Annotated in this window: 111 protein-coding genes and 3 pseudogenes (2 of these 114 only partly in view); 54 read left to right on the top strand and 60 right to left on the bottom strand. The window is 67.7% G+C overall.

Translation table 11 applies throughout. The annotated features are described in order from the left end of the window. The 4 genes from ACQP1O_RS23680 to ACQP1O_RS23695 all read left to right on the top strand — a co-directional run. Positions 1–228, top strand: the 3' portion of a protein-coding gene (locus ACQP1O_RS23680) for a hypothetical protein (RefSeq protein WP_433560675.1). Its footprint begins 6 nt before the window's first position; 228 of the gene's 234 nt are visible here — the last part of the coding sequence; the start codon falls outside the window, past its left edge; the stop codon is at positions 226–228. A 72-nt stretch (positions 229–300) separates the two neighbouring features. Beyond that, complete coding sequence (locus tag ACQP1O_RS23685) at positions 301–1,563, top strand: MFS transporter (protein WP_433560676.1); 1,263 nt, start codon at positions 301–303, stop codon at positions 1,561–1,563. Positions 1,564–1,949: 386 nt separating this feature from the next. Continuing rightward, positions 1,950–3,716 (top strand): MFS transporter, encoded by a 1,767-nt coding sequence (locus tag ACQP1O_RS23690; RefSeq protein ID WP_433560677.1) that lies wholly within the window; start codon positions 1,950–1,952, stop codon positions 3,714–3,716. Positions 3,717–3,815: 99 nt separating this feature from the next. Further along, a complete protein-coding gene (locus ACQP1O_RS23695; RefSeq protein WP_379381052.1) occupies positions 3,816–4,178 on the top strand; it encodes a MarR family winged helix-turn-helix transcriptional regulator in 363 nt (120 codons plus the stop codon). A gap of 80 nt (positions 4,179–4,258) precedes the next feature. Here the strand turns inward: ACQP1O_RS23695 and ACQP1O_RS23700 are convergent, their stop codons facing one another. The 6 genes and pseudogenes from ACQP1O_RS23700 to ACQP1O_RS23725 all read right to left on the bottom strand — a co-directional run bounded on the left by ACQP1O_RS23700 (position 4,259) and on the right by ACQP1O_RS23725 (position 9,223). Then, the gene (locus ACQP1O_RS23700; protein WP_433560678.1) at positions 4,259–5,740 is read right to left on the bottom strand and encodes an FAD-binding protein; all 1,482 of its coding nucleotides are present in this window, start codon (positions 5,738–5,740) and stop codon (positions 4,259–4,261) included. A 188-nt stretch (positions 5,741–5,928) separates the two neighbouring features. Beyond that, positions 5,929–6,270, bottom strand: a complete 342-nt coding sequence (locus ACQP1O_RS23705) for a hypothetical protein (protein ID WP_433560679.1) — start codon at positions 6,268–6,270, stop codon at positions 5,929–5,931. Positions 6,271–6,393: 123 nt separating this feature from the next. Further along, entirely contained in the window at positions 6,394–7,245 is an 852-nt protein-coding gene (locus ACQP1O_RS23710; protein WP_433568020.1) for a hypothetical protein, read from the bottom strand. A gap of 126 nt (positions 7,246–7,371) precedes the next feature. Further along, positions 7,372–7,554, bottom strand: a pseudogene (locus ACQP1O_RS23715) (helix-turn-helix domain-containing protein); the annotation flags it as partial. 212 nt (positions 7,555–7,766) lie between these two features. After that, entirely contained in the window at positions 7,767–7,913 is a 147-nt protein-coding gene (locus tag ACQP1O_RS23720) for a hypothetical protein (RefSeq protein ID WP_433560680.1), read from the bottom strand. 29 nt (positions 7,914–7,942) lie between these two features. Beyond that, positions 7,943–9,223, bottom strand: a complete 1,281-nt coding sequence (locus tag ACQP1O_RS23725; protein ID WP_433560681.1) for an ATP-binding protein — start codon at positions 9,221–9,223, stop codon at positions 7,943–7,945. A gap of 507 nt (positions 9,224–9,730) precedes the next feature. Here ACQP1O_RS23725 and ACQP1O_RS23730 point away from each other — a divergent pair. Further along, complete coding sequence (locus ACQP1O_RS23730; RefSeq protein WP_433560682.1) at positions 9,731–10,225, top strand: hypothetical protein; 495 nt, start codon at positions 9,731–9,733, stop codon at positions 10,223–10,225. A gap of 205 nt (positions 10,226–10,430) precedes the next feature. Here ACQP1O_RS23730 and ACQP1O_RS23735 read toward each other — a convergent pair whose 3' ends face one another. The 3 genes from ACQP1O_RS23735 to ACQP1O_RS23745 form a co-directional block, all read right to left on the bottom strand. Next, a complete protein-coding gene (locus tag ACQP1O_RS23735) occupies positions 10,431–11,261 on the bottom strand; it encodes a dienelactone hydrolase family protein (RefSeq protein ID WP_433560683.1) in 831 nt (276 codons plus the stop codon). A gap of 81 nt (positions 11,262–11,342) precedes the next feature. Then, on the bottom strand, positions 11,343–11,774 hold the full coding sequence (locus tag ACQP1O_RS23740) for a CBS domain-containing protein (protein WP_433560684.1): 432 nt from the start codon (positions 11,772–11,774) through the stop codon (positions 11,343–11,345). Positions 11,775–11,982: 208 nt separating this feature from the next. After that, entirely contained in the window at positions 11,983–13,179 is a 1,197-nt protein-coding gene (locus ACQP1O_RS23745; protein ID WP_433560685.1) for an FHA domain-containing protein, read from the bottom strand. A gap of 208 nt (positions 13,180–13,387) precedes the next feature. On the opposite strand from ACQP1O_RS23745, the gene ACQP1O_RS23750 reads away from it, so the two are divergent. The 15 genes and pseudogenes from ACQP1O_RS23750 to nuoN all read left to right on the top strand — a co-directional run bounded on the left by ACQP1O_RS23750 (position 13,388) and on the right by nuoN (position 29,796). Next, complete coding sequence (locus ACQP1O_RS23750; RefSeq protein ID WP_433560686.1) at positions 13,388–13,807, top strand: Rv3143 family two-component system response regulator; 420 nt, start codon at positions 13,388–13,390, stop codon at positions 13,805–13,807. A 328-nt stretch (positions 13,808–14,135) separates the two neighbouring features. Further along, a complete protein-coding gene (locus ACQP1O_RS23755; RefSeq protein ID WP_033090134.1) occupies positions 14,136–14,516 on the top strand; it encodes an NADH-quinone oxidoreductase subunit A in 381 nt (126 codons plus the stop codon). 74 nt (positions 14,517–14,590) lie between these two features. Next, positions 14,591–15,145, top strand: coding sequence for a NuoB/complex I 20 kDa subunit family protein (locus tag ACQP1O_RS23760; RefSeq protein WP_326311010.1), 555 nt, complete (start codon positions 14,591–14,593; stop codon positions 15,143–15,145). Further along, positions 15,142–15,891: an NADH-quinone oxidoreductase subunit C gene (locus ACQP1O_RS23765; RefSeq protein WP_433560687.1), complete on the top strand. Its 750-nt coding sequence runs from the start codon at positions 15,142–15,144 to the stop codon at positions 15,889–15,891. The genes ACQP1O_RS23760 and ACQP1O_RS23765 overlap by 4 nt, the downstream gene beginning before the upstream one ends. Continuing rightward, entirely contained in the window at positions 15,891–17,222 is a 1,332-nt protein-coding gene (gene nuoD, locus ACQP1O_RS23770) for an NADH dehydrogenase (quinone) subunit D (protein WP_433560688.1), read from the top strand. The genes ACQP1O_RS23765 and nuoD overlap by 1 nt, the downstream gene beginning before the upstream one ends. Continuing rightward, positions 17,219–17,914 carry an NADH-quinone oxidoreductase subunit NuoE gene (nuoE, locus tag ACQP1O_RS23775; RefSeq protein WP_433560689.1) on the top strand — a complete coding sequence of 232 codons (696 nt, stop codon included), beginning with the start codon at positions 17,219–17,221 and terminating at the stop codon, positions 17,912–17,914. Before nuoD ends, nuoE begins: the two co-directional genes overlap by 4 nt. Continuing rightward, on the top strand, positions 17,911–19,230 hold the full coding sequence (gene nuoF, locus ACQP1O_RS23780) for an NADH-quinone oxidoreductase subunit NuoF (protein ID WP_433560690.1): 1,320 nt from the start codon (positions 17,911–17,913) through the stop codon (positions 19,228–19,230). The genes nuoE and nuoF overlap by 4 nt, the downstream gene beginning before the upstream one ends. Next, positions 19,227–21,698 carry an NADH-quinone oxidoreductase subunit G gene (locus tag ACQP1O_RS23785; RefSeq protein ID WP_433560691.1) on the top strand — a complete coding sequence of 824 codons (2,472 nt, stop codon included), beginning with the start codon at positions 19,227–19,229 and terminating at the stop codon, positions 21,696–21,698. The genes nuoF and ACQP1O_RS23785 overlap by 4 nt, the downstream gene beginning before the upstream one ends. A 7-nt stretch (positions 21,699–21,705) precedes the next feature. Further along, positions 21,706–22,908: pseudogene (nuoH, locus tag ACQP1O_RS23790) on the top strand (NADH-quinone oxidoreductase subunit NuoH); the annotation flags it as partial. Next, complete coding sequence (nuoI, locus tag ACQP1O_RS23795; RefSeq protein ID WP_433567766.1) at positions 22,891–23,466, top strand: NADH-quinone oxidoreductase subunit NuoI; 576 nt, start codon at positions 22,891–22,893, stop codon at positions 23,464–23,466. The pseudogene nuoH and the gene nuoI, both read left to right, overlap by 18 nt. Further along, complete coding sequence (locus ACQP1O_RS23800; protein WP_433560692.1) at positions 23,463–24,353, top strand: NADH-quinone oxidoreductase subunit J; 891 nt, start codon at positions 23,463–23,465, stop codon at positions 24,351–24,353. Before nuoI ends, ACQP1O_RS23800 begins: the two co-directional genes overlap by 4 nt. After that, on the top strand, positions 24,350–24,649 hold the full coding sequence (gene nuoK, locus ACQP1O_RS23805; protein WP_357010729.1) for an NADH-quinone oxidoreductase subunit NuoK: 300 nt from the start codon (positions 24,350–24,352) through the stop codon (positions 24,647–24,649). The genes ACQP1O_RS23800 and nuoK overlap by 4 nt, the downstream gene beginning before the upstream one ends. A gap of 19 nt (positions 24,650–24,668) precedes the next feature. Then, on the top strand, positions 24,669–26,540 hold the full coding sequence (gene nuoL, locus ACQP1O_RS23810) for an NADH-quinone oxidoreductase subunit L (RefSeq protein ID WP_433567767.1): 1,872 nt from the start codon (positions 24,669–24,671) through the stop codon (positions 26,538–26,540). Beyond that, positions 26,537–28,186: an NADH-quinone oxidoreductase subunit M gene (locus ACQP1O_RS23815; RefSeq protein WP_433560693.1), complete on the top strand. Its 1,650-nt coding sequence runs from the start codon at positions 26,537–26,539 to the stop codon at positions 28,184–28,186. The genes nuoL and ACQP1O_RS23815 overlap by 4 nt, the downstream gene beginning before the upstream one ends. Then, positions 28,183–29,796 carry an NADH-quinone oxidoreductase subunit NuoN gene (gene nuoN / locus ACQP1O_RS23820; protein WP_433560694.1) on the top strand — a complete coding sequence of 538 codons (1,614 nt, stop codon included), beginning with the start codon at positions 28,183–28,185 and terminating at the stop codon, positions 29,794–29,796. Before ACQP1O_RS23815 ends, nuoN begins: the two co-directional genes overlap by 4 nt. A 49-nt stretch (positions 29,797–29,845) precedes the next feature. Here the strand turns inward: nuoN and ACQP1O_RS23825 are convergent, their stop codons facing one another. The 3 genes from ACQP1O_RS23825 to ACQP1O_RS23835 all read right to left on the bottom strand — a co-directional run bounded on the left by ACQP1O_RS23825 (position 29,846) and on the right by ACQP1O_RS23835 (position 35,372). Next, positions 29,846–30,391 (bottom strand): hypothetical protein, encoded by a 546-nt coding sequence (locus tag ACQP1O_RS23825; protein ID WP_433560695.1) that lies wholly within the window; start codon positions 30,389–30,391, stop codon positions 29,846–29,848. Positions 30,392–30,963: 572 nt separating this feature from the next. Continuing rightward, entirely contained in the window at positions 30,964–33,456 is a 2,493-nt protein-coding gene (locus ACQP1O_RS23830) for a patatin-like protein (protein WP_433560696.1), read from the bottom strand. Positions 33,457–34,643: 1,187 nt separating this feature from the next. Next, positions 34,644–35,372: a VIT1/CCC1 transporter family protein gene (locus ACQP1O_RS23835; protein WP_433560697.1), complete on the bottom strand. Its 729-nt coding sequence runs from the start codon at positions 35,370–35,372 to the stop codon at positions 34,644–34,646. Positions 35,373–35,436: 64 nt separating this feature from the next. Between ACQP1O_RS23835 and ACQP1O_RS23840 the strand changes: the two genes are divergently transcribed. Continuing rightward, complete coding sequence (locus ACQP1O_RS23840) at positions 35,437–35,928, top strand: hypothetical protein (protein WP_433560698.1); 492 nt, start codon at positions 35,437–35,439, stop codon at positions 35,926–35,928. Between the two features lie 474 nt (positions 35,929–36,402). On the opposite strand, the gene ACQP1O_RS23845 is transcribed toward ACQP1O_RS23840, so the two are convergent. From ACQP1O_RS23845 to ACQP1O_RS23860, 4 genes are all read right to left on the bottom strand, one after another. Next, positions 36,403–37,230 carry an alpha/beta fold hydrolase gene (locus ACQP1O_RS23845; RefSeq protein WP_433560699.1) on the bottom strand — a complete coding sequence of 276 codons (828 nt, stop codon included), beginning with the start codon at positions 37,228–37,230 and terminating at the stop codon, positions 36,403–36,405. 98 nt (positions 37,231–37,328) lie between these two features. Next, on the bottom strand, positions 37,329–37,880 hold the full coding sequence (locus ACQP1O_RS23850; protein ID WP_433560700.1) for a carboxymuconolactone decarboxylase family protein: 552 nt from the start codon (positions 37,878–37,880) through the stop codon (positions 37,329–37,331). Positions 37,881–38,009: 129 nt separating this feature from the next. Next, positions 38,010–38,492, bottom strand: coding sequence for an NUDIX domain-containing protein (locus tag ACQP1O_RS23855; protein ID WP_433560701.1), 483 nt, complete (start codon positions 38,490–38,492; stop codon positions 38,010–38,012). Positions 38,493–38,694: 202 nt separating this feature from the next. Next, on the bottom strand, positions 38,695–39,441 hold the full coding sequence (locus ACQP1O_RS23860; RefSeq protein ID WP_433560702.1) for an SDR family NAD(P)-dependent oxidoreductase: 747 nt from the start codon (positions 39,439–39,441) through the stop codon (positions 38,695–38,697). A 69-nt stretch (positions 39,442–39,510) separates the two neighbouring features. On the opposite strand from ACQP1O_RS23860, the gene ACQP1O_RS23865 reads away from it, so the two are divergent. The 4 genes from ACQP1O_RS23865 (at position 39,511) to ACQP1O_RS23880 (ending at position 42,502) form a co-directional block, all read left to right on the top strand. Next, entirely contained in the window at positions 39,511–40,449 is a 939-nt protein-coding gene (locus ACQP1O_RS23865; RefSeq protein ID WP_433560703.1) for a LysR family transcriptional regulator, read from the top strand. Positions 40,450–40,511: 62 nt separating this feature from the next. After that, a complete protein-coding gene (locus tag ACQP1O_RS23870; protein WP_433560704.1) occupies positions 40,512–41,225 on the top strand; it encodes a substrate-binding domain-containing protein in 714 nt (237 codons plus the stop codon). Positions 41,226–41,284: 59 nt separating this feature from the next. Then, the gene (locus ACQP1O_RS23875) at positions 41,285–42,133 is read left to right on the top strand and encodes an alpha/beta fold hydrolase (RefSeq protein WP_433560705.1); all 849 of its coding nucleotides are present in this window, start codon (positions 41,285–41,287) and stop codon (positions 42,131–42,133) included. Positions 42,134–42,142: 9 nt separating this feature from the next. Further along, entirely contained in the window at positions 42,143–42,502 is a 360-nt protein-coding gene (locus ACQP1O_RS23880) for a VOC family protein (protein ID WP_354832850.1), read from the top strand. A gap of 4 nt (positions 42,503–42,506) precedes the next feature. Here the strand turns inward: ACQP1O_RS23880 and ACQP1O_RS23885 are convergent, their stop codons facing one another. The 3 genes from ACQP1O_RS23885 to ACQP1O_RS23895 form a co-directional block, all read right to left on the bottom strand. Continuing rightward, complete coding sequence (locus tag ACQP1O_RS23885) at positions 42,507–43,253, bottom strand: alpha/beta hydrolase (RefSeq protein WP_433560706.1); 747 nt, start codon at positions 43,251–43,253, stop codon at positions 42,507–42,509. A 117-nt stretch (positions 43,254–43,370) separates the two neighbouring features. Next, complete coding sequence (locus ACQP1O_RS23890) at positions 43,371–43,781, bottom strand: MarR family winged helix-turn-helix transcriptional regulator (protein ID WP_433560707.1); 411 nt, start codon at positions 43,779–43,781, stop codon at positions 43,371–43,373. A gap of 57 nt (positions 43,782–43,838) precedes the next feature. Then, positions 43,839–44,720, bottom strand: a complete 882-nt coding sequence (locus ACQP1O_RS23895) for an NmrA/HSCARG family protein (RefSeq protein ID WP_433560708.1) — start codon at positions 44,718–44,720, stop codon at positions 43,839–43,841. A gap of 102 nt (positions 44,721–44,822) precedes the next feature. Here ACQP1O_RS23895 and ACQP1O_RS23900 point away from each other — a divergent pair, with 102 nt between their 5' ends. After that, the gene (locus ACQP1O_RS23900) at positions 44,823–45,323 is read left to right on the top strand and encodes a MarR family winged helix-turn-helix transcriptional regulator (protein WP_433560709.1); all 501 of its coding nucleotides are present in this window, start codon (positions 44,823–44,825) and stop codon (positions 45,321–45,323) included. Between the two features lie 689 nt (positions 45,324–46,012). Here the strand turns inward: ACQP1O_RS23900 and ACQP1O_RS23905 are convergent. After that, positions 46,013–46,519, bottom strand: a complete 507-nt coding sequence (locus ACQP1O_RS23905; RefSeq protein WP_433560710.1) for a MarR family winged helix-turn-helix transcriptional regulator — start codon at positions 46,517–46,519, stop codon at positions 46,013–46,015. 29 nt (positions 46,520–46,548) lie between these two features. On the opposite strand from ACQP1O_RS23905, the gene ACQP1O_RS23910 reads away from it, so the two are divergent. After that, positions 46,549–47,076 carry a cupin domain-containing protein gene (locus tag ACQP1O_RS23910; RefSeq protein WP_433560711.1) on the top strand — a complete coding sequence of 176 codons (528 nt, stop codon included), beginning with the start codon at positions 46,549–46,551 and terminating at the stop codon, positions 47,074–47,076. A 284-nt stretch (positions 47,077–47,360) separates the two neighbouring features. On the opposite strand, the gene ACQP1O_RS23915 is transcribed toward ACQP1O_RS23910, so the two are convergent. After that, a complete protein-coding gene (locus ACQP1O_RS23915; RefSeq protein ID WP_433560712.1) occupies positions 47,361–48,011 on the bottom strand; it encodes a TetR/AcrR family transcriptional regulator in 651 nt (216 codons plus the stop codon). Positions 48,012–48,029: 18 nt separating this feature from the next. Between ACQP1O_RS23915 and ACQP1O_RS23920 the strand changes: the two genes are divergently transcribed. Beyond that, positions 48,030–48,518 carry a recombinase family protein gene (locus tag ACQP1O_RS23920; RefSeq protein ID WP_433567768.1) on the top strand — a complete coding sequence of 163 codons (489 nt, stop codon included), beginning with the start codon at positions 48,030–48,032 and terminating at the stop codon, positions 48,516–48,518. A gap of 377 nt (positions 48,519–48,895) precedes the next feature. Here the strand turns inward: ACQP1O_RS23920 and ACQP1O_RS23925 are convergent, their stop codons facing one another. The 5 genes from ACQP1O_RS23925 to ACQP1O_RS23945 all read right to left on the bottom strand — a co-directional run bounded on the left by ACQP1O_RS23925 (position 48,896) and on the right by ACQP1O_RS23945 (position 52,970). Further along, positions 48,896–49,780 carry an NAD(P)-dependent oxidoreductase gene (locus ACQP1O_RS23925; protein ID WP_433560713.1) on the bottom strand — a complete coding sequence of 295 codons (885 nt, stop codon included), beginning with the start codon at positions 49,778–49,780 and terminating at the stop codon, positions 48,896–48,898. Positions 49,781–49,994: 214 nt separating this feature from the next. Then, positions 49,995–50,141, bottom strand: coding sequence for a respiratory nitrate reductase subunit gamma (locus tag ACQP1O_RS23930; RefSeq protein WP_433560714.1), 147 nt, complete (start codon positions 50,139–50,141; stop codon positions 49,995–49,997). Positions 50,142–50,214: 73 nt separating this feature from the next. Further along, positions 50,215–50,874 (bottom strand): nitrate reductase molybdenum cofactor assembly chaperone, encoded by a 660-nt coding sequence (gene narJ / locus ACQP1O_RS23935; protein WP_433560715.1) that lies wholly within the window; start codon positions 50,872–50,874, stop codon positions 50,215–50,217. 339 nt (positions 50,875–51,213) lie between these two features. Next, the gene (locus tag ACQP1O_RS23940; protein WP_433560716.1) at positions 51,214–51,780 is read right to left on the bottom strand and encodes a DUF308 domain-containing protein; all 567 of its coding nucleotides are present in this window, start codon (positions 51,778–51,780) and stop codon (positions 51,214–51,216) included. A gap of 20 nt (positions 51,781–51,800) precedes the next feature. Next, positions 51,801–52,970 carry a helix-turn-helix transcriptional regulator gene (locus ACQP1O_RS23945; protein WP_433560717.1) on the bottom strand — a complete coding sequence of 390 codons (1,170 nt, stop codon included), beginning with the start codon at positions 52,968–52,970 and terminating at the stop codon, positions 51,801–51,803. 211 nt (positions 52,971–53,181) lie between these two features. Between ACQP1O_RS23945 and ACQP1O_RS23950 the strand changes: the two genes are divergently transcribed. Next, on the top strand, positions 53,182–54,459 hold the full coding sequence (locus ACQP1O_RS23950) for a GH25 family lysozyme (protein ID WP_433560718.1): 1,278 nt from the start codon (positions 53,182–53,184) through the stop codon (positions 54,457–54,459). Positions 54,460–54,510: 51 nt separating this feature from the next. Here ACQP1O_RS23950 and ACQP1O_RS23955 read toward each other — a convergent pair whose 3' ends face one another. Together ACQP1O_RS23955 and ACQP1O_RS23960 are read right to left on the bottom strand one after the other, a co-directional pair. Further along, positions 54,511–55,164: a maltokinase N-terminal cap-like domain-containing protein gene (locus ACQP1O_RS23955; protein WP_433560719.1), complete on the bottom strand. Its 654-nt coding sequence runs from the start codon at positions 55,162–55,164 to the stop codon at positions 54,511–54,513. Between the two features lie 56 nt (positions 55,165–55,220). Beyond that, entirely contained in the window at positions 55,221–56,369 is a 1,149-nt protein-coding gene (locus tag ACQP1O_RS23960; protein ID WP_433560720.1) for an epoxide hydrolase family protein, read from the bottom strand. Between the two features lie 137 nt (positions 56,370–56,506). On the opposite strand from ACQP1O_RS23960, the gene ACQP1O_RS23965 reads away from it, so the two are divergent. After that, on the top strand, positions 56,507–57,835 hold the full coding sequence (locus ACQP1O_RS23965; protein ID WP_433560721.1) for a cytochrome P450: 1,329 nt from the start codon (positions 56,507–56,509) through the stop codon (positions 57,833–57,835). A 10-nt stretch (positions 57,836–57,845) separates the two neighbouring features. Here the strand turns inward: ACQP1O_RS23965 and ACQP1O_RS23970 are convergent, their stop codons facing one another. Together ACQP1O_RS23970 and ACQP1O_RS23975 are read right to left on the bottom strand one after the other, a co-directional pair. After that, a complete protein-coding gene (locus ACQP1O_RS23970; protein ID WP_433560722.1) occupies positions 57,846–58,460 on the bottom strand; it encodes a DUF4232 domain-containing protein in 615 nt (204 codons plus the stop codon). Between the two features lie 107 nt (positions 58,461–58,567). Continuing rightward, positions 58,568–58,990, bottom strand: a complete 423-nt coding sequence (locus ACQP1O_RS23975) for a MerR family transcriptional regulator (protein ID WP_433560723.1) — start codon at positions 58,988–58,990, stop codon at positions 58,568–58,570. Positions 58,991–59,037: 47 nt separating this feature from the next. Between ACQP1O_RS23975 and ACQP1O_RS23980 the strand changes: the two genes are divergently transcribed. Both ACQP1O_RS23980 and ACQP1O_RS23985 read left to right on the top strand, forming a co-directional pair. Then, entirely contained in the window at positions 59,038–59,994 is a 957-nt protein-coding gene (locus tag ACQP1O_RS23980) for an MBL fold metallo-hydrolase (protein WP_433560724.1), read from the top strand. 4 nt (positions 59,995–59,998) lie between these two features. Further along, complete coding sequence (locus ACQP1O_RS23985) at positions 59,999–60,607, top strand: GNAT family N-acetyltransferase (RefSeq protein ID WP_433560725.1); 609 nt, start codon at positions 59,999–60,001, stop codon at positions 60,605–60,607. Between the two features lie 61 nt (positions 60,608–60,668). Here the strand turns inward: ACQP1O_RS23985 and ACQP1O_RS23990 are convergent, their stop codons facing one another. Together ACQP1O_RS23990 and ACQP1O_RS23995 are read right to left on the bottom strand one after the other, a co-directional pair. Next, positions 60,669–61,472, bottom strand: a complete 804-nt coding sequence (locus tag ACQP1O_RS23990) for an SAM-dependent methyltransferase (protein WP_433560726.1) — start codon at positions 61,470–61,472, stop codon at positions 60,669–60,671. A 102-nt stretch (positions 61,473–61,574) separates the two neighbouring features. Further along, positions 61,575–61,895 carry a hypothetical protein gene (locus tag ACQP1O_RS23995; protein WP_433560727.1) on the bottom strand — a complete coding sequence of 107 codons (321 nt, stop codon included), beginning with the start codon at positions 61,893–61,895 and terminating at the stop codon, positions 61,575–61,577. Between the two features lie 142 nt (positions 61,896–62,037). On the opposite strand from ACQP1O_RS23995, the gene ACQP1O_RS24000 reads away from it, so the two are divergent. Then, on the top strand, positions 62,038–62,220 hold the full coding sequence (locus ACQP1O_RS24000) for a hypothetical protein (protein WP_433560728.1): 183 nt from the start codon (positions 62,038–62,040) through the stop codon (positions 62,218–62,220). Positions 62,221–62,383: 163 nt separating this feature from the next. Here the strand turns inward: ACQP1O_RS24000 and ACQP1O_RS24005 are convergent, their stop codons facing one another. Further along, entirely contained in the window at positions 62,384–63,535 is a 1,152-nt protein-coding gene (locus ACQP1O_RS24005) for a hypothetical protein (protein ID WP_433560729.1), read from the bottom strand. Positions 63,536–63,885: 350 nt separating this feature from the next. On the opposite strand from ACQP1O_RS24005, the gene ACQP1O_RS24010 reads away from it, so the two are divergent. Next, on the top strand, positions 63,886–64,251 hold the full coding sequence (locus ACQP1O_RS24010) for a hypothetical protein (protein ID WP_433560730.1): 366 nt from the start codon (positions 63,886–63,888) through the stop codon (positions 64,249–64,251). 10 nt (positions 64,252–64,261) lie between these two features. On the opposite strand, the gene ACQP1O_RS24015 is transcribed toward ACQP1O_RS24010, so the two are convergent. From ACQP1O_RS24015 to ACQP1O_RS24055, 9 genes are all read right to left on the bottom strand, one after another. Further along, positions 64,262–65,026, bottom strand: coding sequence for a hypothetical protein (locus ACQP1O_RS24015; RefSeq protein WP_433560731.1), 765 nt, complete (start codon positions 65,024–65,026; stop codon positions 64,262–64,264). 92 nt (positions 65,027–65,118) lie between these two features. Beyond that, positions 65,119–66,726 (bottom strand): long-chain-fatty-acid--CoA ligase, encoded by a 1,608-nt coding sequence (locus ACQP1O_RS24020; RefSeq protein WP_433560732.1) that lies wholly within the window; start codon positions 66,724–66,726, stop codon positions 65,119–65,121. 71 nt (positions 66,727–66,797) lie between these two features. Next, on the bottom strand, positions 66,798–67,454 hold the full coding sequence (locus ACQP1O_RS24025) for a CoA transferase subunit B (RefSeq protein WP_433560733.1): 657 nt from the start codon (positions 67,452–67,454) through the stop codon (positions 66,798–66,800). After that, positions 67,451–68,221, bottom strand: a complete 771-nt coding sequence (locus tag ACQP1O_RS24030) for a CoA transferase subunit A (protein WP_433560734.1) — start codon at positions 68,219–68,221, stop codon at positions 67,451–67,453. The genes ACQP1O_RS24025 and ACQP1O_RS24030 overlap by 4 nt, the downstream gene beginning before the upstream one ends. Further along, positions 68,218–68,820 (bottom strand): RBBP9/YdeN family alpha/beta hydrolase, encoded by a 603-nt coding sequence (locus ACQP1O_RS24035; protein WP_433560735.1) that lies wholly within the window; start codon positions 68,818–68,820, stop codon positions 68,218–68,220. The genes ACQP1O_RS24030 and ACQP1O_RS24035 overlap by 4 nt, the downstream gene beginning before the upstream one ends. Then, a complete protein-coding gene (locus ACQP1O_RS24040; RefSeq protein ID WP_433560736.1) occupies positions 68,813–70,174 on the bottom strand; it encodes an MFS transporter in 1,362 nt (453 codons plus the stop codon). The genes ACQP1O_RS24035 and ACQP1O_RS24040 overlap by 8 nt, the downstream gene beginning before the upstream one ends. A 147-nt stretch (positions 70,175–70,321) precedes the next feature. Continuing rightward, positions 70,322–71,374, bottom strand: coding sequence for a 3-keto-5-aminohexanoate cleavage protein (locus tag ACQP1O_RS24045; protein WP_433560737.1), 1,053 nt, complete (start codon positions 71,372–71,374; stop codon positions 70,322–70,324). Between the two features lie 35 nt (positions 71,375–71,409). After that, positions 71,410–72,303: a TauD/TfdA dioxygenase family protein gene (locus ACQP1O_RS24050; RefSeq protein WP_433560738.1), complete on the bottom strand. Its 894-nt coding sequence runs from the start codon at positions 72,301–72,303 to the stop codon at positions 71,410–71,412. 48 nt (positions 72,304–72,351) lie between these two features. Next, entirely contained in the window at positions 72,352–73,326 is a 975-nt protein-coding gene (locus ACQP1O_RS24055) for a quinone oxidoreductase family protein (protein ID WP_433560739.1), read from the bottom strand. A 294-nt stretch (positions 73,327–73,620) separates the two neighbouring features. Between ACQP1O_RS24055 and ACQP1O_RS24060 the strand changes: the two genes are divergently transcribed. The 4 genes from ACQP1O_RS24060 (at position 73,621) to ACQP1O_RS24075 (ending at position 78,459) form a co-directional block, all read left to right on the top strand. Continuing rightward, the gene (locus ACQP1O_RS24060) at positions 73,621–74,718 is read left to right on the top strand and encodes an AraC family transcriptional regulator ligand-binding domain-containing protein (protein WP_433567769.1); all 1,098 of its coding nucleotides are present in this window, start codon (positions 73,621–73,623) and stop codon (positions 74,716–74,718) included. Between the two features lie 99 nt (positions 74,719–74,817). Continuing rightward, a complete protein-coding gene (locus ACQP1O_RS24065) occupies positions 74,818–76,350 on the top strand; it encodes a MutS-related protein (protein WP_433560740.1) in 1,533 nt (510 codons plus the stop codon). Continuing rightward, positions 76,341–77,816 carry a MutS-related protein gene (locus tag ACQP1O_RS24070; protein WP_433560741.1) on the top strand — a complete coding sequence of 492 codons (1,476 nt, stop codon included), beginning with the start codon at positions 76,341–76,343 and terminating at the stop codon, positions 77,814–77,816. The genes ACQP1O_RS24065 and ACQP1O_RS24070 overlap by 10 nt, the downstream gene beginning before the upstream one ends. A 169-nt stretch (positions 77,817–77,985) precedes the next feature. After that, positions 77,986–78,459: a hypothetical protein gene (locus ACQP1O_RS24075; RefSeq protein WP_433560742.1), complete on the top strand. Its 474-nt coding sequence runs from the start codon at positions 77,986–77,988 to the stop codon at positions 78,457–78,459. 185 nt (positions 78,460–78,644) lie between these two features. On the opposite strand, the gene ACQP1O_RS24080 is transcribed toward ACQP1O_RS24075, so the two are convergent. Continuing rightward, a complete protein-coding gene (locus ACQP1O_RS24080; protein ID WP_433560743.1) occupies positions 78,645–79,403 on the bottom strand; it encodes an endonuclease/exonuclease/phosphatase family protein in 759 nt (252 codons plus the stop codon). 285 nt (positions 79,404–79,688) lie between these two features. Beyond that, a complete protein-coding gene (locus ACQP1O_RS24085; RefSeq protein ID WP_433560744.1) occupies positions 79,689–79,973 on the bottom strand; it encodes a hypothetical protein in 285 nt (94 codons plus the stop codon). Positions 79,974–80,402: 429 nt separating this feature from the next. Between ACQP1O_RS24085 and ACQP1O_RS24090 the strand changes: the two genes are divergently transcribed. After that, on the top strand, positions 80,403–81,626 hold the full coding sequence (locus ACQP1O_RS24090) for an oxygenase MpaB family protein (protein WP_433560745.1): 1,224 nt from the start codon (positions 80,403–80,405) through the stop codon (positions 81,624–81,626). Positions 81,627–81,824: 198 nt separating this feature from the next. After that, positions 81,825–82,496: a TetR/AcrR family transcriptional regulator gene (locus ACQP1O_RS24095; RefSeq protein WP_433560746.1), complete on the top strand. Its 672-nt coding sequence runs from the start codon at positions 81,825–81,827 to the stop codon at positions 82,494–82,496. A gap of 56 nt (positions 82,497–82,552) precedes the next feature. Here ACQP1O_RS24095 and ACQP1O_RS24100 read toward each other — a convergent pair whose 3' ends face one another. Then, the gene (locus ACQP1O_RS24100; RefSeq protein ID WP_433560747.1) at positions 82,553–83,791 is read right to left on the bottom strand and encodes a serine hydrolase; all 1,239 of its coding nucleotides are present in this window, start codon (positions 83,789–83,791) and stop codon (positions 82,553–82,555) included. Between the two features lie 86 nt (positions 83,792–83,877). On the opposite strand from ACQP1O_RS24100, the gene ACQP1O_RS24105 reads away from it, so the two are divergent. Next, positions 83,878–85,908: an ArnT family glycosyltransferase gene (locus ACQP1O_RS24105; protein WP_433560748.1), complete on the top strand. Its 2,031-nt coding sequence runs from the start codon at positions 83,878–83,880 to the stop codon at positions 85,906–85,908. Between the two features lie 125 nt (positions 85,909–86,033). Here ACQP1O_RS24105 and ACQP1O_RS24110 read toward each other — a convergent pair whose 3' ends face one another. Next, positions 86,034–87,542: an FAD-dependent monooxygenase gene (locus ACQP1O_RS24110; protein ID WP_433560749.1), complete on the bottom strand. Its 1,509-nt coding sequence runs from the start codon at positions 87,540–87,542 to the stop codon at positions 86,034–86,036. An 82-nt stretch (positions 87,543–87,624) separates the two neighbouring features. Between ACQP1O_RS24110 and ACQP1O_RS24115 the strand changes: the two genes are divergently transcribed. After that, entirely contained in the window at positions 87,625–88,260 is a 636-nt protein-coding gene (locus tag ACQP1O_RS24115) for a TetR/AcrR family transcriptional regulator (protein ID WP_433560750.1), read from the top strand. Between the two features lie 15 nt (positions 88,261–88,275). Here the strand turns inward: ACQP1O_RS24115 and ACQP1O_RS24120 are convergent, their stop codons facing one another. Continuing rightward, a complete protein-coding gene (locus ACQP1O_RS24120) occupies positions 88,276–90,138 on the bottom strand; it encodes an alkyl/aryl-sulfatase (protein ID WP_433560751.1) in 1,863 nt (620 codons plus the stop codon). A 172-nt stretch (positions 90,139–90,310) separates the two neighbouring features. Between ACQP1O_RS24120 and dinB the strand changes: the two genes are divergently transcribed. After that, complete coding sequence (gene dinB, locus ACQP1O_RS24125; protein ID WP_433560752.1) at positions 90,311–91,540, top strand: DNA polymerase IV; 1,230 nt, start codon at positions 90,311–90,313, stop codon at positions 91,538–91,540. 36 nt (positions 91,541–91,576) lie between these two features. Beyond that, the gene (locus ACQP1O_RS24130; protein WP_433560753.1) at positions 91,577–92,317 is read left to right on the top strand and encodes a HugZ family protein; all 741 of its coding nucleotides are present in this window, start codon (positions 91,577–91,579) and stop codon (positions 92,315–92,317) included. Here ACQP1O_RS24130 and ACQP1O_RS24135 read toward each other — a convergent pair. Continuing rightward, a complete protein-coding gene (locus ACQP1O_RS24135; protein WP_433560754.1) occupies positions 92,238–93,380 on the bottom strand; it encodes an RNA-guided endonuclease InsQ/TnpB family protein in 1,143 nt (380 codons plus the stop codon). The genes ACQP1O_RS24130 and ACQP1O_RS24135 overlap by 80 nt on opposite strands. Positions 93,381–93,466: 86 nt before the next feature. Between ACQP1O_RS24135 and ACQP1O_RS24140 the strand changes: the two are divergent. Beyond that, positions 93,467–93,688 (top strand): annotated as a pseudogene (locus tag ACQP1O_RS24140) (DUF2470 domain-containing protein); the annotation flags it as partial. 29 nt (positions 93,689–93,717) lie between these two features. Here the strand turns inward: ACQP1O_RS24140 and ACQP1O_RS24145 are convergent. Then, on the bottom strand, positions 93,718–94,584 hold the full coding sequence (locus ACQP1O_RS24145; protein ID WP_433560755.1) for a class II glutamine amidotransferase: 867 nt from the start codon (positions 94,582–94,584) through the stop codon (positions 93,718–93,720). A gap of 111 nt (positions 94,585–94,695) precedes the next feature. Between ACQP1O_RS24145 and ACQP1O_RS24150 the strand changes: the two genes are divergently transcribed. Both ACQP1O_RS24150 and ACQP1O_RS24155 read left to right on the top strand, forming a co-directional pair. Next, positions 94,696–94,890, top strand: coding sequence for a hypothetical protein (locus tag ACQP1O_RS24150; RefSeq protein ID WP_433560756.1), 195 nt, complete (start codon positions 94,696–94,698; stop codon positions 94,888–94,890). A gap of 57 nt (positions 94,891–94,947) precedes the next feature. Next, positions 94,948–95,376, top strand: a complete 429-nt coding sequence (locus ACQP1O_RS24155; RefSeq protein ID WP_433560757.1) for a nitroreductase family deazaflavin-dependent oxidoreductase — start codon at positions 94,948–94,950, stop codon at positions 95,374–95,376. 114 nt (positions 95,377–95,490) lie between these two features. Here the strand turns inward: ACQP1O_RS24155 and ACQP1O_RS24160 are convergent, their stop codons facing one another. Continuing rightward, positions 95,491–96,708 (bottom strand): epoxide hydrolase family protein, encoded by a 1,218-nt coding sequence (locus tag ACQP1O_RS24160; RefSeq protein WP_433560758.1) that lies wholly within the window; start codon positions 96,706–96,708, stop codon positions 95,491–95,493. Between the two features lie 23 nt (positions 96,709–96,731). Here ACQP1O_RS24160 and ACQP1O_RS24165 point away from each other — a divergent pair, with 23 nt between their 5' ends. Then, positions 96,732–97,955, top strand: a complete 1,224-nt coding sequence (locus tag ACQP1O_RS24165; RefSeq protein WP_433560759.1) for a site-specific integrase — start codon at positions 96,732–96,734, stop codon at positions 97,953–97,955. 497 nt (positions 97,956–98,452) lie between these two features. On the opposite strand, the gene ACQP1O_RS24170 is transcribed toward ACQP1O_RS24165, so the two are convergent. Together ACQP1O_RS24170 and ACQP1O_RS24175 are read right to left on the bottom strand one after the other, a co-directional pair. Beyond that, positions 98,453–99,631 (bottom strand): NAD(P)/FAD-dependent oxidoreductase, encoded by a 1,179-nt coding sequence (locus ACQP1O_RS24170; protein ID WP_433560760.1) that lies wholly within the window; start codon positions 99,629–99,631, stop codon positions 98,453–98,455. 108 nt (positions 99,632–99,739) lie between these two features. Continuing rightward, entirely contained in the window at positions 99,740–100,270 is a 531-nt protein-coding gene (locus tag ACQP1O_RS24175; RefSeq protein ID WP_433560761.1) for a hypothetical protein, read from the bottom strand. 113 nt (positions 100,271–100,383) lie between these two features. On the opposite strand from ACQP1O_RS24175, the gene ACQP1O_RS24180 reads away from it, so the two are divergent. The 5 genes from ACQP1O_RS24180 to ACQP1O_RS24200 all read left to right on the top strand — a co-directional run bounded on the left by ACQP1O_RS24180 (position 100,384) and on the right by ACQP1O_RS24200 (position 103,229). Next, the gene (locus ACQP1O_RS24180; RefSeq protein ID WP_433560762.1) at positions 100,384–100,608 is read left to right on the top strand and encodes a hypothetical protein; all 225 of its coding nucleotides are present in this window, start codon (positions 100,384–100,386) and stop codon (positions 100,606–100,608) included. 12 nt (positions 100,609–100,620) lie between these two features. Further along, positions 100,621–101,238 carry an ArsR/SmtB family transcription factor gene (locus ACQP1O_RS24185; RefSeq protein WP_433560763.1) on the top strand — a complete coding sequence of 206 codons (618 nt, stop codon included), beginning with the start codon at positions 100,621–100,623 and terminating at the stop codon, positions 101,236–101,238. Between the two features lie 2 nt (positions 101,239–101,240). Continuing rightward, the gene (locus ACQP1O_RS24190) at positions 101,241–101,975 is read left to right on the top strand and encodes an SRPBCC family protein (protein WP_433560764.1); all 735 of its coding nucleotides are present in this window, start codon (positions 101,241–101,243) and stop codon (positions 101,973–101,975) included. A 62-nt stretch (positions 101,976–102,037) separates the two neighbouring features. Then, positions 102,038–102,610 carry a dihydrofolate reductase family protein gene (locus tag ACQP1O_RS24195; RefSeq protein ID WP_433560765.1) on the top strand — a complete coding sequence of 191 codons (573 nt, stop codon included), beginning with the start codon at positions 102,038–102,040 and terminating at the stop codon, positions 102,608–102,610. A gap of 181 nt (positions 102,611–102,791) precedes the next feature. Next, a complete protein-coding gene (locus ACQP1O_RS24200) occupies positions 102,792–103,229 on the top strand; it encodes a GlcG/HbpS family heme-binding protein (protein ID WP_433560766.1) in 438 nt (145 codons plus the stop codon). 21 nt (positions 103,230–103,250) lie between these two features. On the opposite strand, the gene ACQP1O_RS24205 is transcribed toward ACQP1O_RS24200, so the two are convergent. Beyond that, a complete protein-coding gene (locus ACQP1O_RS24205) occupies positions 103,251–103,673 on the bottom strand; it encodes a pyridoxamine 5'-phosphate oxidase family protein (RefSeq protein WP_433560767.1) in 423 nt (140 codons plus the stop codon). Positions 103,674–103,766: 93 nt separating this feature from the next. Here ACQP1O_RS24205 and ACQP1O_RS24210 point away from each other — a divergent pair, with 93 nt between their 5' ends. Continuing rightward, positions 103,767–103,976, top strand: a complete 210-nt coding sequence (locus ACQP1O_RS24210; protein ID WP_433560768.1) for a hypothetical protein — start codon at positions 103,767–103,769, stop codon at positions 103,974–103,976. Between the two features lie 48 nt (positions 103,977–104,024). On the opposite strand, the gene ACQP1O_RS24215 is transcribed toward ACQP1O_RS24210, so the two are convergent. From ACQP1O_RS24215 to ACQP1O_RS24245, 7 genes are all read right to left on the bottom strand, one after another. Next, a complete protein-coding gene (locus ACQP1O_RS24215) occupies positions 104,025–104,189 on the bottom strand; it encodes a hypothetical protein (protein ID WP_433560769.1) in 165 nt (54 codons plus the stop codon). A 12-nt stretch (positions 104,190–104,201) separates the two neighbouring features. Next, on the bottom strand, positions 104,202–104,852 hold the full coding sequence (locus ACQP1O_RS24220) for a GNAT family N-acetyltransferase (protein ID WP_433567770.1): 651 nt from the start codon (positions 104,850–104,852) through the stop codon (positions 104,202–104,204). Positions 104,853–105,000: 148 nt separating this feature from the next. Further along, the gene (locus ACQP1O_RS24225; protein WP_433560770.1) at positions 105,001–106,620 is read right to left on the bottom strand and encodes an MDR family MFS transporter; all 1,620 of its coding nucleotides are present in this window, start codon (positions 106,618–106,620) and stop codon (positions 105,001–105,003) included. A 28-nt stretch (positions 106,621–106,648) separates the two neighbouring features. After that, positions 106,649–107,788, bottom strand: a complete 1,140-nt coding sequence (locus ACQP1O_RS24230) for a cytochrome P450 (protein ID WP_433560771.1) — start codon at positions 107,786–107,788, stop codon at positions 106,649–106,651. Positions 107,789–107,815: 27 nt separating this feature from the next. Continuing rightward, positions 107,816–109,021, bottom strand: coding sequence for a GNAT family N-acetyltransferase (locus ACQP1O_RS24235; protein WP_433560772.1), 1,206 nt, complete (start codon positions 109,019–109,021; stop codon positions 107,816–107,818). Continuing rightward, on the bottom strand, positions 109,018–110,319 hold the full coding sequence (locus ACQP1O_RS24240) for a DegT/DnrJ/EryC1/StrS family aminotransferase (protein ID WP_433560773.1): 1,302 nt from the start codon (positions 110,317–110,319) through the stop codon (positions 109,018–109,020). Before ACQP1O_RS24240 ends, ACQP1O_RS24235 begins: the two co-directional genes overlap by 4 nt. A gap of 7 nt (positions 110,320–110,326) precedes the next feature. Continuing rightward, on the bottom strand, positions 110,327–111,342 hold the 3' portion of the coding sequence (locus tag ACQP1O_RS24245) for a 2-deoxy-scyllo-inosose synthase (protein WP_433560774.1). It continues 166 nt past the right edge of the window; only the last 1,016 of its 1,182 coding nucleotides appear in the window; its start codon lies off the right edge, out of view — the gene reads right to left on this strand; it ends in the stop codon at positions 110,327–110,329.

A 111,342-nucleotide genomic window follows, 5' to 3' on the forward strand; every position in this document is an offset into this window, starting at 1 on the left:
CACCTGTTCGTCCTGCACGACCCGCCCCAAGGCACCGAACGCACCTGCAACGACATCCGGTTCCCCGGTGACGGCGCGGGCTATGTGGAACTCGGCGGCGGCCCGGCGGCAAAGGGCGAAGGCAACTTCCCGACCCCATCGGCACCGCAGGTGAACCTTTGCGAGCCGTCTGCGGCCCACCACGCCGAGAAGGAACAGCAGCCGACCCGCTGGAACGTTCGGTCCTGATCCATCACCCGGGCTGGACCATCCAGGCATGTCATCCCGGGGCTCGCCGCTGCTCGTCGAAAGAACCACACCGTGTCTCACAGCATCACCGTCGCCCGCGCCGATTCTCACCGTCCCGAGATCGCGCGTTCCCAACGCCGCATCCTGACCGTCCTGGTGTTCGCGCAGATCCTCAGCGGCGCGGGGCTGGCCGCCGGGGTCACCGTCGGCGCGCTACTGGCCCAGGACATGCTCGGCTCCACCAGCCTGGCCGGACTGCCCAGCGCGCTGTTGACCGCAGGGTCCGCACTGGCCGCCATTGCCGTCGGTCGCCTGTCCCAGGCCCGCGGCCGCCGTCCCGGACTCGCCGCCGGCTACCTCATCGGCGCGGTCGGCAGCCTCGGCGTGATCGCCGCCGCGGTCCTGGACGCGCCGGTCCTGCTGTTCCTGGCATTGTTCGTCTACGGTGCGGGTACCGCCACCAACCTGCAAGCTCGTTACGCCGGAGCCGATTTGGCCACTGACTCCCACCGCGGCCGGGCGGTATCCACAGTGCTGGTGGCCACCACCCTCGGTGGCGTGGTGGGACCCAATCTCGCCGCACCCACCGGCACCCTGGCACGCAGCCTGGGCATCCCGTACCTGGCCGGGCCGTTCCTGCTCGCCGCGCTCGCCTACGGACTGGCCGCGTTCGTGCTGGTGACGTGGCTGCGCCCGGACCCTCTGCTGCTGGCCCGCCGGCTGGGCACGACCGACTCCGCCGCCACCCCGTCGACGACGCCGCCGGAATCCCCTGACAGGTCCGGAAGCGGTGTCGCCGCAGGGGGATTCGTGATGGCGCTGACTCAGCTGGTCATGGTGGCGATCATGACAATGACACCGGTGCACATGCTCCATCACGGGCACGGGACAGCCGCTGCCGGCGTGGTGATCGCCGTCCATGTCGGTGCCATGTACCTGCCCTCCCCGGTGACCGGCTGGCTCGTCGACCGCCTGGGCCGGCTCCCCGTCGCCGCCTCCTCCGGCGTGACCCTGCTCGCCGCAGGAGTACTCGCAGCGCTGGCCCCCGGTGACTCCATCGCCCTGCTGGCACTCGCGCTGGCGCTGCTCGGGCTGGGCTGGAACCTCGGGCTGGTGGCGGGAACCGCCATCATCACCGACACCGTGCCGCTGGAAACCCGCGCCAAAACCCAAGGGGCGGTGGATGTTTCCATCGCTCTCGCCGGAGCCACCGGCGGCATGGGTTCCGGGCTGATGGTTGCCGCCACCAGCTACCCGATCCTCGCGCTCGCGGGCGGCGTCCTCGCCTTGGCAGTCGTGCCGGTCGCTGCCCTCACCGGCAGATCCAAACCCTGAGCATCAACACCGACAGGCTCGATACAGGCGCAGTCCTGCACGGAGCAGCCGTGGGAGGTCAGGCCGGTCTCGATCGCGGCCGGCGGAACGACCACATCGATCCACGGATCCCGGATCGGGCGATACCGCGCGGTACCTCCGCGGATCTCGATGAACCCCAGCAGCCGCGCATCCGGTCCGCCTCCCTCACCCCCTTGTCCTCGCTGGACTCGCGGCCCAGCCGTCACCGAATCCGAACCCGGCGACGGGGGCAGGGAGGGGCGGTGGAGGCGACTTCGAACATCGACACCCGGTCCACTGAGTGAGCCATCACACGATTTTATTAGTTAGCGACATGCAACTATATTGAGGCGCTGTTTGGTTCGATGACTTTGCGGGAGGCTCTGATGGCTGCGGCCCCAACCACCGGTTTGGATACCGGTGATGTCCAGACCATTCGGAGGCGACTCCGAATCGAGCATGATCACCCGCACTACAAGTGGGTAGCACTGTCGAATACGACACTGGGCATGCTCATGGTCACGATCAACTCCTCGATCGTGATCATCTCGCTTCCCGATATCTTCCGGGGCATCGATCTCAACCCGCTCGCGGCGGGCAATGTCAGCTACCTGCTGTGGATGATGATGGGCTTCCTGCTCGCGTCCGCGGTGCTGGTGGTGATGTTCGGGCGGCTCGGCGACATGGTCGGGCGCGTCAAGATCTACAACTACGGGTTCGTGATCTTCACGGTCGCGGCGGTCGCGCTCTCGTTCGATCCGTTCACTCACGGCGGCGGCGCGGTGTGGCTCATCGGATGGCGTGTGTTCCAAGGAATCGGCGGCGCCATGCTCATGGCCAACGCGGCCGCCATCCTCACCGACGCATTCCCCGCCGAACAGCGCGGATTCGCGCTCGGCATCAATCAGGTTGCGGCCGTGGCCGGTTCGTTCCTGGGCCTGCTGCTGGGCGGCCTGCTCGCGCAGTGGGACTGGAAAGCCGTCTTCTGGGTGAGCGTGCCGTTCGGCATTCTCGGCACCGTCTGGTCGTACCGGTCGCTGCACGACAACGGCCAGCGCAACGCGGGCTCCCTCGACATCCCGGGCACCGTCACCTTCGCGGTCGGGCTGACCGCGCTGCTCACCGGCATCACCTATGGCATTCAGCCGTACGGGGATTCGAATACCGGCTGGTCCAACCCGTGGGTGCTGGCCGCGGTCTTCGGCGGTATCGCCGTGCTCGCATTGTTCTGCTGGATCGAGACCAAGGTGGCACAGCCGATGTTCCACCTGTCGCTGCTCAAGGTGCGGGCGTTCGGACTCGGCAACCTGGCCGGCCTGATGTCATCGCTGGGTCGCGGCGGTCTGCAGTTCATGCTGATCATCTGGCTGCAGGGCATCTGGTTGCCGCTGCACGGCTTCGACTACGAGTCCACGCCGCTGTGGGCGGGCATCTACCTGCTACCGCTGACGGTGGGATTCCTTGTGGCAGGGCCGGTTTCGGGAAAGCTGTCCGACCTCTACGGCCCACGGCTGTTCGCGACCCTCGGCATGGCGATCACCGCGGTGACCTTCGTGCTGCTGGTGGTGCTGCCGGTCGACTTCTCCTACTGGGCGTTCGCGGTGGTCATCGCGCTCAACGGCCTGGGTTCGGGTATGTTCGCCTCCCCCAACACCGCCGAGGTCATGTCCGCGGTGCCCGCGGCGCAGCGCGGCGTCGCCTCCGGCATGCGCGGCACACTGCTCAACGGCGGCATGGCGCTGTCGATCGGCGTGTTCTTCTCGCTGATGATCATCGGCCTGTCGAATACGTTGCCGAGCGCGATGAATTCGGGTCTGCAGCAGCAGGGTGTGCCCGCCAATGTCGCGGAGAACATCTCCGGTCTGCCTCCGGTGGGCAGCCTGTTCGCGGCCTTCCTCGGCGTGAACCCGATCGAGGCGCTGCTGGGACCGACCGGCATCCTCGACCACCCGGGCGTGCACAAGGATGTGCTCACCGGTCAGGAGTTCTTCCCGCACTTGATCTCCGGCCCGTTCCACTCGGGTCTGGTCGTGGTCTTCCTGGGAGCCGCGATTATGATGCTGATCGGCGCGGTGGCCTCGTGGTTCGCCGGTAGCCCCACCGTCCCGGACGAGGCTGCCGAACTGCGTGAAGCCGCTCGCGAGGGAATCTGACCGGAGGAGATCACGCTGCCCGAGCCCACGAGCGTCGCCGACCCCGACCAGCTCACCGAAGCCGCCGACCTGTACCACTCGATCGGCCGCCTCCTACGCTTGTTGCGCCACTCCGGCGACCTCGGGGCCCTCAGCCCCGGGGCGGCCTCGGCCCTGGCGACCGTCGCCCGCTCCGGACCCCTCCGCCTCGGCGACCTCGCCAATATCGAACGGGTCAGCGCCCCGACCATGTCCCGCATAGTGACGGGCCTGGAAAAGGGCGGCTACCTGACCCGGGACGCCGACCCGGAAGACGGCCGAGCCCAACTCCTCACCGCCACGGCCGCCGCCCACAACCTGGTCACCGGCCTCACCTCGGCCCGCATCCAGCGCTTCGCCGGCGCCCTCGAATCCCTCACTCCGGCCCAGCGCGAGTCCGTCAAATCCGGCCTCAACACCCTCATCGAGGCCCTCGACCAGTAGCGTCGCCCCGCTCAGCGAGGCGACGTCTGGCAGGACACTCCCCTGCTCGCGCCGGTGCCCAGCCATCATCGGGCGCGTGGTCAGGATGTCAGAACGGAGCGGATCCGATTGTCGGGGTCCACACGACTGCGGAGCTCGGACAGGCGGGTGTGGTTGTCGCCGAAGTAGCGCGACAGCGGATCGCCGGGCTCGAGGTAGTTGACGTACGCGCCGACCGAATCGGGGGCGAGGATGGCGTGGGCGTCGGAGAGCCAGGCCATTGCGGCGTCGTGTGGAATCGGTTCGTAGGCACCCCATTCCACCATGGCGGCGTGGTCGCGCCACGGGAAGGCGGTCGCGGTGGGCGACAGGTCGCGGATCGCGCCGTCGAGGGCGTTGATCTGCACCCAGCCGGTGCCGCCGACGCTGGAGAACCGGGTCACGGCCTCGAGCACCCGGCCGATGGTGTCCGGGGTGAGGTCCGAGACGATGTCGGAGCCGTTGGTGAAGGCGACGCGCGGCTGATCGGGCGTGCCGCCTGCCAGATACAGAACGGTGTCCATGTGGCTGAGGGTGCGGGTATCGATGTAGGCAGGCGCGCCACCGATCGCATCGGTGAGCGCGGCCGTGACCGTCTCGGCCGAACCCGCGGGGCAGACCAGTTGCATCCAGCAGCGGACGCCGCCCTCGCCGTCGGCGTCCAGGCTGACATCGGCCCACTGCTCGCGGTCGGCGCCGCGCAGCCACTCCTGCCAGCCCCCGATGACGCGATCCGCGTTCTCACCCGAAAAGGTCAGGCGCACCACATCTTTCGCGGTCGCCGGGATGGTGTCGAAGGTCAGCGAGGTGACGATGCCGAACATCGAGCCGCCGCCACGCAGCGCCCAGAACAGGTCCGGGTCGGCGGTGGCGGACACCTCGGTGATGGTGCCATCGGGCAGGACCAGCGTGGCGGCGGTGAGGCGATCACAGGTGAGGCCGTAGGCACGGGATTCGAAGCCGAACCCGCCGCCCAGGGTCAGACCCGCGACGCCGACGCTGGGACACATCCCCGTCGGCAGGCTCTGCCCGGACCGATCGAGTTCCCCGTAGACCTCGTACAGGGTGTGGCCCGGTGATACGACGGCCTGTCCGGCCTCGACTCGGATGCCGTGCAGCCGCCGGACGTCGACAACCAGGGTGCCGGTCGCCGTGGAGACCCCGGCGTAGGAATGCCCGCCCGCGCGCGCCGCGACCTCGAGATCGTTCTCGGCCGCGAAGCCGAAGGCCGTGGCCACATCGGCGGCATCCGCGACCTGCACGATGGCCGTGGGCATCTCGTCGTCGAACCGAGTGTTGAAGACCTCTTTGGCCATCGGGTATCCCAGATCGCCGGGCAAGATCACCCGGCCGCGCAGCTTGTTCTGCAACGCACGCCATTTCGGGTCGGCACTGCCGGCGCTGGAGCAGGAGACGCTGTCCGAGGAGCCGGTGGTGTCATCGGAGGAGCCTGCGGCGGGCGCCGCGTCGGAGGCGGGCAGTCGAGTGGTTCCGGCGAAACCGACACCGGCGACTGCGATTCCGAGCGCTCCCCGCAGAAACACGCCACGCGTGAAGCGGGGTCTCACAACGGTCCCCCGAAGCCGATCGAGATGCGGTGCGCCGCCGTGTTATTCGCTCTAGATATCAAAGTTCGCGACCCGCCTGTACCCATCGGACAACACAACACCACTCGATCATGGTTCACCCACTGTTCATTCGCTCAATCGAGCCCGCCGTGTCGACCGCCCCGCTACCGAGATCCCATATCAGCCGGAGTGTCGGGCGGAATGAGCCACCGGGCGAAGGTCTGTTCCGGACTCACGGTGACCACATCGGCCCGCTCCACGAGATCCCCTGGCAGCTCACCGTTCTCGAAATGATCGAGACCCGGCACGATCACAGCATCGACCCCCAGATTCGCAACCAACACCCGCAACCGATGAACAGGCCGGTCAGTATGCGGCCCGAACACCGCGATCCTGCGCAGGTCATAACCCAGCCGCGCAGCCAACGCCCGAATCCGAGCTTCGTCCCACTGCCGCCGCGACCCCGACACATCCTGCCGCAGATAGCCAATTGCCCCGGGATTCATAGTCCGCCCTCTCACTGCTCGATAGTGCGCGCCGCCGTCGGATGATGGGTTCAGCTTCGCTCCACAGCATTTCGGCGGCAATGGCACTTCCGGTGAGGTCGGCCGGGAAGTGCCACAGAGCGGTCAGTATTCGAGCTGGATGAGGTCGGCGAGAGCACGCATATCGTGGCTGAGGGTCCGCCGTTTGCCGATCATGCGGGCGAGCAGGTCCTTGGCGAGGCGTTGTTCGATCAGCCAGGGACCGGCCTCGCGAGAGAGTTGCAGCAGGATATCGAGCGCGGGGTCGGCGCGATGGAGGTCCATGTGCGCCTGTGCCACATCGAGGAGATGGCGGTTGCGGTTGTCGGAGGTGGGCCGCAGCCCGGCCGGCACGTCGCGCGCGAGCCGCAGGGCGAGGTCGGGGCGGTCGTCGATGACGGCATTCTCGACGCGTTTCATGGCGACTGTCGCAGGACCGAAGGATGTCCAATAGTCCTGGTACACAGCGGGCTCCCGTTCCACCGCCACCGCAGCGGCCTGGGCGAAGCGCATCATGTCCCCGGCATCGTCGGGCCGGTTGTCCCGGATGGCGGCTGCCGAACCACGCAACAGCAGCCAGCCCCAGGTGGACAGTTCGCGTTCGGAGGCCCTCGACATCCGCGGCTCGATTCGATCGGCCCAGCGCATCGCGAGCTCGTCGACCTGCTGAAATCGCCGTTCCACCAGCAACAGCCAGCAGAGCGTGACTACGACCGACGCGGCGTCGAGTACCTCATCGGTCGATTCGGCCGCGACCAGGGCGCGTTCGAGAACCGTACGGGCCGTGCGTAATTGCCGCGTCTGCACCATCACCGACCCGGTCAGCTGCAGAATGCGCGACCGCAGGCCGGGCGAAACAGTGTCGCCATACTCGAGCAGTCCGGGCAGCACCCGGGCGAGCTGTCCGTAATCGTTGTCGTGATACAGCCGCACAGCCGAACTCAGCGATGCAGCCACATCACTTTCGGTGACCGGCTCGTCGGACGAAGGCTCGCGGGGTGTACCGATCGCGCGCCGCGTCTCAGCCCAGAGCTCCCCGTTCCGGCTTTCCGGCGGCTTCGGTTCGGACCCGATGAGCGCCGTCAGCGGACAACCCAACCCCACCGCGAGCCGCCGTAGGGTCTCGATGCGCGCATCGTCCCGCTCCCCTTGCTCGATCTTCCGAATGAACGACACCGAAACACCCGAACTCGCCGCAAGTTCCCGCTGTGTGAGCCCCCGCCGTTTCCGAACCGATTGCAAGCGTTGACCCAGATCCCCGCTCATGAAATCAGCCTAGATCCCCTGTCCCGGCGTCGCAGCGATCCCGCCCAACGCCGCTGGCACCCCGGACGCATTCCGTGACCTCTACCGGATTCCCTGACGCCGAGCGACCACATGCCGCCACCCAGCGGTCGATGTAGCTTCGCCACAGGCATTTACAACCAGAATCTCGCGAAAAAGTCGCATCGCAAACGAAGTTCGGGCAGCCGCCGGAGTCATCCCATCCAGATGGTGAACTGGTTGAGGTCGAAATAGTCCCGCCAGGCGCTGATCCTGCCGTCCCCGACCTCGAAACCGCGCCGGCTGTGTGGGGTGTGCTCGTCCGGTGACAACTCTGTGTAGGCAGTGGTGATCGAGGACATGACGTCGAGTCGAACGGGTCCCTCCCCGGTCAGAGGCGGCTGTAGGTCTCGATGTCCTCGGTGAACTCCTCGATGGCCTGCGTGGTGAGCGTCGGTCGCGTGTTGGCGATGGCGTCCAGGTAGTCGTCGGTGCTGGCCGGTTTGCCCAGTCGCCGGCTGACCTCGCGCTCGAAGGCCGCTTGCGAGCCCTTGCGGGCGGCGAACTCGATGTCGGCAGGGGTGAAGAGCTCACTCGCCGCGACCAGCGCGGCCACATCCACCGATTCGGCGGCGGAACCGAGATAGCGGGACCAGATTGCCGCGCGCGCGGCCGAGTTCGGCGGGCCGATCGGGATGATGTAGTCGAAGCGGCCAGGTCGCATGAAAGCCGGGTCGAGGGAGCGGACCGAGTTGGTGGCGCAGGCCAGCAGCCTGTCATCGTGCTCACGGAAGCCGGGGATCAGCTTGAGCAGCTCATTGGTGACCCCGTGCCCGGGATCGACTGCTTGCCCGGAACGCACACCAGCGATCTCCTCGACCTCGTCGATGAACAGCAGCACCGCCTCCAGCTCGGCGAGGTCCGCGAACGCCTCCCGCAGGGCCGCGGCCAGCCCCTCGCTGGTCGCTGCGGCGAGCCGGGAGGGAAACAACTCCACGAAAGGCCATTTCAGTCGGGAAGCCACCGCCTTGGCGAAGCTCGTTTTGCCGGTCCCGGGGGGACCGAACAGGATGAACGCCTTCGGCGGGGCGACGTTGTATCGCTCGGACAAGGCAGGTTCCGCCAGCGGCAGCACGATCCGCTGTTCGACGATCCGCTTCTCCAGCTCCATGCCGGCCATCTGGTTCCACAGTCCCACCGGCAGCATCCGTCCCCCCAGCAGCGCGAGCAGGTCCGCATCGGCCACTCCGGACGGCTCGGGCCGTTCGTAGTAGGTGAGGTCGCCACGAGCGAGGTAACCGGAATTCTCCAGGGCCTTGGTTCCGGTGCTGTGTGTGGGCAGCAGCGCGCTGATGCGGCGCACTCCTTGCGCACGCAGTCGTCGCTCGAGCTCGGCGAGCAACGCGCTGCCGATCCCGCGCTCGCGCCACTGTCCTGCCAGGGCCACCAGGAGCACCCAGGCGCGCTCCCCATGGACCTGCGCTACCGCGATGCCGACGAGCTCCTCACCGACCACAGCCACGACGCCGCCCTGGCCGCCCCGGGCCGCCGCCATCGCCTCGGAGAGGGAGAACACCGGCGTCGCATCGTCGATCTGCCGGTTCTGATCCCATATTCGAAGCGCTTGGTCAAGATCGCCCTCTCGGAAGTCACGCAATCGCCACAGAGCCATGACACCACCTCACCCGATCGCGGACCACCATTCTCCCCGCTGCGCCAACAGCACCGCCACGCGCGAACAGCGAGCCCAGCTCATGCGGCTCCTGGCCCTGCTGGTCACCATGGCGAGCGTGCAGGACTCTCGGCACACTTGCACACCCGGCCGTAGCGAGCATCATGCAGAAGCTCCAGGAACAGGCTGATCTCCACCTCGTAGCAGCGCGCTGTGGACACCGATCGGCCGCGCCCGACTCCGCAAACAGTGGATGAACGCCTCCCCGTCCGCCGCAGTCCACTGCCACCGGCGATGCCGTCGAGGATTTCACCGCGATGCCTGCCGGAACGGATCGGTCAGCACGATCAGGTGGGGTGCCCGGCATATGGCGGATTGCCGGCGTTCGGCCGCGGTCTGCCGAGCGTGATGGCATGCTGAGCAGCGGATACGTCCCCTGCTCAACTGGGTTCAGCACAGCTGCGGGCACGCCGTTACCCGCAGACGACTCGCGGGAAGGTGAGAGCAATGAGTAAGGCCGGCCAGAAGCTTCGCGGTGAAGGTGAAAGTGACGTCAAGCTCGCAGTTTCTGGTCACTTGCATGGTTCGTCCGCGGTCGGATTCGCAGCGACACGACGGAAGAAGTGGCCGGACAGGACGTTCGTGGTGACCGACGTCGGTCCTACCCGGGAACCTGCGTCCACCGACCGCCCGAACAAGTCGCCGTTGCCTCGGGTTGTTTCCCTCACGCCCTACGACAGACCCGGCGCCGCCCCGATGCAGGTCCTGGCGTATGTCCCGACGAACTTCAACAAACCCCTGCGCGTCGGGGACACGGTGGTGACCCGTATGTCCAAGCACGGCGCGCACAAAGGGCTACCGGGAGTACACCTCCGCGTCGTCGGCACCGAACCGGTGGACGTTGCGCTGCGGAGGCACCGCCGCGAATCGGACGGCGAGTTTGCGCGGAAAGCCGAACAGACAATGAAGACGCCGAAGGGAAGGCTCAAGAACCGCTGGTGAGGGCCGAGCCGCCGCCTTCCATTGGTTTGGCACGAAAGCGACTGGGCCCCAGGCAAATCAGTCCGTGAAGGCGTCCGAGACCTGATAGGCGATGGCGCTGCCCTCGGGGCGCAGCATCGAGAAGTGGCTGGTCCATCGTCACCAGTCCGGAACCCCCGTCGAGGTCGGGCGGCGGGGGGTCGGATACGTCAGCAGCCGCGGGAGGCTACGCGGCAGGTTCGGGGTGGAGGCGGGTGCTGAGGTAGGCGAGGATTTCGTCTCGGGCCTGGAGGGTGGGGTGGCCTTGTTCGTCGACGAGGTGGGCGGTGACGACGCTGTGGGGGGTTTGGACGATGTGCTGGAAGAACGGTGGGGGGTTGGGGTTGGCGTGGGCGCCGGAGAGGACTCGGCCGTCGAAGCGGTCGCCGAGGAGCTGGGTGTAGGCGGCGAAACGCTGGCCGGTGCACCATTTGTCGTTGTCGAAGCGGTAGGCGAGGGCGCGGAGATCGTCGCGTTCGAAGCGGGCGGCGATGGCGGTGGCGTCCTCCGGGGACAGCTCGAGGCCCGCCGGGTCGTCGAGCGGGAGCGACGGGTGGTTGATGACGGGGGCGATGACCGCGGGTTCGAGAGTCATGGTGAGCGCGAAGTTTCCGGTGAAGCACATGCCCACCGCGCCGACGCCGGGGCCGCCGGATTCGGCGTGGGCCAGACGGGCCAGGGCGCGCAGCCAGACGGCGACGGGACTGGTGCCGCCGCCGGCGAAGGCGCGGAACTCCTTGCTGACGCAGGTCTTCCGTGCGATCGGGTCGCCCAGTTCGACCGTCGGATACGCGCCGTCCACACCGAACAGTGAGGGCACGTAGACGGTGAAGCCCGCGTCGCGGACCCACCGTGCGAAGCGCAGCACGTCGGGGCTGATGCCGGGCATCTCCGGCATGACAATCACCGCCGGCCCGCTGCCCGCCACATAGACGGTCTTGTGCGCGCCCTCCAATGCAATGGTGCGCTTGGTGAAATCGCCCAGAGTGTCGTCAGGCGTTGGGTTTTCGGACTGCACGGGCGCAGAGCCTTCCTCGATACGACGAATCGATTCGATCGTATCGGGCAGGCAGTCGGGTGAAACGAGTGTGTTTATTCGTCAGCCGTGCTGCAGGTACTTGACCAGGGCTTCGCGCTCGGTTTCGAGTTCGGAGATCTGGCTTTTGACGACGTCGCCGATGCTGACGATGCCGATCATCCGGCCTTCGCGGAGGACCGGGAGGTGGCGGATCCGGTGCTCGGTCATGGTGGCGTTGAGGGTTTCCACGCGGTCGTCCGGCGAGCAGGTGTGCACGGCGGCGGTCATGATCGAGGAGACGGAGGCGTCGAGGAGTGCGGCGCCTTGGTCATGGAGTCGGCGCACGATGTCTCGTTCGGAGACGATGCCCGACATGGCGGCACCGTCTCGCGAGACGATCACCGCGCCCACATTGTGGGTCGCCAGGACTCTGAGCAGTTCACGCACTGATGCATCAGGTGCAATCGTGACCACGCCGCTGCCCTTCCGGCGCAGTATTTCGGAGATTCGCATGTGTCCACCGCCCAACGCTCGGGACTATCCGTGGTTACCAGGATGCCGCTGATAACTGGGTGTGACCAGCAAAGATTGCGATTCGATGCCTAACCGGATGCGCGGATATCGAGACCCGCGTGCCATCGTCCCGCAACGAAGTTGTCTAAATATTTGCCAGATGGCACGGTTCGCCGTGGTCGCCGTGTCGAAACACTGCCGGACCTGACTATGTTCTCAGGCGATACGGGGATGATGGGCCCGGACTGATCGAGGAATTGAAGGTGAATACTCGGCCGCCGAGAAGTAGCTGGCTGCCCGGTTCCAGCACTGTCGGCTGTCCGGGCGCCGCGGGCACCCAATCCGGACGGCCCGGCGGGCGAATGTGGGTGCCGTTGGCCGAGCCGCGGTCCATCACCAGCACGTCCCATCCCACGAGCCGGATCTCGGCGTGCACCCGCGACATGCCACCTGAGCTGTCGGGGATCCGAACCGCCTGCGCACCGCGCCGCACCTGGTCGGATCGTTCCGGCTCCCGCCCGATCACCAGATCGCTGTCGAGCGCATACGAGGTCCCGTCATCGAGCACCAGCGCACCCAGCGGTGGCCGGATGCCCTCGGTGAGCACGCAGGTCATCGGCTCCATCCGAATGCCGCATACCGCACACAGGGACACGCGCGGATCGTTGAGATGCCCACGCGCGCAGTCGTATCCGTGCACGACGACCCCGAGCCGAGTGGCATGAGAGGCATTCTTGCCGGCACTGCCGGTCGCGGCGACCCCCGACCTTGCGGGCTCGTTCGCCGGTTGCCCGTTGCGTCTCGATTGCCGCACGCGGCGATCAGGATTCGTGCGCGCCCCGGAATTGCGCACCCCCGCCGACACACCACCGACCGGAGTATCGAGTGTGTCCTCCCGCCACATCACCGCCCCGGACCCGGGCACCCGCCCATCGCGCAGTGCGAAAACGCCCCGCGGCGGCAACGTCGCCCGCGGCTCACCGTCGTCCACGAACACCGCCGCGGCCCGCGCGGGCGCGGGGCTGACCACCCGGTCGACGCTGAATCCCGCGTCGCGCCCGTGCAGTACCTCGCGGCGCTGGTCATCCTCCAGGATCGCGGTGACCTGCCCGTGCAGGAATACGGCCAGCCCGCGGGCGCCCGGCGTGAGCACCCCGAATTCGACCTTCTCCTCGTCGTCGCGAGCCATCAGCCAGGTGCTGGCCAGCCGGGCGAAGGTCCGCCCGGTCCGCCGGGTCTCCCGCGACGACGCCTCGGCGACCAGATCCAGCAGCTTGTCCAGCACCGCCACGGCGTCGGACTCGGCGGTCAGCGGCCGCGAATCCCGGTGCGCGACAACCACGACCACGCCGTCCACACCGGCCACCAGGTGGCTGCCCGGCACCACCTCGACCCGCGTGCCCATCTCACCCGGCCCCCGCCTGCCCCACCAACCCGTCGGTCCACACGTCGGTTTCGATGAGGTGCTGCGTGATATCTCCCCTCATTCGCTGGATCGTACCGGTCGCGCATTACGAACAATCAGCCATCGACGTAGTGCGCGACAGGCGATTCCGCGACGCGCGCGCGACTTCGGGCGAAGCTGCCCCGCACTCCCCCACCCGCGACGTAGCATGCGGAACGTGGCCGATGCGAAACGTCCCGCCGCGGTGCGGGTCCTCGTCTACAGCAATGACGCCGATACCCGGAGCCAGGTGATGCTGGCGCTGGGCAGACGGCCGCACCCGGATCTGCCGCCCATCGAATACCTCGAGGTGGCGACCGGGCCGGTCGTCCTCGAGCGCATGGACGCCGGCAATCTGGATCTGCTGATCCTCGATGGCGAGTCGGCCCCGGAGGGCGGTCTCGGCCTGGCCAAGCAGCTCAAGGACGAGATCGCGGACTGCCCGCCGATCGTCGTGCTGACCGGCCGTCCGGACGACGCCTGGCTGGCCAACTGGTCGCGGGCCGAGGCCGCAGTGCCCCACCCCATCGACCCGATCCGGCTCACCGACGCTGTCCTGGGTGTGCTCGGTAATAGCTTCGCGGCCTGATCTTCGTTCGCCCTCGTGATCAGGGCAAACCCATGTCACGTGACATTCTCGATTGCGTCCGATCAGTCATAAAAGACCGTTCCGAATTCGATCAAACGCGATTGCGAATCGTGATGTATCTTCTCGTCCGAGTTGTAGGCTGTGCCGTAGCTCACACGAGCGCGGGCATCGGAATCAATGAAGCCGCCGCCTCACTCCCCGAACGTCCGTGCCGTCGCTGAGCGGTGCCCGGGGAACGAGACTGGCCGGCGGACGACGATGTCAGCCCGCGCCTCGGCAGCTGCCGTCCGTATTGCGTCGTCCAGCTCGCAGGAGGGGTAGTGCTGTTGTGAATATCGAGGTACCGACCCTGGTTCTCGGCGCGGTGGCCGCCGCGTTCGGGGTGTTCTCCATTTTCCTGGCGGCCCTGATCGGCCCCAAACGCTACAACCGGGCAAAGCTCGAAGCCTATGAATGCGGTATCGAACCCACCCCCCACGCTGTCGCGGGCGGGCCGGGAAATGCTGCGGGCCAGCGCTTTCCGGTGAAGTACTACCTCACCGCCATGCTGTTCATCATCTTCGACATCGAGATCGTGTTCCTCTACCCGTGGGCTGTGCACTTCGACGCGCTCGGAGTGTTCGGACTGGCCGCCATGGCGTTGTTCATCTTCAACGTCTCGGTCGCCTACGCCTACGAGTGGCGGCGCGGCGGCCTCAGCTGGGATTGATTGGCGCACAGGGGATTTCCAATGACACACCCCGTGCGAGACGGGGTGTCCCGATCCGGGAGATGTAGTCCGACATGGGTCTCGAGGAGAAGCTGCCCAGCGGGTTCCTGCTGAGCACGGTGGAAGATTTGGCCGGCTATCTGCGCAAGAGTTCGCTCTGGCCGGCGACGTTCGGGCTGGCGTGCTGCGCGATCGAGATGATGGCCACCGGCGGTGGGCGATTCGATATCGCCCGCTTCGGCATGGAGGCGTTCCGCGCCTCGCCGCGCCAGGCCGATCTGATGATCGTCGCGGGCCGGGTGAGCCAGAAGATGGCCCCGGTGCTGCGCCAGGTCTATGACCAGATGACCGAACCGAAATGGGTGCTGGCCATGGGTGTCTGCGCATCCTCGGGCGGCATGTTCAACAACTACGCCATCGTGCAGGGCGTCGACCACATCGTGCCGGTCGACATCTACCTGCCCGGCTGCCCGCCGCGGCCGGAGATGCTGTTGAACGCGATCCTGAAGCTGCACGAGAAGATTCAGGAGATGCCGCTCGGCGTCAATCGCGAGGAAGCCGTGCGCGAAGCCGAGCGCGCCGCGCTCGCCAGCACCCCGACCATTCAGTTGAAGGGGCTGCTGCGATGACCTTTGATGCACCTACCGGCACGGAGAGCCCCCCGGAGGCGGCGGTGGAACCCACTGAGAACACCCCGGAGACAACCGAAGCCGCCGAGCCCGCCGACGAGGTGATCGGTGTCCGCAAGGGCATGTTCGGTGTCTCCGGCACCGGCGACACCTCCGGCTACGGCCGGCTGGTCCGCACGGTCTCCATGCCCGGCGGCACGCCCGCGCCCTACGGTCCCGTGTTCGACGAGATCATCGCGAATCTGCGCCTGGCGCTGGCGAAGACCTTCGACGAGGCCGTGGAGAAGATTGTCGTCTTCCGTGGCGAGCTGACCCTGCACATCCGGCGCGAGCACCTGGTGCCGGTGGCGAGGGCGCTGCGCGACACCGAATCCCTGCGCTTCGAGTTGTGCCTGGGTGTCAGCGGCGCGCACTACCCCGAGGACAACGGGCGCGAGTTGCACGCGCTGTATCACCTCAACTCCATCACCCACAACCGCCGGGTGCGGCTGGAAGTCTCTGTGCCGGACAATGATCCGCACCTGCCCTCGCTGTACTCGGTCTATCCGACCGTGGACTGGCACGAGCGCGAGACCTACGACTTCTTCGGCATCCTGTTCGACGGTCACCCCTCGCTGACCCGCATCGCCATGCCCGACGACTGGCGTGGCCATCCGCAGCGCAAGGACTATCCGCTCGGCGGAATCCCGGTCGAATACAAGGGCGCGCGCATCCCGCCGCCCGACGAGCGGAGGACGTACAGCTGATGAACGACATCGATACCAAGTCCCGTCGCAACACCGAGGAACGACCTGAACACACGGTCACCGTGGTGGGAAACGACTGGGACGAGATCTCCGCTGCCCTCAACGGGGTCGCCGAGGAACGCATCGTCGTGAACATGGGCCCGCAGCACCCCTCCACGCACGGGGTGCTGCGGCTCATTCTCGAAATCGAGGGTGAGACCGTCACCGAGGCCCGCTGCGGCATCGGCTACCTGCACACCGGCATCGAGAAGAACCTCGAGTACCGCAGCTGGGTGCAGGGCACCACCTTCGTGACCCGCATGGACTACCTGTCGCCGTTCTTCAACGAGACGGCGTACTGCCTGGCTGTCGAGAAGCTGCTCGACATCAGCGACGAGATCCCCGAGCGCGCCAATGTCATCCGGGTGATGCTCATGGAGCTCAACCGCATCTCCTCGCATCTGGTCGCGCTGGCGACCGGCGGCATGGAGCTGGGTGCGCTCACCCCCATGCTGTTCGGCTTCCGGGAACGCGAGCTGATCCTGGACGTGTTCGAGACCATCACCGGTCTGCGCATGAACCACGCCTTCATCCGGCCCGGCGGTATCGCCCAGGATCTGCCCGACGACGGCGTGCAGAAGGTGCGCGAACTGCTGGACCTGCTACCGAAGCGCCTGCGGGACATGGAGCTTCTGCTCAACCAGAACCCCATCTGGAAGGCCCGCACCCGCAATGTCGGCTACCTGGACCTCACCGGGTGCATGGCGCTGGGTATCACGGGTCCCGTGCTGCGTGCCACCGGCCTGCCGCACGATCTGCGCAAGTCCCAGCCCTACTGCGGGTACGAGAACTACGAGTTCGACGTCCAGGTCGACACCGGCTGCGACTGTTACGGCCGCTACCTCATCCGCGTCAACGAGATGAAGGAGTCGGTCAAGATCGTCGAGCAGTGCCTCGACAAGCTGCGGCCGGGACCGGTCATGGTGGAGGACAAGAAGATTGCGTGGCCTGCCGATCTGCAGCTCGGGCCGGACGGCCTCGGCAATTCGCCGCAGTACATCGGCAAGATCATGGGCACCTCCATGGAGTCGCTCATCCACCACTTCAAGCTGGTGACCGAGGGCCTGCGTGTCCCGCCGGGCCAGGTGTACGTGGCGGTCGAGTCGCCGCGCGGCGAGCTGGGCGTGCACATGGTCAGCGACGGCGGCACCCGGCCCTACCGGGTGCACTATCGCGACCCCTCCTTCACGAATCTGCAAGCGGTGGCGGCGATGTGCGAGGGCGGCCTGGTGGCCGACGTGATCGCGTCCGTCGCCTCCCTCGACCCCGTGATGGGCGGTGTCGACCGATGACCGAGATCCTGCTCAACCTGACCACGCGGCCGATTCCCTACCCGGAGACCGTACGCGAGGGTCTGCAACTCGAGGCCCGCGAGATCATCGACCGGTACCCCCACCCGCGTTCTGCACTGCTTCCCCTTTTGCATCTGGTGCAATCGGTGGAGGGGTACGTCTCCGGGACCGGGATCGAATTCTGTGCCGAGCAGCTGGGATTGACCGATGCCGAGGTCACCGCGGTGGCCACGTTCTACTCCATGTACAGGCGCACGCCCACGGGTGACTATCACGTCGGTGTCTGCACGAACACGCTGTGTGCGGTCATGGGCGGCGATCAGATCCTCGCGGAGCTGAAGCAGCACCTGGGAATCGCGCACGGGGAGACCACCGCCGACGGCGCGGTGACCCTCGAGCACATCGAGTGCAATGCGGCCTGCGATTACGCGCCCGTCGTCATGGTCAACTGGGAGTTCTTCGACAACCAGACCCCGGAATCGGCCAAGGGACTGGTGGATTCGCTGCGGCGCGGGGAACCGCTGACCGGATCGCGGAGCGGCATCCCGCTGTGCACCTTCCGCGAGACGGCCCGCATTCTCGCCGGATACGAGGACCAGCGGCCCGGGGCCACCGACGGCGCCGCCGGACCCGCCACCCTCGCGGGCCTGCATGTGGCGGAACAGAAGTCGACCGACGGAGGCGCGCAGTGACGACCGCTCTGACTCCCGTCCTCTCCAGGCACTGGGCGGACCCGGAGGGCTGGACCCTGGCGGCCTACCGCGGCCAGGGCGGGTACCGCGCACTGCCGAAGGCGCTGCGCATGAACCCGGACGAGGTCATCGCCACGGTGAAGGACTCCGGCCTGCGCGGCCGCGGCGGCGCGGGCTTCCCCACGGGCATGAAGTGGGGCTTCATCCCACAGGGCCCCGGACCCGACGGCACCACCAAGCCGCACTACCTCGTCGTCAATGCCGATGAGTCGGAACCCGGTACCTGCAAGGACATTCCGCTCATGCTGGCGAGCCCGCACGCCCTCGTCGAGGGCGTCATCATCGCCGCCTACGCCATTCGCGCCTCGCACGCCTTCATCTATGTGCGCGGCGAGGTGGTGACGGTGTTGCGCCGGCTGCAGGCGGCAGTCCAGCAGGCCTATGCCGCAGGCTATCTCGGCCGGAATATCCAGGGCTCCGGCTTCGATCTCGAGATCGTGGTGCATGCCGGTGCGGGCGCCTACATCTGCGGTGAGGAGACCGCCCTGCTGGATTCGCTCGAGGGCCGCCGCGGCCAGCCGCGCCTGCGTCCCCCGTTCCCGGCCGTGGCGGGTCTCTACGCCTGCCCGACCGTGGTCAACAATGTGGAATCCATTGCGTCCGTGCCGTCCATCATCGCCAATGGCGTCGACTGGTTCCGGTCGTTCGGCACCGAGAAGTCGCCGGGCTTCACGATCTACTCACTCTCCGGTCACGTGACGCGACCGGGGCAGTACGAAGCGCCCCTCGGAATCACGTTGCGGGAGTTGCTGACCTACGCGGGTGGCATCCGCGCCGGCCACACCCTCAAGTTCTGGACGCCGGGGGGTTCGTCCACCCCGATCTTCACCGGCGAGCACCTCGATGTCGCCCTCGACTACGAGGGCGTCTCGGCCGCGGGCTCCATGCTCGGCACCAAGGCCCTCCAGATCTTCGACGACACCACCTGCGTCGTGCGCGCGGTGCTGCGGTGGACCGAGTTCTACGCCCACGAATCCTGCGGTAAGTGCACCCCCTGCCGCGAGGGCACCTACTGGCTGGTCCAGCTGTTGCAGCGACTGGAGAACGGCCGGGGCCACGAGACCGATCTGGACAAGCTCGCCGACATCGCCGACAACATCAACGGCAAGTCCTTCTGCGCCCTCGGCGACGGCGCGGCCAGCCCGATCTTCTCCTCCCTGAAGTACTTCCGCGACGAGTACGCCGGGCACATCCGCCTCGGCGCCTGCCCGTTCGACCCGGCCCGGTCCACCGTCTGGGCTGAAGGAGCGCGATGACCTCGACAGTGAGCTCCACGACCGGCGGCGGGGTGACCCCCACCGACATGGTGACCGTAACCATCGACGACACTACGGTTTCCGTGCCCGCCGGCACCCTGGTGATCCGGGCAGCCGAACTCATCGGCACCCAGATCCCGCGGTTCTGCGACCATCCACTACTCGATCCCGTCGGTGCCTGCCGGCAGTGCCTGGTCGAGATCGAGGGACAGCGCAAGCCCGTCGCCTCCTGCACCCAGACGGTGGCCGAGGGCATGGTGATCCACACCCAGCTGACCTCCCCCGCCGCCGCCAAGGCGCAGGAGGGAGTGATGGAGCTGCTGCTCATCAACCACCCCCTCGACTGCCCGGTCTGCGACAAGGGCGGCGAATGCCCGCTGCAGAACCAGGCCATGTCCACCGGCCGCGCCGAATCCCGCTTCGACGGCGTGAAGCGCACCTACCCCAAGCCGATTCCGCTGTCGGCGGCCATCCTGCTGGACCGGGAACGCTGCGTGCTGTGCGCGCGCTGCACCCGCTTCTCCCAGCAGGTGGCCGGTGACCCGTTCATCGAACTGATGGATCGCGGTGCGCTGCAACAGGTCGGCATCGCCGCCGGGGAGCCGTTGGACTCCTACTTCTCCGGCAACACCGTGCAGATCTGCCCGGTCGGCGCGCTCACCGGCTCCACCTACCGCTTCCGCGCCCGGCCCTTCGACCTGGTGTCCAGCCCGGCGGTGTGCGAGCACTGCGCCTCGGGTTGCGCCCAGCGCACCGACCATCGCCGCGGCAAGGTCATGCGCCGCCTCGCCGGTGACGACCCGCAGGTCAACGAGGAATGGAACTGCGACAAGGGCCGTTTCGCGTTCGCGTACGCCACCGAACCGGACCGGCTCACCACGCCCATGGTGCGCAGCTGGAAGGACGGGACGCTGCAGCCCGCCTCCTGGTCCGAGGCGATCACTGCCGCTGCGCGCGGACTGGCGTCGGCGCGCGGGAACGCCGGTGTGCTCATCGGCGGCCGCGTCACGCTCGAGGACGCCTACGCGTACTCCAAGTTCGCGCGAATCGCGTTGAACACCAACGACATCGACTTCCGCGCCCGCGAGCACTCCGGCGAGGAGGCCGACTTCCTGGCGGCTCGCATTGCGGGACAGGGCATCACGGTCGACTACGCGGCGCTCGAACGCGCCCCGTTCGTGCTGCTCGCCGGCTTCGAGGCCGAAGAGGAATCGCCGATGGTGTACCTGCGGCTGCGCAAGGCGGCCCGCAAGAACGGCACCCCGATCTACTCGCTGGCTCCCTACATGACCCGCGGTCTGCAGCGCATGTCCGGCACCCTGCTGGTCACCGCGCCCGGCTCGGAACCGCATGTGCTGGAGGCGGTCCGCACCGGGGAGACCGATGCCGCCACCGCCGGATACTCCCGCCTGCGCGAGATCGCAGACCTGCTGCGCGACCCCGGGGCGCTCATCCTCGTCGGAGAACGTCTCGGCGGCATTCCGGGTGGCCTGTCCGCGGCCGCCCGCCTGGCCGACGAGACCGGCGCCACCCTGGCCTGGATCCCCCGCCGTGCCGGTGAGCGCGGCGCGCTGGAGGCCGGTGCGCTTCCGCTGCTCCTGCCGGGCGGGCGCCCCGTCGCGGATTCCGCTGCACGCCATCAGGTCCGGGACGCGTGGAATGTCAACGATCTGCCTGCGGCTCCGGGCCGTGACACCAGCGCTATCCTGGCCGCCGCCCCGACACTGGGCGCGCTGCTCATCGCGGGGGTGGAGGTCGGCGACCTGCCCGACCCGCATGCGGCCCTGTCGGCCATCGACGCCGCGAGCTTCGTGGTGTCGATGGAACTGCGCCGCAGCGATATCAGCGACCGCGCCGACGTCGTCTTCCCCGTCGCCTCGGCCATGGAGAAGACCGGCACCTTCCTCACCTGGGAGGGCCGCCACCGCCAGTTCGACGCCGCGCTGCGCGACGCCACTGTGCGCCGCGAGGCCGCGCCGATGCCCGAATACCGGGTGCTCGACGCCATCGCCGCGGACATGGGGATCCGGCTCGGCCTGCCCGACGTAGCCAGTGCCCGAGCCGAATTGGCGGATCTGGGCACCTGGGACGGCCCGCCCGCCGCGACCCCGGTGCACCGCCCGCACCCCATCGCCCAGCCGCACGCGGGCACCGCGGTGCTCGCCTCGTGGCGCATGCTCGTCGACCGCGGCCGCCTCCAGGACGGCGAACCCAACCTGGCCGGCACCGCCCGCACCCCGGTGGTGCGGCTCTCGGCGCACACGGCCGCCGAGATCGGCGCCACCACCGGCGATCCGGTGACGGTCGGCAACGATCACGGCCACATCACCCTGCCCCTGGTCATCACCGAGATGCCCGACCGCGTGGTGTGGCTGCCCATGAATTCCCCCGGCTCCGACGTGCTGGTGCAGCTCGGCACCACACCCGGCCACCTCGTGCGCATCCGACGGGAGGACCACCGTGAGTGACCTGTCCATGTTCGGCCACGACCCCTGGTGGCTGGTGCTGGTCAAATCGATCGGCATCTTCATCTTCCTGCTGCTGATACCGATGCTCGCGGTGTACGCCGAACGCAAGATCGTGGCCTTCATGCAGATGCGCGTCGGTCCCAACCGGGTCGGCCCGCGCGGCAGCCTGCAGTCCATCGCCGACGGCGTCAAGATGCTCCTCAAGGAGGACATCGTCCCGGTCATCGTCGACAAGCCCATCTTCGTTCTCGCGCCGGTGATTTCGCTCATCCCGGCCGTGATGGCATTCGCGGTGATCCCGTTCGGGCCGCAGGTCAGCATGTTCGGGCACCGCACGGCGCTGCAGCTGACCGACATGCCGGTGGGCGTGCTCTACATCCTGGCCATGGCCTCGGTCGGCGTGTACGGCATCGTGCTGGCGGGCTGGGCGTCGGGCTCCACCTACCCGCTGCTGGGCGGCCTGCGCTCCACCGCGCAGGTCATCTCCTACGAGATCGCCATGGCCCTGTGCTTCGCGGCGGTGTTCCTGCTCTCGGGCACCATGGCCACCTCGGGAATCGTCGAGGCGCAGAACGGAACCTGGTACGTCTTCCTGCTGCTGCCGTCGTTCCTGATCTACGCGGTGTCGATGGTCGGCGAGACCAACCGGGCGCCCTTCGACCTCCCCGAGGCCGAGGGCGAGCTGGTCGGCGGCTTCCACACCGAGTACTCCTCGCTCAAGTTCGCCATGTTCATGATGGCCGAGTACATCAACATGGCAACGGTTTCCGCGCTGGCCACCACGCTGTTCTTCGGCGGCTGGCACGCGCCGTTCCCGATCAGCCTGTGGGCGGGCGCGAACTCGGGCTGGTGGCCCATGCTGTGGTTCACCGCCAAGGTGTGGACGTTCCTGTTCGTGTTCATCTGGCTGCGCGGCACCCTGCCGCGGCTGCGCTACGACCAGTTCATGAACCTGGGCTGGAAGCTGCTCATCCCGGTGTCGCTGGCCTGGGTCATGTACGTCGCCACCCTGAAGGTGCTGCAGAACAACGGGACCCACATCCAGACCGCCGGCATGGTGATCGGCGGGATCGTGGTCGCGGTCGTGCTGCTCGCGCTGGTCATCCGGGCCGGGCACGCGGGCGGCGACCGCACCAAGGCTTCGCCGGATCTGGACTCCACTCGGGCCTATTCGGACTTCCCGGTGCCGCCGATGCCCGCCGAACCTCCGGCGGCCACCGAGAAGGCGGGTCTGCTGGAACCGCTCGGCGGCTTCCTGGTCACCGCCTCGACCATGTTCAAGAAGCCGAACACCGAGCTGTATCCCGAGGTCAAGACCCCGACCGCGCCGCGTTATCACGGCCGGCACCAGCTCAACCGGCACCCGGACGGTCTGGAGAAGTGCATCGGCTGCGAGCTCTGCGCGTGGGCCTGCCCCGCCGACGCCATCTACGTCGAGGGCGCGGACAACACCGACGACGCACGCTTCTCCCCCGGTGAGCGTTACGGCCGCGTCTACCAGATCAACTACCTGCGCTGCATCGGCTGCGGCCTGTGCATCGAGGCGTGCCCGACCCGGGCGCTGACCATGACCAACGAGTACGAGCTCGCCGACGACAATCGGGCCGACCTCATCTACGAGAAGCAGGACCTCCTCGCACCGATGCAGCCGGGCATGATCGCCCCGCCGCACGCCATGTACCCCGGCGCGGACGAGGGCTCCTACTACCGCGGTGAAGTCCCCGGCGCCGCAAGCGAACTCACCGGAGCGGAAGGGGCGCAGCAATGATCGATCACCTGTCCCAACCGGCCCAGCAGATCGTCACCCACACCTCCACCGGTGAGGCGGTCCAGTTCTGGATCCTCGCCGTGGTCGCGGTGCTGGGCGCGCTCGGCATGGTGTGCGCACGCAAGGCCGTGCACTCGGCACTGTGCCTGGCCGCCACCATGATCACGCTGTCCGCGTTCTACATCGCCCAGAGCGCACTGTTCCTGGGCATCGTGCAGATCGTCGTCTACACCGGCGCGGTCATGATGCTGTTCCTGTTCGTGCTCATGCTCGTCGGCGTGGATTCGGCCGAGTCACTGCGGGAGACGCTGCGCGGGCAGCGGCTCGCGGTCATCGTGGTGGGCATCGGCTTCGGCATGCTGCTCATCGGCGGCATCGCGCACGGGATGTCCGGCAAGAGCGTCGCCGAGACCGGACCCGGGCTGGGCGGCAACTACAGCATCGGGGCGCTGGCCGAACTCATCTTCGTGCGCTACGTGTGGGCGTTCGAGTTGACCGGCTCGCTGCTCATCACCGCCACCATCGGCGCCATGGTGCTCGCGCACCGCGAGAAGTTCGGGCCGCCCACCGATCAGCGCACGCTGTCGAAGGAACGCTTCCGCCAGGGCACCCGGGTCACGCCGCTGCCGACGCCCGGTGTGTACGCCCGCCACAATGCCGTCGACGCCCCCGCGCGACTGCCGGACGGCTCCTTCGAGGAGCTGTCGGTCAGCACCATCCTGCGGCACCGGCGCAATCGGGCCCACACCGAAGCCGTCGTGCTCACCGTCGGCAACGGCAGTGACAGTCACCCCGACGGCAACGGCCACAACGGCAACGGCCACAACGGCACCGATGCGAACGGCGGCACGAACGGCAACGACTCCCACGAGGAAGGCTTGCGGTGAATCCGGACAACTATCTGTATCTCTCGGCCCTGCTCTTCACCATCGGCGCGGCCGGAGTCCTGGTGCGGCGCAACGCCATCGTGGTGTTCATGTGCATCGAGCTCATGCTCAATGCGGTGAACCTGGCCTTCGTCACCTTCGCCCGCACCCACGGCAACCTCGACGGCCAGGTGTTCGCCTTCTTCACCATGGTGGTCGCCGCCGCCGAGGTCGTGGTCGGCCTGGCCATCATCATGAGCATCTTCCGTGCCCGCCGCTCGACCTCGGTCGACGACGCGAACCTGCTGCGGTACTGACATGGATACCGCACAGATGATGCTGTGGCTGCTGCCGGCGCTCCCGCTCGCCGGCGCCGTGATCCTGCTGCTGCTCGGCAGGATCAGCGACACGTGGGGTCACCTCCTGGGCACCCTCGTGGCGCTGGCCTCGTTCGCGGTGGCGGTCCGGGCGTTCAGCGACATGCTGGATCGGTCGAATGCGCAACGGGCCGTGCACTACAGCCTGTTCGAGTGGCTGCCGGTGACCGGGCTGAAGGTGGACTTCGCCCTGCAACTGGATCAGCTGTCGATGTGCTTCGCACTGCTGATCACCGGCGTGGGCTCGCTGATCCACATCTACTCGGTCGGCTACATGGCCCACGATCCGGGACGGCGGCGCTTCTTCGCCTACCTCAACCTGTTCCTGGCCGCCATGCTGGTGCTGGTCCTCGCCGACAACTACCTGGTGCTGTACCTGGGCTGGGAAGGCGTCGGCCTGGCGTCCTACCTGCTGATCGGGTTCTGGTACGAGAAGCCCTCCGCCGCAACGGCGGCCAAGAAGGCGTTCGTGGTCAACCGGGTCGGCGACATGGGACTGGCCATCGCGCTCATGGTCATGTTCGCGACCTTCGGGAGCATCGACTTCGGGACCGTGTTCGGGGCCGCCGGCCAGGCCGGCACCGGAACCCTCACGGCCATCGGGCTGCTGCTGCTCCTCGGGGCCTGCGGCAAATCCGCACAGGTGCCGCTGCAGTCCTGGCTCGGGGACGCGATGGAGGGCCCGACACCCGTGTCGGCGCTCATCCACGCGGCCACCATGGTCACCGCCGGTGTCTACCTGATCGCCCGCTCGAACCCGATCTTCGATCTGGCTCCCGGCGCGCAGGCCGCCGTGATGGCGGTCGGCGCAATCACTTTGCTCTTCGGCGCCATCATCGGTTGCGCCAAGGACGACATCAAGAAGGCCCTCGCGGCCTCGACCATGAGCCAGATCGGCTACATGGTCCTCGCCGCCGGGCTCGGCCCGATCGGCTACGCGGCGGCCATCATGCACCTGCTCACGCACGGCTTCTTCAAGGCTGGACTGTTCCTCGGCGCGGGCTCGGTCATGCATGCCATGGACGATGAGACCGATATGCGCCGCTACGGCGGACTGCGCAAACTGCTGCCCGTCACCTATGTCACCTTCGGGCTGGGATACCTTGCCATCCTGGGTGTTCCGCCGTTCGCGGGGTTCTGGTCCAAGGACCGGATCATCGAGGCGGCGTTCGCGCACAGCGGATTCGGCGGCATCATCACCGGCTTGGCCGCACTGTGCGGCGCGGGCATCACCGCCTTCTACATGACCCGGGTCATGATCCTCACGTTCTTCGGCGAACGCCGCTGGCGTGCCGGCGTGCACCCGCACGAGGCCCCCGCCTCCATGACCGGGCCGATGATCCTGCTGGCCTTCGGCTCGGTGTTCTCCGGCATGCTCTTCGCCTACGGTTCCTCGCTCACCAAGTGGCTGGCCCCGGTCGTCGGTGAGCAGCACGCCGAACCGTTCATCCCGTCCTGGGCGATCACCTTCTTCGCTCTGGCGGTGGTGGCGGCCGGCATCTGGGTGGCCTACGACCAGTACGCACACGGCGAGATCCCCGAAACCGCCCCTGCCGCAGGCCCGCTCGTCGAAGCCGCCCGCCGCGATCTCTACGGCGACGCCGCCAACGAGGCGGCGTTCATGCGCCCCGGCCAGCACCTGACCCGGTCGCTGGTATTCGTCGACAACCGCGGCATCGACGGCCTGGTCAACACCACGGCCGCCGTCATCGGCGGCCTGTCTGCCCGGATCCGGCGCGTGCAAACCGGTTTCGTGCGCTCCTACGCCCTGTCCATGTTCACCGGCGCGGCCCTGGTGGTCGCCGCCCTGCTGGCGGTGAGGTTCCTGTGAACGACCTTGCTAGTTCATCGTTGGGCGCCGGGCGGGAGTTCCCCTGGCTCACCACGCTGTGGGCGGTGCCTCTCGCCGGAGCCGCACTCGCGCTGCTGTTTCCGGCGGGCCGGCGCACCGGGGTGCGGGTCTTCGCGCTGCTGATCTCGCTGGGCACCCTCGGCATCGGCATCTGGCTGGCCACCCGGTTCGAAACCGGTGGCGCGCAATACCAGTTCGTCGAGAAGCAGCCGTGGATCCCGGCCTTCGGGGCGGGCTACACCCTCGGCATGGACGGCATCGCGCTGGTCCTGGTCCTGTTGACCACCGGGCTGGTGCCGCTGCTGCTGCTCGCCGGATGGCAGGACGAGCGTGAGGTCGGCAGTGGCCCGCGGGTCGCGCACTACTACGTGGCGCTCACCCTCGTCGTCGAATCCATGGTGCTGATCTCGTTCACCGCGTTGGACATTCTGCTGTTCTACGTGTTCTTCGAGGTCATGCTCATCCCGATGTACTTCCTCATCGGCGGCTTCGGGCCGCGGACCGGGGATGCGGCGGTGCGGCAGCAGCGGTCGCGGGCCGCGGTGAAGTTCCTGCTGTACAACCTGTTCGGCGGGCTCATCATGCTGGCGGCGGTCATCGGGCTGTACGTCATCACCGCACGCAGCAAGCTCGGCAGCAACGGCGGCGGCACCTTCGACTTCCGGACGGTCATGGAGGCGGCCAACTCCGGGCACCTCGGTGCGACGCCCGCGGTGCTGAACGCGCTGTTCCTGGGCTTCATGTTCGCCTTCGCGGTAAAGGCCCCGCTGTGGCCGCTGCACACCTGGCTGCCCGACGCCGCGGTATCGGCCACCCCGGCCAGCGCGGTGCTCATGATGGCGGTGGTCGACAAGGTCGGCACCTTCGGCATGCTGCGCTACTGCCTGCTGCTGTTCCCTTCCGCCACATCGGCATACGCGCCGCTGATCAGTGTGCTCGCGGTGATCGGGATCATCTACGGCGCGCTGCTGGCCATCGGCCAGACCGACGTCATGCGACTGATCGCCTACACCTCGATCTCGCACTTCGGGTTCATCATCCTCGGCATCTTCGCGCTCACCACCCAGGGCGGTACCGGTGCGACGCTGTACATGGTCAACCACGGCATCTCCACCGCGGCGCTGTTCCTGATCGCCGGATTCCTGGTGTCGCGCCGGGGAACCCGGCTCATCGCCGCGTTCGGCGGTGTCCAGAAGGTCGCGCCCATCCTGGCCGGCACCTTCCTCATCTCCGGCCTGGCCACTCTCTCGCTGCCCGGTCTCGCACCGTTCATCAGCGAATTCCTGGTCCTGATCGGCACATTCACCCGATACCCGGTGGCGGCCGTCCTCGCGGCCTCCGCGCTGGTGCTGGCGGCGCTGTACGTGCTGTGGATGTACCAGCGGATGATGACCGGCCCGGTGAAGGAGGGCAACGAGCGGCTCTACGACCTGCTCCCCCGCGAACTGGTGGTCGTGGTCCCGCTCATCCTCGCCCTGCTGTTCCTGGGTGCGTACCCGAAACCGGCGCTGGACCGGATCGATCCGGCCGTCGCCCGCACCCTCACCACCATCGGACAGCACAACCCGGCGCCGGCCGTGCAGCCGGAAGCCGCCCAGACGACCACGGGAGGTGCCCACAAATGAGTGGAGGTCTGCTGCTCGCCGCGACAGTCCCGGCACCGAGCATCGAATACCGAGACCTGTCCCCGATGCTGATCGTGTTCGGCGTCGCCGTCGCGGGCGTCCTGGCGGAAGCCTTCGCGCCCAGGCGATCCCGATACGGGATCCAGCTGGTGCTCGGACTGGGCGGCCTGGCCGTCGCGCTCGGCGCGGTGATCGGACTGCGCGATGTCCGCGAGACGGCTGTCGTGGGCGCGGTTGCCATCGACGGGGTCTCCCTGTTCCTGCAGGGCACCATCCTCGTCGTCGGCATCCTCGGACTGCTGTTCATCGCCGAACGCCATGCCGACCGCATGCCGGTGCGGCGGGAAGGGCCCGGCACCTGGAGCCTGACCGCCTCGCGCGGCGGGGTGGACGCCTTCACCCCGCAGGCGGCCGCCACACCCGGCAGCGTCGACGAAATCGCCGCCACCAAAGCCGGAGTGGCCACCACCGAGGTCTTCCCCCTCACCCTGTTCGCGCTCGCGGGCCTCATGCTGTTCCCGGCCTCGAACGACCTGCTCACCATGTTCGTGGCGCTGGAAGTGCTCTCGCTGCCGCTGTATCTGCTCTGCGGGCTGGCACGCCGTCGCCGGCTGCTGTCGCAGGAGGCCGCGCTGAAATACTTCCTGCTGGGCGCGTTCTCGTCTGCCTTCTTCCTCTACGGCATGGCGCTGCTGTACGGCTACGCCGGCACCATCCGCCTGGCTGGCATTGCGGAAGCCGTCACCCGCGATGCCGGAAACTCGCACACCCTGGCCATTCTCGGCATCGCCATGCTGGCGGTGGGCCTGCTGTTCAAGATCGGCGCGGTCCCGTTCCAGTCCTGGGTACCCGACGTCTACCAGGGCGCGCCGACCTCGATCACCGCATTCATGGCGGCCGCCACCAAGATCGCCGCAGTCGGTGCGTTGCTGCGCGTGCTGTACGTGGCGGTCCCCGACCTGCGCAACGACTGGCGGCCGGTGCTCGCAGCGGTCGCCATCGCCACCATGGTCGTCGGCGCGATCCTCGCCATCACCCAGACCGACATGAAGCGCATGCTCGCGTATTCCTCGGTGGCACATGCCGGCTTCATCCTGACCGCCCTGGTGGCCGCGACCACCGCTGGTGTCTCGTCCGTGCTGTTCTACCTCGCCGTTTACGGCCTCGGCACCCTCGGCGGCTTCGCGGTGGTCAGCCTGGTCCGCGACGAAAACGGTGACGAGGCAACGGCGTTGCCCGCCTGGGCCGGCATGGGCCGCCGCTCCCCCTGGCTGGCGACCATCTTCTCCCTGTTCCTGCTGTCCTTCGCCGGTATCCCGCTCACCAGCGGCTTCATCGCCAAGTTCGGCGTGTTCGCCGCGGCCACCGGCGGCGATGCCGCCACCCTGGTCATCGTCGGTGTCATCTCCAGCGCCATCGCGGCCTTCTTCTACATCCGCGTGATCGTCCTGATGTTCTTCACCGACCCGCCGGCCACCCCGCCCACCGTCGTCTACCCCACCCTGACCAGCACCGTCGTCGCCCTCACCGCCGCGGCCACCCTGGTCCTCGGCATCTTCCCCCAACCCTTGCTCGACCTGGCCAAGAACGCCTCGACCTTCACTCGCTGAACCTCGGACGATCGATCGGGCCCGCCGCGATCCTCACGGCGGGCCCGATTCATGCTGTCGCCCGGTACTGCGACGTCGGGTCGGTGGCGATCCAGGTCAGGTATTTGTCCCGCACCCCCTGGTACAGATCGGTGAGGATGCCGTCGGGTGTTGCGGCGGGTCCCTGGGGGCGGCCTTGTGCGATGGCTATCTCGACAGCGCTGTGTGGTGCGATGCAGGCGAGGTAACAGCTGCAGCGGACCATCGGCCACACCTGCACGCCGGGCGGTGCGTTGTCGAGCACGTTGGTCCACGATCCGTCGAACCGACGCACGAACACTTCCCCGACGAACCGTCCGAACCGGTCGATCAGGGCGCGATTCTCGGGGGCGAGGATGCCACGACGATCCACGATCCGTGCCCGTGCCACCCGCACCGCCGCCTGCAGCCCCTGCAATGTCCAGGGATCGTCGAGCGCGCCCACACATGGCGCGTCCTGCGCGAAGAACAACTCCAGCGCAGTGGACTGCCCAGCCAGCCAGGCACCATAATCGTCCATCAGCGATTCAGCGGAGAATGAAAACTGTTGTACGACAACATCATCGATGATCGCCATTTCCCTACCCCCTTCCGAATTCGGGCTGCCACCAGACCCACCGAGCTCCCCAGCAGCCCTACCGCCGACAACACAACCCCAGACAACTGCGCCCGGTCCTCGTACCCGACACCCGACCGCCGCACAGCAAACCAACAGCGCTGTTCGAGCTCATTCCCGAATCCTTGCCATCGAACGCGGCTCAAATGGGAAGATCACCGTAACGGACGGATGATCACATAACCCCCCTCGAGATCGAACGGATACCTGGGCCGACGACAGCTACCTGTCGGTGACGATCCGTGCCCTCTGACCGTGTATTGAGCGATCTACACGAAGACCGATCTGAACAACAACAGCGGTCATCAGACGGTTCAGGAAGCGGCCGAGATCATCGTGCGGATAGCGGTGATCGGCGCGGACGACCCGACCGGCGGATTCTTCGACATCCGTGGCCCGCTGCCCTGGTGGACCCATCCGCGGACGATCGGCTGAAGCCGTGCTGCGTTGCGGGCGCGGACATCACGGCCCGGTGTCTTCACTGGAAACGTGGACTGCGTATGGCGTAAAGCATAGTCCGCCAGCTGTTTTCGCTATTGCCACCGTGCGGCGTCACCGCCTTCGGCGATCTCGGCTGCGAGCACCTGAATCTGTGCGCGCAGGGACTCGATCAATTGCGCCGGGATCCGCCGGAGATCATCCTCGGTCGTCAGCACTGCGGACAGCGCCTGCGGGAGCAGGGTTCGGCCCAGTGGTGTTCCGTCCGGGAATGTTTCGTCGAGGGTGCGCAGTATCAGCTCGGCGGCGTCGAGCCGGCCCCACAGGTAGTCGTTCTCCCGGTCGGGGGCGTGGGCGAAGGCGCCGAAGTGGTGCAGCTCGACACCCTTGAGCTTGCCCGCGCCGAGCGGCTGGAGTGCGGTCGCGCGAAGGGGGCTGAACTGAGTCATCGGAATGGGAGTGAATTGGGGTAGGTACGACAACGAGATCGTCGGGAACAGCAGCCCGTCCCAGAGCGGGAAGCCCAGGTACCGGCTGACCAGGAGGATGCGATCGCGCTTGTTCCACTTCTGAGTTGTCGCCGCGAACGCATCCCAGAGCGCCTGTCCACCGTTTCCGAGTCTTTCCCGAATCTGTTCCGCGTAAGCGGTTTTGAGGTCGGTGAAACTTTTCGCATTCTCCTCGCACCGGGCGAAGTCCTCCGGCGTCCGGAACCTCTCGCCCTCGAACAAGTTGGCTTGCAACCGTTGTGGGCGCAGAAAGTCGAGCAGCCCCTTGTCGGCCAGGGTTCGAATCGCGGCAACGGGTGCAGCCGTTATCTCATCCAGCTGCGACCATGCCTGGCCCTTGAGATCGTTGATATCCGCCCGCGGCGGCCCGCCCTCGGCCGAGTAGAGCTTGTTGAGCCCGGCGAGGATGAACATGATCCGGCGTTGCCGATACGGGGTATCGATGGCCTGCAGGAGCGTGGACAGCTCTGCGGAGTCGTCTGCGCTCCAGCATGGTTGCCGGCGCAGCCAGGCGGCCATGGCGCTTCGGATGAACACCGCGGTCCCCGATTCGCCGGGCAACGTGAAGTGTTGCACGATCGCGTCCGCGATGCATCGGGCGGCTGCCTCGACCTTCAACCGTTGATAGGTATTCCAGGTCGAACCGAGTGCGGTGAGGGCTTCGGCGTGCATGTTGTCCGAAACCACCTGGAATTTCTTCTGGTCCTTCAAGAACCCGAGTGACGGCATGGCATCGATGGCCGTACCGAGATCTTGCGAATTGACCTGCGGCACAGCGTGTTCGTAACCGGGTATCGATGCGACGGCAGCGCTGATCCGGTCGAGAACCTCGACCTCCTGGCGCATGGCTATGGCGCCCATCTCGGTGATCTTCTCGTTCATGTCACGCAGTCGGATCAGATCTCTGATCAGTGATCGGCTACCCCTGATTCCGACGAGCACTTTCTGAACATCCGCTGCCCAACTGCGTTTCGCGGCCTTGCCACTGTTGGTGTCGGCAGGTGGAGCCGAGAGAGCGCATCCCGGATCCGGCTCGATGTAGACGAGGCGGCGATGTACCTCGGTGGACGACCGCCTGCGGCTGATCGCGTCGACGACGAGATCGAACGGCGCATTGTCGAGCACGCCACCGTCCACGAACCAGGCGGCGTCCGCGTTACGGCCGTCTTCTTGATAGCTGTAGTGGAAGAGATCGGTATTCACGCGTGCGTCCGCAGGAAACTGAGCCTGGGCCGGGAAGGTTCCGGGATTGACCGGTTCGAACGCACCGGGGAAGGCGGAGGTCGCCCGCGCCGCGAAGGACAGCGTCGGTGTCGCCCGCGGACCGAATGCCTCCTTGTTGTTGTCGTCCCGCAGGAACTCGAGTACCTGCGCATGCTCCCGGTCCCGCTGCCCCACACCGCCATCGCTCGACGCCACCGCTACGTCGAATCCGTTCAGATCGGTCGTGGTCACGAAGAGCGACAACTCACCGGTCCGCGAAATCAGCGTTTCGGGTGCGGGCCCGCGCGCATTCGCCGACCAGGCGACCGGCCGTTTCTCATCCATCCCGGCCAGCGCCTGATACAGGAGCCGTGACATGACTCCACCGTTCAATACCGCGTGATCGGTCCAGAAGGTCGCCAACTTGCCGATGAATGCCAGCGCCGTGCGCAGCTTCGGCCCGCCGATAGGCAAACCGCGTGCCAATATTCCCAGGTCGGCCTCGTCGATCCAGAGCCGCTTCAGCGGTCCCTGATCCGCGTTCTGTGCGATGGCCTTGCCGAGAACCACGCCGTTGATGCCTCCGGCGGAGGTTCCGGCAATGATGTCGATCCCGACCGACAGCGGCTGCCCCTTCGCCCGCATCTGCGAAAGGACATCGAAGTAAACGCTTTCCGTATCCGATGGTTGACCATCGGCTCCCACGAACGGATTCACGACCTGCGAGTCGCTTTCCAGAATTTGATCCAGAGCACGCGATGCGCGGACGAGTTTATGTAGTTCTTTAGTTATGCCATGCATGTAAATGGCGAGCGATACGCCGCCGTAGCAGACGAGCGCTATGCGCAGTTCGGCAGGTTCGGCATCCCGAGACATCGAGGTCCCCCCTTATTGAGACGCCCGGATAGGTGATGCCATCACCTTATGCCGCAACCGCCTGGGCTACCTGGGTATTGCACTACTCGATTCGACACGGCGACTTCTCATAATCTGGACTGCCGACCAGAATCGTGGCGCAGCCTATTCCTGAACACGTATCACAAACCAAGGGTGGTCACGGCATTGTCTTCCAGTGGAATGGTGGTCCGAATGTATCCCTGCGTGGTCCGGTGATTGGACCAGCGGCCCTACCGCACGATCTCGCGGTCGCCGACCCCGCCGAGGGCTGCGTGCGTGGCGATTCCGGCGCGAAGGGAGTGGCCGGAGAAGAGCGTGGGGTCGAGGCCGGAGCGGCGGCGTAGCGTTCGACGAGTTCGCCGACGGCGCGGCCCGACAAGGCGGTGCCCTCGGTCCAACGGTCGCGGGACCCGGAGATCGCCGAGCGCACCCGGAAGCGCAACGAGCAGCTCGCCCAGCAATCGCAACAGCCCCGATCGGCGCGTGTCTCGGACTCCGGGTTCCGGCGACATCGTCGTATTCGCGATCGCTCGCTGCGGCGATCCCCGGGTTCAGGGTTGGCGCGCACACCGACACATGGACCGTCCTCCGCGCATGACCGACCAGTCGTGCCAAGCCAGAGACCTTGCGTGCCTACCAGCTTTTCCGACATGCCGGGATTAGCCGGATACGCGAAACTCGTTGGCACCGGCGGAACTTCGCGCTCGCCGGAATTGATCCGGGCACTGTGCGGCGCACTGCGTGCGGCACCGCGCAGGGAATGCACCCCTCGCGTCACCGGCGGCAGACCTCAGACTCCCCGCCACCGGTGGCGCCGTAGGACCTCCGGTGCCCAGCAGTTGCGTTGGGCAGCGCATGCAGTGCCGGGGCAGCTCGGCCCGGACGCCGTCTCCGCAGCGTCCGGGCCGTCGCACCATGGGTATCCAATGCGAGGGCGGTTGCATTCTGCACACCGACCGCAGATCGCAGTTTTCGATGCCGAAAGTTCGTGCGCGCGTAGGCTCGTCACGGCATGGCTCGATGGGCCGCGTCGGCGCGGTCGGTCTCGTCTGGGTCTGCACCGCACCGGAAGCGCATGGGCCTTCACTCAGGTCTCACAACTCCCGCTGGCCGGCGACCCGCCCACCGCCATCGCGTGAGACCTGTTCGGTCGCAGCGATTCCCGATCAGATCGCGATGCCGACCAGGTGCCCGATCACATACGTGGTGATCATGGCGAGCGCACCGCCTGCGAGTACACGCACGGTCGCCCGGGCCACCGGCGCCCGGCCGAGCCGAGCGCCCACAGCTCCGGTCAAGGCCAGTGCGGTGAGCACCGCGGCCATGGTGAGTGGCACCCGGATCGCCTGGGGTGTCAGGATCGCGAGCAGGGGCAGCAGCGCGCCCAGCGTGAACGACAGCGCCGAGGACAGCGCGGCGTGCAGCGGATTGGTCAGTTCGTCCGGGTCGATGCCGAGCTCGGCCTCCGCGTGCGCGGTGAACGCGTCCCGGGCCGTGAGTTCTTCCGCCACAGCCTGAGCCGTGGCCGCCGAGAGGCCCTTCGCCTGATAGATGGCCGCGAGTTCGGCCAGTTCGGCCTCGGGTTGCTCGGCCAATTCGCGTCGCTCGGTTTCCAGTAGCGCGCGCTCGCTGTCGCGCTGGGTGCTCACCGAGACGTACTCGCCCAAGGCCATCGAGACCGCGCCGGCCGCGAGTCCGGCCACGCCCGCGGTCATGATCGCGGTGCTGTTGCTGGTGGCCGCCGCCACACCGACCACAATGCCTGCCACGGAGACGATTCCATCGTTGGCTCCCAATACGCCGGCGCGCAGCCAATTCAGGCGCGTCGCCAATCCCACCACATGCGGTTCGGTCGGCAGCGCGAGCGCCACCGACCCGTCGAAATCGTCCCTCACGAGGGGAACGGTAATGCTTCAGAGGGCTTCCCGCCAGCAAAGAGAGGCTCACCGAAATTAGGTAATGCATTGCATACCAAGCAATTTCGATGGCATTCGCGGCGGCGCCGACGCGGACACTCCGGTCGCGACACGTTTGCGACGAGCAGTTTCTCGGCCGATCACCCCATGTTCGGCACAGGTTAGCCGTAGCGTTGACACCGGTGCCCAGCGGATCAGTCAAGAGAGCGGCGAGATGCGGCCACAACCATCAGCGATCGGATTCCTCCGGCACGATGTGTCGGGGGCACAGCAACAGTGGGACGAGGCTCAGATCCAGCATCTGGCTCGCCGGCTCGGCTACGACCTGTGCAAGACCATGGTCTTCGGCCCCGAGACCGATCGCCCGCTCGTGCGCGTACGCACGCTGATCTCCCGCCTCGAGGCCGATGCGGTGATCGTCCCCAGCCTCGCACATTTCGGCGGCCTGATCCCCGACGATATCGTGCAGGTCGCCGACATCATCACGGTGAATCCCGAAAATACTTACGCGCGCTGGGTAATTCGTCCCGACTGAATCAGGTCAGGAAGTCGGAGCGCATTGTGTCGAGCCCCCGTTCACCTCACCCGGGAGCCATGATTCCCCGGTCGCCCCGCCATTGTCGGAACAATGCACCGTGTAGTTGTCCGAGCGTCTCGTGATATCGAAAGCGCCGGTGATCAATCCCATCGCCGGTGCTCCGCCTCCCGCGGACACGCAATTCCCGGTCCCGAGCCCGTGTCCATCCATCGTGACCTGCACCTCATCACACACGTAGCGCTGCCCATCGGCGTGAACCGCCGGCGAGACCGCCACGGCGCCCGCGAATACAGCGAGCCCCACCACCCCGAATCCCACGCCGCGAACCATTCGAATCCTCATAGTCCACACCTCCGCACCCTCGGATCAGTGTGTCCTCAGCCTAATCCTCACGTTGATCGACGACCATGCATCGCCGCAGGCAAAACCCGGGAGGCGCTGCTGCTCATGCATGGTCGTCGATGAAATCGATCAGTTGTTCTGCAGGATTTCGCGCAGGCGCTCGGCGAAAGCATCGGGCTGTTCCATGAAACCGCCGTGGCCGCCGGGGAAAAGGGTCGGCTCGATGCCGAGCTCGACGGCCAGGGCCCGGGAGGTGCGGTCGCAGAACTTGTCGGCGGATTCGTCGCCGATGCCGATGATGATCTTCGTCGGGGTCGCGCGGAGGGCGTCGAGGGAGGGCTGCCAGCCGGAGGTGGTGTGCAGCTCGTGGCGGTAGAAGAAGTCGTCGGAGGCGATCGACTGCGGGTCCCGCTCGCCGCCGAACATCTCCTGCAGCACCTCCTCGGGCATGAACAAGCCGGTCATGGCGAAGAACTTGCGGACCGCGCCGAGCACATCGCCGGACTCGTACACGGCCCGGACCTCGTCGGTCCGAGTACGCAGCTCGTCGCGATCGGGGAGCAGCTCGCGCAGCGGCGGCTCGTGTGCGACGAGGGTCGGCACGAGATCGGGCCGGGCGATGGCCAGCGCCAGACCCGTGATCGCCCCGCCGCTGGACCCGACCACGGTGGCCGGGCCCTGGCCGACATGGGCGATCACGCGGGCCAGGTCGTCGGCGCGCAGTTCCGGGGTCGAGTCCTTGTCGGTGTCGTCGACCGGGCTGCGGCCGTGGCCACGCGGGTCGCTGCACAGCACGGTGTAGTCGGGGGCGAGCAGTTCGGCCAGCGCGCCGAACGGCCCCGAATCCATCGGGGCGCCGATCAGGGCGATCAGTGGGCCGCTGCCGCGGACTTCGTAGAAGATGGTGCCGTCCGGCACGGCGAGGGTTCCGGAGGTGACGGGTGCGGTCGAGGTCATGGTTGCTCCAAGTGGTCAGTACATGGACACCGGCTATGACGGTACGACCGCGCCGAATTCATTGCTGCGCGAATGGAAAAGGTGTGAACCTGAAGATGTCAGCCGGCCTGGCGGGGTTCGGGCAGCGCGCAGGTCATGCCCTCGGCCATACCGGCCGGGCGCACGCCGAGCGCCTGGTTGACGCGAGCACGCTGGTTCTCCCACGCGACGGCCGCGGCCAGTTCGGCGAGCTGGGCCTTGCTCAGGTGGGTCAGCAGCTGGGCGCGAATCTCACTCAGATCGAGCGTGGTCGGCGTGAGAGTCATGGCCTCGGCGTAGGAGAGGACCAGCTTCTCCAGATCGCTGTACGCGTCGCTGTCCCTATACTTCGGCAACTCGGTGACCTGGGCTTCGGTGAGTCCGCCGTAGTGGGCCAGCGTCGAACCGATGTCGAGGCAGAACTGGCAGTTCACCAGAGCGGCGGCCTTGAGCTCGGCCAGCTCCTTCAGATGCGGGTCGACCCGGTTGGAGAGCAGCAGCATCGTCTCCTGGATCATGGTGCCGACCAGCAGCTGCGGCCGCCGGATGAGCCAGCCGACGAGATCTGTCCGATTACGGCGGGCCCGCCGCATCGCCTTGGCGTAGTTCAGGATTCGGGTGATTACTCGCATGCGCTGTACTCCCCTTCGCGTTCGCGGATGCTCCCTTGAAACCATCCTAAGCCGAAAACGACGGGACGTAGTAGATATTGCCTCATGACCGGCGAACCCTCCGGGGCCTGGCCGCGCCCTGATCGAGCGTCAGCCGATCTCGAAGCCATCCTCCAGATAGACCGTGATCCCAGCCGTTCTGGCCCGGTGCGCTCCCGCCACGCGCCGGGCCAGTACCGCGGGCAGCAGCCGTGTCGCCGTCGCGGTGTCACACCACGCCCAGCTCCGAAGTTCGTCCGCCGGAAGGGTTATCGCGTCGACCTGCTCGGCGGTCAGCAGCCCACCCTCGTACACCATCATCACCCCGTCGCCGGGATACAGACCGGCGGGCACCCAGTCGACCGCCAGCAGCCGCCCGATCGGCACACTCAGCCCGAGCTCCTCGCGGATCTCCCGCACGGCCGCACGGTAGGGCGACTCACCGGCCTCGACGACCCCGCCGGGCACCTCCCAGTACGGCTTGTAGGTCGGTTCGACCAGCAGCACCCGGTCCTGCTCGTCGACGAACAACGCACCCGCACCCATACGCTTGCGAGGCAGTCCCGCGACATAGTCGTTCAGTTCAGAACCCATGCGGCACAACAGTAACCGGCACTTTCCGGCCTCGGTCGAGCTTGAGCGAGCGGGCTGCGGACTGGCGGAACGAGTCAGTTCCCGTGATCGACGAAGGTGGCGTCGAGAAGCGTCCGACAGTCGGGCAGCGGGGTCGATCGGTCGACCGGCCCCTGCTCTTTCGCCCAGCTCACGAGCCGTCCGCAACCGGTCCCGGCGGCGTTCACCACGGCACCCGGCCGGCTTCGTTGAAGAATCCGCCGGTGGGCCCGTTCTCCTCGAGAGTGGCCAGGTGCACGACGATGCGTGCGCCATCCACGGCAGTGCGGGTCACACCGGGGAGATCCTTGGTGAAGTCGGTCGCACAGGGGCCGGGATCGGCAGCGTTGACCAGGATGGCTTCGGGGGCGAGGTGTTTGGCGTATTGGACGGTGACGTGGTTGAGAGCGGATTTGGACGGTGAATAGCCGAGAGTGGCGGGCAGACCGGTGAAGTAGTCGTGCGGGTCGGTCATCCGGGTCATCGAGCCGAGGCCGGATGTGACATTGACGATGCGAGCGCGTGGAGAACGGCGCAGCAGGGGCAGCGTCGCCTCGGTGACGGCGACGGCGCCGAAGACGTTGGTGGCGAACACCGCACGAAGGGTGTCGAGGTCGGCCGATCCGGGCTGCTGAGCCTGGCGGGCTCCGGAAATGCCGGCGTTGTTCACCAGCACGTCCAAGCGGCCGTACTGCGCGTCGATCCACGCGGCTGCCCCGGCCGGATCATGGCCGCTGGTGACATCCAATCGGACAGCCTGCGCATCGATGCCATCGCCACACAACCGGGCAGCAGCGGGTTCGCCTTGGTCGAGGTCGCGAGCGCCCATCAGGACCGTCATGCCGAGGCGTCCCAATCCAACAGCGATCTCGTAACCGATTCCGCGATTGGCGCCGGTGATCAGCGCGATCGATCCACGTTCCGTGTTCATGTCCCCAGCTCAACACCGGGTGGCCGTCGACACCAGGACCGAGTTGTTCTGGGTCGATACCCTCGAGGAATGGATCTGCTCGAGACGCGGGACCTGGTCTATTTCGTGGCCGTCGCCGAGGAGCTGCATTTCGGGAGAGCCGCCCAGAAAGTGGGAATCGCCCAGCCGGCGTTGTCGCGCGCGATCGCGCGGCTGGAACGGCGCCTGGGGGTGACACTGCTGTACCGCACGAGCCGGAACGTCGAGCTCACCGCAGCCGGAAAGGTGCTGTGGCGAGAGGGAACTCGTGCGCTCGACGCTGTGGCCGGCGCTGCATGCCGCACGCGTCGCGCCGGCGTAGACGCGCGCTTGGTGCTGGCCATGAAGGCTGGAACCGATGCCGGGGTGATCGACCGGATCCTGTGCCGCTTCCGTTCCGATCCGGCCGCGGTGCCTGTCGAGATCGTTCACAGTGTCGACCAGCGGATCCTCATGCTGCGCGACGGTCGCGCCGACCTGGCACTGCTGCACCGCCCGAACAACGACCTCACTGGGCTACAGACCCTCGACCTGATCACCGAGACGCAGATCGCGGTCCTCTCACCCGACCACCCGCTGGCATCACGGGCTGCCCTGTCGATGTCCGACCTGATCGGCGAACCGATCGCCCGCTGGCCGGAAACAGCTCCCGGACCGGGAACCGACAACAGACCCCTGATCCGCGACACAGGCCAGTTCACCCACCTCGCCGCCACCCGCCACGCGGTAGCACTGCTGCCCGCATCCGCTGCGGGCCAAGTCCCACGCAGCCTGCCCTGCCTCCCCGTCTCGGACGCCGAACCGACCACCTCGGTCCTTGCCTGGCTACCGGGAACCGATTCGCCGGCCCTCGCAGCCTTCCTGCATCACGCCCGCGACATCGCATCCACAGCCAACCACGACCAGACCTCCCAGCATGCTGACAATGTCGCCACCACCGCGATCCGCTGCACGCCGCCAATCCGACCCACACCGTCGACAACCGCCTGACCCCGAAATGGGCGATTCGCGGATTCCCGGCATCGAGGACCTGATCGTGGTCGGTGGAGCCAATGGCCCCCCACGGCCGAGCTGTGCCGGCAGGCCCGCATTCCGATCGTCTGGGTCCACAACAATCGGGACCACATCGACCCGCCGACCACGTGGACGCGGGCCGGCTCGCCGCCGGTCATCGCGCACTGACCCATCGCCGCGAAAACATCGTCTTCATCGGTGGATTCACCGCGGACGAGGTCACGCACGGAGACCGCGCGACGGTGGCCCAGCGCTGCGAGGGCTACCTGTCCGTCGTGGGATCGGCTGCGGCAGGGAGCATTCCCACCGATCTCACTCCGGAGGGCGCCTATCGTGCGGTGCGCCGATATCTGGCCGACCGCCCCGCGCCGGACGGGATGGTGATCGGAACCTACGCCCAGGCAGCCGCGACGCTGCGGGCGGTCGCCGACGCCGGCCTGCGCATCCCGCAGGACGTCGCCCTGGTCGGCTACGACGCCGACACCGCCAACGCTGAAAGTGATTGTGCTGCACCCTATTTTGCTAGGGCTGCGAACGACAAACGAGGCGCAGTTGCGGTTCGCTGCGTTCCAGTAGAGCCTCGACGTGGCCGTAGGCAACGAGATGGTCCGCGGTGGCGGGTTCGGTGTCTTCTACTCGAAGAGGGGCCCTGCCAGCCTCATGGGCCGTCCCGACGTACCGAACCGGAATTTCGTTTGGCGAACACTCCAAACCTATGTACATTAGGTTTGACCCTCATACACCTAGGTTAGGCGCTGTTCCGCCGCCTGCGGTTGCCATGCAATCCGAATTCGAAAGAGGAGACACCGCAATGAGATTCGAGACGTTGCGCGTACCCGGCGCGACCCTCTACTACGAGATGCGCGGCAGCGGACCGCTGGTGTTGTCCCTGCCCGGCGGCGGGGGTGACGCGGCCTCGGTCGATCCGATCGCGGAGGTGCTCGAGGACCGGTTCACGGTGGTGTCGCTGGATCCGCGCGGGTATTCGCGCAGCGTGCTGGACGGGCCGCAGCAGACCCAGCGGGTCGAGGTGCAGAGTGATGACGCGTTCAGGCTGCTCGACCATCTCACCGAGGAGCCGGCGTTCATCGTGGGCGGCAGTGCGGGTGCGATCGTCGGCCTGGATCTGCTGGCCCGGCATCCGGATCGGGTTCGTCTCCTGGTGGCGCACGAACCGCCGTGCTTCGCGGTGCTTCCCGATGCCGCCGAGCAGCGCGCCATGATCGAGGAGGTCTACACGCTGTTCCGCACCGAGGGCCCGGCCGCAGCGGGTGCGCGTTTCCTGGCCGGGATCGGCAATGCGATGAAGCCGTCTCCCGTACCGGCCGAGCTACCGCCGCGCGCCGCCGAGATGTGGGCGCGGCTGGCGGCCAACGGTCCGCTCATGCTGGAGTACGAACTGCGGGAATTCACCTCGTACCTGCCCGATTACGAGGCATTGGCCCCGGTGGCCGACCGGGTGGTCCTGGCAGTCGGGCGCGAGACGCGGGGTTGCCTGCCGTACCGCCCCGCCGTGGAGATCGCGCGCCGGATCGGCCGCGAGGTCACCGAATTCCCCGGCGCCCACAATGGAATGCGCACCGAAGCACCCGAATTCGCCGCGCAACTGGCCGACGCCATGACCGCCCGCCTACGGGCCGAAAGCGCCGACCGCTGTTAGCGTCAGCGCATGATCACCGGCGCACACACCATCCTGTATGCCGAGGACGCCGAGGCGGCGCGGGCCTTCTTCCGCGACGTCCTCGGCCTGGCCCACGTGGACGCGCACGACGGATGGCTGATCTTCAAGTCACCGCCCGCCGAACTCGCGGTCCATCCCGCGGCCGCCCCGGACAGCGGCCGCGCCGAGCTGTACCTCATGTGCGACGACCTGGCCGCCGCCATGGACGACCTGCACGCGAAGGGCGTCGAATTCACCTCGGAGGTCACCAATGCGGGCTGGGGCATGCTCACCATGCTGAAGGTGCCCGGCGCGGGCGAGATCGGGCTGTATCAGCCCCGCCACGCCACCGCCTACGATCTGCCCTGATCGCTCATCGGATGCTCTGCGCCCGTTCGCTTTTCATGACAGCCTGAACCGACGAGCGACACCCGGCCCGAACGCGAAGGGCGCCACATGATTCTGGTGCCGGGCGACCGGCAATGTCGGCGCCGAACTCGTGCGGGCACTGGCAGGTGGTGCGGGGGTCGGCGGCAGCAGTAGACGAACGCGGGCGGCAGGCTCCGAGCCTGGAGACCGTGGGACCGGCGGGCCCGGGAGTGGTTGGTGTAGATCGTTGCTCCGTCACACGGCCAGGGCCGCGCGGAGGGAATTCGAGGATCTCCGCCTGGGCGACCTCGGCCTGCGGTTCCATGCCCGGCAGGGTGAGGAACGCGTGCCACGCTCCCGGGTACTCGGTGAGCCGCACGGACGTCCCGGCCGCCCACATCCGCTCGGCGTATCGGCGGCCGTGATCGGCCACCGCGTCCTGGGTCGGCACCACGACCAACGCGGAAGGGCCGCGACAGGCGGGTGATGACGAGTTCGCCACCGCGTCGCAGATGCTCGAAGCATTTGTCCCATTCGGGGCGTAGCGCGAGTTTGCCGGATGCCTTGTCGACCCAGATTCGTTCGCACCCGGCAGCATTGAGCGCGTCGAGCTCGGAATCGTCTTTCTGCCCCCGGTCGATACCCGCGCATATCCGAAGCGGCCCATGGACGGAACTGTCCCACAAAGGGCCGACATGGCGAGTTCTGTCCAGTAGATATCGCACACGGGTTGTGGCCCATTTCGGGTCATGCGTGAGCTGCGGGTTCGCGAGGGCGCGGCGGGCGGGTGTTCGTGGGACAGAAACGAGCGTTTTCGCTCTCACCCACCGTGCGGTCAGCGTCGCCGTGACGGTGCGGTGGTGTGGTGTCAGGGTGTGGCGGTTTCGATGTTGCGGGTCATTCGTTCGAGGACGGAGACCGCAGTGCGGTATTCGTCGTCGGTGATGTCGTGCATGGATAGGGTGCGGAAGGCTGCGACGCGGTCGGTGACCTGGGTGAGGCGGTGGCGGCCGTCATCAGTGAGTGCGACGCGGGCGGGGCCGGGGCGGGTGGTCCAGCCGTCGGCGAGGGTGGTGGCGATGGCGGCATCGAGGACGGCACGGTCGGCGTTGGCGGCCAGGACGGTGTGGATGTCAGTGTCGGTGGCCTCGGCGGTGTCGGCGACGACGTTGAGGACCTGCCAGCAGATTCGGGTCAGTCCGAACTCGGCGAGCATGAGGTTCATGTGGGTGGTGAAGGCGTGGTCGGTGCGGTTGAGCCAGTAGCCGATGGGTTTCAACGAAAGTCCTTGGAGCAGGCGCGGGTTGCCGCGCGGGGATACAGGGTGGGAGGGGTTTCAGTGGCTGGCGGGCGTGGCGGCCAGGAGGGTGGGCCACTGCTGGCCTGCGGCCCAGTCGGTGAAGGTGTGCCAGCCCAGATTGGGGTGGTCGCGGCGCAGGCCGGCGGTGTCGACGTCGAGGCCGCTGGTGGTGAAGTAGTCGAACATGGCGGCCAGATCGGCTGAGCGGCTGCGGACGTAGTCGAGCGGAACCTGGTGGTGGGCGACGGGAGTGCCGAGGGCGGTGGCCAGCACGCTGGCGATCTGGGCGGGGGTGAGTTCGTCGGCGGCGATGTCGATGCGGCGGCCGAGGAACTCGCCGCGGCGGTCGAGGGTGTGTGCGGCGAAGGCGCCGATGTCTTCGGCGCAGATGAGGGTCAGCGGCTGGTCGGCGGGCATGGGCCAGGCGAAGGTGCCTTCGCGCAGGCCGTCGAGGGTCCAGCCGGTGGCGTAGTTGTCCATGAACGCGGCGGGGCCCAGGATCGTCCAGGGCACGCCGGAGTCGCACAGGTGCTGTTCGATGGCGTATTTGCTGTCGTAGTGCGGGATTCCGGTGTCGCGGTCGGCGTGGGCGGCGGAGGTGAACACGACGTGGTCGATTCCGGCGGCGGCCGCGGCGTCGATGAGTGCCTTGCCGTGGCGGGTCTCCACCGTGGTGTCGGTGTCGAAGGGGGTGGTGACCGCGAACAGTGAATCCACGCCGGCCAGCGCGGCGTTCAGGGATTCGCGGTCGTCGAAGTCGGCGAAGCGGATCTGCGCGCCGAGTTCGCGCAGGGCCAGTGCGGCCGGGGAGTCGGGGAAGCGGGTGAGAGCGCGGACGTGGTGGCCCTTGGTGAGCAGGGCGCGGGCGGTGGCGCCGCCTTGGGCGCCGGTGGCGCCGGTGACCGCGATGGTGAGCACGGATTCCTCCAGATAGTATCTATTGCGTGGCGCATTAACTGCGCCACGCAGTAAATTACTGGATATTGCTGCGCCGCGCAGCTAATTAGGAGTGTGATCTGGATGACATCCGAGCGTCGGCGGGTGTTGTATGAGGAGCTGTCGAACCAATCGCGCCGCTACATGGCCGCGTACACCCTGTTCAACCAGGCCGTCGCCGACCGGCTCGGACTGCATCCCACGGACCTGCAGGGCTTGAGCCTGCTGACGGACGAGCCCGCCCCGATCACGGTGAAACAGATCGCCGACATGACCGGGTTGACCACCGGTTCGGCGACTCGCCTGGTGGACCGGCTCGAGCGCGGCGGTTACGTCACCCGGGTGCCGGACACGCACGATCGACGACGCGTGCTGGTCACCCCGGTGCCCGAACGCGTCGCCCGTGTCACCGCGGTCTGGGACGACCTCGGCGAAGGCTGGCAATCCATGCTCGACGAGCACACCGATACCGAACTCGAAGTGATCATCGAACACCTGCGAAAAGCCCAGCAGCTCAGCCATATTCAGATCGAACGCCTGCGAGCCGGCGACCAGTCCGACGCCTCGGACCCAACCGGCCCGTAGGGCGCCACCGGCTCGACAACGACACCCCGAGCAACCAGCCGCTGCCGATGACCGGTCCGAACATCGCTGAAGGAGACTTCGAGCATCGGCAGGACTTCCGGTTGCACTGCGCGAGAGTACTTTCCGTCAGCGCCGTCCCGCATCGGTACTCAGTCCCTCGCAGGTTCTCCGCTCGGGATGCTCCCGCTATCCGACTGCGAATCAGCTTCGCGGACGGAACTATCGGGACGGGCCTTCTCACGTTCCACGCAAGAGCAGCAGATCAGGCTCGCGCCGCCTTCACGCCGAACACCATCTGGCCAGTAAGCAGGTTCCCGCCAGACTCATCCCAAGGTCGGATAAAACCCAGGTTTCGATGTCGCCCTAAACATTTCCACGCTTCAACAGCGAACCCCCGCAAGGGCTTTCAGCGCAACGCCTTCCCGATCCCCACCTGACGCCTCCAACGGACGCCTTTTCCCTCATCGCTCACCACGACAGTCTTCAGCTAACGCAGCAGAGGGCGGTTTGATGCCTCCCCCATGCAGGGCGACATCGGAGGGCCGAGAATCCTCCATCTCTCACGCAGCACCGCTTCAAGAAGCTCCTCCTACACCACCAGCTCCTCTCCACGTTCGTGACGCACTATCCGTTGTTTCTCGGCGATTACTACCGGAACCCCGGAAAGCGGCACACGACGCCACCCGCCATCACCAGCGGTTCCGATGATGATGTGCCGGTGGCGCATTGGCCGGTTCAGGGGTGAGGACCATGTGCGCACGGGCTAGCAGACTGCGCAGCTGCAACAGACCGCCGGTGCCGAGCTGCGCACCGAGGCGGTCTTCGATGTCGGCGATCTGCTCGGCGGCCGTGGCTAATGCCGATCGGCCCGTATCGGTCGCGACGACCAGCCGTGCCCGCCGGTCACTCGGGTCGACACGCCGCTCGACATAGCCGAATCGTTCCAGGTGTGCGATGAGTTCGCCCATCGACTGCTGGGTCATGCCCGCGGCTTCGGCGAGATCACCGACGCGAGATCCAGCCGGATCCAGGTAACGGAAGACCGAGTAATGCGCCGGGCGCAGACTGTCGTGCAGCACGGCACGCAGCTGCTGGTTGAGCTCCCGTTCGACCGAACGTGTGAGCAGAGTGAGCAGTTTCAGCAGGCTGTCGTGTTCGTCGCCGTTCGGCGGGGAGGGCAGGTGCGGGCTTGACACAATATGAAGGATACCTTTATATCTGAACCATGGAAACCACGCTCCTCTTCCGCAATGGGCATCAGGTGACGCTCGTCGAGCAGGGCGTCGACGGTCGCGGCGAATACCTGCGCCTCGAACATCATCTGCCGACTCCCGGCCGCGAGGCGGGGCGACACTGGCATCCGGTGCTGGCCGAATCCTGGACGGTGCGGCACGGGCGAATCAGGTTCCGCATCGACGGCACCGATGTGCTCGCAGAGCCAGGTGATTCGGCACACGCTGCACCGGGTGTGGTGCACGAGTTCTGGAACGAGACGCAGGACACCGTGCTCGATCACGAGATCCGCCCGCCGCTGCAGCACTGGCAGATGTTCCGGTTGTGGCAGGCGCTGGACGCGGCGGGCAAGACCACCCGGGCAGGGGTGCCGCGAAACCCTCTGGCGCTCGCGCTGCTGTGGGACTATCAGGATGGCTACATCGCGGGCATCCCACCGGTGCTACAGCGCATTGTGCTTGGCGGGCTTGCTCTGCTGGCCCGCAGCACCGGTTACGAACGGCGCTGGTTGCCAGCCTGACCCGCGGGCACTCCGCCGTCGGAGTCGCCTCTGCGGTCGGCTGCGGCGCGAAATTCACTCTGCGACAACCAAACTAGTACCCTACCGACTTCCCTCGGCGAGGGCGCGAATCGCGGTCGTGTAGCTCTTACGCGTACGAAGCTGTCGTGACGGCGCTCAGCTCAGCTGGTGGTCGTTGTCGCCAAGACGGAAGAACCGCTCCAGGTCAGCTCGCGGCCGGTACTCCGAACTGGCCATGCCCGACGCCGCACAAACATCCCGTCCTTGGGGCAGTCGATAATCGGCTATCTAGCGTGAGGACTTTCCGGGCCGAGATGACGGCTGAAGCCGTCGAGCATCGCGGTGAGTCCGACATCGAAGTGGTCGGTGTCGGCGGCAGCATCCGCGGCGGCGGCCAGCAGGTTGTAGCCGGGGGAGTCGGGCTCGGGTTTGCGGCTGCGTCCGGTGACGGCCGCCGCCCAGCCCAGGACGTGTCCGATCGTGTACTCGCGCAGGCAGCGGGTGAGGTGCATGGCGAGTGCCGGGGTGAATCCGGCCTCCACCAGCCGGGTGACCATCCTGTCGCCGACCTGGATCGCCGCCGGGTCGCGGATCGGACGGGTGGCGAAGATCGACACCGTGTGCGGGTGATGTTGCAGGGTCGAACGCAGCCGGTCGGCGTAGGCGCGCATCAGTTCGCGCCATTCGGCTGGCCACGGCAGCGTTTCCAGGTCCATCTCGGTGAACAACTGGGTCGCCACGGCGTCGAACAGGTCCTGCTGGTCGGCGAAGTGGCGGTAGGCGGCCATCGGGTCGGCGCCGAGCGCGGCGGCCAGCTTCCGCATCGAGAACCCATCGATACCCGACTCGTCGAGCACCGACAGAGCAACCGCCGCAATGTAATCCCGGTTCAGCACGGCCCGGACCGTGCGCTGCGGCACTCGTTTCGCGCTCATCCTCTGGATCTCGACGTCCTGTTCGTCGGTGGAGCAGCGTGGGCCGGGCTCGACAACGCCCTCGCCGCGGTCATCTCCGCGGCAGCGACCGCCAGCGGCCGGCAGGTGGTGCTGACGACGACGAAGTTCGACCGATTCGCGCGGAACATGGCCGACGCCGGCGAAATCCTGACCGGCCTGCGCGAGCGTGAGGTCCTGTTCGGACTCGGCAGTTCGATCTACGACTGGCACGACCCGTTCGGCAAGCTGTTCCTGCGGCCCCTCGCGATGGTCGCCGAATTCGAAGCCAACCTCAACCTCCGCACCCGTGAGGGCATGGCCAAGGCCCGCGCCAAAGGACGCCTCAAAGGCAAACAGCCGAAACTGCCTCTGGCAGCACGTAAAACGATCCACCGCCGCTACCACGACCCCGACGACGACGCGAGCCTGGCCGATCTCGCCGAGGAATACAGCGTGGGCCGCTCCACCATCCACCGCATCGTCAGCGGGACCATACCCCGGGCATAATCCGCGCTCCAACCCCCACCAGCAGCGTAGCGAATTCTCGGCGGGGAGCCCGCGGGAAACCGGACTCGGGCCTTCGCCAAAGCGCCTACGCGACCAACTCCCGCCATCACCGCTGGTCCAGCCATATGTGTTGTTTTCGCGCGATTACGACCGGGACCCCCGGTTGCGTGCTCGGTGATCGGCAGATCCGTTGTGTTGCCGAGGATTTCGTCAAGAGCGTTGTGCGCTCCCCCGCGGGTTGTGACGATGATCTCGGTGCGGTAGGTGGCGTGCGCCCGGCAGCGTCACCGCCACGGCGAGGTCGCTGAATTGTCGCTCACGACATGTTTCCTACCGGCACCCCGGGTGCGCCGAGGCGTAACGTTGTCCGCCACCGGTCATCCCCTGGTCGGGCCGCGGAGCAGGTCGATGAGCTTCGTTTCGGAGAGGTCGCCGTGACCGTCTGCGACCAGACGCCGGAAGATCTGCTCGGCGGTGTGACCGAGGGCCGCGGGCGTGCCGACCGCGTCGGCCAGTTCGACGCCGATTCGGGTGTCCTTCAAGCGCAGTGCGGCCGTGAAGGCGATATCGCGATCGTGGACGCCGCCCGTCATCTCCCTGCACATGCGGACGACGGTCGGGCTGGCCGCCCCGCCCCGGGACAGGGTGTCCGTGACGAGCGCCAGGTCGAGCCCAGCAAGTTCGGCGGTGCGCAGGGCCTCCGCGGTGGCGGCGATCTGGATGGAACCGAGCAAATTCTGGATGAGCTTGTAACTCGTGCCCGCGCCCACCGCACCGAAGTGTACGATGTCGGTGCACAGCGGCGCCAGCAGTGGACGCGCCGCGTCGAGATGCGCGGAGTCCGCGCCGACGAACAGCGTCAGCCGCCCCGCAGCCGCCGCGTCCGGCAGCCCTGTCACCGGCGAGTCGAGATACCGAAGCCCGTGTGCCGCTGCTTGTTTCGCAAGTTCCGACACCCATGGCCGGGAGATGGTGGAGAACTCCACCGCGAACGCGTCCGGCACGTACTCCCCCGCCAGCGCACCGTCCGCACCCAGCCAGGCCGCGCGCGAGGCGTCGTCGTCGGCCACCATGGCGAAAATGGCCTCGGCCCCCTGTGCAGCCTCGCGCGGTGTCGCAGCGAGCGTCGCTCCCGCTGTGACCAGTCCGGCCGCTTTCTCCGGCGTCCGATTGAACACCGACACCTCGTGCCCGGCGCCCATCATCCGCGCCGCCATACCCGCACCCATCCGGCCCACACCCAGAAACGCAATCCTCGCCACGCGCCGAACCCTACCGAGCCGGCATGCGTCCCGCGACGCGGTTGTCCCGTTGGGGTTTCGACCGCCATCAGCTCTGCGTGACAGTGCTGGACCATGGCAGCACGGCGGCCATATGGTTCGAGACCGCGGCCGATACCTGAAGAAGCTGGTGGCCGACCGGCCCCCAGCCACGCTTCGGCTGCGAATCGCCGGAGGTCCGCACGTCGCGGCTGCGCTAGACCACATTCGGGCGGGTCGGGTGGCCGACCGGGGCGCAGAAGACGTGCACCGGGCGGCTGAACGGACAGCACGCGAACAGGACGCGGGCGGACAGGACGTGCAGCTGGAAACCCGTGGGCGCGTCGACCATTGGCTCGGGCATCAGCCCGACGATTCAGATCGCATCGCGGCATTCGGGACGGCGACCCAGAGCAGATAGTCCTCGGCACCGAGCGTCATCGTCGATCTCCGATGAAATTCGGCGGGTAGGTGGGCGGTGCGAACGGCTCCGGACCGACGTCCTCATCCGGCGGCCCGGCGGCGACGAGCGCGGCGATGGCTTCGCGCTCGGTGCCCTGCAGAGCGGGCAGGGTCGCGCAGACCGAATCCAGCACGCCCGTCCAGGGCGAGCCGGCCTCCCGCAGCGCCAGGCGCATGACCTCGATGCCCGCCCGGTGCTCCTCGAGCAGCCGCTGCCCGGGAACCGGATGCGCCGAGGCGAATTCGAGCACCACCGCCGGGTGGTCGGACAGCTCGTCGTCGCCGAGCACAAGACCAGCGCTGCGGTAGACCTGCTCGAATCGCAGCCGCGCCACGTCGCGTTCGCGGGTGTCGCCGTAGAGGAACCACGTCAGATGCGGGCTCGAGCGCTTGCGGTGATCGAAGGTGTCGACGTATTCGGTTGCCGCGGTGAGCGGTTGCGTGGTGTCGAGGTAGGACAGCACCGGATGCAAAGGCGCACCCACTGCCTCGGGCAGCGTCGAAACGGCCCGGGCCAGGATGGGCAGCGAGTCGAGCAGCGTCTCATCGGGATAGCCGAGCAGCAGCGACTGCACCTGCCAGGCTGCGGTCCGCTGGGCGTCACCGGGCTCGGGTCGTGCGGTCCTGCGCCTCATTTGCGATGCCTCCCCGGCTGTTTCGGCACCATCCCGTCGGGCGTGCCGCGACGGTCCCCGTCGAGCAGGTCGACCGGAGCCAGCGACCGGCACCACCCCGTCGGCGCGGGAGAAGAACCGCCGGGAACGGATCAGCGCCTCGGTAAACGCCACCACACCGCTGCCGTTGTTTCGCGCCATCCAGCCCTGCCTCTCACCGTGTCTCGACGGCATCCGTCGCGCGATCGATTCCGATCCGAGCACACGAACAATCCGAACCCACTGGCAAATTTTGGCAATTGAAGAATTCCAGACTGGTCAGGAACGCGAGAGCGATCCGGTACTCGAGCACGTGAATTGTCAGGCGGATCCGACGACCTCGCGTTCCACCCGGACGCCGAGCAGGATTTCCGAGACACCCAGGGCGACGGTCAACAGGCCCACCACGATCGACAGCGATGTCAGCGACTCGAACCGGACCACCCCGACCACCACACCGGCGGCCAGCGTCAACAGTCCGACCACCTCCAGCCGGCCCGCCCCCGCGAACTGCTCCGACCACACGCCCACAATAGCTTGCACGATGCCCCGCACCACCCAGGCCATCCCAATCCACAAGGACAGCAACGCAACCCACTCACCACTGGTGAACGCCCAGGCGGCCAGCACCAGCGCGACGATCGCGCTCACGACCTCGAGCACCTTCAGCGCGGTGGCGATCCGCGCCCCGAAGGCGACGACGAACTGCACCGCCGACGACGCCATCAGCGTGAGCCCGTACAGAATCCCCGCCACCGTCTGGGATTTGTCCGGCCATACCGCCATCACCACCCCCAGCACCACCGAGCAGCCGCCGGTCACGACCAGCGACTGCCAAGCCCAGTCGGCGAATACATCAGTTCGCCCCTCGATCCGATTGGTGGGCATGCATAAATGATATGACCGATCTACCCAGGTAACTGGACGTCTGCGTTCTCACCGGCACCGGCGCGTCGCCCGTCGGCGAATTGCCCGGCACCCGAGAGCACGCACGACAGCAGGCGGACGAGCTCGGCCTGCCGGCAGGTGCCGGTCTTGGCGAACACCTGGCGCAGATGGGTGCGTGCGGTATTGACCGAGATATAGAGCTCCTCGGCAACCGACGCCAGCCCGCTGCCGCGCAGAACCTCGAAGGCGACTTGCGATTCGGCCCGGGTCAGCCCGTAGAGCTCGCGCAGGGTTTCGCGGCCGCCCGGTTCCTCACGTTCGGGATCGACGATCACCATCAGTGCCGGGCGGCGCGGTGACTCCTGCGAACCCGGGCAGAGCGGCAGGATCGACACGGTCAGCGGCAGCCGGTCGCCGTCACGTGGAATGAGCAGGCGGGCCGCGGCATTCGACGGGCCGGTCTGCGCGGACGCCCCGAGCAGGCGACGCAGCCGACTCGACACCGCGGGGTCCTTCGATTCCAGGCGCGCCAGGGCGCCCAGGCGCAGACCGTCGCCGGCCCGCAATATCGCCAGCGCCGCGGGATTGGCGTAATCGACCCGGCCGCAATCGGATACCAGGGCCAGGCCGTGCCGGTGGCGGTCGAGCACGCTGAGGGCGAGATCCCGGTCGATGACGGCATCGGTCAGTCGCGCGGCGATGCCGAGGGCGTGGTCCAGGTGCGGCAGGAACAACCTCAGCACCCGTTCGGCCAGGGCTCGGTCCAGGTTGCGGTGCGCGCGCGGATAGACGGCGATCCAGGAGCCCGGCGTCGCCAGCCGCGCGAACACGCCGTCCCCGAGCTCGTGTGGCGCGGCCCAGCCGGTGCAGAACGGATGCCGGCGCCCGCCATCCGGTGGTATCAGCTCGCTACCGGTGAGCACCGTTGCGGTGAGCGCGGATTCGAGCACGGCCGCGAACGGATCGATGCGCCCGTAGCGCTCGTTGTAGCTATCACGCAGCCCCTCGATGGTGCTCGCGATCATGTACCGCCGCCCGCCCTGTGCCGTGACGAGGCAGCCGTGGTGGCCGCCGAGGCTGTCGGTGATGGCTCGCAGTGCGCGTGTCCACGCGTCGGGCTGCCCTGTTGCACGGTTGATCTCCGCGATCAGCTCGGAGAAGCGAGCGAGCGAGAGGCCCGTCTCCCCCATGTCCATTGTCCCGCCCCCCATCGAGAACGATCACGTCCCGGCCGCCGAGCCCCGGTCGGAGGTGATACCAGTTTATCGGCCGAGCGCAGCGAGTTATCACAGGGAAAATTCATCTGTTCGGGTGAGGAATCGGACGGGCGATCCCGCTTTACTCGGGTCACAGCAAACGGCCGGGCACCGGATCGGCTGTATCGCAAGGGGGAGAAGACCCATGGCTTTCACCAGGTATTGGCCCATGGCCGCCGGGCGGGTGGTCACCTCGGGATTCGGGCCGCGCGACGACGGCTTCCACTGGGGTGTGGACTTCGGCAAGGACGGCGGCAGCGGGGGCGAGCCGGTGTACGCGTCGCAAGGCGGGACGGTCGTGTACGCCAGTGCCGCAACGGGTTTCGGCGGACCGGATCCGGCGGGCTGGCTGGTCGTCGACCATCCGGCGGCGGACGGCGGAGGCACCACGGTCTACGGGCACATCGTCCGCGAGGTCGAGCTGGGCAGCCGGGTCGAGGCCGGACACCGTATCGCCCACGTCAATCCCGATTCCGGCACCAATGGCGGCGTCGCCCCGCACCTGCACTTCGAGTGGCACCGGTACTCGTGGGTGCCGCCGGGCCCGGACCGCCTGGACCCGCTCACCATGCTGACCGACGCCGCCGAGCCGCCCGCGCCCGACCAGAACGGACCCGATATGACTTCCAGCGCAACGATTTTCGGCGTCGACATCTCTCATTATCAGGACGGGCTCGACCTCGCGGAGGTCTTCGCCGAGGGATTCGAGTTCGTCATCGCCAAGGTCAGCGAGGGCGACTACTACACCGACGCGTCCTGGCCCGCGTTCCGCGACGCCACCCTGGCGGCCGGCAAGATCCTCGTCGGCTACCACTACGTGCGCGGCGACTGCGACGCCGACGCCCAGGCCGCGCTGTTCGTCGATCACCTCGGTGATCACGGGATCCCGGCCATGCTCGACCACGAGCTGAACTCCGGCGACATCGGCATGTTCGAGGCGGTGCGCACCGCTATCGAGAATCATGGTGTGCACGTCGCACTCTCGTACCTGCCGCACTGGTACTGGGAAGGCAATATGGGCTCACCCGACCTCAGCGGAATTCCGCCGCTGATGACCTCGAACTACGGCGACGGCCGCTCCGGCTACGCCTCGGTCATCTACCCGGGCGACGACGACATCGGCTGGCAGCCCTACGGCGGGGCCGAGGTCGCGGTGTTCCAATTCAGCGACAGCGGCTCGGTAGCCGGTCGCTCCCTGGACGTGGATGCCTTCCGCGGCAGCCCCGACCAATTCCGGACCCTACTCACAGGAGACGACATGAGCTTCACCGACGACGACCGCCGCATGCTGCGCGACATCTGGACCCAGCTGCTCGGACAGGACGGCAAGGGCTGGCCCCAGCTCGGGCAGAATTCCCTGGGCCAGAACCTCACTCCGGTCGACGCCCTCAGCGAGATCAAGGACGATCTCGAACACCACTGAGCCACGGCCGGGTTCGCCGATGACATACGTGCGGCACCGGCCGGCCCGCGTCTACGGAGCGCTGAGGAACACGCCGCGCGACGAGGTGCCGTCCGCGGCCGACCACAGCGCATCGACGTGGCTGCGGTCGCGCTCGAGCCCCGGTCCGGTGGTGAGGCGGCGGTGGACGCGGATCAGCTCCGCGCCCGCGTTGGTCGAGCGGTCGGAATCGAAGGCGATGTCGGTGTGGGTATCGGTGTCGATGACCGTCGGACGGAATCCGGGCGCGGGCCAGAGAATGTCACCGGGGACGACGTGCACGGTCAGGTCGGGGGTGTCGCTCGTGCTCTGGTCCTGGGCGGTGGCCTTGCCGGTCAGCAGCAGAGCGGCCTGCTCGATGAAGACCGGGTCGTGCGCGGCGTCGTAGAGCCAGCGCAGGCCCAGCACACCGTGTTCGGATGTGCCGATCAGCGCGTGGTCGAGGTCCTCGGCCCGCGCACCGCGGTAGGTCATGGGAATCAGATACGCCACCGGCTCCGCGCCCGAGGCGTCGGTGACGACCATGAGCTCGATGCCGACCTCGCCGGCCGGATCGTCGAGACGGAAGCCACCGGACTTGGACAGGACCGGTGACCGGGCGCCGGAGTACCAGTGCCGGGTGGGCAGCCACCGAGCCAGCAGCTCCAGCTTGGTGGGCGCCATGGTCGTCCTGTGGATCTCGGCCATGGGGTCATCCTGCCAGAGATGGGCGGGATCGCGGCGGAACTTCTTGCGGCGGTGCGTTATTCGTTGCGACCGCGCAACTTTCGGAAGAAGTCACGCAGATCGGTGGTCAGCAGATCGGGGGCTTCCATCGAGGCGAAGTGGCCGCCGCGATCGAACTCCGACCAGTGCACGATCGTGTTGCGGCGCTCGGCGACACCGCGAATACTGCTGCCGCCCGGGAAGACCGCGACACCGGTGGGGACGCCGGAACCGGCCGGTGCGGCACCCCATTGCCGGGATTCCTTGTAGAGCCGCATGGAGGAGCCGGCGGTATCGGTGAACCACAGCATCGACAGATCGGTGAGGAGCAGGTCGCGGTCGATCGCCGCATCGGGTGTCGGCTTCGCCGGATCCGTATAGGTGTTGACCACATCCAGGACCCACGCCAGCATCCCGGCCGGCGAATCGGCCATCGCCGGGGCGAGGGTCTGCGGGCGGGTGGAGTGCATGCCCGCGTAACCGGATGTCTCCGACTGGTTCCAGTCCTGGTACCGGGCCAGCTTCTCCTGGTCCCGGGCGCTGAGGTCGGCCGGGTCGATGTCTCCGGCCGGGACCGTGATCGGGTCGTTGAGGTGGATACCGGCCAGGTGCTGCGGCGCGATCCTGCCCATCTGCGGCGCGATGAAGGACCCGGCGTCACCACCGTGGGCCCCGTATCGCCCGTAACCCAGCGCGGTCATGAGCTTCGTGATCAGTTCCGCGCTGCGCTCGGTCGAGGCGTCCCCCGGCCGGTGGGTGGGTCCGGAGAAGCCGAAGCCCGGCAGGGTCGGGATGACCACGTGGAAGGCGTCAGCGGGATCGCCGCCGTGCGCGCGCGGATCGGTGAGCGGGCCGATCATGGCGGTGAAGTCCTCGAAGGGCCAGCCGTGCACCAGCACCAGCGGCAGCGCGTGCGGCTCGGGCGAGCGGACGTGCACGAAATGCATGTGCTGACCATCGATTTCGGTCAGGAACTGGGGGTGACGATTGCGCTCGGCCTCGTGGACGCGCCAGTCGTAGCCGCTCCCCCAGTACTCGCACAGCTCCCGCACGTAGGCGGTCGGAATGCCGTAGGTCCAGCCCACCCCGGGTAGTTCCGCGGGCCAGCGGGTGCGGGCCAGGCGGGTCCGCAGGTCCTCGATGTCGGTGGCCGGGATGTCGATTCGGAAGGGCTGGAAAATCGTCATGCGTCCACGGTAGGAATCAACTAGGTCAGGCGCTGTCCTATACCGTCAGCGGATTCCCCTCGGGTTCGCCCGCGTTCTACGCTGTTGGACAAGCATTTCAGCCGCAGAGAGGCGGCCGGGTGAAGGGATCAGGCATCGTGGGCACCGCTTTTCCACCGGGACCGCCACTGCCACGCGCGGTGCAGACCGCCCTCTACGGCAAGTGGCGCGGGACCCTGCTGCGCCGGTCCGCGCGCCGCTACGGCGACGTTTTCACGCTCCATCTGGTCGCGCCCTATGCCGAGAACCTGGTGGTGTTCTCACGACCGGAGCACATCCGCGAGATCTTCGCCGCCGACCCCGCGGATCTGCATGCCGGCGAGGGCAATCGGCTGCTGGTGCACATCATGGGCGAACATTCGCTGCTGCTCACCGATGAGGACGAGCACGCGCGGGCACGGCGGCTGCTCATGCCTGCGTTCGTCGGCTCGTCGCTGCGCGGATACCGCGGGCTGGTCGACACCATCGCCGCGACACATGTCGACCGGTGGGTGCCGGGGTCGACGGTGCTCACCCTCGACGCGATGAACGATCTGACACTCGATGTCATCATGCAGGTGGTGTTCGGTATGACCGACGAACGCCGCCGCGCCCAGCTGGCGCCGCGGCTGCGCCGGATCGTCAATATCGACCCGATCATCTTCTTCGGCTGGAAGTATCCGTTCCTGGAGCGGCGCGGGCCGTGGAAGCGCTTCCGCGACAACCAGAACGCCATCGACGAGCTGCTCTACAGCGAGATCGCGGAACGGCGCGCACATCCGGACCTCGAGGCGCGCACCGATGTGCTGTCGCGGCTACTGGCGGTCGGCTCCGGCGAGAACTCCACCGACGCACCGCTGTCCGACGAGGAACTGCGCGACCAGCTGGTGACACTGCTGCTGGCCGGGCACGAGACCACCGCGTCCGCGCTGTCCTGGGCCTGCCACGAGCTGGCCGCCAACCCTGATGTTCAGGACCTGGCGCGCCGGGCGGCGCACGACGGGGACGAGAAGTACCTCGAGGCGGTGCTGAAGGAGGCCATGCGTCTGCACACCGTCATCGGCGGGACCGGACGGCGACTCACCCGCGACATGACACTCGGTGGATACGAACTGCCGAAGGGAACCGTGGTCGCGACCTCCATCCTGCTGGCGCATCGTCGCACAGAAGCCTTCCCCGACGCCCTGGCCTTCCGGCCCGAACGATTCCTGGACGGCTCGGTCGCCGCCAATACCTGGCTGCCGTTCGGCGGCGGAGTGCGGCGCTGCATCGGCGCGGGGTTCTCGCTCATGGAGGGCACGGCGGTGCTACGGGAAATCCTGACCCGCTACCAGCTTTCACTGCCCGACGGGGCGGGCAGCGAACCGTCGCGCATGCGCAACATCACCCACGTTCCGGCACACGGCGCGCGCGTGGTGGTCACCACCGACAACACGGTTCGGGTGTAGCTACCGGGCGTTACCCGGTGACCGGGTGCACGTGCAGGGCACAGCTGTCGATCGTCACTGTGACAGTGCGGGTATCGGTCGAATTCGGCGGCGTGACCTGAAGATTCGTGTACAGCGGACAGTGATTGCCGGAGGAGTCGACGGCGATGCCCTCGACGACCGCGGTGCCCGGACGACCGGATTCCAGTGTCACGGTGGGCGGTTCGTCGCTGCCCTGCGGCAGACCGCCCATGTATCCGCGCGGGGTCCGATCGGCGTGCACCAGTGGGCCGCCCGCGCCGGTGTCGACGCCCGGATAGCCGGTCAGCGTGCAGGGGACAGCGCCCGCGGCGAGGCTGAAAGTGAGCTTCACGCCGCGGTGCCCGGTGGCCGGGGACATGACGTCGGCGGTCACGTCGACCTGGCCTGCGGCGCAGGCCGCCTGCCGCGCCGGGGCCGTGGTCTTTGCTTCCTGGGAACTGGGCGGGGTGGCGGGAGCCGCGGTGCTCCCGCCCGCGACCGTGGCCCCGCCCGTGACACCCGGCAATGTCGCCGGTGGCGAGGCGGTGGGCGTACTCGACGAGCAGGCGGTCAGGCCGAGTGTGAGGACCCCCAGTGCGGCGAGAATCCCTGTGCGATAGCTCATTTCCCAACTCCTCCCATCCGGGAATAGTGGAGGGCGGCCCGGCGTCCCCACCCCGTGCATCCGGTTCTACGCCGCGCGAGCGTGAGCGCTCGCCCCGTCTACCCAGCCTAGGGGCGGTCCGGGAACTCCACGGCTCGCCGTGCGTGCGCCCGCGCCACGAACCCCGAGCACCCGGGGCATTCGCTGATGATCGGGTGGGTGCACTCGAGCAGGTGCTCGAGGAACCGGTCCGTCGCCTCCAGCAGTTCGATGCGCTCGCGCACCTCGGCACGGCGGTCCCCGATCATGTCCCGCCGGCCGTCGCACCCGCTCACTCCGAGTTGCCGGATCTGGTCCAGTGACAGTCCGGTTCGCTGCAGCGTCTGGATCATGCGGGCGTAGTCGAGGATGTGCTCGTTGTAGCTGCGGTGACCCGACGGGCTGCGCGGCGGCGCGAGCAGGCCGACCGACTCCCAGTGCCGCAGCACGTGCGTCTCCACACCGAGCGCGGCGGCGGCGTCACCGATTCTCATGTCCTGGGCTGTGGCCACGATCTACCCCTTTACTTCATGTCGACCTTAAGTATTAACGTTCCAGCATGTCCGATCCAGTGCGCAAGTCCACCCTCATCCAATGTTGCACCGCGGCAGTGAGTTCCATTCACGGCGCGGTCCGGCCGCGACCCATCGACGAGCGGTTCCTGCGGTCCATCACCGACGCCCGGCTGCCGGCGACCCAGCGCACCGTCACGGTCACGCCGCTGCCGCAGTTTCCGCGCTCGGCGCCGACCGCGGCGGTCGTGGAGGGGGTGTTCACACCGCGACGCATCGCCAGCTCGCTGACCTCCTTCGTTGTCCAGCATCCCGACGCCACCTTCATCGTCGATCCGAGCTATTGCATCGATGCGGAGCACCGCGCCATCGCGCAGCTGCCCGCGGCCATTCGTCCCGTCGTGCGTCCGCCCGTCGAGACGATCCCGACCATCACCGCCCTGCAGTCCGAGCCCACCCTGCCCGCGCTCGATTTCGCCCTGCCCACGCACGCGCACTGGGACCACGTCTGCGGACTCCTCGACTTCCCGGGGCTGCCGGTTCATCTTCACAGCACGGAGAAGGACTGGATAATGACCGGGCCGATCGCGCCGGTCGGCGGTGTGCGCGATGCACTGGTGGACCGCCCCACGGTCGAGTACGACCTCGACGGCCCGCCGGTGCTCACCTTCACCCGCAGCCGTGACCTGTTCGGCGACGGCAGCGTGGTCCTGGTGGATCTCGCGGGCCACACGCCCGGCAGCGTCGGCCTGCTCGCGCACACCGTGCGCGGGTGGATCCTGCTGGCGGGCGATGCCGCATGGCATGCGTTGCAGATCGAGAAGGTGCGCCAGAAGTCCGGCTTCCCAGGCATTTTCGTCGACGAGAATCGCGACCTGACCTTCAAGACCCTGCACCGGCTGCACCTCGCGCAACGGCTCATGCCGGTTATCCCCACCCATGATCACGATGCGGCACAGCAGCTCGTAGCACCCGGTGCGGAGGCCGCCGAACAGCTACCGTGAACGCATGGGGATCACCGTGCGCCCGGCGCAAATGTCCGATATTCCCGAATTGGCGCGCGTGCTCGGCATCGCGTTCTCCGACGATCCGCTCATCACATGGCTGATCCGGGACGACGCCACCCGGGCCCGCCGCGCCGCCGGCCTCTTCGCCGCCCAGGCCCGCCACCACTTCGTTCCCCTGGGCGGTGTCGAGGTGGCCTGCAATGACGCGAATTCCGTAGTCGGCGCGGCACTCTGGGCGCCACCCGGCCACTGGCACGTCGCCGACACCGCGATGCCGCCCCAGCTGCCGGGCCTCGCCTACGCCTTCCGGCACCGCCTGCTCATGGCCGCCAGGCTCGCCGACCGCATGGCGGTTGCCCATCCTCGCGAACCGCACTGGTACCTCGCCGTCATCGGCGCGCTGCCCGGCGTCCGCGGTCAGGGTTACGGCCAGGCGCTGATGCGGTCCCGCCTCGAGCAGTGTGACGCCGAGGGCATCCCCGCCTACCTGGAATCCAGCAAACCCCAGAACGTTCCGTACTACGAACGCTTCGGCTTCGACGTCACCGGCACCCTCGACGCAACCCGCGGCGGTCCACCGCTGTGGCCGATGTGGCGCACTCCGCGCTGACACGCAAATGCGGTGTTGCCGACCGGGATTCGGCCGGTAACACCGCATGTGCGTGACAGGGCTACTTGCGGGCCATGCCTCCGACCACCAGCTGTTCCCAGACTGTCAGCTCCGGATCGTCGCCGTCGGACTCCGATGGATCGGGACGCCACTGGGCACATGGACGCAGGCCGTCCTCCTCCAGCGTGAGTTCACCGAACAGGAACTCGATCTCCGGTTCGGTGCGGAAACGACCGCGACCGAACGCCTCCACGATCTTGTTCGCCGTCGCCACGGCCTCGCGGGTGGCGCCGGAACGGAAGTGCGAGATATAGATCCGGCTACCGGAAGGGAAGCGATCCGACCAGTACCGAACCACGCCGGCCGGGTCCTCTTCGTCGTTGACGAAGCTCAGGGTGATCCCGAACAGGATGCCCACAGGCTCGTCGAAGTTGATCACACGCTCCACGTCGGCATGCTTGCGAATGCCGTCCGGATCACGAATATCCGCTTCCAGCACCACGATTCCGTCATCCACGGCGAGCAGGGCCCGCCCGTGGGAAGCCACGATCGGATCGTCGTCCACATACACGACGCGGGCGTCCGGATACACCTGCCGCACCACCTGGTGGACATTGACGCTGGCGGGCAGGCCGCAACCCATATCGATGATCTGGCGAATTCCGGCCGCCGCCATGGCCTTCACGGCCCGCAGCACAGCGTCCCGATTGGTGATGGCCAACCGCTCGGATCCGGGTAGGTCCTCGATGAAGTAGTCACCGACATCTTTGTCGACGCCGTAGTTGTCGCGCCCGCCGAGTACGTAGCTGTACACGCGTGCCACGCTCGGCCGGGACTGCCGCGCTCGCATGGCGTTGATGTTCAAGTGTCACACCCCTCTTTCCTCACCGACGATACCGACATCCACCAGGAAATTCCCGCGCCACATACGCAACCACCGCCGGTCGCTCCGAAGGACCGATCGTGTCTATTGCGTAGCGCCCGCGGCGGCCGTGGTCGTGGGTGCCGCGGCGGTGGTTGTCGGTGCGGGAGCGGTCGTTTGGGGCGCGGTCGTTGTGGTCGTGACCGGCGCGGCGGTTCCCGGATCCGTGGTGGTGGTGGTCGGGGCGACCGTGGTGGTCGGCGTCGGGATTACGGACGCCGAAATCGGATCGGGGCAATGGCCGAGTATCTCACCGAGACGGTTGATCTCGGCATTGCTGCGCGGGTCACCGACATAGTTGATCTTGTCGGTGCACTTGACGTCACCGTCCGGTGCGGGGGCTCTGCCGGGGGCCGAGTCGGACACGGGCGGGGTATCGGGTGACTCGCCCGGGGGCTGCTGCTGTGGCGCCGCACCGCCAGGCGAGCCCGCCACGGGACTTCCCCCGACCGGCCGGCCCGCACCCGGACTCGCCACGGGCGCACCGGAAGTAGTCGAGACCGCCACCGTGCTCGTCACACTGGCCGACGGCTTGACCGTCGTCGCGGTCGCGGTCGTTTTCCCCGAGTCGCTCGAGCAACCCGCCACCAGCGCGACCACCGGTGCCATCATCAGCACAGCGATACGCGTGGCCGTTTGCGGGCGCGACCGACCACGCCATTCCGCCAGAGCGGACATCGATTCCTCCTGAGGGTGCAGCCCCAGCCCCGACTCATCCGCTGCACGAGCATCTTTCGCCGATCCGGAACCGAACCGGCCACCTTGAATCCAGGGGGATTTACACCCCCGCTCGACACTAAGGGCTCCGGCAACCGGACGCCATCGTGCTCGGTGCCCCTATTTCTGTGGGCCACTTATCGATCAGGTACCTGCGATTTATCGATTGAGTGCAGACCCTGCGCTCCGGGATTCACCACCGAGGCCGGATCGCGCTGTGCGAGCAGGGCATCGAGCTGTTTTTCGGCACGTTCGGCGCGGGCCAGGGTCTGGGTGCGGGCATCGTCCAGGGCGGCAAGCCGTTCGGCGGCCTCCTGCCGCGTCTTCTCGACCGCGGCCGCCGAATCCGTGCGCACCGCAGCCAGATCGGCGGCGGCCTGCCGGCGCACCTCGGTGAGTTCCGTCCGTGACCGATCGAGCTCGGCGCGAGCCCCCTTCAGTTCGTCCCGGGTCTCGGCGACCACCTGATTGCGTTCGGCCACAGCGGCTTCGGCCCGTTCGATGGCGCGCTCGGCATCGGCGGCACGCTGCACCGCGAGATCGCGTTCCGCGCCCGCGGCGGTGATCCGCTGTGTGGCGTCCCGGCGCACCTGCTCGACCTCGGCGGCCGCCTTCGAGCGGGCCAGCTCGATGTCCTCGCCGGCCTGCTGGCGCGCCCGCTCGGTGTCCTCGGCGGATTCCCGCCGGATGGTGCGGATCTCGGCCTCGGCCTCCGCCCGCGCCGCGAAGACATCGTCGGCCGCCCGCTTCGTGACGTGCTCGACTTCCTTCAGCGCGTCGTCGCGCGCGGTGAGTGCCTCCGCGATCCGGCCCTCGGCCTCCTCCGCGGCCAGCGCCGCATCCTCGGCCGCCGATTCGGCTGCCGCCCGGGCCTCTTCGGCCTCCCGCCGCGCCTGCTCGGCCGCCACGGTAGCCATCTCCGCCTCCGCGATCCGCCGTGCCGCATCGGCCTGCACAGCCTGGATCTGGGCTTCCGCGACGGCGGGATCGGCGAGGGTGGACAACTCTGCCACGGCGGTATCGAGTGTCGTCCCAAGCTGTTCGGCGATCGCACGGAACTGTCCGAGCAGCTCATCGGCCCGCATCCGAGCCACCGTCACCGGCCCCCGTTGCGTCACAGTGACATTCGCCGGGGGTGCCTCGCCGTCGGCCTGCTGCTGCCGCTGCCGCTCTCGCCAGGCCCGCCAGCGGGTGTGCTCCGGGTGATCACAGTATTCCGACGGACGCCCCGGCCCTCCGCCACGCGTAATCGGTTTGGTGCAGCCGGGGTAGTTGCAGATGCTCGACACGACGCAAATCGTAGCGTTGGTTTCGTCAATTCCAACGGAACAACACGAAACGAAACCTGAAGCACCTCAAATCGAACCGAGGCAGTCTGACCCCCGATAAGTGAACGTTATCGGAGGTCAGGACCGCCACTCCCTCTGAAAACGCTTGATTCCGTTTCGTTTACGTTTGGTTGCACGACACGCTACGAAAGTACAACGAAACCCCTCGAAAACTGGGCACGCATGTACGCCCGTACCATTTCTCACGAGATGTGGCGACTCGTGACCGGAGCGGCGACAAGCTCACGACTGCGGCATACATTTGCGCAGTACCGACCGCCCATAACCGACCCGGAAGGACGGGATCCGACGTGTCCGACGCAGAACGGATCAACTGGGACCATCTCAAGACTCGGCAGCCGACCGACGCCGAACGAGATGCGCTGCGAGCAGACCTGGTCGAACGGGCACTTGCGGTCAGGCAGAACGGGTGGGACGACTACCGATCCGTGTGGTCCAGCGGCGAGGTTGCCGGCGTCGCCTACCTGCTACAGGAAGGCGACCTGCTCGAGGAACTCGACGAGCACGAGGGGTCTGTGCTGACCCGATTCGCCGGCGATCTGTACGGCTTCAAGGGCGCCCGGAAGGACATCGAAGCCGGCCTGGTCGGCACCCAGGCGTGGTTCGCCACCGCCCGCGCCGAACTGGATGCCCGCAGTTCCGGCGCGAACGGATAGGCAGCGTCGGCTACTTCGCCTGTGGCGCAGGCTGGGCCGGATCCTTGCAGTACGGGAGCTCGGGTGGGCAGGGGGTGAGGATGGTGGAGAAGTACTGGATGGCGGAGAAGAGGGTGACGGGGCCGCCTGCGAGGACGATGCCGGCCATGGAACCGACCGCGCCGAGGGTTGCCATGCCGAGCACGCATCCGGCGACGGTGGCGCCGACGAAAGGCACCAGCAAGGCGATGACCGGGCTGGAGATGACGGCGCCCGCGGCACCGCCGACCAGACAGCCGACACCGGCGCCGAGGACGGCACCGAGCACGGCGCTGACGGCCGCACCGATCGCGACGCGTTGCGCGAATGCACCCAGGGCTTGAGCGTCACGTGGCGTAAAGGATTCGGCCACTTGGGTTGCCGCTTGGTCGACGGTCACGACGTCGCGGGCGTCTACCCGAGTGATCTGCTGCGGGTTGGCCTTCGACGGTGTGAGGGTCGCGGTCGAGCCGTCGAGCCGGGCGGTGACAGGGTAGGCGGTGTCGTCGATGCGGTAGGTCAACGGGAGCGCGGCGACGGGTCGGTCGTGGCGGTCGAAGAGCACCAGTTGCTCGTCGAGACGGCGCAGCGTGCCGTCGCTGACGGTGATGACGGCGGAGTCGCCCTGCCGGGTGACTTCGTATGCCACCGGCGCGGATTCGCCGCCTGCGGTCGGTTCCGCGTAGGCCGTTGCGGCGGGAATGACCACTGCCGTCGCAGCGAGCGCCGCGACCACCGCGGATTTCCTCATGTTCATGGGTACCTCATCATCATTGATGGAATCGGGCGCGGCACTGCGGTCCTCGCCCGTGGTGGGCGGGGGTCTATGGCGGCCCCCGCATCCGGCGGTCAGACGCCGGAGGCTTTTTCCTTCGCGAGAGCCGTTGTCCCTGGTGCGGTATGGGCAGCGACGAGTTCGCGCTTGAGGATCTTGCCGCTGGCGGTCATCGGCAAGGTGTCGGTGAACTCGACGATTCGCGGGTACTTGTACGCGGCCAATTGCTCACGGGACCAGTCGATCAGCTCGGTTTCGGTTGTCGCCGTGCCGATTCGCCGCACGATGCAGGCTTTGATCTCCTCGCCGTAGTGCTCGTCGGGGACACCGACGACCGCGACCAGCGAGACCGTCGGATGGGTGAGCAGCACCTCTTCGATTTCGCGCGGGTAGACGTTGAACCCGCCACGCACGATCATGTCCTTGGCCCGGTCGACGATGTAGTAGAAGCCGTCCGAGTCTCGCCGGGCCAGGTCGCCGGTGCGGAACCAGCCGTCCTGCATGACTTCCGCGGTCGCCTCGGCCCGATTGTGGTAGCCCTTCATCACGTTGTGGCCGCGCACCGCGATTTCCCCGATCTCGCCGGTGCCGGTGATGTCGTTCCAGTCGGCGTCGATGAGGCGGGCTTCGATGCCCCACACGGGAACTCCGATCGATCCGGGGCGCGGGTCGCGGTCCGGATCGGCGAACAGTGCCAGTGGCGAGGTCTCCGACAGCCCGTAGCCTTCGAGGATCTGCACACCGAAGCGCTGGGTGAATCGCGAGAGCATGTCGACCGGAAGTGCCGCGCCACCGGAGACCGCCTTGCGCAGCGTGCGCGCGATGCGGCCGGTGTCGGCGCCCTCGTCGACGGCGTTGAGCAGTCCCCAGTACATCGTCGGCACGCCGGCGAAGAAGGTGATCTGCTCCTCCTCCATCAGCCGCAGCGCCGTGGGGGCGTCGAACCGCGGCATGAGCACGAGCGTGGCCCCGACCGAGAGCGGTGCGTTCATGCTGAGGGTCTGGCCGAAGGAATGGAACAGCGGCAGTGCCACCAGGTGTGTGTCGTGACGCGCAGAGGTGTTGTCGAACAACCGGTTCGCGGTCAGGGCGTTGAGCAGCATGTTCGAGTGGGTGAGCTCGGCGCCCTTGGGCCGGCCGGTGGTTCCGCTGGTGTAGAGGATGACCGCGGTGTCGTCGGAGCGCCGAGCCACGGTGCTGAATCGCTCCGGGCGCTGTCCGACCGCCTGGGCGAGGGTCTCGATTTCCGGATTCGGCGACGATCGCGCCGGATCGTCGGTGATCATGATGAGGTGGCGGCAGCGCGCCACCCGCCGGAACCCTTCGCGCCCGTACTCCCCCATCGGCAGCTCGCTCGTGCCTTCGAAGCAGAAGTACAGGTCGGCCTCGGAATCGTCGAGGTGATACGCGATTTCGCGGGAGCGCAGCAGGATGTTGAGCGGTACGACGACCGCGCCGGCCTTCAGAATCCCGTAGTAGACGATCGGGAATTCCGGCACATTCGGGCAGGAGAGGGCGACCTTGTCTCCGGGCCCGATGCCGCGCGCGACGAGCAGATCCGCGACCTGATTCGCGCGGGCGTCGAGTTCGGCGTAGGTGAGGCGTTGGTCGCCGAGAACGACGGCGTCGCTGCCGGGACAACGCCGGGCGGTGTCCTCGAGCAGCACGGCGAGATTGAGCATGGATTTCCTTCACAGGATCGACGAAACAAACTGCGGTGCCGAGTGTTTCGACACAACCAGGAGTCGGCCGGTCAGGACGGGACGGCCAGCGGTGCGGCGGTGACGGCCCGTACTTGCGCCGCGGTGATGCCGGGGGCGCATTCGCGCAGCATCAGCCCGGCCGGAGTGACATCGATGACGGCGAGGTTGGTGATGATGCGGTGCACAACCCGTTCGCCGGTCAGCGGAAGCGTGCAGCGGGACACGATCTTCGGCGCTCCGGTCTTGTCGGTGTGCTCCATCAGCACCAGGACGCGACCGGCGCCGTGCACCAGATCCATTGCCCCGCCCATACCTTTGACCATGTGGCCGGGGACCATCCAGTTCGCCAGATCGCCGGCGGCCGAGACCTGCATCCCGCCGAGGACGGCGGTGTCGATGTGCCCGCCGCGGATCATGCCGAAGCTGGTGGCCGAGTCGAAGAACGACGCTCCCGCCAGCGTCGTGACGGTCTCCTTGCCCGCGTTGATCAGATCGGCGTCGACCTCGTCCGCCTCCGGGTAGGGACCGGTGCCGAGGATTCCGTTCTCGGAGTGCAGGGTGACGCGGACGCCGGCGGGCAGATGGTTCGGAATCAGGGTCGGCAGTCCGATGCCGAGATTGACATACTCGCCCGGACGGAGTTCGCGTGCGGCGCGGGCGGCCATTTCGGTGCGGGACCAGCCCAGATTCGTGGTGGCCGTGGTCATGTCGACTGCTCCTGGGCGACGGTTCGTTTCTCGATGTGTTTGAGCTGCGGTCCGGTGTGCACCACGCGATCGACGAAGACGCCGGGCAGGTGGATGCGCGCCGGATCGAGATCGCCCGCGGGAACCAGATACTCGACCTGCGCGATGCAGCAGCGTCCGGCCATGGCGGCCAGCGGGTTGAAGTTGCGGGCCGACTTCTCGAACACCAGGTTTCCCTCGGTGTCGCCGATGCGGGCGTGCACCAGCGCGAAGTCGGCGGTGAGCGCGTCTTCGAGCACGTAGCGCCGCTCACCCCAGCCGCCGCCGAAGGTGCGTACTTCCTTGGCGGGCGAGGCCACCGCGACCGATCCGTCCGCGGCATACCGCCACGGCAGCCCGCCATCGGCGACCGGGCTGCCGACACCCGCCGGCGTGAAGAACGCCGGAATGCCCGCGCCGCCGGCCCGCAGCTTCTCCGCGAGGGTGCCCTGCGGAGTCAGCTCGACCTCCAGTTCGCCGGCCAGATACTGGCGGGCGAACTCGCTGTTCTCGCCCACATAGGAGGCGGTGATGCGGCGGATACGCTTGTCCGCCAGCAGAATTCCGAGGCCGTGCGCGTCGGTCCCGCAATTGTTGGATATCACCTCGAGATCGGTGACCTCGCGGGCGGCGAGCGCGTCGATGAGCGCGTCGGGGATACCGCACAGGCCGAATCCACCCACCGCGAGCGAGGAGCCCGAGGTGATGTCGGCGACGGCGGCCGCGGCCGATGCGGCGACCTTCGTCATCGGGTCGCCTCCGGTGCGGCCGCCGCCGGCGTCGTGTCCTCGACGAGTTCTCGCAGCAGCTCGGCCGCGCGCGGCCAATCCCCGTATCCCGAGGCGGGATTGAGGTGGCCGACATCGCCGAGATCGACCAGACGACTCCCCCATGCCTCCGCCATCCCGGAGACACGCCGGTAGGCGGCCAGCGGGTCGGTGGTGGAGGCCGCGACGATGCTGGGAAACGGCAAGCGCCGCCAGGGAATCGGCGTCCACCCGTTGGCGTCCAGTTCCTCGCGTGAGGGGTACCCGTCCGGTAGCGGGGTCTCGAAATCCGGGGGTGTGGCCAGCAGCGCACCCTGCACGGGCCGGGTGGACTGCTGCGCCCAGCGCACGGTGATCATGACACCGGCGCTGTGGGCGACGAGCACGACGGGCCCGTCGATCTCGGTGAGCACCGCGTCGAGGGCGGCGACGCGGGCGGCGCAGGAGAGCTTGTCCCGCTCCAGCGGCGGCACCGTGCGGACCCGGTCCAGCTGGTCGGCGAGCCGGGTCTGCCAGTGGTCGGGGACGTGGTCGCGCAGTCCGGGCACGATCACAACGGTCGGTGTGGTGGTCTCACTCATGAGGTGCGGCAAGTCCTTTCGAAGGTCGATGCGATACGCCGGAGTCGAGCGCGGCGAGCTCGCGCAGCCCGGCGGGATAGGCCCGCTTGCCCAGCACGAGTGCGGCAATGGCGAGCAGATAGGTCAGCGGCGCGAGCCGCAGCGCGTTCGCCAATCCGAGGTGGTCGGCGAGGACGCCGACGACGAACGGGCCCAGTGCCAGGCCGAGCAGACTGTTGGCGAGGGTGAGGGTGCCGAAGGCCGAAGCCTGGACGGAGGGGTGGGTGAGGTTGGCGACCATGGCCGCGGCCGGTCCCGACGATCCGCCGGAGAAGAACGCCCCGACTCCGATCAGCAGCAGCTGCAGCGGACCGTGGCCGACGGCGAAACCGATTGCGAGGCAGGCCAGGGCGATCGCGCAGAACACGATGGCCGTGGTCCATTTGCGGGACATGTCGATGCGGCTGACCCGGTCGGTGACCATCCCGCAGCCCACCATTCCGGCGCCGACGAGCAGCACGAAGACCGAGGCGACCACGCCGGCCCGGTCCGGGGCCAGGTCGTAGTAGCGGCCGAAGAAGCTCGGCATCCACGACAGCAGCACCGCCGCGGTGAAGATCTGCAGGGCGCTGCCCGCGTACGCGCACAGGACCGCCGGATTGGTGAACAGTGTCGAGACCGGAACCCGCAGGCCCGCTGCACTTTCCGGGCCGGAATCCGGGTGGGCGGCGTACCGGGCGAGCTTCTCCTCGCTGACGGCGGCCCGGAACAGCGCCGCCAAGACCAGCCCGAAGACCGCCATGAGGGCGAACGACCAGCGCCATCCGAAGTGCACGGCGATCACCCCGCCGAACGCCACGCCCAGCACCGAGCCGAACGATCCGCCCGCCATGAAGGCCCCGCTCAGCGCGGCATGCATGCGGGGCGCGAACACGCTGAGTACCACGGCGATTCCGACGCTGCCGTAGGCGGCCTCACCGACGCCGACGAGGAAGCGTGCGCCGAGCATCTGCGGGTAGTCGGCGGCCACCGCGCACAGCAGGGTGGCCGCGCTCCACAGCACCGCCATCAGGACCAGGCTGCGCACCCGGCCCCAACGGTCGGCCAGTAGCGAGAGCGGCAAGGTCAGCAGACCGACCATCAGCGCGACCACGCTGCTGAGCGAGGCCAGCCGCGAATCCGACAGTCCCCATGCGGTTTTCAGGAACGGAAAGACCGCGCTGAGGACTTGGCGCGACATGTAGTCGGCCAGCAGCAGACCGAATGCCAGCGCGAAGATGAGCCACCGATACGCCCGGCGGGTCCGTGCGACCGCCGTGGCCGGGGCGGCGGCCGGATGGCCGTCCGCCCCGGCGGCGGTAGTGTGCAACTCCATTGGTGCTCCTACGTATCCGGTGTGCGAGACGGTGGTGCACACCGGAGCTAGAGAGGGGACCGGGGGCACACGACCGCCGGCCGCGTGCCCCCGGAAATCGGGCCCTGCCTGATCAGTGACCCGAGATGCTGCCCGAGTGCGAGCTGGTCAGGCGTGGTGGGTGAAGCCGACCTGGCCCGGCTTGCGGTTGGGCGCGAACCCGAGCTTGGCGAGGGTCTCGTCCGCGTCGGCGTAGCGCTCGTCGAGCTTGTAGATCTCGCGCGCCTCCTTGCCGGTGGCGACCTCGCGACCCAGCTCACCGGCGATACGCACCAGCTGCTCGACCTGCTGCACGGAGGTCATCTTCTGGCCCTTGCGACCCCAGAGGGTGTCCTCGTTGCCGCAGCGCGCGTGCAGGCCCATCGCGATGGCCATGGTGTTGACCGGCAGCACGCTGCGCATGAGCGTCTCGAGGGTCAGCACCGCGCCGTCGGGGACCCGGCGGATGAACTCCATCATGTTGTAGGGGTTGGGTCCGTCGAAGCCGCCGCCGATGCCGACCCAGGTCACCATGAGCGGGCCGGTGTAGACGCCGCGGCGGATCAGCCGTTCCACCGTCTCGAGCTGTGCGATGTTCGCGAGCTGGAAGTGCGGTTGAATTCCGGCCGCCTGCAATCGCTTCAGGTGCTCCTCCACCCAGCCCGGTCCCGCCGGGACGTGCATCTCGCGGTAGGCCTCGTACACCTCCGGGCGGGTGAACGAGGTGCCCGCGATGTCGTCGTCGGTCATCAGCTCGACGATGTTCATCTGATTGGTGTTGATGGCGATGGTGACCTGATCGGGCTTGGGATCCAGCGCCGCGAGCATGTGGCGCGCGTCGTCGGAGAGCCATTTGGCGTCGGCGCCATCACCTTCGGGCGCGAACGAGATGGAGCCGCCGACCTGCAGGATCATGTCCGGCACCGCCTCCCGCAGCCGGCCCAGCAGCTCGTTGAACTTCGAGAGCCGCTTGGAGCCCTTGCCGTCGAGTTCCCGCACGTGGATGTGCAGGACCGTAGCGCCCGCGTTGTAGCAGTCGACCGCCTGCTGGACGTGCTCGTCCATTGTCAGCGGCAGGTCTTCGCGGAAGTCGTCGGGCTCCCACTCCGGACCGTAGGGGGCGACGGTGATGACCAGCTTCTCCTGGACCTCCGGGAACAGCGCATCGTCGTGGAAATGCATGGATCTACTCCAATGTGATTGGGCTGGAAGGGATGTCAGTACGGGAGGTCGCCGATGATCCCGGCGCGCTCCATCTTGCGGACCGCGGGCCAGTAGTCCTGGACCGCGTAATGCTGGGTGCACCGGTTGTCCCAGATGGCGAAGCTGTTCGGGGTCCACCGCCAGCGCACCTGGAATTCGGGGACCGCGGCCTGCCGCATCAGGTAGTGCAGCAACTCCGCCGCGCCCGGCGCGTAATCGAAGCCGAAGCGCACGTTCTCGGGGGTGTGGTAGTTGACCAGGTGTGTGGTGAAGGAGTTGACGAACAGGATCTGCTCGCCGGTCTCCGGGTGCGTGCGCACCACCGGGTGCTCGGCGTCCGGAAAGCGTTGCGCCAGTTCGTGACGCTGCTCCCGCGGCATGGCGGCGCCGAAGCTGGCCTCGATGCTGTGCCGGGCGCGCAGGCCCCGGATACGGTTCTTCACCTCGTCGGGCAGGCGCCGATACGCCTCGGCCATATTCACCCAGATGGTGTCGCCACCGACGGGCGGCGCCTCCACACAGCGCAGTATCGAACCCATCGGCGGGTGCTCTCGCCAGGTGGCATCGCAGTGGTAGGCGTTCTCGTAGTGTTCCGGCGCGCTGTCCAGATCCTTGTAGATGCGCACCAGGCCCGGGTGGTCCGGGTCGCTGCCGGCGACCGGATGGTCCTCCAGTTCGCCGAAGCGACGGGCGAGCGCGACGTGGTCGGCGCGGCTGATGTCCTGATCGCGGACGAACAGCACCTTGTATTCGAGCAGCAGGGCGCGCAATTCGGCGAAAAGGTCGTCGTCGTGTGCGGCCGCGGCCAGGTCGACGCCGGACAGCTCGGCACCGATGGTGCAGGTCAGCGGCGTCACGCCGATCGACCAGCGCACTGTCGAATCCTCCAGTGGGGTAAGGGTTGTCATGACAGTCCTCCAAGGGGTGTGAGCCCGCGGTAACGGGCGGCCGGAGTTTCAGAGCACGAAGACCGAGGTGCCGACGCTGCGACCGGACTCCAGGTCGCGATGCGCCTGCTCCGCGTCGGGCAGCACGTAGCGCTGGTTGATGTCGACACGAATGCGGCCCGCGGCGACATGGGAGAAGAGCTCACCCGCGAGTTCGGCTCGTTCGGCGGGGTCGGCGATGTAGTCGGCGAGCGCGGGGCGCGTCACGAACAGCGAACCCTTCACCGCCAATTGCATGGCGTCGATCGGGGGGACCGGGCCCGAGGCGGTGCCGAAGCAGACCAGCAGGCCGCGCCGCGCCAAGGAATCCAGAGACGACTGATAGGTGGTCTTTCCGATGCTGTCGTAGACCACGGGCACGCCCTTGCCGTCGGTGATCTCCCGGACGCGTTCGGCGACGTTCTCGCGGGTGTAGAGCACGACGTGATCGCAACCGTTCGCACGGGCGATCGCGGCCTTCTCCTCACTGGACACCGTCCCGATCACGGTGACGCCCAACAACTTCGCCCACTGGGTGAACAGCGACCCGACACCACCGGCGGCGGCATGCAGCAGCACGGTGTCCCCGGCCCGCAGCGGGTGAATGCGCCGCAGCAGGTATGCGGTGGTGAGCCCGCGCATGGTCATGGAGGCGGCGGTCTCGAACGGGATCTCCTCCGGCAACCGGATCAGGTGCTCGGCGGGCATCACTCGTTCGGTGCTGTAGGCGCCGAGTGGGCTGCCGGTGTAGGTCACGCGGTCACCCGCCCGGAAATCGGTGATGTCCGGGCCGACCGCCTCGATCACACCCGCCGCCTCGACGCCCATGCCGGCCGGCAGCGCCGCCGGGTAGAGGCCGGTGCGGAAGTAGGTGTCGGCGAAGTTCAAGCCGACCGCTTCGTGCCGAATCCGGACCTCGCCCGGTCCGGGCTCACCGACTTCGGCTGTCTCCCAACGCAATACCTCGGGTCCGCCGGTTTCGTAGAAGCGAACAGCTTGTGCCACAGTGCATCTCCTTTTGGACGCGACCGCGCCGGGGCGGCGATCGGCGTTCTGGTCCGACAGGGGTACCCAGCACCGACCCGTCGCGTGCCCGCGGCTGCGGGGACGCTCGGAGGCCCGGGCTATCGAGAACGAGAGACCTGCGCAGAATCCGTGCCGGATGCGCTCACCGACCGTGGCTTCTTGCTTTCCGCTGGTCAACTCGTTGTGATGAACCCAGAGTAAGGCGGATCACAGTCATCTGCTTATCCTTGCGAGACAAGAATTTATTCAGTTCGGGACACGGGAGGATGCGTGGTGAAGCCGCTCGCCCGCTATGCCGCGTTGAACAACTACGTGGAGCTGGGCCGATCCGTCGGTCTCGATCCGGTTCGCCTGGTGCGTGAATCCGGGCTCGATCCGGCGAGCCTGACCCTGCAGGACCGTTGGGTGCCGGCCGCCACCATCGCCGATCTGCTCGAACGCTCCGCCGCCGCCGCGCAGTGCGAGGACTTCGGGCTACGCCTGGCCGAGCGACGACGCTTCGCGCACCTCGGCCCATTGAGCCTGGTCATCCGTGAGGAACCGGATGTGCGCAGCGCGCTGCGGGTCATGTCCCGGCACGAGCACATGTACAACGAGGCGCTGCACACCCGCCTCACCGAACGCAACGGTCTCGCCACCATCCGGCTCGGGCTCGATATCGGGCAGCCCGGCGAAACCCGGCAGGCCATCGAACTCGCCGTCGGAGTGCTGCACGGCCTGCTGCGCGGATTCCTCGGCAGCAGCTGGCAGCCGGTGGAGACCCGATTCGCCCACGCCGCGCCGTCCGACCGCAGCACCCATCACCGCATGCTCGGGCCGAACATCACCTTCGGTCAGGACTTCAACGGAATCATCATCTACACAACCGAACTCGATGCGCCCAACGCCATGTCGGACCCGCTGCTGCGCACCTATGCCCAGCAGTTCCTCGGCTCCACCGACCTCACCGCCACCGCCACCACCATCGACCGCGTAAGGGAATTGATCGAACTCCTGCTGCCGACCGGCCGCTGTTCGGTCGAACAGATCGCTCGCAGCCTCGGCGTCGACCGCCGCACCATCCACCGGCACCTCGCGGCGGAAGGCGAAACCTTCACCGCCCTACTGGATTCCACCCGCGCCGAACTGGCCCAGCACCTGGTCACGAATCGCCGCCATTCCCTGACCGAGATCGCCGAGATGCTGGCCTTCTCCTCCTCCAGCAACTTCTCCCGCTGGTTCACGAAACGCCACGGCTGCAGCCCGAGAACCTGGCGTGCCCAGGGCAAGCCGACGTTGCGCCCGAAAGTCCATGACACCCATCAGGACCAGGACGGTCACCGTCATCGACCTGCGCCGAATGCCGCGCCGGAACCGGAACCCGACAGATAGCTTGACGGCCGGTAAGGTATTTCTCTACCGTGCAATAGGTCCGTCCGAGGCTCGCCTGCTGTCGTGCCGAGGGCGGGAATACCTTTGGAGGTGGGGAGTATGCCGGGCGTCAGCATGCTGTGGCCGGACTCGGTGGCATCGGGTGACCGCCTGATCGTGGATTCGGGCGCGGTGACCGACCTCCATATCGATCGGATCATCGCCGTCGTCGTCGGGGCCGATGAATACCGGCTGCGGGCCTGGTTTTCCGAGCCCGTCCGGGACCCGGCTACGGTGCGGTACCGCCAGGAGATCTTCGCCGATCTCGCGGATGATTCGGTGCGCGAAGTGTTCGACGCGTTCGCCGCCGGTTTGCGCCGCACTCGTGAACGGCTGGATTGGCAGGAACGCCTGCATCATCCGCATCAACGTCAGTGGTGGCAGCTCGGCGCTGCTGCCGAATACGCCGCAGCGGTAACGCGGTTCACCGAGGCGCTGGCCGCTCTCCCCCTGTCCGCTGGTGCGCTGACCCGCTGGCGGGAGTTCGTCACCGACTACGTCGCCGGGCCCGACTTCGAGCGTCTGGCCACGGCCGTACACCAGGCGCAGCAGGCGTTGAGCTCGGTGCGCTACAGCGTGCGGATCCTCGACCGCACCCTCGAGGTGAGCCCCGTCGGCGCTGAGGCGGATTACAGTGCGGCGATCGCGAAGTTGTTCTCGCGCTTCGGTGTCGGTGCGCCGCGGCCGGGGCGGCCGCGCTCGGAGTGGGACGAGATCAATCACATGGAGGAGCAGATCCTCGATCGTGTCGCCGCTTTACACCCTCGGGTCTTCGAGCACCTTGCCGAATTCGCCCGCGACCACGGGCAGTTCGCCGACGCCGCGGTGATGGCGTTCGATCGGGAGATCCAGTTCTATCTGACGTATCTGGCCTTCGTTCGCCGGGTCAGTGGAACGGCCCGGGCGATGTGCCTGCCACAGTTGGCAACCCGGGGCGCGGAGATCCACGCCGAAGGCGCGTTCGACCTCGCACTGGTCACCCGTCGCGGGCGCGCCGGCACCGAGGTGGTGTGCAACGATCTGCGGCTGTCGGGTCCGGAACGAGTGCTGGTGGTGACCGGTCCCAACCAGGGCGGAAAGACGACCCTCGCACGCACGGTCGGCCAGCTGATCTATTTCGCCGGTCTCGGCTGTCCGGTCCCGGCCCGCAGTGCGCGCCTGCCGTTGGCGGACCGGCTGTTCACACATTTCGAACGTGCCGAGCAGGCAACCGATCCCGACGGGCGCCTCGCCGAGGAGCTGCTGCGCATCCGTGACACACTCGAGGAGGCGACCGCGGACAGCGTGATCATCCTCAATGAGAGTTTCAGCGCGACCAGTACCGCCGATGCCGTGCGGATCGGCGGCGATGTGCTCGATCGGATCGTCGAGCGCGGTGCGATGGCCGTGTGGGTCACCTTCTTCGACGAACTGGCCCGATCCGGACCGGCCACGGTCAGCATGGTGGCCGCCACCGACCCCGGCGATCCATCCCGGCGCACGTTCCGCATCGAGCGCAGACCGGCCGACGGCCATGCCCACGCCGTGGCACTCGCCGAGCGCTTCGGGCTGACCTATGACCTCGTGACCGTCAGGATCGCCGCATGCAGGTGAACCTTCTCCATCCTGCCGACTACGATCCTCGGCCAGCAGGCAACGGGGACAACACCTTCGACGATCTCGGTCTCGAGTCGCTGTGTGCTGCGGCCTCCGACGATCCCGTCATCCGTGATGCCGTGCGGGCGGGACTGGCGGCACCGGTGACCGATCCGGAGGTGATCCGCTATCGGCACGCCGTGCTCGCCGACTGCCGGACTCATCCGATCCCGGTGCGCGAGCTCTACCGGATCGCGTCCCGGGCAAGCGAAGTCAGGCGCCGCAAGGCCGGCCCATTGCACCGCGCCAGTGGGAAACTGCTGCTCGCGCTGGAACCCCTGACCGAGCTGATCACGTTCCTCCGGCAATTGCGCGCCCTCTGCGATCGGGACGGCCACCGGTTCCGAGCACCCGGACTCACCCATCTGATGGCCGTCATCGCGGCCGAGCTCGACGACCGATATCTCGACAGTGTCGAAACACAGCTGGCGGCACTGGATTTCGACCGCGGCCTGCACATCAGCGCCGGGCTCGGCGCGGGCAACCGGATCGCGGGCATCGTGCTGCACGAGCCGCTCCGCCGTCGCCGCTTCGGATTCGATCGCACGAGCCGCCACGCTTTTCGCGTCATCGACGAACCCGACCCCGAATTCGACCCGGTCATGCAGCTGCGCGACCGGGCCGTATCCGTGATCGCCGATGTCGTCGATGACGCGGTCGTCCACATGCAGGACTTCTTCCGGCGACTGAGCACCGAACTCGCCTTCTACATCGGCTGTCTCGCACTACACGACCGCTTCCGCAATGCCGGGCTGGCGGTGTGCTTACCGACCCCGCACCCCGCCGGTACGCCGCGCCTGCGTTGCACCGGACTGCACGACGTCACGCTGTGCCTGACCTCCGGCCACCCGGTGGTCGGCAACGACATCGACGCCACGGGTCGCACCCTGATCGTCATCACCGGCGCCAACAGCGGCGGCAAATCCACCCTGCTGCGCAGCATCGGCACCGCCCAGCTGATGATGCAGGCCGGAATGTACGTCGTCGCAGACACATTCGAAGCCGACATACGCGACGGCGTCTTCACCCACTTCGTCACCGACGAGGACCGCAGCCTGTCCCACGGCAAGCTGGTCGACGAGCTGGCCCGCATGAGCCGCATCATCGACCGCATCACCCCGAACTCCCTCCTGCTGTGCAACGAGTCGTTCTCCTCCACCAGCGAACACGACGCCACCCGCATCGCCGCCCCGCTCGTCGACGCACTCCTCGAAACCGGCGTCTCGGTCGCCTTCGTCACCCACCTCTACGAATTCGCCCACCGCCGTTACCGATCCGCCCACCCGACCGATCTCTTCCTCCGCGCCGGCCACCGCTCGGACGGCACCCGGACCTTCTCCTTCACACCGGCGCCCCCGGAACCCACCAGCCACGCCGACGACGTCTTCCGCTGGATCTTCGATCGAACCCCGGCCGACCGCTGAACGGCGTCCGAGCCGAAATCGGTCCGACCCGAAACGGTTGTGTCCGAACCTGAATGGCGATTCCCGAGCGTTCTGCCAGCGAGACGGGGCCGCTGCTTCGGGGCCCCGATGCCTCCGGGCGCGCCCACGTGGAGCAGCGAACGCCATGGTGAGATAGGTTGTGGCAGCCATGGGGACTCGCGATGAGGTCACGCACCGAATCGATCAGGTGTTCGCGGGCTCGCTGCCGCTCACCGAGGACGAACTTGCACCGCCGAGCATCGACGCGCCGTACGTCATCGCGCACTTTCACGGCCGCTCGCGGGCGGACATCGACCGCTCGAGCTTTCTGCCCGGCCTGCACATGGAAGACTTCACGTACATGACCGCGCAGGCCGTCGAGTACTACCTCCCGGCGGTGCTGAAGCTGATGCTGATCCAACCGTACGATTTCGAGCTCTGGATCCATCTCAGCAGCTTTCTCGGCAGTGCGCGACGCGACGACGAGACCACCCTGCGCGGCCTCCACCCCGCACAGCACGCGGCGATCGCGGACTGGCTCGAGCTCCTGTCCCGCGAGATCGACGAGGGGATCGGATTCGACCGCAAGAACGCCGCGAAGCTGGCGCGGCTCTATCGGCAGCTCGCGAACGCCGCGGCGTAGCCGAACGCCCGCGCGCTCCGCGTTCGGCGGATGGTCGTTTCGCGAACGCGGAACAACGATCTGAACGCAGCGGTGACCAGCGGTTGTAGTAACAACGGCGCAGAGAGCAACGGAGTTCGTGCAGCTACTGGTCGGTCACACCGCATCCAGGAGCAACGGTTGTTCGTGGGTGTGACACCTGGCTCCTACTGCCTTCCACGGTTCAGACGGATCTGCGCTACCAGGGCGCGGTGGTCTGAGCCCGGTAGGTCCACTGTCTCCACCGTGACCGTTCGCCCCTCGGCGATGAGGATGTGGTCGATACCGACCAGGGGCGGCCACCGTTTGTCGGTGGGATAGGTGACCAGATGCCCGGCACCGGCCTGTCCGGCGGCATCGGCGAAACGTCCTGACAGCATCACGCGGTACTGCCAATGGTCGTAGGTCGCGTTGAAGTCACCACCGACGATCACCGGCCGATCCGATGGCGACCGCTCGAGAATCTCGCGCAAACGGGACAACTCGTCGGCCCACACCTGGGCGCCGAACACCGGTGGTACCGGATGGAAGGCGTACACCGTGACCGGTCCAGCGCCTGGAACGTCTGCGGTCGCCGAGAGCTGGTTCAGCACGAACCCGTCATACTCAACAGTCTCCGACAGCGGATAGCTGCTCCAGATTCCCGTCCCGGCCGCGGTCCTTCCCGGGGAGAGATACCGGTACGGCAACACTTGGTCGAGCCCCGCACGGCCGAGACCCTCGACCGCCGGCGGAGTGAGTTCGTTGACGGTCAGCACACCGATGTTCCGCGCACGCACCTGATCGACCACCGCCCCAGGATCCGCTCCGTCGAACAGAAGATTGGCCTGCATCACCATCACCGCAGGTCCTTCGCCGCCGCCTGAGCGATGGACGTACAGCGGAGCTTGAGTCCACACCGCAGCGGCCACCACCACGACCGCCACACCCGCACTGATCCACCATCGCATGGCTACGAACGCCACCGTCCCGACGAGCGCGGCACCCATCAAATACGGCGCACCCGAAGCCGCCAAGACCAACACTCGAGACCCCGATCGACTGAAGTGCAACGCGACCCCAGCGACTCCCGCCAGCGTCGCAATCCACGCGAGCACGCCGACACCGACCCGAACCAACTTCGACATCACAACAGACAAACACACAAGTCCCACAACACATGTCGATGGCCATCCCGAGACGGGAGGCGAGGACGGGCAGTATCGGATGTACTACTCGCGGCGAGGCCGTAGCGCTGCGAAGAGGCAGACTACGCCGACGACCACCAGCCACACCGCTGTCCCGAAGCCTGCGGTGACGACCGTTCCCCACAGCATGATGAACGGCCCGTATTCCGCCACGCGGGCCCAGTATCCGCAGGGGCCCACATCTTCCGGGATGGTCGCGCATTCGGGGTGGCCGATGGCCGCGAAGGCCAGGGTCGCGAGCATCGGAATCGCAACGGCCACACCGAGTATGATCGCCAGCCTTCCGATGGGGCGGGAGAGGACTGCCATGCGGTCAGACCCTAATGCGCCGGGGCGACTTCCACGCGCACACGCAGCCGTCGAGGGTCGGCCGGTTCCTCGCGCCGATAACCGAGTTCGGACGGCAGTGCGTCCAGGCACCAGCACATCGTGGCGCGGTTGCTCGGCCGGGTCCCCGCCGGAGACCCCGGAAGGGAAGCCGGACACCGACCCGGCTACACCGCTGGTCAAGGCAATTTCGTTGTCCTTCTCGCGATTACGACCGGAACCCCGCTTCCGGCCGACCCCAGGTCCAGGTGGTTGAGGAGGTTCTGGATAACGACGTACGGATTCATCGACCGGTCCTTCATCTGGAAATTCGTGCCAACTGGTTGTGACAGCCGTCACGGTGTGCTCTCATCAAGATACACAGATACAGAGAATGTGTCTGTGTATCACACTCACGAACAGGAAATCGGCATGGATGCACACCGTCTCAGCAGGCGCGACGCATTGAGGACAGGTGGCGGTTTGTTGGGCGTCGTCGGTGCGATGGCACTGACGGCACGCACCGCGAGGGCGGAGCCTTGGAGGTGGTCGCCCGCCGATTCGGTGGTCGGCGCCGGTGGCGGCGCCGACCCGTTGACCGTGTACGACCCCGATGCCGACTCCGTCTTGGCGGATGTGATCAACCATGCCGACGTGCCCGAGGTCAACAGGCTGCTGGCGACCTGGGTCTACAACGACCAGCCCTTGCCCGCCGGCCTGCCGAAAGGGTTGGCGGACTTCATCGAATCCGCTCGTCAGCTGCCCTCGTGGACCGACCAGGGCAAGCTGGCCAGTTCCTTCGAGTTCAACAAGAAGCGCGGTCTGTATCTCGGCGTACTGTATGCGTTCGCCAGCGGCATGATGTCCACGGTCATCCCGCACGAGGCCCTCGCGGTGTACTACTCACGCGGCGGATCGCACCTGAAGGAACGCATCGCCAAGACCGCGAAATTCGGGTACGACATCGGCACGGTCAATGCCTACGGGGACGGCGGCGAGATGATCGTGACCTGCGTGAAAACCAGGATCATCCACGCCTCCGTCCGGCATCTGCTGCCGCAGTCGCCGCACTGGCCCGCAGGCGTCACGCCGATCAGCCAGGACGACATGATGGTCACCTGGCACAGCTTGGCCACCACCATCATGCGGACCCTCACCGCGTGGAGAGTCCCCATCCCGGCCGCCGAATCCGATGGCTACCTGCACAGTTGGCAGCTGGCCGCGCATCTGCTGGGCATTCGCGACGAGTACATCCCCGCGACGTGGGAGCAGGCCGACGCGCAGGCAGGCCAGCAGCTCGACCCGATCCTGGCGCCGACCGCGGAGGGCAACGACCTGGCCAACCAATTGCTCAACCTCGGCGCCGATCTCGACCTGACGCTGCTCAGCCGCGGCATTCTGGGCGCGTTCACCCGATTCATCATGGGAGACAAGGTCGCCGACTGGCTCAACATTCCTCGGGAACCGGTCTGGAGCCCGTTGCTCGAGGTGGCGTGGGGCCCGTTCGTCGCCGTTCGGGAAGGAGTGTTGTCGGTGGCACCGGTGGTGGACGCCCCCTACTGGATGTTCGACGAGTTCCTGCGCCAGTTCGCCCTGTGGTACGTGGCCGAACTGCGAATGCCCCTGAGCATCGAAATCCCGCTGACCAACCGATGATTCGCCGTCCTCGTCCAGGGGCATGAGGTCCGGACGACACTCGGCCCGGCACGGGGTACCGCGCTGGATCCGATGAAACAGCTAACGTAACTGCGTATCAACAACGATGTGGAGTGTGTGCAACGCGAACATCAGGCGAAGCGCGATCGCGGCGCAGCCCGAGAACTGACGCAGGACAAGATGTTTCAGGAGGACACCGTGGAATCTGCGCCGCCCGCGAATGAGCTCCCCGCCGGGAAGTCCTTGCTCGAACGCGCCTACCTGCAGGCCGTCGAACAGGTCGACGACACCGACCGGATGCGCACCCGCATCCTCGACGCGGCCGAGAAACAATTCCGGCGGTGGGGTATCCAGCGCTCGACCATGGAAGACGTCGCGCGCACCGCGGGGATCTCACGGATCACCGTCTACCGCCGATTCGCCACCAAAGAAGAACTGGTCGAACGCGTCATCCTGCGTGAATTCCGCCGGTACTTCGACACATTCCTCGTCGATATCGCGGCAGCGACGAATGTCGGCGACCGCGTCGTCCTCGGATTCGTGAGCTCCCTGCGCGCGCTGCGCGGCAACCCCCTCATCGGTGGGCTGATCACCGCCGAACCCGACCACTTCGTCAGCTCACTCGTCGGTGACGACGGACGAGCGGTCGCCATGGTCCGAGAATTCGTAGCCCATCAACTCCGCCAGGAACAGCGGGCCGGCACCATCCCCCCGGACCTGCAGGTCGAGCTGGTCGCCGAGTTGATGGTCCGAATCTGCGCCTCGTTCCTGGCAATTCCGAGCCAGGTCGTCGACCTCGACGACGACGAACAACTCGCCGCCATCGCCCGCCAATTCCTGGTCCCCATGCTCGAGCCGCACGGGCGATAGCACCCGAACACAGGCGATCGTGCTGCGGAGTCCGGTTTGTCACGGTGGTGGAACCGTCATCCGCGATCGGTGCGGGGATTCATGGTCGCGGATATCTGGGCGACCAGGCGCCAGGGGCGGTCGACGTCGGCCTGGGCCTTGCCGCTGGTGAGGATTGCGCCCGACAGGTTGCGGGCACGATCGGACCAGCCGTACTGGGTGGTGAGGCCGCTGCGGCCGAAGTGGGATTCGGTGTTGCGGCCGAACTTCGAGCGGCGGGCGCCCAGTTCGTAGCCCGCCACCGAGACGCGGCCCGCCATGCCGGGCAGCCAGGGGGCGGGATGAATGGCGGCGGCGAGGGTTTCGGGGCGCATGATGCGGATTCCGTCGAGTTCTCCTCCGCGGGTGAGGATTTCATAGAAGCGGGAGAGTTCGGCCGCGGTGGTCACCAGATTGCCGGAGGGGAGTTCGGCGGTGAGGAAGGCGCGGGCGGCCGCCGGGTCGGTCGGGCCGGAGAGGCCGCCGCCGAGGGCTCGGCCTGCCAGGTGGCGCCAGAGTTTGGAGGGTCCGGGGCCGACCTTGACGCTGGGCACCACCTGGTCGACGTCCTCGGGACGGACGCCGAAATTGGTCCAGCGGAAGCCGAGTGGTTCGAGGATTTGTTCGCGCAGATGGTCGCGCATGGCTTTGCCGGTGGCGCGCTGGACCAGCAGACGCTGGATCAATCCGCCGGTCAGTGCGTGATAGACACGAAACCGGTTGGGCGGCCAGCTCGGAACCAGGTCGGCCAGGCCCTGGACGGCGAGTTCCTCGTCGAGGACCAGGTCGGAGCCGCGGTGGGGCGGGGTGATGAACGGGACGCCCGCGGAATGGGAGAGGACGTCGCCGATGGTGATGCGGTCCTTGCCGTGGCCGGCGAATTCGGGGATGAAGTCGCGGACAGGGTCGGTGAGCGCGAAGGCGCCCTGTTCGATGAGCATGAACATCAGCGCGGCGGATACGCCCTTGGCCGTGGAGAATCCGCAGAACGGCGAGTCGGGGGTCACCGGGCGTTTGTCGGCGTCGGGCGAATCCTTGGGCGCATTGCCCCAGCCGTGACCGATGGCCCGGTTCAGCACGATGTGGCCGTGACGGCGCAGGCACACCTGGATGGCAGGTGTGGTCCCCATGCGATACCAGTCCTGCACGGATCGCCAGATCGCCTCGATATGGCCGGACGCGAGTCCGGCGTCGGCGGGGTCGGCTTCGGGTCCGAAAGTGGTCACCGCGTCGAGGTCCGGGTCGATCCGCACCAGCGCTGTCATACCTGGGCTCATCCGACCAGCATAGGGAGATCCCGGTTCACAGGAAGCTCCCAGCAAGGAGTCAGGGTCTTCACCGGCTGGCGCGACACACTCCCGCGGTGAGCGTGACCACTGCCGAGCTGGCCCCGTCCGAACCGACCTCCCCGCCAATCGAGACATCCTCGGAAGGCCTCTCCCCCGCCCGCCGCTGGGAGCGGCCGGCGCTGGCGCTGCTGCTCATCGGTACCGCCGTCGCATACCTGTGGAACATCACGGTCAACGAGATGGGCAACGGCTTCTACGCGGCGGCCGCCTGGTCCGGATCGCAGAACTGGAAGGCGCTGCTGTTCGGGTCGCTGGATCCGGGCAACTTCATCACCGTCGACAAGCCGCCGGTCTCGCAGTGGGTCATGGGCCTGTCCGGGCAGCTGTTCGGGTTCAGCAGCGCGAGCATGCTTGCACCGCAGGCAATTATGGCGGTGGGCGCGGTCGCACTCATGTACGGCGCGGTCACCCGGGTCACCCGCAGCCGCGGCGCGGGCCTGCTGGCGGGTCTGGTGCTCGCGGTGACGCCCGTGGTGGCGTTGATGTTCCGGTTCAACAATCCGGACGCCGTCATGGTGTTGCTCATGACCGCCGCGGCCTACTGCACCGTGCGCGCGCTGCCACGGGCGAGCCTGAAGTGGATCGTGCTGACCGGTGTCGCACTGGGATTCGCGTTCCTGGCCAAGATGCTCGAGGGCCTCATGGTGCTGCCCGCGCTCGGGCTGGCCTATGTGATCGTCGCGCCGACCACGCTGCGCAACCGGCTCTTGCACTCGCTGGCGGCGCTGGGCGCCCTGATCGTGTCCTCCGGCTGGTACGTGCTGCTCACCATTCTCTGGCCCGCCGATTCGCGCCCCTACCTGGCGGGATCGAAGGACAACACCTTCATGGATCTGGTGCTGGGCTACAACGGTTTCGCCCGCTACCTGGGCAAGAACCACATGGGCGGCAACGCCAAGAACCCCTTCGAACTGCCCGAGGGCTACCAGATTCCGAAGGCGCTCGAGGGCGGCGGATTCGGTGGCGGGTTCGGCAACGGGCCGGACCGGATGTTCACCGGTGAGATCGGTTTCGAGATCTCGTGGCTGCTGCCGGCTGCGCTGCTCGCGTTCGTGCTGGTGCTGGTGTCGCGGGGCCGCCGGCCGCGCACCGATCTGATCCGCGGGGCGGCGCTGGTGTTCGGTCTGTGGCTGGTCATCGACGGGGTGCTGTTCTCGGCCATGAAATCGGGCATGCACGCCTACTACACCCTCGCCGTCGCCCCGGCGATCGCGGGCTGCTTCGCCATCGGCGCGTCCGAGGTGTGGCGGCGACGGGCCGAGGCGTTCGGCCGCGTGGGTGGCGCCGGGCTGATCCTCGCGGCGGGGATCTGGGGTTTCGTGCTGCTGCACCGCAATTCCGACTGGCAGCCGTGGCTGCGCTGGACGGTGCTGGCGGTCGCGGTGATCACGGCGCTGGGATTGCTCGTGCTGGCGCTGCCGGTCGCGGCCCGCTGGGACCGGTTGCGTGGCCGCGGGACCACGTTGCTGCTCGTAGTCGGTGTGATCGCGGGTCTGACCGGCTCCACGGCGTATGCGGCCGCGACCCTGCCGCAATCGCACACCGGCGGTGGCCCGACCGTCGGCCCGCCCCATCCCAAGAAGGCCGGACCGGCCGACCAGTTCCGCAAGCAGCTCGAGACGCTGTTCGGCGGTCAGACCGATCCGCAGCTGGTCGCGCTGCTGCAGCAGACCAATACCACGTGGTCGGCCGCCATCGACCGTTCGTCGCCCGCGGCCGGGCTCGAATTGGCCAGCCGCACATCGGTCCTCGCCATCGGCGGCTTCACCTCCGAGGACCCGGTGCCGACGCTGCCCCAGTTCGAGGACATGGTCCGCGACCACGAGATCACCTACTACCTGGCTCCCGAGGTCCCGCTGCCCGACTCCTGGCGGGTGGATCCGAAGCCCGCTGACACCGCCGCGCCGGCGCAATCGGGTGCGAAGCAAGGCATCTGGCGTCCGACGGGCAACAAGGAGGTCCTCGACTGGGTGACCGCCCATTACACCGCGACCCAGCACTTCGGTTACATGGCGGTCTACGACCTGACGGTCCAGCCGCACTGATCCCTACGGCGTCCCCGGATTCCGACTCGGCCCACCGAGTCCCGGCGATCCGGGGACGCCGCCGAGGTCTTTCCAGCTCGGAACCAGATCATTCCCCACTCGGAGGCGAGCAGTACCGCAGCGTTTCAGGCCGGGCTCGCGACGGCGCCTTGCCCGGCCCAGGCGTGGAGCGCTTCGAGAAGACCTGTGTCGCACCGTTCGTCCGCGGCCCACGCCACATGGCCGTCCGGCCGGACCAGGACTGCTGACGGCGCGGGGATGTCGCCGAGGCCGGGTACTGACCAGCGGCCCGCATCACATTGGGCGTGGACGACGTCGATGCGGCCCTGCCAGTCGCTGATCCGCAGGCGGGTTCCGTTCAGGGACAGCAGGACCGGTCGGCCGCTGCGGAGCAGTTCATGGACGCGAGTGCCGCCGGCGGGCACTGTGAGGTCGACATCGGGGACGCGATAGCCGGACAGCGGGTGGCCATCGCCGACGTCGTAGCGGATGTCCAGGGCGAAGAGCATGCCACCGAGGCGGTTTCGGACCTCGTCGATGTCGACGAGTCCGGCGAGCGTTTCGCGCAGGGCCTCGGTGTGCGGGCCGGGACGCATCAGCGCGGTCTGGGCGCGGGTGTTCTGCAGGACGCGCGCGGCGACCGGGCGGCGTTCGGATTCGTAGGTGTCGAGCAAGGCTTCGGGCGCGCGGCCCTGCAGAACGGCGGCCAGCTTCCAGCCCAAATTGGCGGCATCCTGCACCCCGGTGTTCAATCCCTGGCCGCCGGCCGGGAAATGGATGTGCGCGGCATCGCCCGCCAGTAGCACGCGCTTCGAACGGTAACGTTCGGCCAGGCGGGCCGCGTCACTGAACTGTGAGACCCAGCGGGGACTGTGCATCGCGTAGTCGGTGCCGGCCACCTCGCGGAAGGATGTCCGGAAGTCTTCGAAAGAGGGTTCGGCCGCGTGGTCGATGACGCGGTCGTGCCGGTTGACCATGAGCCGGAACCAGCCGGGCTGCAGCGGAAGTACCGAGAAATCACCCGGGCCGCGGCGCTCGGTCAGGATCCAGCCGGGCGGCGGGTCCGCCAGTTCGGCATCGGCGATCGTGCCGACCATGGTGGCGTCGGTCCCGGCGAACTCGATCCCGGCCAGTTTGCGGACCGCACTGCGGCCACCATCGCAACCGACGAGGTATGCGGCCCGGATGCGGCGGCCGTGCGCACCACCGACCTGGATCTCGACACCATCGGAGTCCTGCTCGAGGTCTGCAACCGGTGAGTCCCACTGCACGGAGGCACCCAATTCGGTTGCGTACCGGTCGAGTTGGGTCTCGACGTCGGCCTGGGTGATGACCAGTCCGGTCGGGTATCGGGTGGCCAGATCGCCGAACTCGATGGGCAGCCCGGCGAAATGTCCAGGACCCCGGCCCCGGAACACATACCCGTGCGGCAGCAGCCGCTCCAACAGCCCGCGCTGATCGAGGATCTCCATGGTCCTGGCATTGATGCCGCCCGCCCGTGACTGCCCGGTGCGCGCGCTGAGGGTGTCGAGCAGTACGACGTCGATTCCCGCGAGACGCAATTCGCAGGCGAGCATCAGCCCGGTCGGACCGGCTCCGGCGATGACCACGTCAGTCTGGTAAACATTGTTCACCACATGAAGGCTAGGGGTGGTGGTCCGTGTCGTCAACCACGCAAACCCGGCCGCCGCACACCGGCCGCTAGGCTCTGGACCGATGGTCAAACGTGGATTGAGCCGGGATCGGCTGGTAGATATCGCCCACGAGTACGTGTCGGCGAACGGATTGGACGCGCTCACCATGCGGCGACTGGCGGCGGCCGCCGAGGTGACCCCCGGTGCGCTGTACAAGCATCTGAAGGATCGCCGAGATCTCCAGCGCGCCATGTCCGATGCCGTCTACGCCACCATCGACCTCACCGATATCGACCTCGATGCCCCGACGCTCGCCCAGGTCATCGCCTGCTGCGAGCGCATGCGCGCGGCGATGCTCCGATTCCGCGACGGCGGCCGCATCGTCGCCGGCTCCTACTCCCCCTTCGCGGCCACGGTGAAACTGTCGGGCACCCTCATGGCACTGCTGCAGGGCATCGTCGTACCGCCCTTCGAACCGGGCGACCTGCAATCCGTCCTGCGTTCCTACACAACCGGTTTCGTCATCGAGGAGCAGGCCTACCTGGAACTCGAGCGCTCCGGCGAATGGCAGCCGCTGGTCTCGGCTCTCACCGCCGACGCCCCCAGCCCGAACCCCACCGGCGACACCATCTCCATCATGACCGGCGAACGCGACCACAGATTCACCGCCGGCCTCACCGCGATCCTCGCGGGGACGGTCCGCGAGGATCGCCGGTAGCCGAGTATCGCCCGATCAGGGGGTGACGATCGGGAAGGTGGGCTCGAAATCGTCCAGCAGCGTGGCGAGTTCGCCGAGTGCGGTCACATCACCGTCGACGGTGATGGCGCCCGAGCGGGCGAGTTCCTCGGCGCTGCCCGGGGTCAGCAGCACCCCGACGAGGGCCGCCTTCGGGCCCGACACCGTCGCCCGGGCATCGTCGGCGCGCCCTTGGCGGGCGTTGAGGACACCGCGGCGCACCCACATCGTCCACCGCTGTCCCGAATCGGTGAAATCGAGATTGATGCTGATGTTCGCGCCGGTGGCCTTCTCGCCGATGATGTGGACCGCGACGAAGTCGAAGAGGATGTCGATCGGCATGGCCAGAATCGAGTCCGGGCTGGCGGTCACGTAGGGCGGCGGCTGCACACCCTCACGCAATTCCTTTGCGGCGCTGAGGAAGACGCCCCGCCACTGCGGCCCCTCGGCCTGATACCCCATCTGCTCGTAGGCATCGGCCTGCAATTCTCGCGCCGCGGTATTGCCCGGATCGGCGAAGACCAGTTTGTGCAGAATCTCGGTCGCCCACCGATAGTCGCCGGCCTCGAAAGCGCGCCGGCCCTCGGCGAGAATCGCGTCGGCTCCGGCGAATTCGACGAAGCGGGTGGCCGAGCCGACCGGCGTGTGCGGGTGCAGCGACACCGGATCGCCGTCCCACATGCCGAGTTCCTTGGTGAACACCGCGCGCACATTGTGATGCACGGTGCCGTGGTAGCCCCGATCGGCCCAGTTGCGGCCCAATTCGTCGGGCAGTTCGATGATCTCGGCCGCCTCCAACGGGGTGTATCCCTTGTTGGCCAGCCGCAGCGCTTGGTCGTGGATGTACTTGTAGGTGTCGCGCTGTGATTCCAGCAGCGCGCTCACCTGATCATTGCCCCACACAGGCCAGGTGTGCGGGCCGTAGTGCACCTCGGCCTCGTCGCCCCACCGTTCCAGTGTCTCGTCGAGGTAGCGGGCGAAATTGCGGGCATCGCGGGTGCGTGCGCCGCGCAGGGTCTGAATGTTGTGCAGTGCGTGGTTCGCGTTCTCCGCGCAGGTCAGCGCCTTCAGCTCCGGAATCCAGATGTGCAATTCCTCGGGCGCCTCGGTGTCGGGGGCGTAGAGGAATTCGAGTTCCACCCCGGCGATCTCGCGCCGCGTGCCCGTCTCGGTGATCGAGTCGGTGGGCGAGATGTAGGAGACGGTCGCGCCTTTGGTGGAGACGATGCCGATGCCGCAGGTGATGTGCCCGGTGGCGTTCAGGTCCAGCAGACCGCCGAAGGCGTAGAAACTGCGGCGCGCCATGGCATTTCCGGCGATGACGTTCTCACCGATGGCGAACTTGTCGAACGACTCGATCGTGCCCGGGGCGATGATCGGAACCTTTCCCGACGCCACATCCGCGGGATCGACCACGCCTTTCACGCCGCCGTAGTGGTCGATGTGCGTGTGGGTGTAGATGACGGCCGCGACGGGTTTGTCGGAGACGTGTGCGCGGATCAGGTCCATGCCCTGCTTGGCCGACTCCACCCCGAACATGCAGTCGACCACGATCAATCCGTCGTCGCCCTCGATGACGGTCAGGTTGGCCATGTCGTTGTTGCGGACCTGGTAGATCCGATCGGACACCTGATACAGGCCGCCCAGTTTGATGAGCTGGCTCTGCCGCCACAGGCTCGGATCGACCGTGTCGGGCGCGGGCGCACCCTCTTCGATCCAATCCAGGGCGTGCGGGTCGAAGATGACCGAACCGTCACCGGCGACGACATTGCCCGGCAGCTCGGCGATCAGGCCGCGTCGCACATCCGAATAATCCTGCACGTTCGCCAGGTCGTAGCCCGCAGCCGCTTCACGATGCACGCGGGCAGTGACCGGGGTCGCAGGTTTCGGCTGGTTGCACATGTCGACTCCATTCTTCGATCCGTGTTGCCCGAAGTGTTGCCGCGCCTTGAAAGCTACGCCTCACCCATTCGACGCGAATCGGTCGGGTGAGCGGGACACCGGGACAGCAGACCGGCGAGTATGCGAACATATGTTCGTGTCCGGTTCGACCATGAGGATGAATGACCGCCCCGAGCGGGCGGCGATTCTGCATGCCGACCTGGACTCCTTCTACGCGTCGGTGGAGCAGCGCGACAGTCCGAGGCTGCGGGGGCGGCCGGTGCTGGTCGGCGGTGGGGTTGTGCTGGCCGCCAGTTACGAGGCGAAGGCGTTCGGGGTGCGGACGCCCATGAATGTGCGTCGGGCACTGAGCCTGTGCCCCAATGCGATCGTGGTGCCGCCGCGAATGTCGGCGTATTCGGAGGCCAGCAAAGCGGTCTTCGAGATCTTCCGCGACACCACGCCCGAGGTGGAGGGCATCTCCATCGACGAGGCGTTTCTCGATGTGGCCGGACTGTGGCGGATCGCCGGTACCCCGGTCGATATCGCGCGCGGGCTGCGGGCGCGGGTGCGGGCGGAGGTCGGACTGCCCATCTCGGTCGGGGTGGCGCGCACGAAATTCCTGGCCAAGGTCGCCAGCGCGGTCTCCAAACCCGATGGGCTGCTGGAGGTTCCGCCCGACAGGGAGCTGGAATTCCTGCATCCACTACCGGTCGAACGCCTGTGGGGCGTCGGCGAGGTGACCGCGCGAGAGCTGCGCGAACGCGGCATCACCAAGGTCGGGCAGCTCGCGGACCTGGGTGAGGGGCCGCTCGCGGCGGTGCTGGGCCCGGCGACGGGCAGGCATCTGCACGCCCTGTCGTGGGCGCGGGACCCGCGCCGGGTCGACACCGGGCGGCGCCGGCGCTCCATCGGCGCACAGCGGGCGCTGGGCCGCCGCCATCGCAGCGACGAGGAACTCGAGGCCTACCTGCACGGACTGGCCGACCGGCTCGGGCATCGGCTGCGCAGAGCCCGGCGGGTGTGCCGAACGGTGGTGCTGCGCATGCGTTTCGACGATTTCACCCGCGCCACCCGCTCGCACACGCTGGCGGAGGCGACCGACAGCGGCGAGGCCGTCCTGCGGGCCGCGCGCACTCTGCTGGCCGCGACCATGCCGCTGATCCGGGAGCGCGGCGGCCTCACCCTCATCGGCCTGTCCCTCACCAATCTGGACGACGCCGACACCATGCAGCTGTCGCTGCCGTTCGAGCCGCGTGCGGAATCCACCCTCGATTCGACTCTGGACGCACTGCGTGATCGCTTCGGCGCGGGCACCGTCACGCGTGCGGCGCTGCTGCGGAAGGGCGAAGGGCTGTCGGTGCCAATCCTTCCCGACTGATCGGTCCGGTTCGGCCGCGCGGGTAGCCTGTGACGCATGGCTCTCGACCACGGCGACCCGGGCGACGCGCCCTCGACTCCTCCGCCGCTGACCCCCATCGCGATCACCACCCGGCCGTCCGCGGCGGATGAGGCCAGAACCGTTGCCGCGGCGACGAATACGGCCACCCTGGCCACCCTGTCGGCCGACGGCGGCCCCTGGGCCAGTTTCGTCACGTACGGATTGCTTGCGGGACAACCGGTCCTGTGTGTGTCCCGGATGGCCGAGCACGGCCGCAACCTGGCCGCCGATCCGCGCGCCAGCCTGTCCATCGTGACCCCGGAGCTGCCGGAGGACCCGCTGGCCGGAACGCGATTGACGCTCGCCGGTGTGGCGGAACGCCCGCAGGGCGAGGAGGCGCAGGCGGCCCGCGAGGCCCATCTGGCCGCGGTCCCGGCGGCCAAGACCTACATCGACTTCAGCGATTTCACGGTGTGGGTGCTGCGTGTGCAGCGGGCCCGCTGGGTCGGCGGATACGGCCGCATGGATTCCGCCACCGCCGACGAATACGCGGCCGCCCGGGCCGATCCGATCATTCCCGGTGCGGCCCGCGCCATCGCGCATCTCAATGACGTTGACTCCCTCCCGGCCCTGAAGGACCGGGATTCCCTGCCTCACGACAAGGGCTTCCTGTTTCATCGACGGTTGCCTCCTCACATCAGCTGCGGGGCGGTCTCACACCATCTCCGCAGGCTTCGACGGCCAGCCCGGCCGCAAGAATGTTCTTCGCCGCGTTGATATCCCGGTCGTGGACAGTGCCGCACGGACACCTCCACTCCCGGATGTCGAGCGGCAGGCGATCGGCGATCCGCCCACACGTCGAGCATGTCTTGCTCGACGGATAGAACCGGTCGATCGCCACCACGGTGCGCCCGTACCAGTCGGCCTTGTATTCCAGCATCGACCGAAACTGTGACCACGACGCGTCCGAGATCGCCCGCGCCAGCGAACGATTCCGAACCATGTTCCGCACACTCAAATCCTCTATGGCAATCACTTGGTTTTCGCGCACCAACCGAGTCGAGAGTTTGTGCAGATGGTCCCGCCGCCGATCGGCGATCCGGGCATGAATACGAGCCACCTTCAACCGAGCCTTCGCCCGGTTGCTGGAGCCCTTGTGTTTCTTCGACAACACCTGCTGCGCCTTCGCCAACCGCGCCCGGTCCTTGCGCTCGTGGCGGGGATTGGACACCTTCTCTCCGGTGGAGAACGTGTACAGCGACGTGATACCCGCATCGACACCGACCGTCGCATCGGTCGGGGCGTGCGCGCTGATCGTCTCCTCGACCAGGATCGAAATGTGGTACCGGCCCGCGCTGTCGCGTGACACCGTAACCTGCGACGGGACAGCACCTTCCGGCAGCGGACGAGACCAGCGAATGCTCAGCGGTTCCGCTTGTTTCGCAAGTCTGATCTGGCCGTCGCGGTAGGTGAAGCAGTTCGAGAAATAGGTGGCCGAGTCCTTCGACCGGCCCTTCCTCTTGAACTGCGGATAGCCGGTTTGTTTGCGCCAGAACTTGTCGAAAGCCCCCTGAAGGTTCCTCAAGGCTTGCTGCAACGGTCCCTTGGAAGGCTCTGTAAGCCACTCGGTTTCGGGGTCGCGTTTCCATTGCGTGAGCATCAGCGATGTGTCCGCGTAGTTGACGCGACGCTGCTCCTGGCTCCAAGCGCGGGAACGCTCCGCCAACGCTCGGTTGTACACGTACCGGACACAACCGAAGGTACGGACGAGCTGTTCGGCCTGCTCGGGCGTGGGGTAGAAGCGGAACTTGTACGCCCGCTTCACCACTCGATCGCCCATGTTTGACATGATAGTGCGTTGGCGTGCCACTCGATGCGCTATCCCCGCCCTGAAAAACGGGGTCTGGTCTGCGCGCTACGCTCCCGGATCACGCGGACGCGTTGCTGGACATGGCCCACGCCCGGGGCGGCTATCCGGACGCGACCGCCGCGGTCTGTGAACGCGCCGACCGCTTCGGCCTCGACCTGAGGGTCACCACGCCGCGTGGCATCGCAGTCACCCGTATCGGCTATCTCGCGCCGATCGACAGCATCGCCGACTTGCGTGCGGCCACTGTCGACCTGGCCCGGGTCTCGCGACCGGAGTGACCGAACGGACCGGCCCGCAGCGGTGATCGTCAGTGTGCGGTCTGGGAGGCGGCGGCGGTCTCGTCCAGGTCGGCGAGCGAAAGCAGGTGGCGGGGTGGGGAATCCCGAATAATGCTGGACCGCACGTCCAGATGCCCGCTGGCGTGGAGCAGTTCGCCGGAGGCGAGAAGCCGCCATCCGGGGTCGTTGTCCATGCGTTCGGTGGCGATGACGACGGCGGGATAGTCGGTCAGCGCGCCACTGCTGGTGCGAATGCCCCTGTGACCCGCGTGGTCGAGCCGCCGATCACCCTGTGCGCCACCGGCGGCGCGCTCGAGGACATACAGGTCGTGGGTGTCGGGATAGCGCAGGGCCCACAGCTCGGTCGCGGTGGTGAGGATCAGGTTGAGCGCGTAGAGCGGCAGCCGGTCGGCGATCCAGCCGACCGCGTCGGTGATGCCCGCGGTGACATCGCCCGCATGATGGTCGATCCGGGCGGTGATCAGGGCGAAGAAGCGCTCGGAGTCGGTGTCGCCGTGGACGAGTCGGCGATAGTCACCGAGTTCGTGCTCCAGCTCGTCGAGCCCCTCGAGCACTCCGTTGTGCGCGAACAGGCGTCCGTGTTGCTCGAACGGATGGGTATTGCGCATGATCAGCGCGCCCGTGGAGGCGAAGCGGACATGCGCGACGAAGGTTTCGGATTCGCAGTCGCGGGCCTCCTGCGCGAAGAGCCGATCCTCGTAGGCGGCGATCGGCTGCTTCTCCACCAACGGCGCGCCCGCGGCGGTGAAGGTGCCCAGACCGACGCCGTCGGGTTCGCGGCGACTCTGCTGGGACAGGCTGTCGGGCGCCTCCAGCAACCAGAAGGTGGCGTGCACCCGCTGCGGTGCGGCCGAGAGTCCGAACAGGCGACACATGACCAGCTCCTCTCACGAGAGGCGGAGACGCGCGGACCGCACGACAGCACGGCCGGGCTGAGGGATGATTGGGCTATGTCGGACACGCCGTCGGTGCTCAAGCATCATCGTATGCCCGAGCATGACGCCATGCGCCTCTCGGGCACGGTGGAAGCCATGATGTGGATCCACCGCAACTGCATCGACGGCGACGGCGATACCGAGCAGTCGTGTGGTCGCCGACAGCAGCTACTGGAACTGCGCGTGAAGAACGGGTGGACCTGGCCGCTTCCGAAACCCGATGCGGAATGGCGGTTGCAGCACTGAGGCGGATGTGCCGCCGGGAGCGGAATACCCACGGCGGCAACATAGTTGAGGTGGACCATGACCGACGTTGCGCGTCAGCGACTGCACGAAGAAGTGATCGAGCAATTCCGAGCCGGGGGCGGACACGTCGGCGGGCAGTTCGCCGAGCGTGATCTCCTGCTGCTGACCACCACCGGGGCCCGCACCGGGCAGGACCGCACCTGGCCGCTCGCCTATCAGCGCGACGGCGACCGCTTCGTGGTCTTCGCCGCCAACGGCGGCCGGCCGAACCGGCCGGGCTGGTATCACAACCTGGTGGCAAACCCGGCCGGGACGGTCGAGGTGCGCACCGAGACCTGGCCGGTCACCGCCGTGGTCGCGGGTGGGGACGAGCGGGCGCGGCTGTGGGACCGGCAGCTCGAGATGACGCCCTTCATGGCCGATTTCCAAGCAAAAGTGCAGTGGGAGATTCCCGTCGTCGTGCTGACCCGCACGTCCGCAGCGTGAAAATGTGGTGTTTCGCCCGATCACGGCAAGACCCCTGACACGATTTCCGCCGACGTTCCGTGGGGCCTGCGGAGGCGACCTCCCCGCAAGCCCCATCACAGCGGTGACGGAAGGCTAGCGGCGGCCGCGGAAGGTGCGGCGGAGGTCGTCGGTCCATTCGGACGGGACCTCCCAGGGGATGAAGTGGCCGCCGTGATCGTGGGCGGTCACATTCACGAGGTGGTACCACTGGCCGCGGTCGCTGTCGCGGTACTGCTGGGCGCGTTGGGCGGTGGTGACGCCGGGCGGGTTCTCGTGGGCGACGAAGGTGAGGCCGGTGGGGGCCTCGATCACGGGCCAGCGGTCGTGGGACGGGGTCCAGGGGTAGCGATTGTGGTTGGCGTAGAGACGCATCGAGCTGCCGATGCAGTTGGTGGCCCAGTAGATGGTCGCGTGGGTCAGCACCTCGTCCTTGCTGAACACGGATTCGAAGTCGCCGCCGCGGTGATCGCTCCAGCGCATCCAGCGCTCCAGGATCCAGGCCAGCATGCCCGCGGGTGAATCCGACAGGCCGTGCGCCAGGGTGGCGGGGGCGAGCATCTGGGCGACCAGATGGACCGCGAATCGCTTCTCCAGCTCGATGATTCGCGCGTGCACGTCGCCGGGCAGGCCTTCGGGAATCGGGCGGCCACCGGTTATGTCCCAGGCGCGTTCGCCATTGAACATGTCCAGGCGCTGTCCGGAGCCGATATGGATGCCGTAGAGGGCGTCCGCGTATTTGTGGCCGAGCTGGCCGGTGACCAGGGCGCCGACATCGCATCCGGCGGCGGCGTAGGTGCGATGGCCCAGCACATCGGTCATGAGGGTGTGCCAGAGGTCGGCGATCTTCCAGAAGTTCAGATCCGGGCGTGACGGGATCGGGGTGGAGAAGCCGAAACCGGGCAGCGAGGGGACGATGACCTCGAACGCGTCGGCGGGATCACCGCCGTGCGCCGCCGGATCGGCCAGCGGGTCGATCACTTTGGACCAGTGCCAGAAGGTCCAGGGCCAGCCGTGGGTGAGGATCAGCGGGATCGGGTTGTCACCGACGCCGGGTTTGCGCAGGAAGTGGATGGGGACGCCGTCCACTTCGACGCGGTAGTGCTCGTAGGCGTTCATGGCCTTTTCCTGTGCGCGCCAATCGAAGTCGGTACGCCAGTGATCGACCAGCTCGCGCAGGTAGGCGGTGGGCACTCCGTAGTGGCCGTCGGCATTGCCGTCGTCGGCGAACCAGCGGGTCCGGTCCAGGCGCTGCCGGAGGTCGTCGAGGATGTCGTCGGACACGTGAATCGGGGTCTGCTGCAACGGGAGCACGTATTCAATCTAGGGTCGGGGACATGCCAGATCCGACGGAGGTCACCGAGCCGGTGGAACAGACCGCGGTGATCGCGGTGCCCGACGAGGTGCGCGGCGAATTGCGCCGCGGGGTGCGCAGTGTGCTGGTGGACGCGGCGGCGCTGCGGCTGGTGCGCGATCGCTTCGACGAGGTGCAGGCCGGATCGCTGCGGCGGTATCTCGAAGCGTCGCAGTCGGCGAATACCTTGCGCGCGTACCGAACCGACTGGATCGCGTGGGCGGGGTGGTGTGCGGCGGAAGGGCGGCAGGCGCTACCGGCGGACGCCCTGGATGTGGCGGTGTATCTGGCCGCGGCGGCGGACGCGCGGCGGGAGAACGGCGAATGGGCCTTCAGCGCCGCCACTTTGGAGCGCAAGGCCGCGGCGCTGGCCGCCGTGCACGCCGCCAACGGATTGCCCTCCCCCACCCGCGCCGACGTGGTCCGGCTGACCCTGCGCGGTATCCGCCGCACCCGGCGCACCCGGCCCAAGCGGAAGCGGCCGGTGCTGCTGCACACCCTCGATCAGCTGCTGAACGAGTTGCCGGGCGCGCAGTGGCCCACCGAACCGGCCCGCCGCCGCGACACGCTGCTGTTGCTGGTCGGATTCGCAGGGGCGCTGCGCCGCAGTGAGATCGCCGCGCTGCGGGTCGCCGATGTCGCCGTCACGACCGACCACACCACCGGCGAGCCGCTGCTGCTGATCCAGTTGCCCGCCACCAAGACCGACGCGACCGGCGTCAACGAACAGCGCGTCGCCCTGCCCCGCGGTCAGCGCCCGCACACCTGCCCCGTCTGCGCCTTCGCCGACTGGACCCGCCTGCGCGAGGCCCACGCCGCCGCCGACCTGCGCGCCTGGCTCGACGCCACCCCGCCGCCCGACCCCCACATCCACCGCTGCCACGGCTTCACCGGCACCACCCTCACCGACCCGAATCTGCCGCTGTTCCCGACCATTTCACGCCACGGTGGCATTGCCGCGACCGCCATGTCCGGCCGCGCGGTCGCCGAACTCGTCAAGCGCTACGCCGCCCGCGCCGGCCTCGACCCCGCCCTGTTCTCCGGTCACTCCCTGCGCGCCGGCTTCGCCACCCAGGCCGCCCTCGGCGGCGCCAGCGACCGCGAGATCATGCGACAGGGCCGCTGGTCCAACCCCCGCACCGTGCACGGCTACATCCGCACCGCCAACCCACTGGAGGACAACGCCGTCACGAAACTGGGCTTGTAGCGCCATCGATCTCACCACTCCGGCTTTCCGGGAGCTGTTCATCCGGGGAGCCCGGGCCGACGGGCACAGCGTCGAGCCGCCGCCCGGCCTGGACGCACGCACGACCCCGCACCCGCTCGCGTCGTTCCTGCAGAAGATCCGGCTCGACGACACGCCCCGGGTCCATCGCAAGGACTACATCTACTTGGACGGCTGGTCCGGCACCCCATTCACAGAGGTCCACCAACGACTTTCGCGCGACCCCGGCTGGCGCGTACACACCCTGCCGACCGGACACAACGTCGCCGCCGAAGCCCCCGAAACTCTCGTGCAGATCCTGTTGGAGGACTGAGCGCAGGCCCACGAGTCACGCAGATTGTCCCGAAGTCGTGCCGGGCGGCCCGACCGGCGATCCTGTCGACGAAGCCCTGGAGACCGGCCCAGCGCACCGACGAGGCCGAATACTGCACGGTGGCAATACCGCTGCGTCACCGGTCTTTTCGACCGGTGGTCTACCTCTATTGTTCGGCCATCGCCGTGGCGGCCGCGATGCGCTGCTGCCGCTTGCCACCCTTGATGGCGGCGTAGGAGCCGGGTTTGCGGGCTTCGCGGGCGATGCCCCACACAGTGGATTTGCAGATCGCCTCCTTGACGGTGGCGGCAACGCGGCCGGCGAGGTAGGCCCGACGGGCGGTGTCGTCGAAGTGGGCCAGCTGCATGGTCGCGCGTTTGCGGCCCAGGCTGATGCACTGGCCGATGAACGCGATATCGATTGCGGCGGGCTCGGATTCGGCAAGGCGGCTCAGGATGGTTCCGGCAGCGTGGGCGCCGAGCGGGATGGCGGCCTGGCAGCTCATGCGCAGGGGCCGGCCGGAGGGGGCGGCGGCGTCACCGGCGGCCAGGATGCGGGGATCGTCGATGCTGGTGAGGGTTTCGTCGGTGAGCAGGCGCCCGGCGGTGTCGGTACTCAGGCCGCTGCGGGCAGCCAGGTCCGGGACGCCGAAACCGGCCGTCCACACCGTGATCGGGCTGGGCAGTTCGCGACCGTCGGCCAGCACGACGCTGTGCGAGTGAACGGTGGTGACCTTGGCATCCGGACCGTCGACGATGGTCACGCCGAGTGCGGTCAGTTGCCGGGCGACCGAGCGGCGGGCGGTCGTTGTCAGGTAGGGGCCGAGCAGGCCCCCGCATACCAGGGTGACCGGGCGGCCCTGCTCGGCGAGCTCGGCGGCGGTTTCGATGCCGGTGGGCCCGCCGCCGACCACGGTCACCGGCGTGGCCGCGTCCGCACCGGCCAGCGCATCGCGCAGCCGCTCGGCCTGCTCGAATTCCGCTATGTCGTAGGCGTATTCGGCTGCGCCCGGGACGGCCGGGGCCGCCCCGCGGCTGCCGACGGCGTAGATGAGGTAGTCGTAGGCCACGTTGCCTCCGCTCTTCAGCGCCACGCTGCGCCGCACCCCATCGATCACCGTCGCCTCATCGACGATCAGCCGGATCCCCGCGCCGAGCAGCGCGTCGTACTCGACCGCGGCGGAGCCGGAGCCGGCGGCCAGCTGGTGCAACCGAATCCGCTCCACGAACTGCGGCCGCGGGTTGATCACCGTGATCTCCACGCCCTCCCGGGTCCGCAGCCGGTTGGCCGCGATGATCCCCGCATATCCGCCGCCGACCACGACGACCCTGACGACCCGTTCCATGTCCGTTCTCCTTCACCGTTGGTGGTGTCGGACATGAAGACACCGTTCGAGCCGTGTGTGTGACATCGCGATGCGTGTCGGGTGACGCGGCTCACCGCGATGTCGACGTCACCGGGGCCGTCGCTTGCGGGCCGAGAGCGCCTCGGACCAGGTCAGGGCCGGCGGCCAGGACGGACCGTCGATGACCGGAATGTGCGGAGCGTGGCGGGTGACGGCCGCGGTCAGGCTCTCACGCGATACGCGCCAGCCCGTCATGCGGCGGTACACCCAGCGGATGGTGCCGTCGGCGCCGGGGATGAGGTCGCGGCGACCGGCGTCGCGCAGGAGCCGGGCCGACGACTCGGGTATCGGGCGGGCGGCCGGACCGCCTCGGGAGGGTTGGGCGGTGCCGGGGGCCCGCACGCCGATGCAGCGGTGGCTGAACCGATTTCGCGGTGTCGAGGTGGTTTCGGTGAACAGTTCGATCGCGCAGATTCGCGACCAGGGCACGGTCTGGGCAGGGCCGAACGCATCGGCAGCGAAGTAGACACCCGCACCGTGGACGGCGAAGACGACTCGGCCGTGCGACGCGCGGCGCCACCGCCACAGTCCCGTGCGTACGACATAGGCGTCCGGGCCGAAGTCGACAGGAACGGTCATCGCGCGTCAGTCGATGGAGCCGCCGCTGTGGTGACCCCCGCTGTCGGGATGGCCACCGCGCTCTGGCGGGATGCCGGAATGGGAAGTGGCGGAAGAGATTCCGAAGTCGTCGAATGAGCCGCGGCGCCGGCTGCGCGGCCGGGGTCACCATGCACCACAGCGGTGACCAGGGCGTAACCGAACAGCAGGGCGAAGAATCCGACCACGATCACGAAGAAAATCGTCACCGGCGCAGCGTGCGGCGCGACCCGGCCGGTGTCAATGCCGAAAACCCGGTCGACCGCGGACTGGACCCAACCGACAATTTTTCCTTCCTTGACAACTATTCTTGTCGGTGAGATTCTGGGTTGGTGCTCGACGTCGCCGTGATCGAAGAACCCGCCGCGGCCGAGGCTTCCCTGGACCCGATCCGGTCCCGGATCCTCGCCGCTCTCGCCGAGCCGGGCTCGGCCGCCATGCTCGCCGGTCGGCTCGGGCTACCGCGGCAGAAAGTGAACTACCACCTCAAGGAGCTGGAGCGGCACGGGCTGGTCGAGCTGGTCGAGGAACGACGCAAGGGCAATGTCACCGAGCGTGTATTCCGGGCCACGGCAGCCTCTTACGTGATCTCCCCCAGCGCGCTGGGCGCGATCAGTCCGGATCCGGCGCGCTCGCCCGACCAGTTGTCGGCGCGGTGGCTGGTGGCGCTGGGCTCGCGGCTGGTGCAGGAGGTCGGGGCGCTGCTGACCGGCGCGGCCCGGGCGCAGCGGCGGGTCGCGACCTTCGGGATCGACGCGCAGGTGCGGTTCGCCTCCGCGGCCGACCGGGCGGCGTTCGCCGAGGAGCTGGCACACGCGGTGACGACCCTGGTCAGCCGCTACCACGACGAGTCCGCACCGGGCGGGCGCGACCACCGGGTGGTCGTCGGTATGCACCAGATACCCACCGCGCGGAAAGACACCGAATCCGAAGCAGGACAGGAGAACTGACGATGGGGCAGCCGTTCGAGATCGAGCTGGAGGCGACCCTGCCCGCGAGCCCGGATCAGGTCTGGGAGGCGATCGCGACCGGGCCGGGAATCGACTCCTGGTTCATGGGGCGCAACGAGGTCGAGGCACGGGCGGGCGGGATCGCCGCCATGGATACCGGTGGCCGGCGGGAAGAGTCGGTGATCACCGCGTACGCGCCGGGCAAGCACTTCGCCACCCGCACCGGGACCGGCGAGGACGGCCGGTTCATGGCCTTCGAGTATCTACTCGAGGGGCGCGAGGGCAGCAGCACCGTCCTGCGGGTGGTTCACAGCGGCATGCTGGGTGACGACTGGCAGGACGAATACGACGCCCTGCGCCGCGGCTGGCCGTTCCACCTGAACACGCTGCGCGAGTACCTGTCGCACTTCCCGGGCCGGATCGCGGTCCCCGTGTTCGCCGTCGCCATGGGCGCTTCCGGGCAGGCGGTGCGGTCGGCGCTCACCCGGGCGCTGGCGCTGTCGGAGCCGGTGGCGGTGGGCGCGCGGGTGCGGGCCGAACCGGCGGGCCTTCCGGCGCTGGACGGTGAGGTGGTGTGGGCCGACGACGAACGTTTCGAGATCCGCACCGCCGACGGGCTCTACACCTTCCACCACGCCCCCACCGGACTCGCGCTGATGTTCCATCACCTCTTCGGTCCCGACACCGCCGGGGCCGAGGCCGCCTGGCAACAGTGGCTCACCAACCTGCTGAGCTGAACCAGCCCCCGCCGAACCCTTCGAACCAGCAACCGACACAACACATATCAAGGAGCAAGATCATGCGCACTCTCATCAGCACCGCCTTCGTTTCCCTCGATGGCGTCGTGGAGGGCCCGGGTGGCGAACCCGGCTACCGGAACTCCGGCTGGACCTTCAAGGACATCGAATTCGTTCCCGAGGCCTACGAGCTCAAGGGACGCGAGCAGGACGAAGCCACCGCGATGCTGATGGGCCGCGTCAGCTATGAGGCGTTCAGCCCGGTGTGGCCGGACATGGCGGATTTCGCCGGGTACAAGGGCATGCCGAAATACGTCGTCTCCACCACCCTCACCGATGCAGACCTGGTGACGAACTGGGGCGAGACCACCATCCTGCGCTCGGTCGACGAGGTGGCCGCCCTGAAGGACACCGACGGCGGCCCGATCATCATCCACGGCAGCGCCTCCCTCAACCGCGCCCTTTCCGACGCGGGCTTGATCGACCGCTACCACCTGCTGGTCTTCCCGGTCCTGCTCGGCGCCGGCAAGCGCCTGTTCTCCGAGTCCGACAAGGATGCCCAGAAGCTGAAGCTGGTCGAGTCCGCCACCTACTCCAACGGAATCCAGAAGAACATCTTCGACGTCGTCCGCTGAGGTATCCGGCCCGGATCCGGCAGTTCCCTGGAGGACTCGCCGGTTGGCCCGTGGCCTACACCGGCCCTCATTCCATCGTTGCTCGGACGTGGCGTCCAATTTCGCTGAAGATGCTGACTACGAGTCGAATTCGAGCCAGCGGGCGGACGGCTGTCCCACGGCGCCGGGATAGGGTGTGTGGGTGAGTGAGACACCCCGGTTGCCGGGTTTGGCTTTGGCTGATGCTGATTGGCTGGTTGCGGCTGCACTGCGGGTCGGGGCCGAGCATGAGTTTCCGCCACTTGCAGTAGCCGTTGTCGATGTCACCGGCTCGGTGATCGTGTTGCGGCGTGCCGATGGCGGGATGCCGATGACGAGCCGGATTGCGGTGGCGAAGGCGCGCACGGCGTTGCTGACACTGCGGGCGTCGGGGGGTATCGAATTGCCGGGAGCGATCACCGGCAGTATCCAGCATCTGTATGGCGGTGATTTCGTGCCGTATGCCGGCGGTGTTCTCGTGACCGAGAACGGGGTGATTCTGGGCGCGGCGGGCGCCTCGGGTGCGCATGCCAAGGAAGATGAGTTGGCTGTGCACACTGCCGTCGAGCAGTGGCACGACGACCGTTCTCACACCGCCTGACTGGGTGTCGGGCCCGACCGGCTATTTCCGGCGGATCTCGCGCAATCCGTTGCCGGGTGTCCACCATCGAATGACCAGTTCGTCGCCGTCGACCGTGGTGTGCACGGCTTCTCGGATATCGAGCCGGAACGAATTGCCGTCCCTCACCGGGATTTCGACGGCGACGCCCGAAACTTTGCCGTCGCCGCCGTCCATGGATCCGTCGCCAGGATTGGCGTGCAGGGCGCAGCGGCCGTCACGTTGCAGGTCGCGGACCTTCACGGCATCGGCCATCGATCCGAATTTCAGGTCCTTCTCGGTGAACTCGACCTCGGTGCCGCTGACCCGGGGCGCGCCGTCGTGGCGGATGGTCGCCAGCACGTGGTGTTCGGTCGCCTCGAACCTGGCCCGCACGGCGGCGGCCAGTTCGGGCGCGGCATGCTCGAACTCTCTCCAGGTGGCCATCGGTCCACCATGTCATATCGATCGGCCGGAACGGTGGCGACCACGCCAGCGCGCCCACAGGCAAACAACAGCAGCGTGGATTACTGTGGCCGCGTGGGCTTTACCGAATATGGTCCGGGCGACGTCGTGTACTTCCCGGAGGGGCCGTTCATCGGAATCTGCGGCGTCGTGCGCACCGTCGACAAGCACCGGGAAGAACTACGCATCGATTTCAGCGAGGGCCTGCTCCACCGGGAGGGCGGCGTCCTGAGCGAACGCCGCCACAGCTTCACCGTCCGTTTCGACGAGGTCGAACTCGTCTAGCCCGCGCCAATAGTCCACAGTGGGAGGGTCAGCCCGCCTCGGACGGCGCTAGCTCTTCAGGAACCTCAGGTAGACGGCTGCGAAGATCAGAACGATGCCGATGTTCACCATCAGGCGTTCCCAGAAATGGTTTCGGAAGAAGAGGATGTCCACGCCGACGACTACGACAATCAGCGCGAGGACGTAGGGAACGACTGTCGGCGCTCTTCCCATGTTGTAGTTGTACTACGCACTGCCGCTGTGGGGGTGGAGGCTGAGCTCCGGATCGGTGAATTCTCGAGTTCGGGTCGCGGCCAGCAGTTGCGGGCGGATGGCGGGCCATTCGGTGGCGAGGATGGAGTAGTACGCGGAGTCGCGGATGGTGGCGTCGGCGCCGGCGAAGTCGGCGCGGAGAATGCCGTCGAGGGTGGCGCCGAGGCGTTCGATGGCCTGGCGGGAGCGGGTGTTTCGGACGTCGGTGCGGAAGCGGACCCGGTGGACCTGCCAGTGGGTGAAGGCGTGGTCGAGCATCAGGAGTTTGGCTTCGCGGTTGGCGCCGGTGCGCTGGGCGGACTGCGCCAGCCAGGTGGAGCCGATCTCGACGGCGTCGGGGGTGTCGGGTCGCGCGGTGACGTGGGCGGGCCAGGGCCACTGTTCGAGGTGGAAGCTGCTGGTGCCGAGGACGTCACCGGAGCCCGCCCGGCGGATCACCAGCGGCAGTTGCCGATCGGCCGCGCGGGCAGCCAGCGCCTGGTCTACCCAGCGCCGCATGCCCGCACCGTCGACGGGGACATGGGCGTGGGTGTAGGACGTACGAGATTCGCAGGCCGCCGCTGTCAGCGCCGCGACATCGGCCACCGTCAGCTCGGTCAGTTCGACGATATCGCCCGACAGCATCAACACCACGCCCGCCCCTGCACGATTGCCCCACACGACTTTTCGCCGCTCGACCCAACCCTACGACCCCTGAATCCGTAGCTCTCGAGCGGCCCGGCGGCCGAATCCTTCGCCACGTGCACAGCCCGCTCCGGAGCGGCGGGACCGGTCAGGCGGGCGGGGTGCCGAGGATCGTCGTGGGTTCCTTCTCGTCGCGCGGATCGCGATCGGCGTCGTGGACCGCTTCCTTGCGGGCCACCAGACCGGATACGTCCGCCAGGGGGATGTGCGGAATCAGCAGGGCCACAACGAAAGCGATCGCCAGGCCGGGGAGCAGGTATGCGAATACCGGAACCAGCGCATGGGCGTAGGACCCGACGATGGCATCGCGCAGTGGCGCCGGAAGGTGGTTGACGACCGCCGGTGGCAGGGCCGCCGGGTTGACCCCGGTGGACAGCACCTCGCCGGGGTGCGCCCGGAAGGCGGCGTCGAGATTGCCGGTGAGGCGGTGGGTGAAGATCGAGCCGAAGATGGCGACGCCCAGCGCGCCGCCCATCTCACGGAAGTAGTTGTTCGCACTCGTCGCGGTCCCGACATCCGTTGCGGGAACCGCGTTCTGGACCAGCAGCACCAGCAGCTGCATGACCGTGCCGAGCCCCAGACCGATGACGAACAGCATCGCCGACACCACCCACGCCGGGGTGTGTGCGTCCAGGCGCGTCATCCAGATCATGCCGGCGGCGATGATGAGCACGCCCAGTGGCGGGTATACCCGGTAGCGGCCGGTGCGGGTCACCGCGCCCAGGGTGACGGATACGGTCAGGAACATGCCGATGGTCATGGGGATCGACAGCAGCCCGGACGCCGATGCCGAGACGCCCGTGGCCATTTGGAGAAACGTCGGCACGAACGCCACCGACGCGAACATGATCAGCCCCATGGTGAACCCCAGCAGCGATGTGGTCGCGAAGGTGCGGTTGCGGAACAGTCGCAGTGGCAGCATCGGTTCGGCGGCCCGCGATTCCACGCCGATGAATACCGAGATCACCACCGCCACGGTCACCATCATGGCGAGCATGGTCGGCGAGCCCCACCCGTAGCGCTTGCCGCCCCAGTCGCTGATCAGGATGAGCAGGGTGGTGCCGGCACTCATCAGCGCCGCCCCGAGCAAGTCCGGCCGCACGGTCGGCCGCTTGCTGGGCAAGGTCAGATATCGTGCGGCAATGATCAAGGCCGCCAACCCGATCGGCACATTGATCCAGAAGCACCATCGCCAGCCCAGGTGATCGGCGAACTCGCCCCCGAGGATGGGTCCGCCGACCGCGGTGAGCCCGTAGATCGCACCCATCGGCGCACCGTACTTGCCGAGTTCCCGAGCGGGCACCACATCGGCCATGGTGGCCTGGGCGAGAATCATCAGCCCGCCACCGCCCACGCCCTGCAGCGCCCGGAAGGCGACGAATTCCCAGAACCCGGTCGACACCGCCGCCCCGAACGAGGCCGCCGTGAACACGGTGATGGCGAACAGGAAGAGCCGACGCCGCCCGAACAGGTCGCCGAACTTGCCGTACAGCGGCATGACGAGGGTGGTGGCCAGCAGGTAGGCGGTGGTGGTCCAGGCCATGTGCGGGACGCCGCCGAGCTGACCGACGATGGTGGGCATGGCCGCGCCGGTGATCATCTGATCGAGGCTGGCGAGCAGCAGTCCTGCGGACAGGGCCGCGAAGATGAGCCAGATGCGCCGCCGTGTCATGACGAGGGGCGCGGAATCGGTGGTGGCGAGAGCCATTTCGTGAGTCCTCGGTGCTGAAGGGCGGTCACCAGCGCACGGGCAGCGCGGTCAGTCCGCCGGTGAAGACCTCGTCCCGCTCGGCGAGGGTGGCCGGGTCGACGGCGAGGGTCAGGGTGGGGAATCGGCGCACGAGTTGCCCGAAGGCGACCTGCAATTCGAGCCGGGCCAGCGGCGCGCCCAGGCAGTAGCGGGAGCCGTAGCCGAACAGGAAGTGCGCGGCCTCCTGCCGGGTGATGTCCACGCGCTCGGGATCGGTGAACAGCGCCCGGTCGTGATTGGCGGAGGCGATGCCCAGCAGCACCAGATCACCGGCCGCGATCTCCACGTCGGCGACCTCGAGCGCACTGCGCGCGTACCGGGGCAGGCTGCTGGCGTCGCAGGCACGCAGCAGCTCCTCGGCGGCCGAGGCCACCAGTTCGGGCCGTTCGTGCAGCAGCCGCCACTGGCCGGGATTCTCGAGCAGCATGCGCACCCCGACCCCGATCTGCACCGCCGAGGTCTCGTGCCCGGCGAACAGCAGAACCATGGCGTGCGTGGCGATTTCGGTGTCGTCGACGCCGTCGATCGCGCACAGCCGGGACACGACGTCGTCGCCGGGATCGCGCCGCTTCTCCCCGACCAGCTCGAGGCAGTAGGCGAACAGCTCGGCCACGCCCTGCTCGACCTTGGCGCGGTCGGTGACATTGCCGACCGCATCGACCCAGTCCCGGAATCGGTTCCGGTCGGTGTACGGCACCCCGAGCAGCTCGCAGATCACCAGCAGCGGCAGCGGCAGGGCGAGCGCGGCCTGCAGATCGGCGGGCGAGCCCTGATCGGCCATCGCGTCGAGCAGCTCCGCGGTGAGTTGCTCGACCCGCGGCCGCAGCTCGCGCATCCGCCTGGGCGAGAAATGCGGCTGCAGCAGGGTGCGCATGCGCGCGTGATCCTCGAGCTCGGTGTCGAAATTGCCGATCGGCCCGCCCGAGAAGGCCGACTCCCCCAGCCGCGCCGCGGTTTCCGGCGTGCGATGCGCGCGGCCCAGCCGCGGATCGGTGAACAGGTCGCGCACCAGCTCGTAACCGGTGGCCAGCCAGGCCGGATCGCCTGTGGGCGTGGTGACCCGGGTGACCCCGGATCCGACGACCCCGGTGACGGGGCAGATGGACGGAGGGAGCGGCATTGTCATGGCGGTGCTGTCCTCAGGAGAGTTCGATCAGAACGGTGTGGTGTTGAACGGTTTCCGCGCGGGGGTGAAGGCGCGGTCCAGGGCTTCGACGGCACCGGTGGTGATCTCCTCGACGCGGCCGGCGCGCGCGAGTTCGCCGAGGGTGTGGGCGCCGAAGTAGGCGGTGGTGAGTTCCAGCGGGCCGATGCGGACATCGGCCACCGCCTCCTCGACGGGCGACCAGCTGCCGCGACCACCCGCGATATCGAGCAGGTAGGCACCGGAACTGAGGCCCCATGGATCGGCGACCTCGACCACCCCGCGGAAGTCGCCGCGGAACTCCCGCGACGCGATCGCCTTGGGCAGGTCCAGGATCCACATCCACATGCCCGCGTCGATCCCGGTCACCGCGGCCGCGCGGGAGTCCTCGAGCAGCAGCGGGGTGGGATCGTCGAGCGCGGTGTCCATCCGGATCTCCGTGTACTCGCCCTGCCCGAGCAGGCACCGCAGCAGTTCCCGGTGCGCGGCCACGGTGAGCGCACAGAAGTCCTTGACCAGCACCGTGTTCCCGGCCAGGTCGTAGATCACGTAGCCGTCCGGGTGCACGATGATGAAGGACTGCGGGCCGATGGCACTCGCCCACCAGGATTCGCCGCGATCCAGCGCGCCCGGGGTGGCCTGCTGCCACAGCGCGTAGATCTGCCGCAGCTCCCCCACCGATTCCGCCAGCCCGACCTCCCGCACCGAGGCCGAATCCCTCTCGGAGACACGCATTTTCGCGCGACCACGGTCGATGCGCAGGTGCCGGGTGTGCGTCGTGACCCCGACATAGGCGTAGCTGCCGCCCGGGCCGGGCATGGCGGCCAGCACATCCGCTTCGGTCTCCATGGCGATGGTCATGAGCTCGGCCTGGACCTTCGCGTAGATGCCGCGCTTCTGGTGGGTGGTGGCGACCATGCCCTGCGCGCAGGCCGCTACCGACAACTGTGCGCCGCCGGGCACGGTCACCGTGGTGCGGATGATCGCGGCGGTCCCCACGATGCGCGGTCGCCGCGCGACCGAGACGTCCTCGACCACCGCGATGTCCTCGAGCCGGAACTGCCGCTTCCACGCTTCGAAGTCGTGGGTCTTCACCCCGCCGAACGCGCGGGCGTAGCGGCCGCGCAGCTCGTCCCAGTCCGATTCGACGGCCCGGCGGGTGATGATGCCGTCGATGATGCGGCTCTCCCAGTCCGCCATGAGTTCCGATGTCATGCCATGCCTTTCGGGTCGGGGGCGGGGTGCGCGGGCAGGTCGGCGGCGTGGGCGCGCACCTTGTCGAGCGCGGTCAGGATGTCGTCGACGTCGCCGCGCCGGCCCAGCAGCACGCTGTGGTGCAGCAGCAGGGTGTGGTCGCGGTAGTGGTCGGCTCCGGGGAAGGGGCGACCGGCGGCGCGTTCGAGGGCGTCGGCCCACCAGCGCGCGAAACGGGGTTTGGTGTGCGGGCGCAGCAGGGCGCTGCGGTGCAGGGGCACGCGCGGCGGGTAGACCCTGGTGCCCAGTTCGGCGGTGAGGGCCGCGGCCACCTGGTCGACGGTGGCGTCACCGAAAGCGCCGGGCTCGAAACGGATTCCGTATTCGTAGACCGCCCTCCGATCCACCGGCGCGGGCACCGGAATGGGTGCCAGGCCGGGGATTCCGGGCAGGCCCGCTTCCAACTCCTTGGCGCGCGTCTCGCGCATCGTGTGCTGGTCGTCCAGGCGCGGCAGCTGGTCGAGCAGCAGCGCCGCGGTCAGTTCGGACATGCAATAGTTCGCGCCCATGATCGTGCCGTCCTCGACGAGCTCGTACTCCCCGGGTGCGGGGACGGCGTCGGTGTATCCACGGGAGTCGGCACGCAGCATGAGCATTCGCCGGTAGAGCTCGTGGCTGCCGGTGATCGCGGCCCCGGCCTCCCCGGCGGCGAGGGATTTGGCGGCCCCGAGGCTGAAGACTCCGATCTGGCCGAAGGTGCCGACCGCGCGTCCGGCCCATCGGGTGCCGTGGGCCTGCGAGCAGTCCTCGATCAGCGCCGGCCCGGCGGCGTCGGTGACCGCGGTGATCCGGTCGAGTTCGGCTGCGGTACAGGCCAGGTGCACCACGATGACCGCTCTGGTGCGCGGTGAGATCGCGGCGCCGAGCTGGTCGGCGGTGAGGCAGCCGGTGGCGGGATCGACGTCGACGAGCACCGGGACCGCGCCCACCCGCAGCACCGCGGTGGCCGGGGCGACCCAGGTCATGGCGGGCACGATCACCTCGTCGCCGGGGCCGATGCCGAGCGCTTCGAGCGCGATGACCAGGGCGCTCGAGCCGTGGTCGACGCTGACCCCGTAGTCCGCGCCGTTGTAGCGGGCGAATGCCTCCCCGAACATCCGCTCCCGGGACTTGCCGCCGTTCGGGCTGTGCCAGGTGACCGACCAGCGCGACGAGTGCAGTGCCGCCAGCAGTTCCGCGGCAGTGCGATTGTCGTACTGGGGCCAGCGTGGCCACGGACGCGCCGAGCGCACCGGTGGGCCGCCGTGTATCGCGAGCATGGCGGGCCTACCCGACCACGACCGGCGCGGACGCCGACGGCTGGGCGATCACGTCGAGGGCGGCGCGGATCTCGCGCACCGCCACCGGCACCAGCGGCAGGTCGCCGGTGCACTCCGGACGGCCGAGGGCGCGCAGCAGCACGAACGGCACCGCATCGGGCCGAGGCGGCAGATAGCCCTTCTTGTTGTCGTCGGCGACCACCGCGAGCACATCGTCGATGCGCACCGAATCCGGCAGCGCGGGTTCCACCCCCAGACCGGTGACGATCTCGTAGTGGACGCTCATCTCGTCGTCGGACAGCCACCCGCGCGCGTGCGAGATGTGCGCGGCCACCAGCATTCCCAGCGCAATCGCGGCGCCGTGCGGCAGACCCGCCGCACCGCGCATCCGATGATCGCAGATCTCGATGGCGTGGCCGACGGTGTGACCGTATTCGAGGACCAGCCCCGCGCCGCGCTCGTACGTGTCGTCGCGGGTGACCGCGGATTTCGCGGCGATGCTGGCGTCCAGCAGCCACAGCAGTGAATCCGGTGCGGTCATATTCCCGATGACCTCCCGTAACCCGGTCAATGCGGACGGGTCGATCGCGAGGCAGTTCTTCGCCATTTCGCACAGGCCCGAACGCAATTCACGCTCCGGCAGGGTGGTGAAGAACTCGACATCGGTGAACACCGCCTCCGGCGCGTAATAGGTGCCCAGATGGTTCTTGCCCACACCGCTGTTGATGGCCTGCTTGAGCGAGAGCACCGAATCCATCGCCGCGATGGTCGTGGTCGGCACGTGCACCAGTCGCACGCCCCGGAACAGCAGATTCGCCATCAGCCCCGCCAGATTGCCGGGCACGCCACCACCGAAGGACACCACCACCGACCGGCGCGTGATGCCCGCGCGCAAAGCGGTTTCCAGGTGGCTCGACAGGCAGGTCAGCGTTTTCATCGACTCGCCGGCGGGATGCGAAAGGATCAGGGACGGAATCGATCCGGCCAGCCGGTCGATATCACGGCGGTAGCGGGACAGCACCT

The sequence above is a fragment of the Nocardia sp. CA-151230 genome (assembly GCF_050942175.1).
In the GTDB taxonomy this organism is placed as follows: domain Bacteria; phylum Actinomycetota; class Actinomycetes; order Mycobacteriales; family Mycobacteriaceae; genus Nocardia.

Excerpts from the sequence above, each read along its gene's own strand:
- ACQP1O_RS23690 (WP_433560677.1), top strand. The coding sequence starts at position 1,950 with ATGGCTGCGGCCCCAACCACCGGTTTGGATACCGGTGATGTCCAGACC.
- ACQP1O_RS23705 (WP_433560679.1), bottom strand. The coding sequence starts at position 6,270 with ATGAATCCCGGGGCAATTGGCTATCTGCGGCAGGATGTGTCGGGGTCG.
- ACQP1O_RS23720 (WP_433560680.1), bottom strand. The coding sequence starts at position 7,913 with ATGTCCTCGATCACCACTGCCTACACAGAGTTGTCACCGGACGAGCAC.
- ACQP1O_RS23725 (WP_433560681.1), bottom strand. The coding sequence starts at position 9,223 with ATGGCTCTGTGGCGATTGCGTGACTTCCGAGAGGGCGATCTTGACCAA.
- ACQP1O_RS23730 (WP_433560682.1), top strand. The coding sequence starts at position 9,731 with ATGAGTAAGGCCGGCCAGAAGCTTCGCGGTGAAGGTGAAAGTGACGTC.
- ACQP1O_RS23740 (WP_433560684.1), bottom strand. The coding sequence starts at position 11,774 with ATGCGAATCTCCGAAATACTGCGCCGGAAGGGCAGCGGCGTGGTCACG.
- ACQP1O_RS23745 (WP_433560685.1), bottom strand. The coding sequence starts at position 13,179 with ATGGGCACGCGGGTCGAGGTGGTGCCGGGCAGCCACCTGGTGGCCGGT.
- ACQP1O_RS23750 (WP_433560686.1), top strand. The coding sequence starts at position 13,388 with ATGCGGAACGTGGCCGATGCGAAACGTCCCGCCGCGGTGCGGGTCCTC.
- ACQP1O_RS23760 (WP_326311010.1), top strand. The coding sequence starts at position 14,591 with ATGGGTCTCGAGGAGAAGCTGCCCAGCGGGTTCCTGCTGAGCACGGTG.
- ACQP1O_RS23765 (WP_433560687.1), top strand. The coding sequence starts at position 15,142 with ATGACCTTTGATGCACCTACCGGCACGGAGAGCCCCCCGGAGGCGGCG.
- nuoD (WP_433560688.1), top strand. The coding sequence starts at position 15,891 with ATGAACGACATCGATACCAAGTCCCGTCGCAACACCGAGGAACGACCT.
- nuoE (WP_433560689.1), top strand. The coding sequence starts at position 17,219 with ATGACCGAGATCCTGCTCAACCTGACCACGCGGCCGATTCCCTACCCG.
- ACQP1O_RS23785 (WP_433560691.1), top strand. The coding sequence starts at position 19,227 with ATGACCTCGACAGTGAGCTCCACGACCGGCGGCGGGGTGACCCCCACC.
- nuoI (WP_433567766.1), top strand. The coding sequence starts at position 22,891 with ATGCCCGCCGAACCTCCGGCGGCCACCGAGAAGGCGGGTCTGCTGGAA.
- ACQP1O_RS23800 (WP_433560692.1), top strand. The coding sequence starts at position 23,463 with ATGATCGATCACCTGTCCCAACCGGCCCAGCAGATCGTCACCCACACC.
- nuoL (WP_433567767.1), top strand. The coding sequence starts at position 24,669 with ATGCTGTGGCTGCTGCCGGCGCTCCCGCTCGCCGGCGCCGTGATCCTG.
- nuoN (WP_433560694.1), top strand. The coding sequence starts at position 28,183 with ATGAGTGGAGGTCTGCTGCTCGCCGCGACAGTCCCGGCACCGAGCATC.
- ACQP1O_RS23825 (WP_433560695.1), bottom strand. The coding sequence starts at position 30,391 with ATGGCGATCATCGATGATGTTGTCGTACAACAGTTTTCATTCTCCGCT.
- ACQP1O_RS23830 (WP_433560696.1), bottom strand. The coding sequence starts at position 33,456 with ATGTCTCGGGATGCCGAACCTGCCGAACTGCGCATAGCGCTCGTCTGC.
- ACQP1O_RS23840 (WP_433560698.1), top strand. The coding sequence starts at position 35,437 with ATGCATTGCATACCAAGCAATTTCGATGGCATTCGCGGCGGCGCCGAC.
- ACQP1O_RS23845 (WP_433560699.1), bottom strand. The coding sequence starts at position 37,230 with ATGACCTCGACCGCACCCGTCACCTCCGGAACCCTCGCCGTGCCGGAC.
- ACQP1O_RS23850 (WP_433560700.1), bottom strand. The coding sequence starts at position 37,880 with ATGCGAGTAATCACCCGAATCCTGAACTACGCCAAGGCGATGCGGCGG.
- ACQP1O_RS23855 (WP_433560701.1), bottom strand. The coding sequence starts at position 38,492 with ATGGGTTCTGAACTGAACGACTATGTCGCGGGACTGCCTCGCAAGCGT.
- ACQP1O_RS23860 (WP_433560702.1), bottom strand. The coding sequence starts at position 39,441 with ATGAACACGGAACGTGGATCGATCGCGCTGATCACCGGCGCCAATCGC.
- ACQP1O_RS23865 (WP_433560703.1), top strand. The coding sequence starts at position 39,511 with ATGGATCTGCTCGAGACGCGGGACCTGGTCTATTTCGTGGCCGTCGCC.
- ACQP1O_RS23870 (WP_433560704.1), top strand. The coding sequence starts at position 40,512 with ATGGCCCCCCACGGCCGAGCTGTGCCGGCAGGCCCGCATTCCGATCGT.
- ACQP1O_RS23875 (WP_433560705.1), top strand. The coding sequence starts at position 41,285 with ATGAGATTCGAGACGTTGCGCGTACCCGGCGCGACCCTCTACTACGAG.
- ACQP1O_RS23880 (WP_354832850.1), top strand. The coding sequence starts at position 42,143 with ATGATCACCGGCGCACACACCATCCTGTATGCCGAGGACGCCGAGGCG.
- ACQP1O_RS23885 (WP_433560706.1), bottom strand. The coding sequence starts at position 43,253 with ATGACCCGAAATGGGCCACAACCCGTGTGCGATATCTACTGGACAGAA.
- ACQP1O_RS23900 (WP_433560709.1), top strand. The coding sequence starts at position 44,823 with ATGACATCCGAGCGTCGGCGGGTGTTGTATGAGGAGCTGTCGAACCAA.
- ACQP1O_RS23910 (WP_433560711.1), top strand. The coding sequence starts at position 46,549 with ATGGAAACCACGCTCCTCTTCCGCAATGGGCATCAGGTGACGCTCGTC.
- ACQP1O_RS23915 (WP_433560712.1), bottom strand. The coding sequence starts at position 48,011 with ATGAGCGCGAAACGAGTGCCGCAGCGCACGGTCCGGGCCGTGCTGAAC.
- ACQP1O_RS23930 (WP_433560714.1), bottom strand. The coding sequence starts at position 50,141 with ATGCCCGAGCCAATGGTCGACGCGCCCACGGGTTTCCAGCTGCACGTC.
- narJ (WP_433560715.1), bottom strand. The coding sequence starts at position 50,874 with ATGAGGCGCAGGACCGCACGACCCGAGCCCGGTGACGCCCAGCGGACC.
- ACQP1O_RS23940 (WP_433560716.1), bottom strand. The coding sequence starts at position 51,780 with ATGCCCACCAATCGGATCGAGGGGCGAACTGATGTATTCGCCGACTGG.
- ACQP1O_RS23945 (WP_433560717.1), bottom strand. The coding sequence starts at position 52,970 with ATGGGGGAGACGGGCCTCTCGCTCGCTCGCTTCTCCGAGCTGATCGCG.
- ACQP1O_RS23950 (WP_433560718.1), top strand. The coding sequence starts at position 53,182 with ATGGCTTTCACCAGGTATTGGCCCATGGCCGCCGGGCGGGTGGTCACC.
- ACQP1O_RS23955 (WP_433560719.1), bottom strand. The coding sequence starts at position 55,164 with ATGGCCGAGATCCACAGGACGACCATGGCGCCCACCAAGCTGGAGCTG.
- ACQP1O_RS23960 (WP_433560720.1), bottom strand. The coding sequence starts at position 56,369 with ATGACGATTTTCCAGCCCTTCCGAATCGACATCCCGGCCACCGACATC.
- ACQP1O_RS23970 (WP_433560722.1), bottom strand. The coding sequence starts at position 58,460 with ATGAGCTATCGCACAGGGATTCTCGCCGCACTGGGGGTCCTCACACTC.
- ACQP1O_RS23980 (WP_433560724.1), top strand. The coding sequence starts at position 59,038 with ATGTCCGATCCAGTGCGCAAGTCCACCCTCATCCAATGTTGCACCGCG.
- ACQP1O_RS23985 (WP_433560725.1), top strand. The coding sequence starts at position 59,999 with ATGGGGATCACCGTGCGCCCGGCGCAAATGTCCGATATTCCCGAATTG.
- ACQP1O_RS24015 (WP_433560731.1), bottom strand. The coding sequence starts at position 65,026 with ATGAACATGAGGAAATCCGCGGTGGTCGCGGCGCTCGCTGCGACGGCA.
- ACQP1O_RS24020 (WP_433560732.1), bottom strand. The coding sequence starts at position 66,726 with ATGCTCAATCTCGCCGTGCTGCTCGAGGACACCGCCCGGCGTTGTCCC.
- ACQP1O_RS24025 (WP_433560733.1), bottom strand. The coding sequence starts at position 67,454 with ATGACCACGGCCACCACGAATCTGGGCTGGTCCCGCACCGAAATGGCC.
- ACQP1O_RS24030 (WP_433560734.1), bottom strand. The coding sequence starts at position 68,221 with ATGACGAAGGTCGCCGCATCGGCCGCGGCCGCCGTCGCCGACATCACC.
- ACQP1O_RS24035 (WP_433560735.1), bottom strand. The coding sequence starts at position 68,820 with ATGAGTGAGACCACCACACCGACCGTTGTGATCGTGCCCGGACTGCGC.
- ACQP1O_RS24040 (WP_433560736.1), bottom strand. The coding sequence starts at position 70,174 with ATGGAGTTGCACACTACCGCCGCCGGGGCGGACGGCCATCCGGCCGCC.
- ACQP1O_RS24045 (WP_433560737.1), bottom strand. The coding sequence starts at position 71,374 with ATGCATTTCCACGACGATGCGCTGTTCCCGGAGGTCCAGGAGAAGCTG.
- ACQP1O_RS24050 (WP_433560738.1), bottom strand. The coding sequence starts at position 72,303 with ATGACAACCCTTACCCCACTGGAGGATTCGACAGTGCGCTGGTCGATC.
- ACQP1O_RS24065 (WP_433560740.1), top strand. The coding sequence starts at position 74,818 with ATGCCGGGCGTCAGCATGCTGTGGCCGGACTCGGTGGCATCGGGTGAC.
- ACQP1O_RS24070 (WP_433560741.1), top strand. The coding sequence starts at position 76,341 with ATGCAGGTGAACCTTCTCCATCCTGCCGACTACGATCCTCGGCCAGCA.
- ACQP1O_RS24075 (WP_433560742.1), top strand. The coding sequence starts at position 77,986 with ATGGGGACTCGCGATGAGGTCACGCACCGAATCGATCAGGTGTTCGCG.
- ACQP1O_RS24085 (WP_433560744.1), bottom strand. The coding sequence starts at position 79,973 with ATGGCAGTCCTCTCCCGCCCCATCGGAAGGCTGGCGATCATACTCGGT.
- ACQP1O_RS24090 (WP_433560745.1), top strand. The coding sequence starts at position 80,403 with ATGGATGCACACCGTCTCAGCAGGCGCGACGCATTGAGGACAGGTGGC.
- ACQP1O_RS24100 (WP_433560747.1), bottom strand. The coding sequence starts at position 83,791 with ATGAGCCCAGGTATGACAGCGCTGGTGCGGATCGACCCGGACCTCGAC.
- ACQP1O_RS24115 (WP_433560750.1), top strand. The coding sequence starts at position 87,625 with ATGGTCAAACGTGGATTGAGCCGGGATCGGCTGGTAGATATCGCCCAC.
- dinB (WP_433560752.1), top strand. The coding sequence starts at position 90,311 with ATGTTCGTGTCCGGTTCGACCATGAGGATGAATGACCGCCCCGAGCGG.
- ACQP1O_RS24130 (WP_433560753.1), top strand. The coding sequence starts at position 91,577 with ATGGCTCTCGACCACGGCGACCCGGGCGACGCGCCCTCGACTCCTCCG.
- ACQP1O_RS24135 (WP_433560754.1), bottom strand. The coding sequence starts at position 93,380 with ATGGGCGATCGAGTGGTGAAGCGGGCGTACAAGTTCCGCTTCTACCCC.
- ACQP1O_RS24145 (WP_433560755.1), bottom strand. The coding sequence starts at position 94,584 with ATGTGTCGCCTGTTCGGACTCTCGGCCGCACCGCAGCGGGTGCACGCC.
- ACQP1O_RS24150 (WP_433560756.1), top strand. The coding sequence starts at position 94,696 with ATGCCCGAGCATGACGCCATGCGCCTCTCGGGCACGGTGGAAGCCATG.
- ACQP1O_RS24155 (WP_433560757.1), top strand. The coding sequence starts at position 94,948 with ATGACCGACGTTGCGCGTCAGCGACTGCACGAAGAAGTGATCGAGCAA.
- ACQP1O_RS24165 (WP_433560759.1), top strand. The coding sequence starts at position 96,732 with ATGCCAGATCCGACGGAGGTCACCGAGCCGGTGGAACAGACCGCGGTG.
- ACQP1O_RS24170 (WP_433560760.1), bottom strand. The coding sequence starts at position 99,631 with ATGGAACGGGTCGTCAGGGTCGTCGTGGTCGGCGGCGGATATGCGGGG.
- ACQP1O_RS24175 (WP_433560761.1), bottom strand. The coding sequence starts at position 100,270 with ATGACCGTTCCTGTCGACTTCGGCCCGGACGCCTATGTCGTACGCACG.
- ACQP1O_RS24180 (WP_433560762.1), top strand. The coding sequence starts at position 100,384 with ATGAGCCGCGGCGCCGGCTGCGCGGCCGGGGTCACCATGCACCACAGC.
- ACQP1O_RS24190 (WP_433560764.1), top strand. The coding sequence starts at position 101,241 with ATGGGGCAGCCGTTCGAGATCGAGCTGGAGGCGACCCTGCCCGCGAGC.
- ACQP1O_RS24195 (WP_433560765.1), top strand. The coding sequence starts at position 102,038 with ATGCGCACTCTCATCAGCACCGCCTTCGTTTCCCTCGATGGCGTCGTG.
- ACQP1O_RS24205 (WP_433560767.1), bottom strand. The coding sequence starts at position 103,673 with ATGGCCACCTGGAGAGAGTTCGAGCATGCCGCGCCCGAACTGGCCGCC.
- ACQP1O_RS24215 (WP_433560769.1), bottom strand. The coding sequence starts at position 104,189 with ATGGGAAGAGCGCCGACAGTCGTTCCCTACGTCCTCGCGCTGATTGTC.
- ACQP1O_RS24220 (WP_433567770.1), bottom strand. The coding sequence starts at position 104,852 with ATGCTGTCGGGCGATATCGTCGAACTGACCGAGCTGACGGTGGCCGAT.
- ACQP1O_RS24225 (WP_433560770.1), bottom strand. The coding sequence starts at position 106,620 with ATGGCTCTCGCCACCACCGATTCCGCGCCCCTCGTCATGACACGGCGG.
- ACQP1O_RS24230 (WP_433560771.1), bottom strand. The coding sequence starts at position 107,788 with ATGACAATGCCGCTCCCTCCGTCCATCTGCCCCGTCACCGGGGTCGTC.
- ACQP1O_RS24235 (WP_433560772.1), bottom strand. The coding sequence starts at position 109,021 with ATGACATCGGAACTCATGGCGGACTGGGAGAGCCGCATCATCGACGGC.
- ACQP1O_RS24240 (WP_433560773.1), bottom strand. The coding sequence starts at position 110,319 with ATGCTCGCGATACACGGCGGCCCACCGGTGCGCTCGGCGCGTCCGTGG.